This is a genomic window from Halobacillus sp. A1-3, from assembly GCF_050971765.1.
In the GTDB taxonomy this organism is placed as follows: domain Bacteria; phylum Bacillota; class Bacilli; order Bacillales; family Halobacillaceae; genus Halobacillus; species Halobacillus mangrovi_B.
In genome coordinates, this window is the sequence record NZ_JBPCEO010000003.1 from 115344 (window position 1) to 229879 (window position 114536).

A 114536-nucleotide genomic window follows, 5' to 3' on the forward strand; every position below is an offset into this window, starting at 1 on the left:
TAATTCCTGCTGGTCCCGGTCGAGCATTTCAAACGTTTGGCTCTGGTGGTGATAGATATCTGTCGTCTCTTTCATGATATAGACGTTGAAAATATCAGAGATCTTTAATAAATCATTATCGAGTTTAAATTGTCTGCGAATACCCGCTATATCTTTTTTGTCCATTGGTCGTTCACTCCTAAATTGATCTTCGTTCTATGATTCTCTCATTTTACCATAGGAATGACGAATGAATTGGACGTTTAGATATTGATACAAAAAAGAAAGACGACTTCTCCATAATGAAGAAGTCGCGAATTTTCTTAATTATTTTGCTGAGGATTTTTAGATTTTCTTGCTCGTTTTGCATCTTCTTTATGTGCTTTGTTTGCGGCTGCACTACCAAACTCATCAGAGAATTCAGTTTCTGCTGCCTTAATATCAAACCCTTTTTTGTGCTTTTGCTCAGGGTCATTTTTCTTCGTTTTCTTTGCCATCAGAATCCCTCCTCTTTTGTTTTGTTTAGTATGAGAAAGAGGTTGAATTTTATACTAGAGGTCGAAATTCATAATAAAACAACGTTTGCTTAGTTTACTAAAATAGGGTGGAACCAAATTGGAACTCCAATTATAATAAGAAGAGGTGGGGATAACCCTAAACAGTAAAAAAGTAGATGGAATATGGAGTCCTTAGCTAAGGGGCCCCTTCTTCCATCTATTTTTCTTTGCTATAAAAAGATAAAAGGAAGGAATACCGCTATGGATTTCTTTGAATTGATAGAAAAACACACAGACGTTCGGTTGAATGACGTGCAGAAACAGGCAGTTATGCATACAGAAGGACCGCTGCTTTTGCTCGCTTCGCCAGGTTCAGGCAAGACAACAACACTTAACATGAAAATCGGCTACCTTTTATTAGAGAAAAAGGTAAAAGCGGAGCAGATTATGGCGATTACGTTTAGTAAAGCTTCCGCGCGTGATATGTCAGATCGTTTTGACCGCTTCTTTTCTAACCTGACGAATGATCAAGTCCATTTCTCAACGATTCACAGCTTCGCTTTCAAAGTCGTTCGCGAGTGGCTGAGAAAGACCAGGCAAGATTTTCAGCTGATCGAAGGGAATATAAGTGATGAAGAGTTAAAAAAAGGATGGGGCGGTACTCACATCCCTCTCCATAAAAAATTCATTTTGAAAAAGCTCTATGAGGATATTAACGGAGCGCAGATATCGGATGACGATATGGATGAACTGATAACTTATATTAGTTTTGTGAAAAACCGGATGCTCCAGGGAAAGGAGCTTGAACGGGTTCGGTGTAATGTTAAAAACGCTGTGGAGATCTTTCGAGCGTATGAACGGTTCAAGAAAAAGCATTCAAACATTCTTTTATTAGACTTTGACGATATGCTCACCTATTGTCATCAAATTTTGTTGGACGACCGCGATATCCTTTCAAAGTATCAACAGCAGTTTGAATACATTTTGACCGATGAAAGCCAGGACAATTCTGTCGTCCAGCATGAGATTGTCGAGCTGCTGGCTCAACCGCAAAACAACCTTTGTGTCGTAGCGGATGATGATCAGTCCATTTTTATGTGGCGAGGGTCTGATGTGACAAAGTTATTGCAGTTTGAAAAGACGCACCGCGATGCAACGGTGATGACGATGTCACAGAACTACCGATCATCACAGGATATTGTGAAAGCATCGAATCAATTTATTAAACGAAACCGAAACCGCTATCCAAAGGAAATGTTCACAGACAATCCAACAGGTCAACCGATTGAAATTAAATCGATGCGAAGCTATGAGGATCAGCTGGAGTATGTGACCGAAGAAATAAGAAAGAGCGGGGGAGCGGAGGAAGTCGCCGTCCTATACCGAAACAATGCTTCAGCGGTACCGCTTGCTGACAAGCTTGATAAAGCGGGGATCGAATTTTATATGAAGGACATTGATGCGAAGTTCTTTAAACACTGGATCGTCGAAGATATGCTGAACTTCATGCGCCTTTCCTATAATAATAGTCGCGTGGACATCCTTGAGAGAATCCACACGAAGTTCAATGCGTACATCTCTAAGCAGCAAATCGCACTTTTGAAAAAGAAAAACAATAGAACCTCGGTTTTTGAAGCGCTGCTCGATAGTGATATTCCATCGTACCAGCAAAAGTCCTTGCCTAAAGCAGAAAAGCTGTTTAAAGAGATCAACCAAATGGAACCGGCGAAGGCGATACGAACGATACGTGAGAAGCTTGGTTATGACCGTGCCATAACTAAGATGTGCGAAAAATTCGGATTCAACGCCGAGCAGCTTTTCGGCGTTTTGGATACGCTAGAAAAGATTGCTCAAGGCCTTGGCACGTTGAAAGGTTTCGCAGATCGCTTGAAAGAGCTTGAAAAACTGATTCAAACGTCGAAGTTCAACAAGAATAAAAGTCCGCTAACTCTGACCACCTTCCACAGCGCTAAAGGTCTTGAATACGATAAAGTGTTTATGATTGACCTTATCAACGGCGTCGTTCCGTCTAAGGACGATATGGACCTCTACAGAAATAAAGAGTATGGTCCCATAGAGGAAGCTGTGCGGTTATTTTATGTAGGAATGACCAGAGCAAAAAAGAATCTGGAGCTTTTAACGTACAACTACAAAGGTAACGAACGCGTAACGGAATCGATGTTTGTGTCGAATGTGAAAAAAATCATTCAGCCAGCAAGTGAAAAATCCTACACAAAGAAAAGTATTCGAGCTGACTTATCAGATGACAACTTGCTGCAGCTTGATGAAATTGAGCTGGGGAGAAAAATTGACCACCGGAAGTTTGGTCCTGGTGTTATTAAGGAATACGGCGGGGATCAAATAGGGATTCAATTTGATGAAGCAGGTTATAAGGAATTGCTTGTGGATGTATGCATGAGTAATGGTTTGCTTCAAAAGTATTGAGACGTGTATTTTTGTTTTCAATGAGAGGTGCAACAACATTCACATTTTTCTTCTTAAGAGAGTCGTCCTTTCACAATTAGTCTATGCTTATGATAAGCATAGACTAAATTTTTTATGAAATCCGTCACTTGTTCCTGTATAGTGGGGGAGAAAGTGGAATATTCTTGTCGGGAAATCTATTGTGTGAAATAGAGGAAATAGTCGCTCGAGACTGTTTCTCTTTTTTTTATTAAGTAAAGGATATTATTTAACTTTAGAGAATCTAAGAAATAAGGATATTTTGTGAAACATTCCATTAAAAGGAGTGGATATTATGGCTGGTAATATAGGATCTTATGGGAGTTCCGAAAAAAAAGGTAGTCAGAGACTGATTGAAGAATACGTTAATCATCAGCCTGATAGCCTTAATAAACAAATCTTAAAAGCATCCCCGTCGTTATTGTCATTCATAAATGAAAACAAACAGATTATCTGGAAATCCCCTCTTAAAGAAAATAAATACTATGAATATCAGGATGATTTCCTAGACGTAAATTATAAGTGGAATCTAGCTAAAGAGTTATTAAAAATATTTTGGCCGAAAAATGGCCCGAAGTGGGATGGAATTGCTCTTGTTAAGAATGACAATGGTCAAAAAGGTCTCTTACTTGTAGAAGCAAAAGCCCACACGAATGAAATGGTTTCAAAAGTGAAAGCAACAAATGAAAAAAGTTTAGAGATGATTAAGAGCACAATTATAAAGGTTAAAACGGTGAGCGGGTCACAAACGCCAATCGATCCTTGGTTGCATAGATACTATCAGCTGGCGAATCGATTGGCTTATTTATATCTTTTAAATTATAAACTGGAGATTCCGACGTGGCTGGTTCTCGTTAACTTTGTAGATGATCAGACTCTTAAGCCTACTCCTGAGGAAGAGTGGCTAAATCACTATCAGGAGGTGTATAAAGAATTAGACATTAAACCAGAATCTTTTTTGTTTAATCGATTAGTTACTATTTTTCCTGATGCCAATGAATTATAGAGGATATTTAGAAAGGAATCCGACCATGTATAAGTTAAACTCCGAAAGCAATCGATTAGAGAAAGTATTAGAAACCACTTTTTTTGAAAATGACTTAAAGGAAAGAGAGCATATTCAGGAATGGATACGTAAAAATCCTGAAGTGTTAGGAGAAGAGCTGTTATTAATTGGCTGTGAATATGACAAGTTTGAGATTAGCGAACGTATTGATTTGCTTGGTATTGATAAAGAAGGTAATGTATCCATCATTGAATTAAAACGTGATACAACTGGAGGTTATGTGGATTTTCAAGCGCTTAAGTATGCTTCTTACTGTGCGCGTTTAAGTCCATCAGATCTAGTAGACATTTATTCTGATTACATTACGTCATTTGGTCTGGGGGTAGATGCAAAAGAAAGCTTGGTTGAGTTCCTTGAACTAGAGGACGAAGAAGAACTTCATACAATTTTAAATACCAACCAGCGAATCATTATTGTCGGAAAAGAGATTGATAAACGCATTCTTTCTGTATGTACATGGTTATATGAAAACGGCATTGATGTGAAATGTATTACACTAAAACCTTATAAGTTAGGGGAAGGTCATATACTAGTAGATACAAATCAGATTATTCCTCCTTTTAAATTAGAAGATTATTATATAAACAAAAAAGAGGTAAAGAAAGAACGCCAGAGGATGGCTGAAAAGGATGTAAGAGAATTTTTACAGGCTGTTTCTGATTTCATCAATACCAACACGGATTATACAGCGAAATACGGTGGGGTACGGAGTTATTTTAAAGGCCATAAATTTATAGATCTGCCATGGCGGTTTGTGTTTGCTTACAAAAAGAAAAATAGGACTGCTTCTATGTTTGTGGAGTCATTTGACCAAGAAGCCATTGAAGTGATGAAATACATCAATGAAAATTACTTAAATAAGGCTACGGAAAGACTTGGTACAGATGTAAGCTTAGTTAGAGGAGAGAAGAACGCGAGTTTATTTAAACTAGTAGTTGAACTACTTTATACCGAACATCATTCTCAATCGGATCAAATAGATAAATTTAACGAAACTTTTGTGAAGTTTAAAAGTTTCTTAGAAGATGCTGTTAAGGAATATAATAATCAGTGAGTGGACCATTTCATCCTATGGACATTTGTCTCAGATCAGCTTTGGAATCTTGTGTTAATTTAGTACATGTCATAAGTCTAATAGTGTTAAGTACTTATATGATTGCTCCATTCAAAATGGGTATGAGGACATATGGGGTACCTTGTTAAACTTGCTCTCTTAATAAGAATTCTATTTCATCGATTATAGAAGACTGCTATTCTGGCAATACTGTTGCTAGGAAGGATGATGAGCATGACTTACATGGAGAAGACGAACAAAGTAATGAAAGAGTTGATCTCAGGCGAGCGTTCACAATTTGGAAATTATTCCTATGATCAATCAACATTTACCGATGGACAGGAAGAATTTGAAGATTGGGAAGTACGGCAATTCATCTTAAATCATTTTTTAACTTTGGAAAACTTGAAGAGGAACGCATAGATAAAATCTCATCGAAGACAGAAAAGATGCCTGGACCAATTGCTATTCAATAGTGGCGAATTGGTCCAGGCATTTTTATTCTTCTTCATTAACATCAATAGCTGCGGTGTTGTTGTTCATATAAGCAGCAGACAATTCGTCTTCTTTTTTATGTCCACTTTCGAGCTGAGCGTTAAGCTTCTGATTAGTAGCTGCTCGGTCTGTGCCTTTCGGATTGTTTTTCTTCTGACTTTTTTTGTTTTTACTCATAAAAACCCTCCTTAGAGAAATCATTTTATTATGCCTCGATCTTTCATATTTAATCATATCTCTATTCAATTTCTGTTTTTTATATTAAGTTTTAGATAGACTACTTTTTGTAAGAAGAGTGAATAAGATGAAAACAAGACCGCGAATTAACTAATAAAATGAAAAAGGCGATGAATTTATGAACATCGATCAACAGAAAAAAATCTTCGATAAACAAGCCAAAAAGTATTCCAAACGAGCGAGGAAGAAAACTCCCGATCATAGATGGCGACAGAAGCTTCTTAAATCAGCAAGCGGGAAGATCTTAGAAGTCTCAGCAGGGGCGGGGGCGAATTTTCAATACTATCCCAAGGACGCTTCTATTCTCGCCGTTGACCTTAGCTCGGCAATGCTCCAGCATGCGGAAGAGGTTGCGAAGGAGACGGACAGCCGAGTGGATTTTTTGGTTGCCAATGTTGAAGAACTTGATTTGCCGGCAAACTCATTTGATACGGTCGTTTCTACGTTATCGATGTGTGCCTATCCAAACCCTGAAAGAGTATTAAGGCAATTAGCAACATGGTGTAAGGACGATGGCCAGGTTTTACTGATGGAGCACGGGGTCAGCTCTAATCGGATTTTCTCTAAGTTACAGCATGTTTTTGACCCGCTCTTTAAAAAGAGAGTAGGCTGTCACATCAACCGTGACATAGTAAAATTAATTGAGTCATCACCATTGGAAATAGTCCGAATAGAGAACGCATTATTTGACGCTGTTCATCTCGTGTGGGCTAAACCAAATCCAACACAAATTAAATGATGTTTAGCAAAGTCGGTGAATTTCTTTCGTTCTTTGAAATGCCCATCCAAGCGTCTTTATTGAAAAATCATCCGCTTCTGTATAGGATGAGGTCATTGATTCATTGGAATAATAGACTAACTCTCGTAAATGTTGAGCTCTGTCCTCGCTAGATAGGAGAATGATTGTGCGCCGGCTTTCAAACTATTTGTACATATTTTATTCATTTGTTTTCTTACTGGATGTCGTCCACCTTTTTTGGAATAACTCTGTTTTATATATGATCATAGGTGTTCTAGGAATCATTATGACTGCGATCAGTTTTCCGCGTTCCGATCGTGTATTTAAGATTCTCGGTATCATTCTGTTGGCTGCCGGAGTCTTTTTCTTTTTTTCAGGTGAATCTACTTTGAGGGAGATTCCATTGTTCTTTGCGGGAAACATTAGCTTACTATTTCTCTTGTCCATGCTTCCTTGGATGAACAGTGTCGTAAAAGCAGGTAGATACAATAAACTCCTTCAGTCTTTACTTGGCAGTAACGCTAAAGGGTTAGGTGCATTATACGTGCGAAGTGAAATCACGATGGTATCTCTAGCAGCTTTTTTAAATCTATCATCCGCAACGATTTCTCAAGACTTATTGAAGGAACAGTTGAAAAGAGTAAAAACAAAGGTGAGGAACAGCTTCATTTTGATGGCGACTTTAAGAGGGTACTCCCTGGCATTGCTATGGAGTCCGCTTGAAATCTTGCTGGCTACTTCGATCTTCATTACAGAGGCCAGTTACTTAGAAGTACTGCCATGGATGCTGTTGATTGCTGTTCTTGGCATCTCTTTTGACTCCTTGATAGGAAAAATATTCTTTGATAAACAAGAAATCGAAGAAAGTTCTTCTTTAGAGAACGGTTCCGGCCAAAGCAAACGAAAACTTATGCAATTTATTACGGCACTTGTGCTCTTCTTATCTGTCGTTGTCTTTTTAGGAAACGTTGTTCAATTGGACTTTTTGTTTGCGGTTACCATATCTATTTTTCCTTTTGCCCTCCTTTGGGCTGTGCTCGTAAAGCGTAGGAAAAGCTTCTTGCATATTGGCTGGCCCACTTGGAAATGGAAGACCAATCATTTAAGCAATTTTATTGTACTATTGTTAACACTGTCTTTTTTAACAGAAACGTTGAATGCATCCCCTTATTTGAAATACTTGCAAGATCCAATTGTCGCCCTTGAGGGGAACCCGCTGCTCATCATGCTCTTTATTCAAGCTGCTTTCCTTGTCATGACGTTATTAGGCGTGCATCCGATTGCTACGATGGGAATTTTCGGCGGCGTAAGCGAGTTATTGATCGGGACGTTTCCACCTGTGACACTAACGATCCTTCTTTCCGCCTGCGCAATTGCTACGGTACCGTCTGCCCCTTATGGACTCATCGTCACGATAACTTCGGTGGCGCTCCGGATGAATCCGTATCAAATCGTCTTGAGAAACTTGCCATACAGTCTACTGTTAGGTTTTCTCGGCATCGGGGTGGCATTGCTTACCCTGCTGATCTATTAGAAAAAAATCTTGCAACTGCTCCCTAACATGAAAAAACCAGACCCTTATGGCATAGCCCAGGGCCTGGCTTTTTTTCTATTCTTTCACTTTATACATCCATAAAGCAATAAAGAAAAATCCTCCGCAAATAGCACTGATCCATCCGAATCCACCCAAAAGTTCAAATGAACCAGAGACATAGCCAAAGCCCAGCCCAACGATCACGAGTGTCACGTTTCCACCTAAGGACCAGAACGATTCAATGGTGGATCGCTGTTCGGAGCCGATTCGGTGGTGCAGATACCCAGCAATTACTGGTTCGACGAGCCCATCAAAAAGATAAACCACAAAAATGAGGGCGATGCCGGTCCATCCAGGTGAAATCGTCAATCCGAAAAAACCGAGAGTGAAGACGGCTAAGACGTTCAAGAGAAGTGTTTGTGTATTGAATCTTTGAGTCAAGAAATGAGCGGACAATTGACCAAGAAGACGAATTAGAAAAAACAATGCCATAAATAAACCGAACGATCCTACTGGCATCCCGGCATCTCTTATATAGAGCTGCCAAAATTCATCTAGGAAGGTGAACGCTGCACCAAGAATCATTCCGGAGAGCAGGCTCATCCAGAGCTCGGGGTGGGAGCGCAGAACCTGAATCGATGCCTTCATATGAGCAGCGGCTGATTCTTGCCCTTTTGTTCTTTCCGGTTCAGATAAAAACATGGCGAGAATGAACGCTGCACTTAAAGCCATTAGCGAAATCCAGTAGTTTTTAATCAGTCCATATTGTGTGGCCATCCAGCTTCCAAGAAAAGCGACGGCGATTGTCGTCACAGTACTGAAGGCTTGCAGGTAACCAACGTACTTTTCAAACTGAATTTGCTTTTTTTCTTCCATCAACTTGTCATACACAAATGCATATAAAGCTCCACTGCTGCATGCTGTTCCGATAGCGGCAAAAAACACAGCGAGGCCAAAGTGCCAAAACTCAGTTGCACCGATGAGAATAGCGAACTCAAGACAGCCAAAGAAAGCAGCCAATTGAATAAGTGGTTTGCGTCCAATTCGATCGGCAAGTATTCCGGTAGGAACTTCTGCACTGATAATGGTTACCGCATAGATGAGCTCTGTCCAGACAACCATCTCCACATTCATGCCGCGCATTTCCCAGAACAGTCGTTCAATGACATACGCGGGCACGAAGCTTTGTAAAAATTCAATAACGTATAATAGTCGAATGTTTTTCATAATCGCTCCTCCTTTTCCCTTGTCTTGATCAGACTTAGAAAAGGAGGAGCACGCTCACTCGTTACGGTTACAAATTAACAAGGAGGGCGAATGATAAGTGACATAACATGATCTCCTTCCATTGATTTTAGTTTCATTATAATTGGTTTTCGTTGTGGAAAAGAACGATATTGGTCGTTTTCGGTAAATAGTAAGCAATCATACAAGTTCCATTTCCTACACTTCTGCCATGTACTCCTTTGACATCTCGATAAACTCACGCACCGCAAATGGCAAGTACTTGTTCTTTTTCCACACCATCCCTAGCTCAAGACTGAGGCTTGAATGCTCTAATGGGATTGCCACGATCTCTCGGTTTTTAATATCTGTAGCAATCTGGCTTGGTAGGAGAGCTATCCCTACTTTTGCCTCGACCATTTCAATCATGAAGTCTCTATGCGAGCTATGACAAACGACATTCGGGTAGAAATTTTTGCTCTTACATTCTTCGATGATCCTATCATGGAGCGTGAAGTCCTCTCGGTAAAGGATGAAGGATTCTTTTTTCAGTTCGCTTAAATCAATGAACGGCTTTGTAGCAAAGTCACTTTCTTTATGAACCAGCAGCATAAGTGGATCATTGATGACCTCGAGCGTGTCGAAACTGTCAGATTGGACAGGCAGGTTGCACACAAGTCCAATATCCAGTGAGCCGTCCTCGACGCCCTGCTTGATCATTTTTGAGCCGACTTCGCTTAACAGGATTTTAATTTGAGGATATCGATCACGGTAATAGCTAATAATTTTTGAAAAAAAAGCTGCCCCGGTGATCGGGGGAATGCCAATCTTGATTTCACCTTTTTTTAAGTCGATAATGTCGCCGAGCTCTGAAGTTAAATTATGAAAGGCGTCCAGGACACTGACGGCGTTAACGAGTACGGCTTTCCCCGCATCGGTCAACTGCAGCTGTTTGGATCGGTAAAATAACGGAACGCCTAATTCAGTTTCCAGCTGTTTGATCACTTTGCTTAGGGATGGCTGAGAAACATGCAGGGATGCGGCTGCTTTTGTAAAACTTAATTGTTTAGCTACTTCTGAAAAATACTCCAAATGACGAATATCCAAAAAGAATCTCTCCCTATTTTTCTGACCTAGTAGCTACCTCGCAACGATCAACTCAGTTATAACGAAATGGAATAATATAAATTCCAAATATATATTTTCGATATGGTAATTTTTATTATATGATAAATAACGACGAATAGATAGAATAATATGACAATTTATGAAAGCGTTTTATATTAATGAAGGAGGAATGAACTGTGAAAGACTACGTTACAGTTGGCAAACTTCAGGTTGCACCTGTGCTGCATGAGTTCATCAACAAAGAAGTAATTCCAGAAAGCGGAGTTTCGAGTGATGATTTTTGGTCAGGCTTAGAAGCGATCGTTCATAACCTTGCTCCGGAAAACAAAGCATTATTGCAAAAACGTGAGGAAATTCAAAATAAAATCCACGAGTGGCACAAGCAAAATTCTAAAATAGATTCCGAGGCTTATAAAACCTTTTTAAAAGAATTGAACTATATTGAACCCGAAGTTGGAGATTTCGAAGTATCGACGAAGAACGTCGATGATGAGATTGCTGTGCAGGCAGGACCTCAGCTTGTTGTTCCTGTCAATAATGCTCGTTATGCGATCAATGCAGCAAATGCACGCTGGGGGAGTTTATATGATGCCTTGTATGGAACTGATGTGATCAGTCAAGAAGGCGGGGCTGAAATTAAAGGAGATTACAATCCTGTTCGTGGAGATAAAGTTATCGCTTATTCGAAAGAATTTCTAGATGAAAATGTACCTTTAGACGGTGGATCGCACAAAGATGTGAAGTCTTATCAAATCGTTGATGGTCACTTGTCCGTAACGCTTGAAAATCAAGAAACAGCCGGTTTAAAAGACGATGCACAGCTCGCAGGTTTTCTCGGTCAGCCGGATGCTCCTGAAGGGGTACTACTGAAAAATAATGGTCTTCATTTAGAGATTCAAATTGATCATAATGATTCAATCGGAAAGACAGACAAAGCAGGAGTCAAAGATATTCTTGTGGAATCAGCGGTTACAACGATCATGGACTTCGAAGATTCTGTAACAGCGGTTGATGCTGACGACAAGGTAGAAGTATATCGTAACTATTTAGGTCTTCTGAAAGGTGATTTGTCGGTTTCTTTTAATAAAGGCGGAAAAGAAATCAAACGTGAGCTCAACCCTGACCGGACGTACAAGACTCCGGACGGTGGGGAATTAACGTTGTCTGGTCGATCTCTTATGTTCGCACGTAATGTCGGTCATTTGATGACAACAGATGCAGTTCTAGATGAAAACGGCGATGAAATTCCAGAAGGGATCATGGATACCGTAATTACCGGACTGCTCGGGAAGCATGATGTGCTGAACAATGGCCGTTATCAAAATTCGGCTAAAGGTTCAGTGTATATCGTAAAACCGAAGATGCATGGATCCGAAGAAGTCGCTTTTGCGAATGACTTGTTTAACCGCACAGAAGATTTGATGGGCTATAAGCGCAACACACTGAAAATCGGTGTGATGGACGAAGAACGCCGTACAACGCTCAATCTGAAAGCTTGTATCAATGAAGTAAAGGAACGGGTTGCTTTTATTAATACAGGATTCCTTGATCGAACTGGCGATGAAATTCATACATCAATGGAAGTTGGACCAATGATCCGCAAGAATGATATGAAAGGTTCGACCTGGCTGAATGGCTATGAAAAATCAAACGTCCGTGTCGGTCTGGCCAGCGGTTTCCGTGGTAAAGCACAGATCGGTAAAGGAATGTGGGCGATGCCTGATCGGATGGCAGAAATGCTGGCAACGAAAGATGGTCAGTTGAAAGCGGGAGCTAATACTGCCTGGGTTCCATCTCCAACAGCGGCTACGCTGCACGCGCTTCACTATCACCAGATCGATGTCGGGAAAGTGCAAGCAGACATGTCCAAAGATCATGGCGATCTGAAAAATGATATTTTGCAAATTCCCGTAGTGGAGAATGCGAACTGGAGTCCTGAAGAGATTCAAGAAGAGATGGACAACAATGCACAGGGAATTCTCGGCTACGTCGTCCGCTGGGTGGAGCATGGCGTGGGGTGTTCGAAGGTTCCAAACATCAACAACGTGGATTTAATGGAAGACCGTGCAACGCTCCGCATATCCAGCCAGCACATGGCAAACTGGCTTCATCATGGAATTGTAACCGAAGACCAGGTGCTTGAGACGCTGAAGCGAATGGCGAAAGTCGTTGACGAACAAAATGCGGATGATCCTGAATATGTTCCGATGTCTCAGGATTATGATCAGTCCGTCGCTTTTCAGGCCGCCTGTGACCTTGTCTTGAAAGGGTATGATCAGCCAAGCGGCTATACAGAGCCGATTCTGCATCGCCGCCGCAGGGAAGCCAAAGAAAAAATATATGCAAATAAATAAAGTCCTACACAACAAGAGCCATTAACTAGTACGTTAGTGGCTCCTGTTGTATCTATAGTGCTTTCAACCTACACGTTTGAAGCGACTTATCAGATATGTGATGTCCGAAAGGGTGAGTGTTTTGGAAATAGAAAAAATTTCACCAAAAAAAGTTTCCGAACTTGTGGAAGAGCAGATGGAAACGTTCATTCATTCAGGGAAGTTTCAACCCGGGGAAAAACTGCCCTCAGTTCGTGAGCTTTGTGATCTTTTTGATGTAGGAAGATCAGCTATGAGAGATGCAATGACTGCGTTGAAAGGAAAGGGCCTGGTGGAGATCAGGCATGGCGAAGGGATGTATATCTGTCATTTTGATCCGACGAAGCTGCTGAACCATTACTTGCTTTTACCAGATAAGAATGACATCGAAGCTTTGTTTCAAGTGAGAGAGATGCTTGAGGCAGGCATGGTAAAACGGGCAGCACAGTTCCGATCAGAAGAAGATTTGGAAGCGATGAAACTTGCAATCGGAGAAATGAAAGGGAAGAAAGAAGGTCTGGGAATAGCGGATTATAGCTTTCACAATGCGATTGCCAAATCGTCCGGGAACCATATCCTGTTCCAATTGATGGAGTTTATTTCAGCAACGACTAAGAAGTCGATGGACGATTTTCACAGAATGATCGCTTCAGATGCTAGACTTCTAGAAGAAATCATCGGACAGCATGAGCGGATCTATGAGAAGGTTGCTGCGAGAGAGGTGGAGCGCTCCTGTGATGAAATGGTGGCTCACTTGGAGTATGTGCGAAATCTTATGAGGGAGAACAATGAAGAAAATACATTGAGAAGCGGCTGATCGTTTGAAAAATGTTTATCCCAATTAGAAACAAAAGAGGTGTGATGAATGAATATGAAAGGGATATCGGAGCAAGACGTTTCTTTTGAAGACAAGTTCGGTAATAAAGGCGCAAAGATTTTGAAACCGACGACAGAAGCAGAGATATCAGAAATTATTAGTGAGGCGGATGAAGAAAATATAAACGTCACGATTGAATCGGGAGGAACGAAACGTGGATACGGTGGTGTGAAAACAGCGTATGATTGGACACTTTCTTTGAGTGATTATAAAGGGGTAGTCGAACACAATGTCGGCGATATGACGGTGACTGTCAGAGCAGGTACAACTATTGCAGATCTTCAAGATTTTCTCCGCCAGCACAATCAAATGGTTTCCATTGATCCAGATTGGCCTGATCAAGCAACTATTGGTGGAGTCATTTCTTCAAATGAAAGCGGTTGCAAAAGGTTGAAGTATGGATCAGCAAGAGATTTAGTCATCGGGTTGAGGGTTGTTTACCCGAATGGCGAAATCATCCGTACAGGAGCAAAGGTAGTCAAAAACGTGGCCGGATATGACATGAACAAGCTTTTCATAGGAGCCATGGGAACGCTTGGAGTCATTACTGAAATCACAATGAAGCTGCGACCGATTCCAAAGTATGAAAGTCTCGTTCAAGTGTCTGTTCCAAAAGAAAAAAGTGATGAATTGAAGACATTGGCCGTCTCTATCCAGGATTCTGTGATCGAGCCTGTGTCCCTTGAACTTGTGAATCCAAGCTTATCGAAAAAATTGATGGGCCGTGAAGAGTATATGCTCTTGATTGCTTTTGAAGATGTAGAAAAATCGGTTCATTTTCAGGAAGAGTGGATGGAAAACCATAGGCCGCAAGGGTCATTTATTGAAGTCATACGACAAGATAAAGCAAGGGAGTTCTGGCGGACGTTCTCGGCACTTGCCCCTAACAGTCTCCAAGACGAACAATCCGCCAGCACCCAAGTCATCTTGAAAATTGGCAGTAAAAATATGGACGTGTTTAAGATTATGAAAGACTCAGAATCTATCAGCTCCTCTGTATCAATCGAAGCGCATGGCGGAATGGGACATGGGATCAGTCAATATACGCTTACCGGTGAGGAAGCAGAGGTTTTGAAAGCGATTCGAGAGCTTAGAAATGTAGCGGAGAGTAAGAAAGGATACGCTATTGGCAAACACTTGCCGTACAAGCTTCGGAAAGAGGTCGGCGCCTGGGGAGAAAAAACACCATCTTTTTTCTTGTTTCAGGGCATTAAACAAAAAGTCGATCCAAGGAACACACTGAACCATCAACGGTTTATAGGAGGGATTTAAATTGCTTAAGGAAATGGTGGAGTCCGAAAACAAATCAAGCCTGCCTTGTTCATCGACCAGTTTAAGCAATTACTTTGAAAAAGATCATCCTGATGAAGAAAAGTGGGCGGACTGTGTTCACTGCGGCATGTGCTTAGAGGCGTGTCCAACCTATTTGGAAACGGGACAGGAACAGCATTCTCCGAGAGGCCGCGTGCACTTAATCAAGTCCGTAGCAGAAGGAAAACTCAGCCTTGATGAGCAGTTGGCAGACCCAGTCTTTCAATGTCTTGATTGCCGAGCCTGTACAACCGCTTGCCCGGCAGATGTGGATGTCGGCGGATTGATTGAGGAAGCGAGGGGACAGATCCGTGAAGCGATGCCGTTAAAAGGCTGGAGAGGCGCGATAAGCAACTTTTTCTTGAAAGGACTTTTCCCGCATCAAAATCGCATGCAGACGATTAGTGGGCTGCTTAAATTTTACCAACAAAGCGGCGTTCAAAAAGTCATCCGTCAAACGGGGGCTCTGAAGGTTATGCCTTCACACCTCGCTGGGATGGAGTCAATCATGCCTGAAGTGAAGACTTCTGTACAGAAAAAGTATAAAGATATTGAAGTCATTCCTGCAAAAGGAATACCAAAAGCCCGGGTTTCGATGCTGACGGGCTGTATTATGGACGTCATGTTCAGTGATATTAATGAGTCGACCATCAATGTATTGACTCACAACGACAATGAAGTTGTCATTCCTAAGAATCAAACGTGCTGCGGTGCGCTGCATGTGCATGCTGGAGACAGAGATACAGGAAGGACGCTTGCCAAACAGAATATCGAAGCCTTTAAGGATTCTGAGAAAGTCGTTGTCAATGCAGCGGGATGCGGCTGTGCGTTAAAAGAATACCCGGAATTGTTCAAAGACGATCCGGAATGGAAAGCGAAAGCGGAAGAGTTTTCGGAAAAAGTTGAAGATGTATCCAAATATTTATATGACAGTGGGTATGAAAAGCCGAAAAGCGAGATTAATAAGCGGATCACGTACCATGATGCTTGCCACTTGGCGCATGGACAAGGTGTACGTCATGAGCCGCGCCAGCTTCTGAAAGACATACCTGGAGTGGAATACACCGAGCTCTCCAACGCCGATACGTGTTGTGGAAGTGCAGGCATCTACAATCTAACAAATCCTGAAATGGCGGGAGCGGTTTTAGACAGAAAGATGGAGCACGTGCCAGAAGATGTCGAGATGATCTCAATGGGGAACCCTGGCTGTATGCTGCAGATGGCGATGGGTGTTCAAAAATACGGAAGACGGAGCGAAATTGTCCACACGATCCAATTGCTCGACTGGGCCTATCAAAAAGACAAGCAGGCAAATGAAAAACCAGAAACGGTGAAAGGATGACGTGAATGTTTGGAAGGACTAAGAAAAAGAAGACGCATGAAAACCCACACATTGCTAAGTTAATCGAGATTGTAGGAGAAAAAGAGGTGCTTCATGAGCAAGGAGATCTCTTATCCTATGATTGTGATGGCTTCACGGTCCATAAGTCTATGCCGAAAGCCGTGGTATTTCCAAAGAATACCGAAGATGTGTCAGCAATCGTCCGCTATTGTGCCGCGAATGATATTCCTTTTCTGGCCCGTGGTGCAGGCACTGGTTTGAGTGGAGGAGCGATTCCACTTAACAATGAAGTAATTATCAGTTTAGTGAAAATGAAACATTTGCTAAGTGTCGATTATGAAAACCGGCAGGCGGTGGTGCAGCCAGGGTTTGTTAATTTGAAACTGACGAATTCCATCTCAGACAAAGGGTATTATTATGCCCCTGACCCTTCCAGCCAGTATGTGTGCACGATCGGGGGCAACGTCGCTGAAAATGCAGGAGGCGCCCACTGTTTGAAATACGGAGTTACAACCAACCACATTTTAGGGCTTGAGGTCGTATTGCCGAATGGAGAAGTCATAGAAATCGCAGAAGATGGAGTTCCTGACAGCCCTGGCTATGATCTTATGGGGCTTTTGACAGGGTCTGAAGGGACGCTTGGAATTGTCACGAAAATTACGGTGAGAATTTTGAAAAACCCTGAAGGTAAACAGACTGTACTTGCCTATTTTGATCGTGTAGAGGATGGCAGCCGCGCCGTTTCGGACATCATCTCTGCTGGCATTGTACCAGCGGCTCTAGAAATGATGGATGAGACGGCAATAGAAGGAGTCGAAGCTGGAGCCTATCCCGTCGGTCACCCTGACGATATTGAGGCACTTCTGCTCATCGAAGTGGACGGAATCACTGCAGGACTTGAGGAGCAGATCCAGCAAATTCTCAAAGTTTGTAAAGCTAGGAATGTAAGAGAAGTGAAAGTAGCGGAAAGTGAAGAAGAGCGAGGCCGATGGTGGGCCAACCGTAAGACTGGATTCGGAGCAATGGGAGCCATATCGCCGGACTACCTCGTTCAGGACGGAGTCATCCCGAGGAGTACGTTGCCGGAAGTGCTTAAAAATATTTCCGACATCAGTAAGGAATCAGGTTTAAGAATCGCAAACATCTTCCATGCCGGGGATGGCAACCTTCATCCATTAATCTTGTTTGATTCTCGTATTCCTGGCGAAACGGAAAAAGCGTTGAAAGCTGGAACCGCGTGCTTGAAAGCCTGCGCAGACGTCGGAGGTTCGATAACAGGCGAGCACGGCGTCGGGATAGAGAAAAAAGAAGAAATGAGGTTCATTTTTTCAGATGAAGAATTGGAAGCACAGTTAAGGATTAGAGAAGTATTTAACCCTGATGACTTACTAAATAAAGGGAAGCTGTTCCCAACACCTAGCCGCTGCATGGACGTAAAGAAAATCGTTAAAGACACCGTAGCTGTAAAATAATTTTTCTAGGAGTGATTGGATATGAAATTTACGAGATTTACACATAAAGATGTAACACATTACGGAGTTGTAACAGGTGATGATATCAGTGTAATTGAGGGAGATTTATATGGTGATTGGAGTTATACAGGTGAAGTGCTTCCACTTGAGCAAGTGCAGCTGTTAGCTCCAGTTGAACCGAGCAAAATTATCGGAATCGGTGCGAATTATGTGGGAAGCACAGAGGAAAGACCAGAAGAACTGCCGGAAATCCCAGTATTCTTCTTCAAGCCTTCTTCATCTATGATCGGTCCGGATGCAGAGATTATTATTCCAGACTTGGTGGACGAAGTGAAGTTTGAATCAGAATTGGCGGTTGTTATCGGCAAAGAAACCCGTAACGTTGCTGAAGAAGACGTACTCGATCATATCTTTGGGTACACCATTGGAAACGATGTGACAGCTCCTCAATTTTTCCATGAAGATGGGCATTGGACCGTAGGGAAGTCGTTCGATACGTTCACGCCGATTGGCCCATATATCGAAACAGATCTGGATCCTTCTCAAGTTGCTGTAAAAGCGGATATCAATGGTGTTGAAACACAAAACAGCCCGACGAACCTGATGATTGTGCCGCTTGCTCATATGGTGTCTTATTTATCAAAAGTCATGACGCTGGAACCTGGTGATGTCATCTTAACAGGAAGTCCTTTAGGGGCACACTTTGTGAAAAATCAAGATGTGATTGAGTGCAAGGTTGATGAAATAGGTACGTTGAGAAATCGAACAGTCAAGTCATCGGTTTCTGTAAAATCATAGAAGAGCTTAGTTCTAATGGAAAAAAGTTATCCGGATGAAAAGCAACCCGTTTCATTCGGATAACTTTTGCTCCGTTAATGATAATTCTTTCTGATAAGAGTTTAAGAGCAGTATTCTAGTAGCCGCAACTTCTAAATTTTGGAAGTTTAGGATCGTTGTAAAAGAATTCTACTAGTTATATCGTACCGACACTCGCACTATAAGCAACAGAATGAAGAGCTTTCAATGTGTACCGGGCTACTTAAAAAAGCAAACGCATACCACCTTAAAAACTTAGGGGATGAATTGCGTTTTTTGTCTACATTTATCGAAACAAGTAAATATTACTTAATTTTCCGAATATTGTTGAAAGTAAGGTCATCTGATCTTATAATGATCTTATGATATAGAAAGCGCTTACACAAATGTCTTTTTCCTTAGAAATGAAACGATGATTCGTAATAAGAAATAAGGAGGATAGAGGTTATTGGTCGTGTCCTTTAGACAAAAAACCAATGGAGGGTGAATCATGAACACCGGAACCTTAGCGTTATTATCTCTTTTACCGATTGTTGCTGTAGGTGTTTTTCTCGTAGGGCTCAGGTGGCCCGCAAGTAAAGCGATGCCGATTTCGTACATAGTTGCCGTTTTACTCGCTTTGTTTGTGTGGCAAGTACCTGGAGCTACTGTCGCTGCTGCCTCTGTCAATGGATTGGTTGTTGCTGCTACACTTCTTTATATTATCTTCGGTGCGATACTTTTATTGAACACGTTACAAGAAAGTGGCGGGCTGAAGACGATCCGGGAAGGATTTGTTGATATCTCTCCGGATAGAAGAATTCAAGTGATCATCATTGCCTGGCTGTTTGGTTCTTTTATAGAAGGATCTGCTGGTTTCGGTACGCCGGCCGCTGTAGCTGTTCCTTTACTTGTTGGACTCGGTTTTCCAGCTATGGCTGCTGTTGTTGCTGGAATGGTCATCCAAAGTACACCTGTTTCATTTGGTGCGGTAGGTACGCCTATTCTTGTCGGGGTTCAGACAGGACTGGCTGCTGATGCGAGTATTACGGACAATTTCCTAAGCCTCGTTACCATGGTCGGAGGACGGGTAGCCATTCTCCATGCAATTGTCGGAACGCTTGTCCCGCTATTTGTCGTTGCACTCATGACTAGGTTTTTTGGTAAAAACAAATCATTCAGCGAAGGGATTAAAGTTTGGAAATTCGCTTTATTTGCAGCATTAGCCATGACTATTCCTTATGTTATCGTCGCTAATGTGCTTGGTCCAGAATTTCCATCAATGATCGGAGGTCTTGTGGGTCTGGCTATCGTCGTGCCTGCAGCTAAGAAAGGGTTCTTGATGCCTCCTAAAGAGGAGTATTGGGATTTTGAAGATCAATCAAAATGGGATCCTTCCTGGTCGGGTAAAATTGAAATCAAAGACGTTGCGCATAAAAGTGGAAAGATGACTATGGTACGCGCATGGACACCATACATCTTAGTTGGTGTATTCCTTGTTTTAACACGATTGAAATCATTGCCGTTTCTTGAGTGGATCAAGTCATGGAATGTTACGATTCCATCCATTTTCGGAACAGACATAACAGCAAGCTTCCAGCCGCTCTATTTGCCAGGAACGATCTTTGTAGTCGTTTCTCTTATTACATTTGTGATTCACCAAATGAACGGCCAGTCTTATAAAAAAGCTTGGACTCATTCTGGGAAGACAATGATACCTGCATCAGCTGCCCTGCTATTTACCGTACCGATGGTTCAAGTATTCTTGAACTCCGGAGGAGGAGCGGCTGGCTTCGGAAGTATGCCGATTGAACTGGCGAATGGAGTTGCAGCTTTAACCGGGGATTTTTGGCCGTTATTTTCATCCTTTGTCGGCGGTCTTGGTGCTTTTATTGCAGGCAGTAACACTATAAGTAATATGATGTTCTCCTTGTTTCAATATGACGTAGGTGCGCAAATTGGTGTCGATGCTACTTGGATTGTTGCCCTTCAAGCCGTAGGAGGAGCAGCAGGAAATATGATTTGTGTGCATAATGTCGTAGCTGCTTGTGCGGTCGTAGGTCTTGTCGGGCAAGAAGGAAATATTATAAGGAAAACGCTGCTTCCATTCGTTTACTATGCCACCTTCGCGGGTGCACTTGGGTATTCGATCGTGTGGACGGCAGAAAAAGGAATCTTTAATATGGGTACGATTATTGTAGCCATCATTACGACGCTAGCCGTATATATTATCGCTACAAATAAAAGAAGAGCTCCTGCTAGTAACCTTGAAAATCAAAAACGGTATAAAGTTGTTAAATAACAAGAAAGCCAGGCCCTGTAAATTTCAAGGCCTGGCTTTTTGTATGGAAGAGTTATCGGTCTCTGGCATGTTGCTCTTGACCCAATTGCTTTTTCTTTCTCAAAAAACCAATTAGGAAGACAATTATTAGAATTATATAGAGAGTGAACCAATACAACGTCCAGCTCGAGGTGACAAAATTGCTGAAATCCATAACTGTTTTATGAAGGTGGTTACTCATTGCCCATGTTAAAACGGCAATAGGAATAATGAAGGGTCTATAGCTCTTCGAGTTGGCCAGGTGTTTAAAGCCCATCATTACCACTAGGAAACAGACGGTGGTTTTGAAAAACAGTCCTGTGATCCAAGCAAGTGCAATTAAGATTTCAATCCTTTCAAAGATGGTTGTAAACTCTATATCTCTCAAAACCGAATAAGTAGGATAGGTCTCCCTTGCTACCATATAAGCCCCATCGTTTCCGATGATAAGCAGGACGGCGATGATGAGCGTAAGTCCTCCTAAAGAAATTCCTGATAAATAAACGAACATCAATTGTTTCTTTTGCTGTACATAGTGAAAGAAATTACCTATTATTAGGGCTTCGATAAAAGGAAAGCCGAGTGTTGCATAAGCTCCTTCGAAAATCTTTCGGAAAGGTGTGTAGAAAACCGGTTTTATTTCTAAAAAACTGAAATCCTTAATTATCAAGATCAAAGACCCGCCTACGATGAAAAAAAGCAGTGGTGATAACAATTCATTTAGAAGAAATAGGTTTCTCACTCCATAAAGGGCCGTAAATGCGACAAGCGCAATCACTAGAATTTGATAAGTCCATGGGTGAGCAGTCGGGAATACACTTGCAACCATGAAATTACTTAAGTTTCTTACAACCATCGCGGCAAGGTGCAAGGCGTAGAACATGACGACAATATTCAATACAGTTCCAATCCATTTGCCTGTTACTCGGTCGATCAGACTAAATAGAGAAGGGTATTGGTGCTTTCTTAAGATAAGAACATAAACAAGATTCAATAGAAGTCCAAGTATGAACGCGATCAGCATGCTGATCCATCCATCCTGTTTAGCAGCAGCAACAGTAAGGGCAGGAGCCATCAAGATGGAGCTGAAAATGACAAAGTTAGTCGTTACCGTGAATAGCTGGTATTTTGTCAGTAGTATGTTCATGATGGACCTCCAAATAAGGCTGTGTAGATGGGTTTATATATGGCTCTCAGCCACTGGGTCACAGGAAAAAAAGGACGATCTAGTAAAAATCCAATGGTGTAGTACATGGAAAATAGCCACGCTCCGATAATAAACCCTTTTTCTCTCCAAGTTTTATTGTTTTTCTTCATTATTATCCACTCTCGCTCCAGGCGATTCCAAGTATGTGTTTACATGAGCCTGAATTTCCATATTCGCATATAATTCATCCCATTTATCCTGCACCTTTTCCCATTTCTTTGTTTCATTACGGAAGAGCTGATTGCGAATGCCAAAGTAATCAAGCTGTAATTCCTGTGCTTTTTTTAAAGAAGATGTCAGATCTTTTTCAAGGTTCTTATTTATGAGCTGCTGGAGATCATCGACACCTTGATTTGTAGATAGTTTTAATGGACAGGTGAATCCCTCAAGAATGATTTGGGCTTTTAAATTGATAACGTAGGTTAATTTACCATTCTCAATCTTAGGTTTAAAATCCTTTTCCATTTCTTTTAAATTGAATCCAACCGTGCCTTCTCCTTCATTACATGGGATGGAATAGGGCAATGTCTCGCTTGTATGGCTGGCGAGCAGCGCATAGCCTAGCGTATCTTTTGCAGTTAACCAATCTTTGAGTCGGTTGTTTTGAAAAGCTGCTAAACCAGTCAACCTCACTGCATTTTTATTTCCTTCAATATTGTTCAGAATCTCTACATTCGTCGATTTGATTTCCTTATCCACTTTTTCTACTCCAAGAGCTACGGGGTCACGGTTGTCCCCATAAGTCCATTTAATAAAGTCCTCAAGCTTGATACCATCCTGCATACCGTGCGCGCCTCCAGGTATAGCCACCATCCTCTCCATGGTAAACACGGATGAGTTTTCAATAGGAGTAAACAGGTTCATGATGGTTTCTGCTTTTTCTCCTTTGGCTATGAAAAAAAGGTAACTGTCTCGGATTTCGTAATGCCTCTCCATGTAATCAATCAGTTCTTTGACCCCCTGATTTCTTGCGTATTCCTCACCAACAACAAGCGCTGATATATGAGCAAAAAAAGGTTTTCTTCCCAGCAGTTCATTCACATTGGAAAAAGCTCCAATGACATCTTCCCCTTCACTTACAAATGTATAACTGGGAGCCTGGTTGTTGCCACCGCTTTCATGGCCGCTTGTACTAGCTTGTGGGTTGGTTGCTTTAAGAATGACTTTAACTCCGCCATGTTCTCCCTCATCGATCCCGATCCCCGAAAGGATGAGGATTTCATCCAGTTCATTTTGCGCGCTGCATCCACTGAGAAGAAGGAAGACAGCTATCATGCAGAAATGAATAATTCTCATAGGAATTAAACCCCCTGACTCTTCCTTTTTTTACGACTCGTCCACCAGAGAGGGAGACGGAAAAAGGTATCTTTTTGTTTGCGAATTTGAAAAGGGGCGAAAGGAGCCATGTAGGGCTGCCCCAAAGATTCCAGCGATACAAGATGGATACATAAGGCCAGGGTAAAGATGAGCATCCCGTAAATGCCCGACGTTGCTGCGAACAGCATGAGTATAAAGCGAAGCATTCGGGCAGAACCCGCCATAGAGTAATAAGGACTTGCAAAGCTTGCGATAGCTGTCAGTGATACAACGATTACGATGGCTGGCGATACGAGCCCTGCCGATACAGCAGCTTCGCCAATAACAATCGCCCCTACAATGGAGACAGCTGGACCGATGGGCCGAGGCATTCTAACTCCAGCTTCACGGAGAATTTCAAATACAGTCTCCATCACTAATGCTTCAATCAATGCTGGGAAGGGAACACCTTCCCGCTGGGCTGTCAGACTGATCAACAAATTCGTCGGTATTAATTCCTGATGAAAGGTAGTTAACGCCACATAGGTGGCAGGTAATGAAAAAGCAATCCAAAACGCTATGAAACGAATTAATCGAATGAAAGTGGCTAAATCAAAACGGTTATAATAATCTTCAGCAGTCTGGAAATACGAAATGAATGTAACTGGGCCAATGATGGCAAATGGGGTTCCTTCCATCATAATGGCGAGCTTTCCTTCAACAAGAGCAGAACAGACAACATCGGGACGCTCGGTATTCGAAAGTGTAGGTATAGGTGAGTACCCTTTTTTTTCAATTAATTCCTCAAGCATTCCCGTTTCAAAAACTTCTCTTGGCTTCGCATTAGTCAATCTTTCTATTGCCATCTCCAATGCTGACTCGTTAACCAGCCCTTCTATATAAGCCACAATCACCGGCGTTTGAGTGATTTCACCGACAAGATATTGTTTAAATCTGAGGGCAGGATTCGAGATTCTTCTCCGAATTAGAGTCGTATTGATAGAGAGCGTCTCGACAAAGCCCTCTCTTGGCCCTCTTATCACTGTCTGGGAGCTTGGCTCTTCAATCGATCTTGTTTCCCACCGCTGATCAGCTGTTATGAATGCTTCCTTTCCTTTCTTAACAAATAAGATGACATTTCCGCGCAGTAATTGATCTAGGATCCTGGAGAAATTGGACGTTTTACTGAATTTTTTAGGAAGCTGAATATGCTGTTGAAAGTCTTTTTTTCCAAAGTCCCATGGAGACTGATGTTCTTTGAACCAGTCCATAAGCGGGAGAATCACCGTCAGCTCCAATTCGTCACTGCTGATCATTCCATCTATATAACAAACGGCAAAAGCATTGTGTTTGAATGTGTACACTTTTGAGATCAGGTCAGGGGGGTACCCGAGACTTTTAGCGACCTGGTTGACGTCTTTTTCCACATCTCCTGAAAGGCTCAGGTGGCTGTAATTCCCTTTGCTCAGGTGAGGTGGAAAAGTCTGATCCTTTCCCATAATAAAACTCCTGTCGTTTTTTAACTATTCTTGGTAAAATGCCCATCTTCTATACTACGAAGGGGTTGTAATTCAAGTCTCCCACAAAACAAAGCATTCTTATAAATGTACAGATCCGCAGCATAAAATGTTTCTCTCAAGGGTAATCAAATAAGAAATGCTAAAGTTGGAAGCAATGAATGGAGGAATGGATTATGCAAAAAATGAACAGGGGATTATTGACTGCGTTATCGTCGATCGGAATTGCCCAAGCATTAAAAATCATTACACATAAAAGGCTGACAGGAGATTGGGATGTGAAGCAGGTGGCGACAACTGGAGGGATGCCAAGCTCCCACTCGGCAGGTGTATCCGCGCTTGCAAGTTATATCGCATCTAATAAAGGATCACGTCATACGGAAACGGCGCTCGCTGTCACCTTTGGAGTGATCGTCATGTACGATGCACAAGGAATCCGCCGGCATACGGGGGAAATTGCGCAGCTAGTCAACGATCTTGAAGATAATTTTGCTGAGATTGCCGGAGATTTCCCAAGCTTCGAATTTGTTGAACGAGAGAAGGAATTAAAAGAGTTATTAGGCCACCAGCCTATCGAAGTACTGGGCGGTGCAATCTTAGGCGGCGTCTTAGGTTTTCTTTCTGCAAAATTTGAAAACAGACGCTCTAATATCGATGGCTAGATCAAAATGCACTTACTTCTTCGCTCCCAATTAAATGCTGTTGAAGAGACGAAGAGATTATATTTGGATAGGAATTAGTAATCGAATAAAAAGAGAAAGATCGAGAAGATTAAGACCAGGAGGTGCTTGAGATGAAAAAGCATAATCATCCTTATCATGAACTGAAGAACGATACATTCGCAAGTTCAGGGACGAACATTGATGCAGTCAAACGCCAAAACGAACGTTCTGGCTTATCCTATAATGAAGTCAAGGAGTTATTAGCCAAAACAACTGGCGGACGTGGCACGAGTATCTATAGTGATACCAATGTGGAAGAAGTACGAAAAGAAAATCAGCAATCGCAACGTGATTGACGATAAAAGTGCCTGCCCAGAACATCCTGTGCAAGGCACTTTTATTTTTTTCATTAAGGGACTACGATAGAGGAAAGAGAATAAACGAAGAATGAAGTAGAGAGGCTAATGTAGTGTTCTTTACAATTAAGTCAAATCATAAAAAGGTGATCAATATGGCAAGCGAAAAGCAAACCTTAGCAACGGCATGGAATTTTGACAACAGTTATGCCCGCCTTCCGGATATATTTTTTTCAAGAGTCACACCGACTCCTGTACGTTCACCGGAGTTAGTTGTTTTTAATAGGCAGTTAGCAGAACAGTTAGGATTGGAGACTGGGAAACTGGAAACGGAAGCTGGAGTAGAAATACTTGCAGGGAATGAAGTTCCTGAAGGTTCCCTTCCGATTGCCCAGGCTTATGCTGGTCATCAATTCGGGCATTTTACGATGCTTGGAGATGGTCGGGCCGTATTACTTGGCGAACAGATTACACCATCAGGAGAACGAAAGGATATCCAGCTCAAAGGATCAGGTCACACCCCGTATTCACGTGCGGGAGACGGTCGAGCCACACTTGGACCCATGCTTCGTGAGTATATCATTAGTGAAGCAATGCATGGTTTAGGTATTCCGACGAATCGGAGTCTTGCTGTCGTGAAAACGGGCGAACCGGTCATTCGTGAAACGGAACTCCCTGGCGCCATTGTGACACGAGTTGCGGACAGCCACTTACGGATAGGTACTTTTGAGTTTGCTAGGGGACAGGGAGAAGAGGAGCTTCGAGCATTAACTGACTATGCGATCGAGCGCCATTATCCAGAGCTAAAAACAGAAGAGAATAAATACGTTGCGTTTTACCGGGAAGTCGTAAAGCGTCAAGCCGCATTGATAGCAAAATGGCAGCTGGTCGGATTTATTCATGGCGTTATGAACACAGATAACATGACAATTTCTGGAGAAACCATTGATTATGGTCCATGTGCCTTTATGGATGAATATGACCCGGAAACTGTGTTCAGTTCCATTGATATCCGCGGGCGCTATGCGTATCAAAATCAGCCGCCGATTGGAAAATGGAACCTTGCGCGTTTTGCTGAGACTTTGCTGCCGCTTTTCCATGAAGATCAGGATGAAGCGGTAGAAATTGCTCAAGGTGTTATCAAAGAATACGATGAGCTGCACTATAGTCACTGGCTAAACGGCATGAGAGCTAAACTCGGATTCCTTGACGAGAAGAGTCAGGATAAACCGCTGATCGACGACTTGCTCGGGATCATGCAAAAGCATAAGGCAGACTTTACAAATACGTTTCGTGCGTTAACTTTTGATAAGCCAGAAGAAACACCTATGTATGAATCAACGGAATTCACAAATTGGTACGACCAGTGGAAGAAGAGACTGGAGAGGCAAGAGGGGTCTAAGGAGTCCTCCCAAGACCTGATGAGGAAATCCAATCCTGCCGTGATTCCGAGGAACCACCGGGTGGAGGAAGCCTTAGAAGCCGCAGTTAGTAACGAGGATTATTGTGTGATGGAGCGGCTCCTAAACGTACTTTCAGATCCTTATGCACATTCTGCTGAACAGGAGGAGTACGCGAAACTGCCTGAGCCATCAGACCGTCCATACCAAACGTTTTGCGGAACGTGATCACTTAGAAGAAATCACCAAAAGGTGATTTCTTTTTTTACATAAAAAGGTCACTTCAAGCGATGAAGTACATTCACTCGCAATGTTGCATAGGATACTTTTAGAAAATTTTGAAGGGAATGAGCTGAATGTACTACGGTAATCCTATGTATCAAAACCCTTATTACGTTAACGCTCCTATGAATGACTCCTATTACAGGTCAGGAAACAATGAGCAAGTTATAGAAGCTTTACTTACTGGAATCAAAGGGGAAGCGGAATCGATTGATTTATGTAGCAGATTGGCTAATGCTGCACCAAGTCAAAATCATAAAAATGAAATTTTACGTACGATAGAAGAGGAAAAGAACCATTTGAACCATTTTACGAATCTGTACGTCTCGCTTACAGGAAACCAACCTGAATATGAAATCGACAAAGCAGATTTCGAGAGCTATCAAGAAGGACTCCAAAAGGCATATCAAGCAAAATTAGAGAATTATGAAGCTTATCGACAAAGTTACTTACTTACCCAGCATACTCCGCTTCGAGATATTTTTGGGAAGGCATGCAACGATGAGGCAGCTCACGCCTATCGTATAAGTGCATGGGCAAACCCCCAGGACGGCCGCATTGATTTGAAGGATTACGGGAAACAACCATTCGTTTTAAATATTGACGAAGCTACGAAACAGAATGATACGTTCAGGACAGCCTTATGGACAGGGGATCACCTGCAAGTGACATTAATGAGTATCGGTGTCGGTGAGGATATCGGTTTGGAACTCCATTCTGATGTCGACCAATTTTTACGCATTGAACAGGGGCAGGGGCTAGTTCAAATGGGTGATGCAAAGGACCAATTAGACTTTCAGGCAAACGTTTATGATGACTTTGCGATCATGGTTCCAGCGGGTAAATGGCACAATCTAACCAATACGGGGAATCAACCACTTAAGCTTTACAGTATTTATGCCCCGCCTGAGCACCCATTTGGTACGGTTCACCCGACGAAAGCGGATGCGATGGAAGCAGAAGAAATGTAGGTTTGGGTGATATACTTTATTATTTGAGCGATTCTGTAGGATAGTCGGTTGATTTTGACGGATGAGAGATCGATTCCTACCAGACTTTTGAGTGATAACATCCAGAATTTCATTGATTTCTTACACATATTTATAAGGCTTATTGATAAAAATAAGCTTGTTCGATTACTTTTTTACAGGAGTTGAATGAGTGATGAGTAAAAAATCAAAGTCTAAACGGAATATCCAAAAAGGCAGAGATGCTGTACAGCCTAGTACAGGAGAAGACAGAATCACGATTTCAAAAACGAGTAAACAATTAGACGAACGCATTAAGTAATTTAAAAAGACGGAAGGCTGCTGTGGCAGCTTTCCGTCTTTTCATTCTTCCTAAAAACTCTTCAAGTCTTGCGGATTTGCAGATTTGTTTCCGACTCCTTGAGAGTTATAAATCTCCTCTAATAAGGCTCGCTCTTCTTTCACCTGGTGAAGGTTTGACAGTTCTTTTCGCTTCTTTTCGAAGTACACCGATAACCAATCAACCCAGCTGGGATGAGCAGCAACAGCATAGCATCGGAAGCCTCCCTTGAAGTTGTGTCCCTAAAAGTTATGTAATATTACTATTTTCTTAAGTTGATGGTATTATTCCACCAGTATTCTAAATCACTCGTATTCTAGGTATTTTGAGTTTGTACTTGTAATAGGATAGGGATGACTGGAAAATAACTCGTCCAGCTGAATCCCCCAGATACTCGTATCATAAGGAGAAATCAACCGAATGAAAAGGCATTTTAATTCTGAATTTCTACTTATGCGAATTCACTTCGAAATATTACCTATATTTTTAAAGAGATCCTTGAACAATAACCAATTTTTGGATCGTTTCACAGGGAAGGCTGGAGGGAAAAAGTTAGCAAACAATCGCATAGATAGAGGTGTATAGGTATGCTTTTTTCTGGAACAAAATTCTCGGATCTTTCCCCAACATCAGTGTTCCTCATTCTCCTTGGTTTTCTTTCCCTCGGTGGAAGCATTTATTATTTTATCGATCTGGCGGCAGGTGTTTTACAAGAGGAAAAATTCGCTGTTGATCAACAGGCATTTGATTTCGTAAGAGCCACATCATTTGATGGTCTCGAACCGATTCTCAAAGTGGTTACACAAGCAGGGTCTGTCATATTGATTGCGGTCGCTTCTCTAGCGCTTGCCATCTATTTATTATTCTTTTCTAAGCTGAGCCGGTGGGTTGGCATTTATTTTATTGTAAGTATGGGTGGAATAAGTTCACTTACGGCACTATTAAAATCTCAGTTTGGAAGAGAACGACCAGAATTCTTAGGAGAATACCACGGCGCAACGTCCAGTTTCCCAAGTGGCCATGCGGCGGGGGCATTTGTTTTCTACTTTTTTATCATTTATCTTGTCTTTATTAGCCATTTAAGAACACAATGGAAGTGGATAATTAACATTTCTTTAGCTCTGATTGCACTAATTACCGGCATTACTAGGGTTTATATGGGTGTACACTTCTTTACAGATGTTGCGGCAGGATTTCTGTTTGGTCTTGCGTGGCTGTTGATTTGTATCATTGCGCTAGAAGTTACTCTTTGGCACCAACGAAGACGTCAGGAAGAGTATAGAAGTGAGCACGAACGCAAAAGCCACACAATCAAGAACGTATATGCATCTTCTTCTGATGGGAAGAAAATAGAATAGAATCTGTATTCGAATTTAGTGAATTCGGGTATTAGGAAAAGAAGGTCTGTCACACTCTGCTTCTGCATAAGTGACAGACTTTTTTTCGATGGAACGAGCGAAGGATGACTTTGTAGAGTGTATAGAAAGGGCTTGATGTGTGAGTATAGGGTTTTGGTTGAAGGGGCGGAGGGATTTAATGTTAAGTGAAAGATCTACTTTTAGTTTCAAAACCACCCCAACCATCGAGTTAATTATTTCTGACCTCATCAACATAGGATATTGGAATAATTAAGCCTTATTATGAAAACTATGCTCAACACTAAGAAAGAATAGCAGCTAATCCATAGGGAGGCGTTCATAATAGCTAGAAAAGTGATTCTAAGTCGAAAAGGTTTTGATAGTAGTACAGGCGGGAAACCGAGCCCTATTTTGGGGGATAAGCTTGCTACCTTTCACATTCCAAGAGCGGATACGGGTATTTTTTATAAAAATCTCATGTTTACTGAAACGGAAAGCTACCTTGATATTATGAAAGATCTAGGAATTAACACCTTCTCGGAGACGCACCTGGACCCCGATCTTGATTCTTCTATATGGAAGAACCGAGAGGACGGATGGAGAGGATTATTCGGACAAAGCGGTATTTCGCAAGGGACATTGCATAATAGAAAGGTAGGTCCTGGAGATCTGTTTCTGTTTTTTGGATGGTTTAAGCAAGTTGAAAAAGTAAACGGAGTGTACAGGTATGTCCCTCATGCTCCTGACCTTCACGTGCTTTTTGGATACTTAGAGGTTGATCAAATGATTGACGTGAATGGAGATAAGGAAATTCCTGAGTGGGCGGAGTATCATCCCCACATCCAGGCTAGAGAAGAGTTGAAAAGTAAGCGGAATGCAATCTATGTAGCGAACCGTAACTTTTCTAAAGATAGAAAAAAGCGTGGATGGGGTACTTTTTCTTATAGAGATGAACTTGTTTTGACCCAAGAAGGAGCAAAGAATCGCACCGAATGGAAAATTCCTCTCTGTTTTAAAGGCGAGGAGGCAAAGTTTACCCACAATATCAAGCAGTGGGAAGAGGAGACGGATGTGATAAGGATGCAGACCTCCGGCAGAGGCGATCAAGAAATGTATGTCAGTGACAACAAAGAAGTAGTCAATTGGGCAGAGAGTCTAATAATAAACGGACCGGCACGTTCCTGATAGAGACGCTTGTATAAAAAGATGTGCAATGATGGAAAGATCAAAATGTGGGAATCCAGGATTCGCACGATCGGTTTACAGGCCGGTTGTAAAAGAAAGAACGTCCCTGGGTCAATGGGAACCAGGGACGTTCTATTCATATTATTCTTCTTTCATCCACTGGGGTTTACCGAATCCCTCGAACTCTTCATCCATGATTTTTTCAAACTCATCTGATTCGATTACTTCACGGATATCTTTGACAAACTGCTTGTCCAGATCTTCTGTATTTACAGCAACACGGTTGCGGTAATCATCTGGCATGTCTTCCAAGGCCAATGCTTCAAGGAGATCCATTTCCGCAGCTAGTGCATAATTACCTGGGACCATAGCCAGGTCTTCACTATCAACAAGTCGAGGCAGCTGGCCGGCTTCTACTTCTACAAATTTGATTGATTTTGGATTTTCCTCAATGTCTTTAAGGGACGCACGAAGAGGATCCACATCTTCTTTAATCTTTACCAAGCCTTCTTTTTCTAACACGATCAGTGCCCGGGCAAGGTTTGTTGGGTCATTGGGGACTCCCATCGTACTGCCTTTTTCGATACCTTTGATATCCTCAAATTCGTTGGAATAAATACCCATAGGAGCTGTGGGAACGACAATTACTTCAGATAGATCAAGGTTGTGCTCTTTAGCGAAAGATTCTAGATAAATTTTATGCTGAAAAAGATTGGCGTCTAAATCACCGTTTGCTAGAGCTTTGTTGGGCTGAACATAATCCGTGAATTCTTTGTTTGTCACTTCGTAGCCTTTCTCTTCTAGTAGAGGAGCGATTGCTTGATTGACCATATCACTATACGGTCCGGATGTAGCTCCGAAGCGTATAGTCTTTTTTTCTGATGCATCTGCATCACCTGATGCTTCCTCTCCACAGGCTGCTAGAAAGGCAACGGAGAGTAGGGTAAGAAGCAATAAAAATAATTTCTTCATGAGTAATTCCTCCTAAGTATGTGTATTCAGCTTTTTTTAACAGATTTGGCTAAAAAGTCTCCAGCATATTGGACCACTTGTACCATTACAATCAACAAGATGACCGTTGTGAACATAACGAAGTTGTCATACCGGTAGTACCCGTAGCGTATAGCTAAGTCGCCGATTCCGCCTCCGCCAATGGCTCCGGCCATGGCTGAATAACCGATCAAGCTGATTGCGGTGATCGTCAGCCCGCTGATTAGTCCTGACTTGATTTCAGGAAAAATGATATCTTTAATGATCAGCCATGGTGACGCTCCACAGGCAATGGCTGCTTCAATTACGCCCCGGTCAATGTCCCTGGCAGAGGACTCGACAATCCTAGCATAAAAAGGAATGGCTGCTACAGATAAAGCGACAGATGCAGCTACAGGTCCTGTTGTTGTGCCTAATAGGAAGTTAGTAAAAGGGAATAAAAAGACGAGCAAGATGATAAATGGAACAGATCTAACTAGGTTAACCACAACTCCCGCTACGCTCTTTACCCATTTGTTCTCCAAAAATAGATCACGATCTGTTACGAATAATAAGAGTCCGAGTGGCAGGCCTGCAATCAAGGCGACCACAAGGCCAATTCCAACCATAATCAACGTTTCAATAAAGGATTTATTCAGCTCGGGCAACAGGGTGATGAACTGATCTGCCATGTTTCAACACCTCCACTTCTTCTAAGGTTGTTTGCAAGCTTTGCAGTGCTGCTTGTATTTCTTTTTCTTCCCCCGTCAACTCCATTACGAATGTTCCTAAAGCTTTCTCCTGAATGTAGTCAATGTTTGCGTGAAGAATGTTTCCCCTTACGTTGAATTTCTGCAAAAGGTCTGAAACAACCGATTCATTTGCTAGATTCCCGCTAAATTTCATATGTACGATGGTTCCAGTGCTTCGCTCCAAAAGCTCATCAGGAATGTTAAAATCAATGACGGTTTGGATGAACCGTTTCGTCAATGTGTTCTTTGGCGAGGAAAAAATATCGTACGTTTTACCTTCTTCAACGATTTGTCCGTCTTCCATAACTGCACAGCGATCACAAATTTCTTTCACGACTTCCATCTCATGGGTAATTAAGACGATAGTAAGGCCCAGCTCACGATTAATTTTTTTCAGAAGCTGTAGGATCGACTTCGTGGTATTAGGATCAAGTGCAGAAGTAGCTTCATCACATAAAAGTACCTTTGGATTGTTCGCAAGGGCTCGAGCGATGCTGACACGCTGCTTTTGTCCCCCGCTTAACTGGGCAGGATACTGATCTGCTTTGTCGGAGAGACCGACAAGTTCAAGGAGCTCGAGTGCACGTTTCTTGCGTTCGTTTTTACCGACACCAGAAGCTTTCAATGCAAATGCTACATTGTCTACAACGGTTTTAGCCATTGCTAAGTGAAAGCCTTGAAAAATCATCCCAATCGACTGTCTTGCTTTTCTCAGTTCTTTGGAAGACAAGGATAAGAGATCGATTCCATCTACCAATACTTTCCCGCTTGTCGGTCGTTCTAAAATGTTTAAGCAGCGTAGTAACGTACTTTTCCCGGCACCACTGTACCCGACGACTCCGAATATTTCTCCTTTTTCAATTTCCAACGACACATGATCGACACCGATAATCTGCCGCTCTTTAGATTGATAGACTTTACTCAGCTGTTCAATCGAAATCATAAGGTTTCCTCCTTTATTCCATAAAAAAACTCTTCCGAATTCGGAAGAGAGTTTCGCATAGATATTCTGCCAAACTCTTATCTTCCAGAACACTTACATTCTGCAGGAATTAGCACCACTCCTTTCGGAAGGTTGCTGTGACATCAAAGGGCCGTTCCCTCAGTCACTCTCGATAAGAATTAATAATTAGGTATATTAGATTATGTTTTATTACTTTACAGTAAACAAGCATCATTGTAAATAATATTTTAAATATTTATAAAAATAGAGGTAATATGCTCCCGAGCATTCCCAATTGTTTATTCAAATGGAAAAGCCAAGGAATGGTCACAGTATTAAATAGAAGGGAGAGTATGAAATTATGAACAAGAATGCGGAGCAGATTCTGCACGATTATCGAAAGGGGATCGAAGAACTCACGAGTCACTTACCTGAAGCAACAAAAGAATATAATCGATTTACAGGCGCATTTTTTGAAGACGGAGAATTAGAGAGAGGGACTAAACATTTGATGGTGCTTGCGATCAGCTTGAAATATGGAGACGAAGCGAGTATCACATACCACATGGACCAATGTGTAGAGATGGGGTGCACGGACCAGCAGATTTATGAAACGATGGGAGTTAGCGCTGCTTACGGGGGCGGTTCTGCGATGAGTCAGGCTGTTACAGTAGGAATGAAAATAGTAGAGGAGTTTCGAAAGCGATAATGCAAAAAGCCGGGATAATTATCCCGGCTTTTTCTATTTTGTGGCAATAAAACAATTGTTGCGTTCAGAATTTGTGTAATAATTACTAAATTCTGAAAATTATGTAGAATAAATCAATACTTTACGTTATGATGTTGATAGATTCAAATTGTATACAATCTTTGAATACAAAATGGTGGGGTAATTCATGTCAACTAAAAAGAGAAATGAAGAAATGGCCTATGAGAAGGTTAAGCGTGCCATAATGCTTAAACGTTTGAACCCTGGTCAGAGGATAACGGAAGATTGGGTCAGTAAAGAATTAAATATGAGCAGAACTCCTATTCGAGCAGCTTTCAAAAGATTAGAGAGTGAAAAGCTCATAGAGCTTGTACCTAATAAAGGAGCGGTTGTTCACAACCCTTCAAATAAAGAGTTAGAGGATGTATTTAATTTGAGAACCGTTCTTGAAACGTATGCTGCGAGTTTGGCTATTCCGGAATTGACTAGTCAGGATTTTGCAGTTTTGTATGATTTATTGAATCAAGAAAAGGAGGCTTATAGAAAGAAAGACTTTGAGGAGTTTATGAGAGTTAATGGCTTGATTCACGCCTTCCCAGCTAGAGTAGCAAATAATAAATTCCTTTTACATGAGATAGAAACACTGAATCAGTGGTCCGACTGTTATCTAATTTTGAGAGATGAATTTTATTCTACTCCAATAGATGAGGTCAAATCTATTCCTGAACATAAAGAAATCGTCTTGAAACTTGAAAATAGAGATACGAGTGGAGTGGAAGAAGCGATTCGTTCTCATATGGCCTCGACACTTAAAGATTTATCTAATCGAACATCCATATTCAATTAAATAAAAATTAAGGAGCGGTGTTATGTCAACATCTAGTATTCAAACCAATCTTCCAGGCCCTAAAGCAAGTAGTTTACTTGAACGACGTCATAGTGTGGTACCTGATGCCGTGAGCTACGGACTTCCAACGTTCGCTGAAAAAGCAGAAGGAGCCAGAATTACTGATGTAGATGGCAATACTTTTATCGACTTTGCTGGTGCGATAGGAACGATCAACGTTGGGCATTGCCATCCTAAAGTGAAGGAAGCCTTGCACAACCAAGTGGAAAAATTTATCCATACAGGTTTTAATGTCATGATGTACGAGCCTTATATTGAGTTGGCAGAGAAGCTGGCAAATTTAGCACCTGGAGCTCATCATAAGAAAGTACTCCTACAAAACAGCGGTGCAGAAGCAGTTGAAAACGCCGTTAAAATAGCTCGAAAGTACACGGGAAGGCAAGCGATAGTAACTTTCGCTAATTCATTTCACGGTCGTACTCTTATGACGATGTCCATGACGAGTAAGGTAAGACCTTACAAATATGAATTTGGGCCGTTTGCCCCAGAGGTTTATAAAGCACCTTTTCCTTATACATATCGCCGTCCTGGAGGGATGAGTGAGGGAGCTTACATTGATTTTATGATTGAGCAATTCAACGATTTTCTATTAAAAGAAGTGGCACCTGAAACGGTTGCAGCAGTGTTTATGGAACCCGTGCAAGGAGAAGGTGGTTTCATAGTCCCTGATCAGAGATTTGTCCATGCAGTGAAAGAACTTTGTGAGAAGCACGGTATTCTGTTTGTCGCAGATGAAATTCAAACTGGGTTTGGACGTACAGGCCGTTATTTTGCCTCTGAACTTTTTAGCATTACTCCGGATTTAATAACTGTTTCTAAGTCTCTTGGGGCAGGAATGCCAATCAGTGGTGTAATTGGCAGAAAAGAAATTATGGATGCAGCAGGTGCGGGGGAGCTAGGCGGGACCTACAGTGGAAACCCGGTAGCTTGTCAGGCGGCCATAGCTGCTATCGACATAATTGACAATGAAAATCTAAACGAAAGAGCTGTCGAAATTGGAGAAACCGTTAAAGCCACGTTTACGAAAATGGCCGAGAAGGTCGACTGTATCGGAGATGTCCGTGGATTAGGGGCAATGGTCGCCATTGAAATCGTAGAAGATCAAAAAAGTAAAAAACCGGCCAAGGAGATGGCTGGAGAAATGGTAGCAAAGGCACAAAACAGCGGCTTACTGGTACTCGGTGCTGGGGTTTACGGAAATGTGATCCGCTTCTTAATGCCTCTTGTCATTACAGATGAAGAACTGGAAGAAGGGTTAACCATCCTTAAAGAAACCATAAGTGCTGTTTGGCACGAAAATACTGAATTTTCAGTTTAGAATGGGGGATTTACATGGAGGATAGAAAATTAAAGAAGGTTTTATCATCGGTTGATTTGTTGGTTTTAGCTCTAGGAGCCATGCTTGGATGGGGCTGGGTAGTTCTATCGGGCACCTGGATTACATCTGCCGGCTCAATGGGGGCAGTGATCGCTTTCGTCATTGGTGGATTTCTAGTTGTTTGCGTGGGATTGAATTATGCTGAATTGGCTTCCGCAATGCCAAAAGTTGGAGGGGAACATGAATATGTTCACAGAGCCTTAGGGAAGAATTTCTCCTTTGTTGCTTCCTGGGCAATAACACTCGGCTATGTTTCAGTGGCCACGTTTGAAGCGGTTGCCCTTCCTACTGTTATTGATTATCTTCTACCTAATTATCAGGCTGGTTACTTATGGACTATTGCCGGCTGGGACGTACACTTGAATTGGGTTTTAATTGGGTCAGTGGGGGCCTTAATTATTACAGGAATTAACTATCTAGGATTAAAACAGGCAGCCGTTTTACAAACTGTGTTTACCTTGATGATTGTAGGAGTTGGATTAATATTAATATTTGGATCCGGATTCCTAGGGGACACAGCTAACTTATCCCCCGCCTTTTCAGGAGGAATGGGGGGAATTATGACAGTGTTAGTAATGGTGCCGTTCCTATTTGTAGGTTTTGATGTCATTCCACAGGTGGCAGAAGAAGCAAACCTTCCACGGAAATCCATCGGGAAATTCTTGATCATTTCAGTGGTAGGTGCTATTTTATTTTATTTAGCTGTTGCTTTAGGAGTAGGGCTTGGATTAAGTCCGAGTCAACTTGCAAATTCTGAACTAGCTTCAGCAGACGCTATGGCCAGCTTATTTAACTCTGATGTTTTTGCCCAGATTCTAATTCTGGGAGGGGTTGCTGGAATAATAACCAGCTGGAACTCTTTCATCATTGGTGGCAGCCGGGTTCTTTACGCTATGGCTAAATCTGGAATGCTGCCTGCCTGGTTTGCGCGTTTACATCCGAAATATCACACGCCATCCAATGCAATTTTATTTATCGGGATTCTTTCCATGCTCGCACCTTTACTTGGAAGATCAGCGCTTGTATGGATTGTAGATGCAGGTGGACTAGGTATAGTTGTTGCTTATTTCTTTGTTGCCTTGTCATTTATTGTGTTAAGAAAAAAAGAACCGAACATGGAAAGACCATTCCGGGCTGCCAAATCTCCAATTTACGGCTACTTGGCACTTGTTCTAAGTCTTGGCTTCATTGTTCTTTATTTGCCAGGCATGCCTGCAGCTCTTATTTGGCCGTATGAGTGGATAATGGTAGCAGGCTGGGGGTTAGTAGGAGCTTTTTTCTTTATTCAGATGAACAGAGGAGCTTATGAGAAAAAATCTGCCACTGCTAAAAAGAAAGCTCTGTAGAAAGGACATGTGAAGATGAATCTTTATATTAATGGAAAGTCAATGAGTACCAATCAAGTATTTAATGTCATTAATCCGTATAGTCAGGAAATTGTAGATACCGTACCGGATGCAGGGGAAGAAGAAGCGAAACTGGCGGTTGAAGCCGCTTCTGATGCTTTTCGTGTTTGGAAAGCAACTACAGCATATGAACGAGCGGGATTCCTCTGGCGTTGGCACGGTCTAATTAATCAACATAAACAAGAACTCGCTGAGCTTATGACTAAAGAACAAGGGAAACCTTTAAAAGAGGCATTAGGAGAAATAGAATATGCTAACAGCTTTCTTGCCTGGTATGCAGAGGAAGGGAAACGTGTGTATGGAGAGACAATTCCTGCCTCGAAGCCGGATAAACGAATCCTTGTTCAAAAGCAGCCAATTGGTGTAATGGCAGCGATTACTCCGTGGAATTTCCCTGCAGCCATGATTACTCGAAAAGTTGGACCTGCGCTTGCTGCCGGGTGTACCGTTCTCATTAAACCTGCGGAACAGACACCTCTTACAGCTATACGATTAGTAGAGCTTGCTCATGAAGCGGGGGCACCGGATGGGATTATCAATATTGTGACTGGAGATGCGGCAACAATCAGTAACGTCTGGTTGTCTGATGCTCGTGTACGAAAGCTTTCATTTACCGGCTCTACAGAAGTAGGGAAACATTTGATGAAGAAGTCAGCGGATACAATGAAACGAATATCGCTTGAATTAGGTGGACAAGCTCCGTTTATTGTTTTTGAAGATGCTGACTTGGATAAAGCGGTCGAGGGGGCCATTGCTTCAAAATTTCGAAATGCAGGCCAAACCTGTATTTGTTCCAATCGGTTTTACGTCCATGATTCTGTTCTTGATTCCTTTACAGAAAAGTTAAAAGAAGAGGCATCTCAATTAAAGATTGGAGATGGACTTGATTTAGAAACGGATATAGGTCCGCTGATAGACAAGAATGGGTACTATAAAGTCCAGCAGCATATCCAGGATGCCGTCAAAAATGGTGCAGAACTAGTAACTGGCGGCTCGGGGTCTTCAGAAAATGGATTCTTTATCGATCCAACGGTCCTGAAAAACACTAAAGACAGTATGCTTTGTATGCGAGAAGAAACGTTTGGGCCTGTACTGCCTGTCTCCTCTTTTACCGATGAAAATGAGGCTATAAAAAGAGCGAACGATTCCTCTTTTGGATTAGCTGGTTATCTTTATACGGAGAACATCAGTAAGGCGCTTCTATTAGCGGAAGAACTTGAATACGGCATTGTAGGATTGAATGATGGAGCACCATCTACCGCTCAAGCACCATTTGGCGGATTTAAGGAGAGTGGACTTGGCAGAGAAGGTGGCCATTTTGGAATTGAAGAATACTTAGAAACGAAGTACATTTCGATCGGGCTCTAATATAACCGAATCAACATATTATTGAAAAGCCCTGAACCTCTCTATGGAGAAGTTCAGGGCTTCAATTATGCTCGTTTCACCATATCTATATAGAGCTGTTTATAGGCGTGATGTTCTTCTTCCATTCCCGTTTCTTGGTATAACTTTGCAAGCCACTGCACCGGCTGTGGATCTTCCCCATACAGCTCCATATCCCAGCTCATACACTCGATTGCTTTTTCTGGCTGGTGGAAAAAGTAGAAGAGTTCACCGAGTCGCCGCTGCTGATTGGGATCTTCCGCAATCCGATTCATTTCATCGATGTTTTCTATAAGGGATTTAGCCTGATGGAAATCTCTTAAAGGACCGATCCATTTATTCAGGTAAGGAACCTCATGGTTGCTCAGGAGAGAGGACACGGCCTCATGAAGAATATCAGGAGCCTGTTGATCTTTAGACTCAAACAAGGCAAGAGTGAAGGTGCGCCATCCTTCAGGTGAAATCGACTGCTCAGAGATATTTCTTTTCTTTTCGATGTCTATGAGTGCTTTAGTGAGAGAAGGCTCAAGGCTAATTTGGTGCTGGCCGATTAAGGACAGCGCCTCTTCCATACGTTCCGATTTGACATAGGAATGCAGCAAGTCTTGGATCAGAGGTTCTATTGCAACACCCCGTTTATATAAATCTTCAAGAATCTCTAAACGTTTTTCCTCGTTAAAATGTTCGTCGACCAGTGTGAGCAACACTTTATAATCTTCGATTGTTTTAGTCTTGGTAAGATGTGTGATATGAATCCCGATCAAGTCGATCCATCGGGATTGATTTTTATAGAGAGCGGTTAATTGGTGAAAGGTAGCACTTTGAAATTTATAAGGATATAAGTTTTTTTCTACGTAAATGGGGTCTTTGGAGAGCAGCTTCTCATCGTTGTTTTTGTAACGTGAATCGTAGCGTGTGAAATCCAAGTTGCCTGAGAAAGTATCAACTAATGGGTGGTTAGGTGAAAAGTCTTTAAGTAAGTGGTAAATGCGGTAACAGGATAACCATTTCCCGTCGCGGCGTTCTTTATAGAATAAAGTCTGAATGAAATGAGCGAGCTTTTCTTTTTTAATGAAAGATTCAAAGTAGGTAGCGATCAGGGATGTTTCTTGGGCATTGTACTGCGTCTGTAGTTTTTTAAAGAGATCGTTAAAATCTTGTTTCTTCACTTGGGGATTAGAGGAAAGGGTGGCATCAATCAAGGGATGTGGAGCAGGTAAGGTGATTCCTTTTTTTAAGGCATGGGTGACGTGCGAACGCTTCGTTACTTTTTTGGGTCGTACATAATTCAAATATTGATCATTATGAAAAAAGATATAGTAGCTCTGGCCGCTTTCGTCCTTGGCATCTATGATTTTGCATTGTTTGTAGATAGTCATTTGACTAACGTGGAGAGGCTGGACCTGCTGCTGATCTCTGACTGTAATCGTGGGTAATGGCATACATCTACCTCCTTTATATTATCTTTATTCTATCATGAGTAAGGGGAATAAAGATACAACGTTGAGGTTTCCGCATGTCTTGCTAGTCATGAGTGTAAAAAAGCTCATTATAAAAAAATGCCTGCGCACATAAGGTGCACAGGATAAATGGTATATTTAATCCGGCATAATGGTTACGATTTGCTGAATCCGAACAAAAAACGTAGTGTCCCCAACGTTCAAAACGATGTGATCAGGTTGAACATCTGCAAGTACTCCACGTACCGTATCCTTTGTCGTTTCAACAATCAACGTTTTCCCAACGACAGTTTTTAAAGTGTTTACAACAAAAGGATCTATAATAGTGGTGTATTGTATGTTCATTGGCTGTTGTTGCATATCACGAGCATACTGATAATAATGCATAATAAAAAAATCCCTCCTGTTTCATCTCCTTACAACGTATGCATTCATCTATGCACTGTCTGGGCGCGCACTCAAGAGGATTAACACGAACATTAAAATGATAATTATAAGAAAAGTTCGTTTTTAGCGTTGAATCTGTTTTATTTGTCTGCTATAGTAGCACAGTAATCAATTTATATAGTATTACTCGTATATTCTCGGAAATATGGTCTGAGCGTCTCTACCCGGTTCCCATTGTAAGAACTGGACTACGAGTTAAAGTATTCGCTTGTATGGTTTTTGTCTTTTTTTTGGCAAGACTGTTTTTAATACTTTAATTTCGTAGGTCTAGAAGGGTGGATGTCATTCGCTCTCTAGACCTTTTTCTATTGAGTAAAATATTGCTCAAAGGAGGATCGAAGACCACACCAAGATTGCACATTACATTATGATTAAAGGAGAATTTTTTATGAACAAGCAGCTTAGAAATGCAATGTTAGCTATTATTACCGTATTATTTTTATCAATTTTAGCTGGGTGTAATTCCTCAGTACAGTCTGAATCCAATAAGTCAGAAGAGCAGCAGCCGATTTTGATCCAAGGGCCTATGCCTATAGAGGCTGAAAAGTTCGCAGATCGTTTAGAAAACGTGAAAGAAGAGAAGTCCGGAACGTTTGAATTTTACATAGGAACAGTCGATGATTACCCTGTGATCGTTGCCAAAACAGGTAAGGGTATGGAAAATACAGCAGCAGCGACGGCTGTAGCCATTGAAAAGTATGACCCTGCTGCGATCATTAATCAAGGCACATCTGGCGGTCATGATCCAGACCTTCACGTATTTGATATTGTTTTAGGAAAAAGAGTGACTAACATAGGGTCTTTAAAAACCTCCCATAAGGAAGACGGAGAAGGCATAGATCCGACCACGTGGATTCCAATGGATTTAATGGCCAATGAAGGAAGCGCTGGTGAAGATCCAGATGCTGAAAATATCCGCTACTTTAAAGGTGATGAAGACCTGCTTGCCGCCGCTAATGACGTGAAAGATGAGTACACCAAAGGAGAGGTTGTAGAAGGTACGATCGGCTCGGCAGATGTCTGGAACAATGAGGTTGACCGTATTCAGTGGTTCCACGAAAAATACGGAACTTCTGTTGAAGAAATGGAAGGTGCGGCAGGTGCTCAAATCGCGAAAGCTTATGATGTACCTTTCCTGGGCATTCGTATCCTTTCTAACAACAAAGTAAATGGTGGAGAGTACAATCCAAATACGGCAGAAGCCAATCAGGAATATGTGTATAAAGTGGTGAAGGAATACATCTCCACAATAGAGTAAGTATAGAGGAGAACGAAAGGGTGCGATTTATATGCGCCTCTTATATCTTCCCTATCGATTCTCCAGACTTTAGGTAGCATTATGGGGCGTGGCAGAATCTAACTTTTTCTACTATACGAAATACTAAAAAAAGCCAGACCTTTAAAAGGCCTGGCTTTCTAATCATTATACCCAAGTGTAATCGCGTCCCCAGCTTTCCTTCGCAAGCTGAACCACTTGATTAACCACTTCTTCTTCAACCGCATAAGCATCTCCCTGTTCATACGGGTTGTAGTGGAAGGCATAAAGCCTTGATACAAACTCATGGAATGGAAGAGAGCTTTCACCTTCAATCTCACCATTACCTGCGACGCTTGGCTCGATTTCCTGCCCCCAATTTTGAGAGCCATCATTATTCGGATTGTAAAAGTATATCCGGTACTCTCCAGTAAGGTCCCTTATGATTCTCGTAATTGACACGGCGTGTAAACCGAGAAGCTTCCCGTGCACATTCGTGATGAAAATACCGACAGGGTTCGGATAAATCAATTCGTATTCATCGTTGTATTCCGGATGATGGGTCGCATAAAACAACTTTACAAAACCAGTATAGTCAACAACATATCCTGTGACCGGATCGAACACGGAGCTGAATCCTTTTTGTACCCAATTCCCATAAAAGGCAGGATTAACCCAGCGGTGTCCGTCTTCGCCACGTAAAGCGACTCGTGACATCATCTCACTGTAGATTCGATCAAGGTGCGGAACGAGAACGAGCGAGACAGGGTCAAGCTCTTTATCCAAGTCAGGGGCAAGTCCCCCACTTAAATCTTTCGAGTGAATCTGGGCACCTTCGAACGTAAAATCAAGGTCTCCATCGCGAGCTGCACGCGGAATAATCTCAAGTAAAAATCCAGGTGCATGTTGAGCCCAAAGACTGATACCGCGGGCAGCTTGACATGTTGGATTGAACCCTTGACCAATGCCAAGCGGCTGACCAAGAACTTGAAGTGTGCCGGCTACAAGAATGCTGTTGGCTGTGACACCTTCACCTGTTGAAGTCGTCTGATACAAGGCGTTACGCACATCTGGACGAATATCGAGCTCGACGAGTCGCCTTAATCCAGGTGCAACGGGTGAATGGGATAGTACCCCGCGCTCAAGCATGAGGGACAAACCGTATACTGCCTGTCTTGTTCCTGGGAAGATCGCAGCTTTTATCAATTGAATGACAAGCTCGCTGTTCTCCTCGAGATTCGCGCTTCCTTTACTGTTCAAATTCAGCACGTAAGTCAACAGTCCCGGCATCCGCTTACATATAAAACGAGTCAATGTTGCATGATGAGGAGCAACTAGACCGGTTTCTCGCATCGATTTCGCTAAAGCGATACTTTCTGAGATCAACTCGGATCTTGTCAATGATTTGAGATTGGCCCTGTAAGCATGCAGGTCTTTGAACTTGCTGCTCAAAGGGGACGGTCCCTCGATAGCCGAAATGTATTTTTTTAGCTCAGCCACATCTTTCTCATCTGCTTCTGTTTCTTTATCAAGCATCTCCTTCGCCATGTTGATCATTGAAACGGTGCGCTTCACCATAATCGGACGCTGTGCAGTCAGCCGTTCGATTTCCATAATCAAAGTTCTAATCAGTGCAGTGGAGGATAGACGACTTGCTAAAAACTGAAATAGTTTTCTGGCACGTTCATCATTTTCATTTTTTTCAATCCTTGCGCTCTCTGTTGCATTAGGAAACAGAATGTCCAAATTCAACACCATAACTTCATTCAAAAACTCTTCCGCCATATTAGCTGTTAGATTTGGATGGTTATATTTAGATTCAGCGATAGCAAGCATACGAAGCTCACTTAACACTTCAATAATCATTGGAAGTCCTTTAGCTTTTAAAGAACCTGCAACGAGAGGAGGCTGTAATTTATCAGCCGTTTCCCAGGGCCCATCCTGAAATACGCCGCTTTCCTCAAAGCGGTGTGCATGCTGATAGAGGTACTCTAATCCATCTTCCGCATCGATAAGGCGATTTGCCTCTTGATACACATCCGTTTGATACTTTGGTTTTACGAATGATTGTGCTTTATTTAAAGTTTCTAAGGCATGGGCGAATCGTTCAACAATGACACCGGTAGGTTGAGGCATAAGTCCTCTCCTTTCAATTTGAAACGCCTAGCTTAAACGTAGAAATCATGCTCTTCATATTCTTTCAGCAAGTCTCTCATGACTTCGCTGTCTCTTCCATAGAAGAATATTGTTCCGTAGTGGTTTCCAAAACCAACGCGCTCTGCTACTTTTCCTTGAGGAGGGGTAAACATATCGTGTTTTTCAAAATAAGAGTTCTCTTCCAGCTGTTCAGGGATTGTGAGGTCTTCAACAAAATCTTTGTTTGGATGAACCATTAAGCAGCCTGCGTACCCTTTGTAACTGTATGGGTCCGGGAAGAATTCGGTAAGTTCTTCTTCTGTTGTATTCGGATCACTGCAGAGGATTTGCGCTTCGTATGCACTGAACCCGTAAGCACGTTCGATCAGTTCGAAAATATGGCCTCCAGGTACACGCGCCGCGACTTCACCGAAGTGGAGCGTTCCGTCATGAGTGATGAAGTATTCTGGGTGGATGACACCATATTCAATTTCGAAGGCATCAACAAGCTGCTGGACCGCTTTTTCAATGAGAGGGCGCTTTTCTTCCAGTGAAGGAGAAGCGGGCACGAAGTTTGAATAGCCTAAGCGAATGTATTCCGTAATATTTAAAAAGCGTACTTTACCTTTATGGATAAACGCTTCAACAGAGAACTCCTGTCCATCCAGATGGCTTTCCATTAACAAAGGAAAGTCTGCATCTGTGATTTGCTCGATTTCTTCTTCGGTGTATATAGCAAGGTGTCCTACAGAGCCTGCTTTATCAAGCGGTTTTACGTGTATTGGATCATAATGATCGCCTTCAAGCTTCAGTAATGCTTCGTTGACTCGTTTTAAGAATCGCTTCACATCTTCTTTATCGTGTGCTTCTTCAAAAACACCAACCTTGATGCCTGAGATTTGTGCTTTCCGTTTCATCATCCCTTTATCTCTCAGCAAAAGAGAACGGTTGAACACACGTGGCTCTTCACGGAATCTGGCATTGAGGGCACCGGCCCATTCCACACACTCTTCATATAAAGGGACGGCAACTTCTGCACCGATCTCCCTTAGCTGATTGTAAAGATGATCAGAGCTTTCATTGAGTTTGTTGAAGTCCCATCCAACAAAAGGAATTTCGTGCTTTTCTGCGTATGACTCAAACTCCGGAGGACCTACGACGACAAATGGTCGGTTCATGCGAGCAGCCGCTTCAATGGCTTGGACACTCCATCCGATTAAAGCGGTGTAGTAAGGTTTTGTTTTTTCATCTTCATCTACAGTTGCATTCAATTCAAGTTGATCAAGATCCATTTAAAATTCTCTCCTTTTCATCGATGAATTGTGAAACAAGGAAACTATTGGTGAAGCGTGTTACTCTATTAATTTAAAACTACCAAAATATCGAAAAAACTGTAAGCGAAATACAAAGCTTTCGACAAAAATTTACAAAACTAGTGAATGTTTTTGAGGATTGAAGAGTAGGAGCATGAGGGAATACTCACTCTAAGAATGGGAACAGCACTTATAGAGGAGGGGTAATATGGAAAAAGAGAAAACCTATCAAGATAAATTAAAGAAATTAAACCCTAAAAAAGCGATAGAACAGAGCAGAAAATACTTTTCCGAAAAAGCGTACGGAGAGAAATTGCGAGATTATAGCAGTCGAATTGGAACGAAGGTTGTCTATTACAGCTTGTTGCTTTATTATGCCTTCAAAAGTCCAGCCACTCCTAAAAAAGCGAAACTTACGATTGCAGGTGCGCTCGGCTACTTAATATTACCCGTCGATCTCATTCCTGATTTTATTCCTGCTGTCGGTTTCGCGGATGACAGCGCGGTTATTATTTATGCGGTCTACCAGGTGCTATCGCATATTGATGATGAAGTAAAAGGTCAGGCGAAGGCGAGGTTGAAAAAGCTGTTTGGAGATGCTGTCAATTTGGATGAGCTCGAAGACCCAACGGAGAAACGAGACAATAGTGATAATGAATAAGTACAGTTCATATGATAAAGGGAGGATGCTATCCTCTCTTTATTTTTGTTTAATTATTGTCTAAGGCTATCCACGGTGTACATAGGGTGATAGCTAAGCAGAAGGTGAATAGACGGGGAGGTTAGCAAGATGAAGCGTGATCCGATTCAACTTCAGCAGAGGGTCATCTACTACAAGGCTGAACTCGACAAATACAAAAAGAAAGTGCAGGATTATCAGGATAATTACCATTATTCCCAACTTGAACAGTTAAAAAATCAGAATCAGCAATTATTAAAAGAAAGAGAAGAGGCGGAAGAACAAAGTCGTATAGAAAACGAAGAACTTACAAAACGGGTGAAAGGCCTTGAACAGCAGGTTGCTGTTTATGAAGAGCAAGAGGAACGATTGAAGGAAGAACTTTTAGCCATAGATAAAGATTATGAGCGATTACAGCAAGAAAATAACGAACTTTCTCAAGCTAAGAAAAGATATGAGGGAGAGTTGAAAGTCAATCAAGAACGATTGCAGGAGCTGAGGAATAATTTAGCTTTTCTGCAGGAAAGCTATATGATTGTTCAGAGGAAATTCAAAGCTGAGCAAAGACTAAAACAGGAAGCAGTTGAGACTGCAGCTGAAAATTTAAACACTCTTGAAATTGAACGAGAAGAGACAGAAAAGAAGCAAGTCGCAAACAAGCGGGAGATTGAAGAGTACCAGGGACTTCTGAAAGCGTGGGAAGAAAAGGAGAAAGCATTAGTAGAATCACTAGAATCGTTAAAAGAAGAGCATCATAACTTGAAGCAAGAAAAAGCACGAGAGGTTCAAGAGTTACATGCTCAAAAGGAAGAGTTAGAAGAGAAAAACCATCGAATGAACGTGACTATAAAGGCCTTGCAAAGCGATATACAATCGCTTCAAGAAACGAATAAGAGTTTAGAGGAACAGCTGGCAGAGGAGGAAGAAGAGGAAAATGAGTTATTGGAACAATTGGATGAAAAGGTCAAACGTCTGCTAGGGGAATCTTTGGAATATGAAGAAGAGATGGATTCAAAAATTGAACTCATCCATTCGTTAGAAGATAAATTAAAAGTTCTCTCGGAAGAAATTGAAGAAATGGAACAAGCGATGCAAGAGGAAGAATGAGACCAGATCATTATGATTTGGTCTTTTTCCTATTTATCGATAAAATAGTCTTTCGAAGATTTATAGGTTACAAGGAGAGAACCCAATGAAAACGCTAGAAATCGTCCAAACGCAAGGGCGTTTTTTTCAACATTTACAATATAAAAATGATTACACAAACGAATCAAACGAATGTATGATCCAAACAGCAGCACAGCTTATCGATAAGAAGAGCTCTGAAAACCGGCCGGGTATGTTGCTTGGCAAAATTCAATCAGGGAAGACGAGAACCTTCATTGGTGTGATGGGGCTTGCTTATGACAACGGCTTTGATGCTGTGATCATCCTTACGAAAGGGACAAATGCGCTCGTGAAGCAGACCTACGCACGCCTGGAGGAAGAGTTTGCAGAGCAAATCGTGGATGATAGACTGCGGGTTTACGACATCATGTCAATGCCGGAACGTCTTCGAAAGTATGAGTTGTCTCAAAAGCTTGCTTTTATTGTGAAAAAAGAGACCCATAACCTTGATCGACTTCGTGAAACACTAGTGGATCAATATCCTTCTCTATCAAATAAAAAGATCTTGTTTATTGACGACGAGGCAGATTTTGCGAGTGTCGCCTATGAGTACAAATGGGAGCAAAACATTACAAAGATGAGAGTGATCGCATCAAAAATCAATGAACTTAGAGGTTGCTTACAGGAGTCAGCTTTTCTGCAAGTAACCGCAACTCCTTACTCCCTTTATTTACAGCCAGAGGAAATGACCATCCATGAGGGGAAAGTATTTGAGCCGATACGCCCTGCTTTCACAGAACTGGTGCCTGTCCATGATCGGTATATCGGGGGCGATATGTACTTTGAGAAGTCGCAGATTGCCGGTCATTTCGCTTCTTACCTCTACCATGAAGTGGCTGAGAAGGAACTGCAAGTCATGAAGAAAATGGATGGGCGCAGGGTGAAAATGGACAAGCTCTTGAAGCAGAAAAACATCGCAAATATCCGAAGAGCCATCGTTAATTTTATTGTAGGAAGCTGTATCCGACGCTGGCAGCAACGGCAAGCGGGAATGAAGCAGCGAAAGTATTCCTTCATTATTCATACTGAACGCGGGAAAAACGCGCATGCCTGGCAAGGGGAACTCATCCGCAGTTTTGAAGATTTATTGATCGAGGCAGCGAGAGAAGAGTCGGAAGTATTTCACACGTTGGTTCAACAGTCTTATCAGGATCTGATTCGTTCCGTGAAAACTCTGAATAATGTACCTGTGCCTTCTTACATTCAAGTCTATCTAGAAGTGAAGCTAGCCCTTGACCAGGAATATATCGTCAGTTCCATCGTTAATTCGGAAAAAGACGTGAAGGAGCTGCTTGACCACAGTGGACAGCTCCAGCTTCGTGCGCCCATGAACATTTTTATCGGTGGACAAATTCTCGATCGCGGAGTAACAATCCATAATTTGATTGGCTTTTTCTACGGAAGAAATCCAAAGACTTTCCAACAGGACACCGTGCTTCAGCATTCTCGGATGTACGGAGCCCGTCCGCTTGAAGACCTTGCCGTCACTCGCTTTTACACAACACAGAGAATTTATTCAATTATGGAGCGGATCCACGAATTTGATGCAGAACTTAGACGTGCCTTTGAATGTGGAGGGCAAGAACGTGGGGTTGTGTTTATCCAGAAGGATTTGACTTCAACCATTTTACCTTGCAGTCCCAATAAGATTTTATTATCCAGTTTGACCATGCTGAAACCTCATAAGCGTCTGTTACCGGTCGGTTTTCAAACCGGGTACAAGACCCACATCCAGAAAACAGTGCGTGAAATCGATCGCTTAATTGAAAATGAATTGAAAAATGCCCGCTATCACGAAGAAGGAGCTTACTTGATCCCTGTTGAAAAGGCGAAAGAAATGATCACGCTTGTTCATAAGACGCTTGAGATGGAAGAAGGTCGAGAGTTCAACTTGGACGAGTATCATAGTGTCCTTGATTATTTGAGCACCGAAGCAAAATCAGGGGCTTATGTGTGGCTAATCACAAGGACAAGACGTGAAATTCAACGCTTTAAGGAGGATGGGGCATTTGAGAATTCTCCAGATACACCAGGAAAAGGTAAAGGGGAGCTTGCCATCGCTAGAAGAAAAGCAAAGGACCATCCGGCTTTGATTATGCTCAGGCAGGAAGGAAAAAAAGAGCATGGCTGGAGAGGTGCTGAATTTTGGTGGCCAGTGGTTGTCGCCCCTTCTGAAACAAGGCCAACGGTTTTTGCGAATAAAACGGTGAAATAAGAGAAACGGCAGCCGAACAAATGGCTGCCGTCTTTTTTTATGCTTATTAAGTTAGTTGGATGGATAACTTTTTGTGTCGTGAGTCTACATCCAGCTCCTTGCCCGACTAGCTTATAAGTCAATCGGCTCGGTCATTATAAAGTCATTCACTCCAGGTTGTGCCCCCAAGGAGCTTACTCTTTTGCTCATGCATATTGCTTAAGCATTTTATACATACGCTGACCTTCATCATTCAGTACATGACCATTACCGTGACATTTCGTGCATTCTTTCGTATAGCTCGTTTCTTCAACGGCCATTTTCCACGCCGCTATTTCATTGGCATGATTGACACGCTGATAGTGATCCCCAAGCATGTTGGCTTTATGATCATCATATTCTTCATATTTTCCAGTTCCGTGACATAGAGGACAGACGTTGTATAGCTTACTCACTGTTTTGGTTTGCATCACGAACACTTCCTTGTTAGTTGATATTTATAAATTATGATTGATTTTACGGAATATTCAGACGGATTGCAAGAAGTTCATAGGCTTTTTTTTGATATAAAAAAGAAAAAAAGTCACAGTCCTAGATCTATCAAGGGATGACCAAATTTGTTAAGAATCTGTGAACAAAACCAATTCGTCATTCATTTCTAAATTCACTGAAAATTATCATTGACAGAACAAGGGTATGGATTCTATAATTTCTAGCAAGTCAAAAATAGAATCATGATTCTCTTATTTTGAGTGGCGGAGGGACTAGGCCCTGTGATGCCCGGCAACCTTTCAAGCTTTTTGTTTGAAAAAGGTGCCAATTCCTACAGATGTATTCATCTGGCAGATAAGAGGAAGAACCGAGAATTCAAACCCTTCTTCCTTTTGCCGGGAAGAAGGGTTTTTCATTATTAAAAAAGAAAGGTGCGGCTGAGGATGAAACGTACATTAGAAGAACGATTACAGGATGGGCCCGTTGTGTGCGGGGAAGGATACTTATTTGAATTGGAAAGACGAGGATATTTACAGGCTGGATCATTTGTGCCAGAGGTAGCGCTGGATAACCCTCAAGCGTTAAAGCAGACATATCGAGACTATATGCTGGCTGGTTCAGATGTTGTACTAGCCTTTACGTATAATGGCCACAGAGAAAAGATGAGGATCATCGGTAAGGAGGATCTACTTGAACCGTTGAACCGCCAGGCGATCCGATTAGCCAAAGAGGTAGCCCAGGAGCATCCAGAAGAAGAAGCGCTCGTGGCTGGGAACGTTTCCAATACGAACCTTTTCAATCCAGAAGATGAAGATTCAAAAGCGGCAGTAAGAGAAATTTTCAGGGAAATGACTGGCTGGTGTAAGGAAGAAGGCGTAGACTTCGTTAACGGAGAGACCTTTTATTACTATGAAGAAGCGAAAATCGCCCTAGAGGAAATTCAGAAGCAAGGACTGACTGCAGTCATTACGCTTGGATTGATGAGTGAGAATATATTAAGAGATGGCTATACCGTTGAAGAGGCGTGTCGTCTTTTAGAAGAACAAGGGGCTCTTGTTGTTGGCATGAACTGCTTCCGCGGTCCTGCTACGATGCAGCCTTATATCGAAAAGATTAGAGAAGAGGTAAAAGGCTATGTAGGGGCCCTGCCTATTCCGTACCGCACAACTGAAGAACATCCAACCTTCTTTAACTTGCCGGATGGCGGCTGTTCTTGTTCACTTCCAACAGAGACAACTTTCCCTACTTCTTTGGATCCATTGTATTGCAACCGCTATGAGCTTGCTGAGTGGGCAAAAGAAGCGAAAGAGACAGGCGTCAATTACTTTGGACTTTGCTGTGGTGCCTCGCCGAGCATGCTTAGAGAAGTTGCGGAAACGGTTGGCAGAGAAACTGTTAACTCGACGTATTCTCCTGACATGAAAAAGCACTTCTTGTTCGGTACAGACGAAACATTGCAACAACATAACAGGGAATACCGTACGAAAGCTTAGCTCATATGAGCGTTTTACGGATACGAGTTCTTCATACGTGATAAACTGAAAGAAAGAACGATTCGTAAAAGAGGTGAGGACGGGCTATGGAAAAAATGGATGAACAAAAACTGATTCAGCAGCATTTAGCGAATGAGCGGACGTATCTTGCCTGGATTCGAACTGCTATTGCTCTTGTCGGTGTAGGATTTTTAGCGACAACGCTTCACATTAATGGGGCCCAGCAAATGAGCCGTTTCGGAGAAGATCTGGCCATCCTTGTCAGCATTGCATCGTTGTTTCTAGGTGTCATGACGATCGTTGGTGCAACTATCAATTATTATCAGACAAGGCGTAATATTAATGAAAGCCGTTTTGTGTCCTCACACAGAATCATTGTATTTATGACTGCTGTCGTCATTTTGCTCGTCATACTCGTTTCCGCTTATCTCACCTTTGTGTAAGCAGAAAACCGAGAAAACAGTTTATTGTTTTCTCGGTTTTTTTGTTCAGTTATTCTTCTTCATCATAAGGGTAAAGCTCTTCAGATGCTTCAGTACTTAGCTGAGGCGTAGGATTCACATTTCCTTTTCTTTCTTCTTCACCATCCAAGTTTCTTGCTACGGACTGGTGGAAGAAATATTCGAAAATGGTCAGCGAAATCGTTGAAATGAGTGTCGCTGAAAAAACATTATCTCCTACGGTCAGTGCATCTGTCATAAAGTAGATAACAGCAAAAGCAAGTACAAAATCCGCAATCGTTGCTGTTGTATTACTGGATCGCGATAGTAACATCAAATCACCAAGTGCATAGGAAAGTGCTACCAACACTATAGTGATTAGAAAGACGTTACCAAACGATACATCAAATCCTGCGCCTAAGATGATCGCAAGGATAACTAAACTGAACAAAAATTTCATAGCAATTAATTTCAAGTGATCCACATAGAACACCTCCTGCTCTCCTATCATTTGCAGAGAGGAATAAACTATACCTGCTTTACTTTTTATTTACAATAAGTGTGATGATTTTTCTGATCGTGGGCAAAATAACCAATAAAAAAACACACTTTCAAAAGAGAGCCCTACATTTTAGAAAGCGTCAGAACCTCCGCAGCGACCTGCGTCCGCACTCCTGGCTGCAGATACCGTGGATTTTGACTGGCCGAGTTATAATTGGTTTGAAGCGCTGCTACTAAAAGAAGGAAATCTTTGGAGGTAAGCTCATGTCTTCGTGAGGAAAAGTATGCTGTTCTCTCACCGTCTGAGCTCTTGAGTCATCTTCACGGGATTTTTAAGGACAGCAAATCTGAAATCGCTAGAAGATAATGATCCACAAACAGATCAAAGACTTCAACAAACAGACATAGAAATTGTGTCTGAATTTAAAATTGGGTATTAGAGGGATTTATTCGTAAAAAAGTCCGAAGTTCCGAGAAAAATAACTAGGAAACGATTGTCGGTTACGCGCTAAAAACGATTTAATTTTCACAGATTGACTTAACTCAGGAAAGACCTTTTTCTAACAAGAGTTTTCAGGAGGGGTATCATCTGGCACCTGTAATAAATGAAACAGTAAAACTGCATCTCTTTGTTGATCACTCCTCGATAGAACATTCGCAAATAACGGAGGGCAAGTGATGGCAAAACAAATCTTTTCATCAACACAAAGTAATCGTCTTGAAGTTTGTACAAATGGAGATGTAACCAGCAAGTCCATAGAAGTTTTATGAATTGGATTTGATATGGGAGAAAAAAAGTACCTGGTTAATATTCTAGCCAGGCACTTTTTCTGGATATCAAATAAGTAATTATTTTTTAATGACTCCACATGCGATTCGTTCGCCTGCATCCCCTGACGGCTGAGACTTGTTATCATCAGCTTTTGAGTGAATGACAAGAGCCGTACCTCCTACTTTTACTAAGGAGTTTTTCTCTCCTTTTTTCAAGGTGACTTGATCTGCAGTTATTTCTTTTTGAACGGAACCTTCTTTACCTGCCTCAATATTCGGGAGATCGCCAGCGTGTGGTCCGTCTTCCGATTCTGTCCCGTGACTAACATCGGTGGGATTAAAGTGACCACCAGCAGATTTGAAGTCAGGAGCTTCACAGGAACCATTTTCATGAATATGGAAACCATGCATTCCTTCCGGTAAAGAGGAGGCGACTAAATTGATATCTACTCCTTGGTCTTCCTGTTCAAGTTCAGCTGTTCCTACTTCTTTACCATCGCTATCTTTTAACTGTACAGTGATGGTCTCAGGAGGTGTTTCTGAATCTGTCTGTTCTTGATTTTCTTCGCCTGTCGTTGATTCTTCTTCCTGGCTGGTATTTTCTTCTTCATTTTCTGAACCTCCGGTACCCTCCTCCGTCGATCCACATGCAACCAGGATAAGCACTAGCAATAATGGGAAAACCATTAGTCTCCAACGTTTCATCATTATTTCTCCCTTCTTATTTTTTACAGAGTTTTCCACGTGTTTGTAGAGCGATAAACCTTTCTATGTAAAACTCAATCCATGTTCCTAAGTGTACTCCTTCTGGTTCAGGTCAAAAGAAGTTGATCTTCTATGAGGAGAACCAGTCTCAAGAGGCCAGAGGGTGTGGACATTTTCATTGATGGATATGCATAAATTGGTATGAAGAGTAATAAGGAGGTGGAGAAGTGATGTATCAGCAAAGATATCCAGGAGGTCCGTTTGTATACCCATATGGTTACTATGATCCTTATGGATATAATAGGAATTATTATCCGACAGCACCGTACGGTTATGACCCTTATCGTCAGGCGTACTATTTTCCTCAATCTTATCCGTATTATATTCAACAGACAGTTAATGCGCAGTATGGGCCCAAGGACTGGCGAGCAAGCTGGAAACGTTGGGAAGATCTAGGTACACCGCCGAGAGGCTTCACAGGTTCCCCGGCTGTATCCTCATGGCAGCAAAATAGACTGGACTGTTTCGTGCGTGGAAATGATAACCGCATGTGGCATAAGTGGTGGGACGGTTCAAGATGGAGGGAGTGGGAAGATCTCGGAGCACCACGTGGAGGAGTGAGAAGTTCACCAGGAGCCGTATCATGGGGACAAAATCGCATTGATGCGTTTGTAAGAGGAAATAATGATCGTATGTGGCACAAGTGGTGGAACGGTTCACGGTGGAGTGATTGGGAAGATCTTGGCTCACCTCCACGAGGGTTTGAAGGCTCCCCGACCGTTGCTTCCTGGCAGTCCAATCGTTTGGATTGCTTTGTTCGAGGGGATGACAATAATCTGTGGCATAAATGGTGGGATGGCTCAAGATGGAGAGAATGGGAAAATCTTGGGGCACCAAGCGGTGGCGTGAGAAGTTCACCAGGGTCGGTTTCCTGGGGCCCAAACCGTATTGATTGTTTCGTAAAAGGGCGTAATGACCGGATGTGGCATAAGTGGTGGAACGGTTCACGCTGGAGCAATTGGGAGGATCTCGGTGCCCCTGGAGGAGGATTTGATGGAGCTCCTGCGGCAGCCTCCTGGGCAAGGAATCGTATCGATACGTTTGTACGCGGCAGCAATAACCAGATGTGGCACAAATGGTGGAATGGTTCACGCTGGAGCAATTGGGAAGACCTCGGGGCTCCACAAGGCGGAGTGCGTTCTTCGCCAGGAGCGGTCTCATGGGGGCAAAATCGTATTGATTGTTTTGTTAGGGGAAGAAACGATCATCTATGGCATAAATGGTATTCATAACTTAAATTACCCACCGGATGAAGGGTTCCGGTGGGTTTTATTTGGAATTAAGAAACCCGTCAGAAAAAGTCCTGACGGGTTAATGGTTTATTAGCTAGCTATTATTTACCGATGAACATTTGAGTCCAGTAGTTTCCATTCTCAGCATGTCCAACGCCAATGTGAGTGAAGTTAGGGTTCATGATATTTTTACGGTGACCATCACTGTTCATCCAGCCTTCTACTACTTGCTCAGGAGAAGTTTGTCCCATGGCAATGTTCTCGCCAGCTGTACGGTAGTCAATGCCGTATTGCTTCATCATATCGAATGGAGAACCATAAGTTGGACTGTTATGAGAGAAGTAGTTGTTGTTTTGCATATCTAAGGATTTGTCTTTGGCTACTGCGCTAAGTTCTGTATCTAGTTCTAGCGGCTGAAGTCCTTGCTTCGCACGCTCTTCGTTCGTCAATTCAACAACTTTTTGTTCAAAAGCAGATACTTCTGAGCTCACATCCTGAGTGTTTTCCTCTTTAGGCGCTGCCTCTTCTTGTTGTGGCTGCGCTTCAGGAGCAGGTTTAGCTTCTGCTGGCTGCTCTTGCTTAGGTTCTTCTACTTTAGGTTCTTCCTGCTTAGGTTGTTCTTGCTTTGGCTGCTCTTGCTGTGGTTCAGCTGGAGCAGGCTTCGGCTCTGGCTTAGCCGGCTGGACTTGGAACTGCTCTAGAAGAGCTTGAATATCAACTTGCTGGAAGTTTTGACTCTTCAGCGCTTCTTCATTTTCAGCAACCCAGTCCATCACGCTATCTATTTGGATGTTCTTTTGTTCGACTTTAAAAGTTTGGCTATCTCCTGAAGATGCTAGAGAAGTAGCCGGCGCCGCTAGTAAAGATAGAGCAAGCGCTCCTGTTACGAATAATGATTTGCCTTTCATGAAAACTCCTCCTTGAAAAAGTTTGTTTTTTCAACAACTTCATCCTATCATTGGAATCTCGTAATATTTGAGGATGAATTTGGAAGTGTAAGAGGAGAAGCAATGAGGAAATAGAGAAGTAAAAGAGGATATGTGCGCCACTTCTATATTTTTTGTGAGATTTAGAAAAGTGGGAATAATAGAATTGTGGAAGCGAAATTTTCATCTATTAATAAATATTACCAGTATTTCGATATTGACAGGTTTTGAGATCGCTCGGTTTTTTTACATGTGTGACACCGGTGTTACAAAGTTTCATAGAGATTAACAAAGAAATGCCTCATCCAAATGGACGAGGCATTTTTAAATTATGGTTTTAAAATCACCTTAATATTTCCATCTTCTTTTTTATCAAAAATGTCGTACCCTTTTGCAGCATCCTCAAGATTCATACTATGGGTGATGATATCTGTAGGATCGAACTCTTTGTTTTCAATCATGTCATAAAGCTCCGGCATGAGGTGAATCACAGGAGCCTGCCCCATTTGCAAGGAAACGTTACGAGTGAAGAAATCCCCTAATGGGAAACCGTTCGCCTCTGTTCCGTAAACACCTGTCAATTGGACCGTACCGAACTTTCTGACTGCCTGTGAAGCAGTCTTAATTGGACTGATCGTACCGAACTGATTATCAAACTCCGACCCAAACGATTCATCTGGAGGAACCGTGCCGTCCATCCCAACACAGTCAATGACTACATCAGCCCCCCCTTTTGTATTCTCATGTAATAGGGAACCGATATCTTCATGTTCTTTGAAATTGAAGATTTCCGTTTGGTTTGTACGTTTTGCATGATCCAGTCGATGGTCGACCTGGTCGACAGCAATGACGCGCTCAGCACCTTTCAGTTTGGCAAACTTCTGGGCCATGAGGCCGATCGGTCCGCTCCCGAGAATAATAACAGTATCTCCTTTTTTCACTCCGCTATGTTGGACGCTCCAGTAAGCTGTCGGAATCACATCTGATAAGAAAAGGACACTTTCGTCATCGAGCTCACTTGATTCCGGAACCTTGAAAGAGGTGAAATCAGCATAAGGAACGCGTAAGTATTCGGCCTGACCGCCTGGATAGCCGCCGTTGATTTCCGTAAAACCGAATAAACCTCCTACCTCACCGTGAGGGTTGGACTCATCACATTGGCTTTCCATCTGGTTTTTACAAAAGAAACATTCTCCGCAGCCGATGTTGAATGGAATTACCACACGGTCTCCTTTTTTCAATGTCTTCACATCTGGACCGACTTCTTCGACGATTCCCATTGGTTCGTGACCGACTACGTAATCTTCTTTCGGTTCAATTCCACCTTTATATAGGTGCAGGTCTGATCCACATATTCCACTTGCTGTTATTTTAACAATCATATCGTTATTTTCTTGAATAGAAGGGGTTTCGACTTCTTTTACAGCCATTTTTTCTTTGCCTTGAAAAGTGACACCTTTCATTATGGTCACATCCTTTGTTGATAGTATAGTAGTATAATTCCTTTATTTGGTAGATTTAAACTTATATCATTCCACTATTCCTTCTTAACAGCGTGCTTTCACACTTTTAGGCACCCGCACATATGATTGGCAATAGAGGTGGTGAAGCATGAACAATAAAGGACAAAATCGTGTCCGCGATCCTTTTACAATTGAACAAGAAGAATGGAAAAATCGTCAGCTTAAAAACAGGCTTAAACAGCTGCTGACCATATCATCGCCGATTTTTATCTTAATTCTCTGGGAATTCCTGTCACGCACAGGCTTAGTCGACGCCAGGTTTTTCCCGCCGCCTACGGAAATCGTAGGAACATTTCTTTTTATGGGAACCAGTGGAGAATTATTTGATCACATCGGAATTTCTTTATTCCGTATTTTTGCTGGATTTTTGCTAGGTGTCATTCCGGCAATCATTCTCGGATTATTAATGGGGCTTTATTCTCCTTTGAGACATTTCTTTTCTCCGTTGATTATGGCCTTGATGCCTATACCGACTTTGGCGTTATTGCCGATTATCCTTATTTTATTCGGTGTAGGTGAAGTGTCTAAAATCGTTACGATCGCTGGAAGTGTATTCTTTCCGGTCATTATTAATACGGTGGCGGGTGTTGTTAACATTGATCGGATTTACTTAGATGTCGCTAAAAATTATGGAGCAAATTCACGGGACTATTTCTTTAAAATTGCTCTTCCAGGATCCCTGCCTGTCATGATTGAAGGCATTCAGATGGGGCAGGCGATTGCACTATTAACGATTGTAGCCGCAGAAATGATGGGAGCTAATTCTGGAATCGGATTTTTGATCTGGACATCATACAAAGCCTTCTTACTACAGGAAATGTATGTCGGGCTTGTGTTGATTTCCTTTTTTGGTTACCTCTTTTCTCTCATATTACGTGGATTTCAGACAAAATTATTGCCCTGGAAATAATGACGGATTGGAGGTGAGTATATGGATACTAAAATTTCGATTCGTGGTTTGACGAAAGTTTTTTATAAAAAAGGAAGCAGTGTGACAGCCCTTCAAGACATAAACATGGATATTAAGGATGGCGAATTTGTCTGTATCCTTGGTCCGAGCGGTTGCGGAAAAACGACATTGCTTAGGATCCTGGCAGATTTGGAGAGTAAGAGTATCGGGGATTTTACCATCACTCGTGGAGAGAAGGATCGACCGTTGCAGTCCATGGTTTTTCAAGAGCGCGGGGTCATTCCTTGGCTGACGGTAGAAGAGAACGTAGCATTTGGACTTAAAATGCGTCATTTACCTAAAGCTTTTGTAAAAGAACGGACTGAGTATTATTTATCGAAGGTAGGATTAGATCGGTTTGCCAAACTTTATCCAAAAGAACTTTCTGGAGGGATGAAGCAGCGTGTCAGTATTGCAAGAGCATTTGCGAATGATCCGGAGATTCTCCTAATGGATGAACCATTCGCTGCATTAGATGAGCAAAACAAATTTATTCTGCAAGAGGAATTGTTGAACATTTGGTCAGAAACGAAAAAAACTGTGCTTTTCATTACGCATAGCATCGATGAAGCCCTGCTTTTGAGTGATCGCATTTTATTAATGAGCTCTCAACCTGGGAAAATCGTAGAAGAATTGGTGGTCGATATGCCAAGACCGAGAAAGATGGAGGAAGTGAGAGCGGACCCCGATATGGCAGACCGTTTCGTTCAAGTTTGGAAACACCTCCAGGATGAAGTGCAAGGGTCACGTGCTTAGGAAGAAAGGAGACCATGATGATGAAAAAAGCTTATCTGCTATTTCTCATTCCTTTGTTTTTATTTGGGGTAGTGCTAAGCGGATGCAATTCTGGGGATTCAGACCAAAAAGATACCCCGGCTGATGGTGAGGTCAGCGAAGATAACCCTAGCGGTGATCTAGCTCCATTGGAGAAAAAGACGACCGTCGTCATTGCTGAAGACGGGGCAGCTTCAGGAGCTGGATTTTATATCGCGAAGGAAAAAGGATATTTTGAGGAGTACAATATAGAGGTGAAGTTCACTCAGTTTGCGAACAGTGACGACATGCTGCCGGCTTTGGCTGCAGGTGAAGTCGACATTGCGGGAGGAGTATCTACTGCCTCTTTCTTCAATGCGATTGCCCAAGGAATTGATGTGAAGATTATAGCGGATAAAGGGCACTACTTTGATGGAAAATCCTATTTCTCCTTCGTAATACGTGAAGATTTAGAAGAGGAAATTCAATCCTATGAAGACTTTGAAGGAAAGCGAATTGCCGTTTCTTCGAGAAATGCTGTAGATGATTACATTTTCCAGCGAATGCTTGAACACGCAGGGTTAACTGAAGAGGATGTCGAGTTTGTTCTGATGTCTGATTTCGGGAATATGCTTGCAGCGATGGGGAATGGTTCCATTGATGCAGCTTTACAAATTGAACCACTCATTACTCAAGGGGAGCAAGAGGGACTTCATAAGCGCTTCGGTGATGCAACCGACTTTGCTCCAGAAGCCCAAATAGCGATGGTGCTTGGTTCTCCATCATTTATCAATGAAGAGACGGATGTGTCGTTAAGATTTATGGCTGCTTATTTGAAAGGTGTCCGCGACTACAATGATGCATTTGTTAAGGATAAAGGTAAAGATGAAATTATTGAGATTATGACCAAACACACAGCCTTGAAGGATCCAACGATATGGGAGAAAGTATCCGTGACAGGTCTCGATCCGAATGGCGAGATGTTCATCGAGGACATTAAGAAGCAGTATGACATGTATAAGGAGAACAACGCCATTCGAGGGGAACTTGATTTTGACAAAGCTATAGACACGTCAATGACCGAAAAAGCCGTTGAAGTACTAGGAGAATACAAATAATAAGCCACCGCCTTTCTATAAAGGAAAGGCGGTATTTATATGCTTGTATGATGTAAAATTCTGTCACCTCAGGTCATCCAGATTCTGGATGACCTGAGGTGACAGAATACGGAAGTTTTGATGTATAATCCAAAGGGAGAAGTGATTAAGGTCAGGAAGGAGTTCAGAAAATGAGAAGATTTGAAGAAATGAAAGACTTTAAAGCATTTACGGAGATATCCAGCCGCTGTTATCCCGGTATGAAGTTAGATTCAAAGGAAGATAAGGAACGCTATCAAGAGCACAGGGAGAAGATGAATCAAGAAGAAAACATCCGACATATCGGTGTTTATGAAAATGGTGATATGATAGGAGGCTATATAGAATACCAGCATATGCTGAGTTTGTATCAGCAAAAAATTCCTGCAGCAGGTATCGGGACGGTGGCGGTTGATTTACCGTATAAAAAACAGGGACATGCGAAAGCCATCATTCAAAGGTTTATTGAGGACGCACGCGAGCAAAAAAGACCATTTGTACAATTGTATCCATTCCAACCGTCCTTTTATCGGAAAATGGGCTTTGGCTTGGGGCCAGCACTTCACACGTTCCGGTTTCACCCCTCTCAACTTCCACCATTCCCAACTGTGGATCCCGTCTCTGTTTTAAAAGAGAATGATAAAGAAGAGGTCAAGAAGTGTTATCACAGATGGGCAAACCAAACTCATGGAGCGTGTGAAAAAGCCCATTATGAATTCAAATTCCTGGACTTAGAAGACTATCATGCCGTTGGCTATAAGAGAAACGGGCAGGTAGAAGGGTATCTTGTCTACCAATTTCACCAGCAGCCAGGCGATCATTTTCTCCAAAATGATTTATACGTAATTGATTTCATCACGACTTCTCAAGAGGCTTATCAATCTCTCATTCATTACTTACATATCCAAAAGGACCAAGTGCGTTCTATTAAAATGCCAACGTTTAATGAGCAATTTTCCTTTTTACTGCAAGATCCATGTCACACAGATAAAGAGTTGTTGTATCGTATTTACCATAAGACAAGTGAACAGGGACATGGCTTGATGTATCGAATCGTCGATGTTCCTATGTTTATGAAGGCTGTGGAGTCACATTCATTCGGAAATGAAACGGTTAAGATCGGCTGGAAGATTACCGATACGTTTATGGATGAAGAAGATTATTACGTGTACCAATATACAAAGGGTTATCCTAGTTTTGTTGAAGATGGATCGGACATCGATATTCATATCGGAATTGCTGAATTTTCCTCCCTTATGATGGGGAGTGTAACTCTCGAAGGACTGATTAATGGCGGCTATGTAAAAGTGGCGGGTGAGCAGTACCTTGAAAAGGCTAATCGATTATTTCACAATCCAACAAAACCTCAATGCTGGACTTTTTTCTGAGCATACACAAAGACCGCTGAATCATTCAGCGGTCTCTTTTATGAGCGTTTCATTATACGCTCGTAGTGCGAATAAAATTCTACCTCAGGTCATCCAGTAAATGGAAATAAACCAAATGAAAAAAACTGCATCTTCTAAGATACAGTTTTGCTGTTATTTTTTCAGTTTAGCTTCAATGATGTATCGATCCGGGGCATCACCAAAAAACTCAAATGGATAGCACGTTGTCAAAGTAAGCGTAGCGTCGTCTTTCTCTACAATGACCGACCGGTCCTGTGCGTCAGTGACCCACGTTTTTTCCACTTCGTAAGTATAGGAAGTATCGTCATAATTAACGGTGAGCACATCGCCCTCTGCTACATCACCAAGTCCTGTAAAGACGGTTTCACGGTGCCCGCTTAAAACGGTATGACCCTTTTCCAGATTTGGTACAGTGGTCCATTCGCTGACGTACATCCCTACTCCCCGGTCTAACGACTGGTCATCTGTACCCCAGAACACTTCAAACTGCTTCTCAATAGCTGGAATTTCGAGTGAAGCCATCTTTTCGCCTTTACCAAACTCATAGTCAAGAGTGCTTACAGGTTTGGATGGAGCTGTATGTAGGTTCTCTGTCTTTGGTAAATCATTATCTTGTGTTTGTACATTTTGAATATTCTTATCATCAGCCGTAGCATTTACTTTTTGGCTTTGCGCCAGATCAGATACCGATTGTTTTCCCATATACCATTGGTAACCACTCCAGCCAGTGATGAGTAAACCAAAAGCAAGGACTAATGTTCCGATCCACTTCATAGGATTCACCTTCCTTTTCTAAAAAAGAGGGCAGGCACATTGCCCGCCCGAGTGGGGATGATAGCCAAAAACTATTAATGCTGTCTGCGGAATACTAACAAGGATCCGCCGACTGCTATTAAACCGGCACCTAACAGCGCGTATGTAGCATAAGGTGCTGACGTATCAGGCATTTCTCCGCCTTCTTCCATATTTTCCTCAGTAGTGGTTTCCTCAGAGGATTCGTCGCTATCCATAGCATCATCGGAAGAGCTGTCTTCGCTCGCAGACTCATCACTGCTCTCAGCGGAGTCATCACTGCTATCACTGGATAGACTTTCACAAGGGACACCGTCCTTATCACGGTCTAAACGGTCCGGATCATTGTTTTCATCGTATCCATTCTCTTCCCAATACTGCTCAGCAGCTTCCGTAGAATCAAAGTCATCACAATCTTTGTCATTACTTTCATCTGCACTTACAATACCCATGCTACTGAAAATTAATCCTAATGAAAAGATCCCTGCTACAAATTTTTTCATACTTTTTCCTCCTTAGTAAATTTAGTAATTTAATCATCCCCTTTTGGTAATTGTTGTATTTCTTAGATACAGTAACCGGTATTTGCCCTAGTTAAACATTTCCAAAAAGAAAAATTAAGGTCCTTAGCGAAATTTCCTAGGTCCATTGTCTTTCTGCATCTTCTATCCATCTTGTGGTAAAATTTGATTATATGTGGGAATATTCATAGTTATTCGACAATAAAAAGGAGGAGAGGAAGATGCAAACGTCAACACCTTTGAGAAATTTCTGGCAGTGGCTCTGGGCTATGCATGACCAAGCGAAAGACTTAATGAAGTTTACCGTTACTGGAAATGCAGAAGGGATGCAAGAGAAGGAAGCAGAGAAAGCTCAGACAGGAGGCTCGGGTCCATCCTTTGATATGAGGCAAAAAATAGGCCTCTTTCTAGGACCAATTTTATTTATCTTAATCCTTCTATTCTTTAAACCTGAGGGATTATCTGAAAGCGCTGTCTCTATTTTAGCCAGCACCGTTTGGATTGCCACTTGGTGGATTACAGAAGCTATGCCAATACCTGCTACCTCTTTACTTCCATTGATTTTATTTCCGCTTACCGGGGGATTAGATGGAGATGCCACCGCTTCGTCCTATGGGGACAATACCATCTTCCTTTTCATGGGCGGATTTTTAATTGCCCTTGCGATGCAAAAATGGGACCTTCATAAGAGAATTGCTTTATTCATCATAGGTCTTGTGGGAACGAGCACGGAATTGATTGTTCTAGGTTTCATGTTGGCTACAGGAGCACTCTCTATGTGGATTTCCAATACAGCCACTTCAATGATGATGGTTCCAATCGGTATGGCCGTTATCTACCAGGCAGCCGAACAGCTGAAAAAAGAGGGAGAAGGGGAGGTCGATCATTCTTCTTTCAATTTTGGAAAAGTCATCATGCTGGGAATTGCTTACAGTGCTTCCATTGGAGGATTAGCGACTCTCATTGGTACACCGCCAAACACGATTTTCCGTGCCGTTGTTCAGAAAACGTATGGAATTGAGATTTCATTTGCCGGTTGGATGGCGTTTGGAGTACCGTTATCGATCATCTTCTTGGCGATTGCCTGGTTTTATTTAGTAAAAGTAGCTTTTCCAATGAAAATCAAGCAGCTGCCTGGCGGTAAAAAGGTTATTAATAACGAGAAAGAGGCGCTTGGGGTTATGTCGCCGGAAGAAAAGATTGTGATGACAGTCTTTACTATTACGGCTCTTGCCTGGATCTCACGCTCTTTTGTACTCGTGCAAATCAATGAAAATATCAATGATACGATTATCGCAATGATCGCTGCCATCATTCTCTTCCTAATCCCATCGATCAGTAGAAAAGGAGATTTTATATTAGATTGGGATACTGCAAAAGGGCTGCCATGGGGAATTTTACTGCTTTTCGGAGCTGGTCTGGCGATTGCGACGGGCTTCCAGGAGTCCGGACTTGCAGAATGGATTGGGACGCAATTGACCATCTTGGAAGGCGTCACCTTTATCCTGATTCTGGCCATTGTGGTTGCCCTTGTAATATTCTTGACTGAAATTACATCAAACACGGCAACAGCTACGATGATGTTCCCGATCATGGCTTCTTTAGCCCAAGCTATTTCAGTTCACCCTTACAGTCTGATGATCGGTGCAGGTGTCGCGGCAAGCTGTGCCTTCATGCTGCCAGTTGCCACACCACCGAACGCCGTTGTTTTCGGTTCAGGGTATTTGAGAATACCCGATATGGCAAAAGCCGGCTTTCTATTGAATATATTCGCTATCTTTATAGTTACTTTAGCGATTTATTTCTATTTGCCTATGATCTGGGGGATTGATTTGACTACGTTCCCTGATCAATTTCAACAATAATAGAGGATGAACTTAAAAAATGGCAAGGAATCAGTCAGCAATGACTCCATACTCATCGAGGGAAGCAGGGTTTTGGCGCGTAACAATCGCGCTGATGCTCGCTTCCTTGCTTATATTTTCAACCTTGTATGTCTTTCAGCCTTTATTGCCTGTTTTCGTACAAGAGTTCGATATTAGTGCAACAGAATCAAGTTTTTTAATGTCAGCAGCGGTTATCTCGATGGCAGTTGGATTATTTGTATTGGGATTTCTAGCGGATCGATACGGAAGACTCCGACTGATGCAGCTATCCCTAGTAATAACAGTAATTATACTTATAGCTATGCCCTTCAGTTCCTCTTTTGAGTGGCTTGTGGCATTAAGGCTTTTGCAAGGGTTTTTCCTTGCAGGGATTCCAGCTGCAGCGATGGGCTATTTAGGAGAAGAAGTCTCATCGAACCATCTGGGACTAGCTATGACGCTTTATATTTCAAGTAATGCTTTTGGCGGCATGGGAGGAAGAATAGTTGGCGGGTATTTGACCGACGTTTTCCAATGGGAAAGTATGCTTTTCATACTCGCAGGAGTCGGTGTGATTTCTATGATTCTATTTATTTGGTTATTGCCTAAAGAACGTTTCTTCGAAAAAATGGATCAATCCTTGAAAGAAGACTTGCGTGGCATGGTCGTTCATTTAAAGGATCGTTCGATGCTCGTATTATTCATGGTCGGATTGCTCCTGCAAATTGTCTTTACTGCAGTGTGGACGTACTTACCTTTCTATCTGCAGTCCGATCCTTACAGTTGGTCATTGAAATGGATATCCATCACATATTTTGCTTATATCCTTGGAGTCTTAGCACCACCGTTTGCCGGTAAGCTCTCTGATTCCTTAGGTCAGACAAGAATTATGTTTGCCGGATTAGTCATTCTTATTGGGGGAGTGGTTCTGACATTAATGTCGCCTGTCGGGTTTATTCTTACAGGGTTGGCGCTTTTGTGTTCTGGTTTTTTTGTGGCCCACTCGATGGCTGCAGCCTTAGTCAGTAAATCAGCTACTCATCATCGGAGTGGAGCTTCTGGATTTTATTTGATCAGTTATTACACAGGTGTTGCAATAGGTAGTACAGCGGTAGGTGCATTATGGGAAAATTATCAATGGATCGGAGTAGCGGCAACAAGTTTAGTGCTCGTCTTCATATTTATTTGCTTTCCCCTTTTTAAGAAGTGATAGAATGGGAGGTAGGGAGTTGAGAAGTATGGATAATAAGCGACCAATCGTTAAAGGGATTGATGTTGATATCAACACAAGGTGTGCCCACTATCACACGGAGAAAGATATCATTGCTATTAAGTTCCATTGCTGTAAAGAATACTATGCCTGCTATTACTGTCATAAGGCATCAGCTGATCATAACGCTACCCGATGGCCAAAAAAAGAATGGGATGAACCTGCGATTTTATGTGGGAACTGTTCCCATGAGTTAAGCATTTCAACTTACCTTGATGTAAATAACTGTCCAAGTTGCAATCACGAGTTCAATGAAGGGTGTAGCAATCACTACCACCTATATTTTGAATATGATCGTAAAAGCTTGTAGAGACTGAATGGCTCTGCAGGCTTTTTGTGTGGCGATTTTAATTCTTTAAAAACTTACATGAATTCTAAAATTATTCAGAGGGCTTCTTACTGTTAAAGATTCTAAAACATCTGCTTTATATTCTTACATATCTTTCAATACTCACGAAATAGCCTGTTTTCTCTCCTTTTCTAAGAATGACTTTTCCAAATTGACCTAAACTAAATGACGCAGGGCTAGTTGTTTGTTTACAATTTTTTACTTTACGTTTTACCGCAGTTTACAATCACTCCCTAAAATAGCAACTGTAAGAAGATTCTACATACGGAGGGGAAAAAGAGTGAAAAACCGCGTAGCTGAGAAAATCATGTCGGTTACTGCCTTATCTTGCTTGCTTATGGGGAGTACTGGGTTAGGGAGTCAACATGTACAGGCCGAGGAACATAGTGATAAAGAAGTGAAAAACGTCATCTTCATGATTGGAGATGGAATGGGGCCGTCCTATACAACTGCCTATCGATACTTGAAGGATGATATGAGCACAAAGGAAATGGAAGAGACAGCTTTTGATTCGCACTTAGTTGGAATGCAATCAGTCTATTCATTCGATCCTTATCATGACGGAGGGGAAGATGATGAAAAAGAAAACATACCAGATTCTGCAGCAACAGCGACCTCAATGTCGTCTGGAGTTAAAACCTACAATGGCGCAATCGCCGTCGGTCTAGAAAAGAAAAACACGAAGACTGTTTTGGAAGCTGCAAAAGAAAAAGGATTAGCAACAGGTCTTGTTGCGACTTCCCAAATTAACCACGCAACTCCAGCCGCGTACGGTACTCACGATGAATCCCGGAACAATTATGATGCGATTGCTGATGATTACTATGATGATATGATCCAGGGGGAGCATAAAGTGGACGTGCTTCTTGGCGGAGGAACAGATTTCTTCGAGCGTGACGATCGTAACCTAGCTAAAGAATTCCAAAAAGATGGCTATGATTATGCGACCACAACTGAAGAGATGATGAACTCTAAGAGTGATCAAATTTTAGGACTATTTGCTCCTGTTGGCTTAGAAAAAGCGATCGATCGTCCTCAGGAACAACCTTCCTTAGAGGAAATGACGACAACAGCTCTTGAGAAGCTGAAAAGTGATGAAGATGGGTTCTTCCTTATGGTTGAAGGCAGTCAGATTGACTGGGCTGGTCACGATAATGATGTCGTAGGGGCCATGAGTGAGATGGAGGATTTTGAAAAAGCGTTCAAGAAAGCTATTGAATTTGCAAAAGAAGACGAAGAGACACTTGTTGTTACGACTGCGGACCACTCTACTGGTGGATTTTCGATTGGGGAAGGCGGCCCATATAAATGGGATCCAGAGGTAATTCAGGCAGCAAAACGCACGCCGGATTATATGGCGCGCCAAATTGTTGAAGAAGATGCTGATATTGACAATACACTAACTGAAAACATTGACTTTGAATTAAAATCAGAGGAGATCCAAGCGGTTAAGGATGCAATGGCTAATGCTTCTGAAGAAGAAAAAATGATGGAAGTGGATAACAGTATTGAACAAATCTTTAATGAGCGTTCTGGAACTGGATGGACGACAGACGGCCACACAGGTGTTGATGTTCCTGTTTATGCCTACGGGCCAGGATCTGAAATGTTTACAGGTAAGATCGACAATACTGAGAATGCGGACAACATCTTCAAAATTCTCGGCTTATCCAAATCAGAAGACGGAGGAACGCTTGCAGATACAAACGCTTCTTATCCTACTCGAGTGCTAGTTGGTGCCTTGATTGCAGGAGTGGGTGCCATTCTAGTTTTCCGCAGAAAAAATTCTCTTAATTAGTTTTGACTAAAAAAAGATCAACTGAGGATGGTCTTTTTTATTGCTCTTCTCCTAATTCTATTGACCCTGTCCTTCGACACTCGTATAATGAAATTACAGAATAGTCTGTCATCTTTTGTTGTTTCTTCTGTTATTGTTGGGCTACTGTCATTCCATAGTCACGGTCGTTTGTTGAAAAGCACTTTGATATGAAAAAGAAGGAGTGAACAGCATGTCACAAAGTCCTAACAATCCGGTGCCTCCAAAAGGCGGAGGAACACCAACCCCTGGGATGAAAAAATCCTCGACTGGACTGGATGAAAATGTTGGAGGAGTCATTGCTTATTTACTGGGTTTTGTCAGTGGTATCGTATTACTGCTTGTGGAGAAAGAGAACGATACCATTCGTTTCCATGCGATGCAGTCCACGATCGTTTTTGGTGGGATTTTTGTCATAGGAATGGTACTGAATTTGATTCCGATAATTGGACTTATGGTAAGTTTACTGCTTACACCTGTTTCGCTTATTTTGTGGATTTTTTTGATGATAAAAGCGTATCAGGGGAATCGATATCACTTACCGTTTACAGGGAAGGTGGCAGAAAGTCAGTTGAGGAAAATGATATTTTAACATAAAAGGCTCGTACAGAGAAGTTTTCTGTTCGAGCCTTTTATTGTTTTGATAGTGGTTCAACCACTGATTCTCTCATGAAGAAGAGGTCTGCATCTACGAATGTCAGACCCCTTCAGCTATCTCATTTTAAAGTGTGCATTAAATTGACCCCGTAGCATTCGTTCCATCATTTTATCCTTTTTCTCTTTACTGCTCTGCATATCTTTTTTAATCTCATATGTTTGAACTCCTTCCTCACGTTTATCCGCAATTTGAAGAAGCAATTCTACATCTGAGAACGAATATTTTCTTGTTCCCCGATTGGTTCTTTCAGGATAGATCAGTCCTTTTTCTTCATAATAACGAATTTGTCTCACTGACAGCCCTGTCAGTTCATTTACAGTTCCAATTGAGATCACTTTCTTCTCCTTGTATGAAGACATCCCTTCTCCTCCTTGAAAATAGAAAGCAGTTATGCACGATCCAGCCTTTTTACAAGTGTTTCCAATTCGCTTAATGTAAGGGTTTGTAGGATTTCGTCTGATGATTGAAATACTCCCGCTGCCACCAGTCTTTCGATGTAATGTTGTTTCATTGTTTCAACAGCATGACGCAAATGATTTTTCATGATGGATCACCTCGGCTTGAAAGTATTTAAAAGTAAACGAACAGGTACTGGGTATCAAAATTAAAACAAACATTCTTCATAGTTTCGTTTGCTTCCCCTCCTGTAATCTATGATATTGTCTAGAATATCTTACTGAGATTCAAATGTCACTTTATATGTTAGAAAATCTAACATAATATAAAATTGGTATGGTATATTACCTTACATATCCGGGTCCGATTTGCCTGTTTTCTAGTATTTGGTTTACACGTTTTCGTTAAAGTGAATCATGGGTGTAAGAGGACATTATTGGTGTAAAAGGAGTGGGCGCATGTGGATTAACCATCGTTTTTTCAAATATTTAACTGGGATCATCCTTATTTTAATATGTATTTTTTTCTTGGAGCTTCTTCACTTTTTCGAACCTTTATTAAAAGTCTTTAATACGCTTTTTTACCCTTTTTTAATTGCGGGGTTTCTTTTTTACTTAATCAGACCGTTAATAGGTGCGTTGTCTAAGATCAAATTCTTTCCTAAGCCTGTAGCAATACTTTTGGTATTCGCTGGTATTGCGGGGGTAATTTATGCTGGAGTCAATTTATTGGCAGATACAGTGAAGGAACAGATTACTAACATTTCAAATCTGCCGCAAAAATTGAAAGATACAGCTAAGGAAGCGGAGAAACAAATCGAAGAGAAGGATATGGGGATGTTATCGACCGACGCACTTAGTCAACGGGTAAATAGTTTTTTTAGTGATTTCATTCAAACTATTAGTGATAATGCTTCGCAAATACTTTCGGGGATTGCAGGAGCTACTACTGTTCTGATTATTGTGCCAGTAGTTCTTTTTTTCTTATTAAAAGATGGACACAAATTGATTCCATTTTTAAGAAAAGCTTTTCCGAGGCGATTTAAAGTAGAGGTAGAGAACTTATTAAAAGATGTTGACAAAACGCTGTCGGCTTATTTGATCGGTCAAGTGACCGTAGCTTTCGTAGACGGGGTGCTTGCATATATCGGATTCTTAATCATTGGACTGGATTATGCGCTGGTACTTTCGATGTTCATTGTAGTAACGGCGATCATTCCTTTCTTTGGTCCCATTATTGGTACGATTCCAGCGTTTGTTGTGGCGCTGATGCAGGATCCTGCCATGGCTCTTTACGTCGTTATAATTATAATAGTGGTACAGCAGTTGGAGGGAAATCTTGTAGCACCGCTGGTTCTCGGGAATCGCCTTCATTTGCACCCGCTTACGATTATTTTGCTAATTATTGTCGCGGCTCCTTTATTCGGTTTTATCGGAATGGTCATAATCGTTCCGTTATATGCGGTTGTGAAAATGGTATTAAAAGATCTTTATAAGATGTATCAAGCACATACGTGAGAAAAGCCAGCCTCTAGTTAAGGGCTGGCTTTTCGTTATCTTATAGAGATTTCCTTTATGATGAATCCGCTCTTAGGAAGCGAGGGCATTTTACGTAGGCTGTAGCTGTAATCTTGTTTAGGAACCTTGTACTGGAGATGGCGTGTCATAAATTGAAAGCTTGCCTGAAGAACTTCGAGTGTCGGCCATTCACCAGGGCATCGGTGCCCTTTGTAATAGTCACCTCCACCTTGAGGGATCAAATCGAATAGTCCGCCTTCCCAATCCTCGAATCGTTCTGGTTTGAAGGTCTCTGGGTCCTCCCATAAACGTGGGTCATGATTGGTTCCGTAAACGTCGATAAGGACAAGCTGGTCTTTTTTAAAAGCGTATTGCTGCCATGTAAAATCGTGATTGACGCGTGCACCCAAGAAAGGGACGAAGGGATAATAACGTCTAACTTCTTGTGTGAAGTGGAAGAGATAATCGTCATCTTCAGCCACTTGAGCTTTTATATGAGGAAAATCTTCCAGTGCAACGGCGCCGAAAGTCAGGAATTTGGAGATGGCAACAAGGGGACGGATCACATTAAGCAGCTCTATTGCAGCCATGCGGGCATCCAGTGGTTGTCCGCTAAGGTCTCTGTGGTTTGCCATCTCATAAAGTGCCGTACCTTCCTGTAGATCAAGTTTACCTTCTCTAACTTTATTAATAAGGTTTTCTATCCATTTTTCTGAACGTTTTCGTGCTCTGCGGCTCTCGATATGCTGAGGGCCGACCGCGCTGAACCCATCGATCATCTTACTTAAATCCTCAGTTCGTTTTGGTACCTCTTTTTCTAATAGAGGGACTCCTGCCCAGTCGCACGCTGTCCGGCATAACAGTTCACGTGTTTCGTCATAAAGCACGATTTTTTTCATGCCTTGCCATTTGCTGGCATACTGTTCCCAGTAGGTAGTTGTGATCTTGCGAAGATTTTCTAATGCTTCAGGTGTCATTAAAGACATGAACAACAACTTACGGTGGGTATGAGCTTCACCATCCATGGTTTGAATTGCGTTTTCTCCGAATAACGTTTTTAAAACACGTTTAGGCAAAGCACCATTTCTGTTCATACGTTCGGTGTCATAAAAAAGTTCCGCGCCTTTTTCGCCACTTAGAAGTGCAACTTTTTGCCCCAATAACCTGGTTTCGTATACGTCTAAATGATGTTTTTGAATGCGCTTTGGTATGAATTCATAGCCATCCTTAAATAGGGTAAGTGTATTATCCAACGTACGGTCTTTCGGTACTTTAACGACCATATGTAAATCCCTCCTCATAACTTGCATGTTTTAATAGTTTCCTCTGAAAACGATTGAATAAACCAAACGGAAGAGAAAAATAATCGGAGATAAAATACCGAGAAATATTACCAAATCATAACTAAAAGACCACTCCATTCGAGTGGTCTTTTTTGATAGGTGGTTATTTCTTAATTTGATTTTCAATCAGTTTTACCTTGCGATCTTCTTTATGAGAAAGAGACGCTGCTTCATTAATAAGCGTTAATAGAATCGCATCTTTTTGATTAATACTCGCCTGTTTTCCATCTAAAATGGAGGATACCCATTGTTCCATCGGCATAGGAGCTGCCTCCGGGATTTGGTCAGGAGTCACCCAGTTGTCTTCAGTTAAATAAGTACTTTTCACCCTGATTTGACCATCTTCTACTAGTATAGTTCCTTCTGTGCCATATAATTCAAGCTGAAAAGGGCTGCCAGTGGAGACGAAACTGGTCTCGAGCGTGGCGACGGTTCCAGAGTCATACTCTATGAGAGCTGCAGAGTAGTCATCGACTCCTCGTTTCATCAAGGACTGCAACGTCCCTGTCACCGTTACTGGATTTCCACCTGCTAACCGGTTGGCAAGGTAGATAGGATGTGCACCGAGGTCAATCAATGAACCGCCCCCGCATGCTTCTTCGTCAAAAAAGCGGTGTGGCAGCCAGCCATCCGGATTTTCTCTTGTTGGGACAGCACCATTGTGGGCGACACGGCACCTTAGCATAGTCAGGTCCCCAAGTAATCCTTGATCTAAGGCTTGCTGGGCATATAAAAAATAGTTTGCTGTCAGTCTAGGAAGAGAGGTCATAAACTCTACTCCAGCTTTGTTGACTTCATCCAATATGTCTTTACAATCTTTTGTTGTAAAAGCAAGCACTTTCTCTGTGAAAATGTGCTTTCCATGTTTAGCGGCAGCGATGATGATCTCTTTATGTAACTTTGTCGGAGTAGAAACGATTACAGCGTCAATAGAGGGGTTAGATAGAACTGCATCCAAGTTGTTCTCAAAAGGCACATTTAATTCCTCGGCCCAGTGAGCTCCGCGTTCAGCATCCTCATCCCAAATGAGTTCAATCGATATAGCAGGGTTTTCCTGCGCTTCTTTTGCGTAATCCACGGCATGGACATGCCACTTACTGAGTAACGCTACATTAATCATTAGGAACCACCTTTTCTAGTTTGAATTCTACTTCCATAAGTTTATCATGCTTTGTCAGTGAAGGTAGTTTTAGGAGTACCACAAAAAAGAGCACAGCCAAATTTTGGCTGTGCTCGAAATTTTTAGGGGGAGGTCTTACATTCATACTATTCGACATGCTGTTTTTCTTTAGGGGGTTAAACGGCAAAAGTTTAATGAGAGGCTAACGTGTTGATTACCTTCCGATGTTCAGGATACTGTTCTAAAAGTTCTTCTTTACTGAGCAGTTCGAAGTCATCGAAGTCGAACCCAGGAGAAACCATACAGCTGACGAGGGAAAAGGTGTCTTGTTTATTTACGGAAGAGCCGAAGATCGTGTGTTTTGGGACCTTGTATTGCGGCACTTCCCCGTTATCTAAATCAAGTCCTAATTTCACTTCCTCATAGGTTCCTTCTGGATGGATCATATGAATAGTCAAAGGACTTCCAGAATGGAAGTACCACAACTCATCTGATTTCAACCGGTGAAGGTGGGAAACATCTTGAGAACGCAGAAGGAAATAGATGCTCGTATAATATAAACGCTCTCCTTTGTATTTCTTAAGTAGAGTTTCATCACCTGCTTTTTCGTCAGAAGAGTACGTTTGTTTATAAAAACCTCCTTCCGGATGAGGCTGTAAATCAAGTTTATTAATGATTTTTTCCGCTTCTTCTTGCATGGATATCACTCCTTTTTAAGCTGTTATCATTATACCAGCCTCTGCCATACGCTGCAGAAAGGGGAGGAGCGTCAGAGTTGAAACCTCTCGAGACTTGCTATTCATATAGCCATTGGTGTAGAGTAATAACGTGATTTTTATTAGAAATACTTGTGTAGAGAGCCAGCTTTATTAAGTGAAGGCTTTTTTTAATATGATAAGCTATATCATTTAGCACATTCCCTTTAAGTAGTTTTAGGAATGTAGGCACTTTGCTCATATTGATAGGAGGGAACTAGAATGGAACAACTTAGAAAAGGCAATCCTTTAGCTCTAATCCCTTTTGGGGTTTTTATCATACTTTTTATTGGATCTGGAATTTTAACAGGAGACTTCTATAAACTCCCTGTCCTCGTTGCTTTATTTGCAGCGATTCTCGTTGCTTTATTGATGAATCGAAAGATGAGCTTTCAAGACAAGCTTCGTCACCTTACAGAAGGAGGAGGCCACCCTGATATTATCCTGATGGTAATCATCTTTTTGCTAGCAGGAGCATTTTCTTCTATTGCAGAAGGTGTAGGTGCTGTGGACTCGACCGTCAATTTAGGCCTTAGCATTCTTCCAGGCAACTTATTGATTGTAGGATTGTTCGTGATTGCTTGTTTTATTTCCATATCAATGGGAACTTCTGTAGGGACGATTGTCGCTCTTGCGCCGATTGGAATGGGGATTGCAGACCAGACAGATGTTAACGTTGCTTTGACTATGGGAGCGATCGTCAGCGGTGCGATGTTCGGTGACAATTTATCAATCATATCCGACACAACCATTGCGGCCGTACGTACGCAAGGAACAGAAATGAAAGATAAATTCAAAGCCAATTTCTTTATTGTTTTACCCGCAGCGATCATCACAGCAGTTATTTTCGGTGTGATTACAGCGGATGCTTCTACAACCTTACAGGAAGAGCATCCCTATGATTTGGTGAAGGTCTTGCCTTATCTTGGTGTTCTCATCTTCGCGGTTATAGGTGTGAATGTCATCTATGTATTAATGGGAGGCATTCTGTTTGCAGGGGTTGTTGGCCTTTCTGTCAATGAAATATCCATGATGGACTTCGTAACTCTTCTTGGAGATGGATTCCAAAGCATGCAAAACCTTTCTCTACTTGTTATTCTATTAGGCGGTCTGGTGGAATTGATTCGAAGAAATGGAGGCATTGATTTCCTGTTGAACTCGATCAGCCGTGGTGCCCGTACAGACCGTGGGGGAGAGTTCGGAATCGCAGGACTGGTCAGTGCGGTTAACTTGTCTACGGCCAATAACACGATTTCTATTATTACCGCAGGTCCTCTCGCCAAACAGATTTCTGAACGCTTTGAAATTGATTCCAGAAGATCAGCAAGTCTGTTGGATATCTTTTCAAGCTCCGTTCAAGGTTTGCTTCCTTATGGTGCACAGATCTTATCTGTTGCAGGTGTGGCAAGTATTTCTCCTGTGGCGATCGTACCGTTTTGTTTTTACCCAATATTGCTTGCGGTCTCAGGAATACTAGCAATAATGTTCAGATTTCCGAAGTTCACGATAAAGCCTAAGTCTTAGTGGTTGATTGCCCGAAAAGTCAGCATTGAAGACCTGAAACGAAAAAACGTGTAAATTCAAACCATGATTTGAAGCTTAAGTGTCAAATATCTCCTCTGGTAATAGAAGAGTGGGGTATTTGGCATTTTTTATTTTATTGTAAAATTTATCTTGTAATCTCAAAAATAACCTCTATAATAATAGTAACGAAACCGCTTTCGTAAAGAGGTGAAAAGTTGGTTACTATTTATGATATAGCAAAGAAGACGGGTTATTCTATCACAACGGTTTCTAAAGTAATAAATAACTATCAAGATGTAAGTGAAAAAACTAAAAAAGCAATACAGTTAGCTTTGGAGGAAAATGGTTATCTGCCAAATTCACATGCTAGAACATTGACGACTAAAAAGTCTTGGACTATTGGAGTTGTGTTTACTGAATCGCTAGGTGTTGGTATGACGCATCCATTTTTTAATCAAGTAATTGAGAGCTTTCGTAAACAGGTTGAATTCTCTGGATATGATTTGCTTTTTGCATCGAGAAGCATAAGCAATCAAAAAAAGAGCTATCTCGATCACTTCCGGTATAGAGGGGTAGATGGAGTGGTTATCGTCTGTTCTTCTTATAACGAGGAGCAGGTACAGGAATTAATGGAGGACTCTATCCCTAGTGTTGTTATTGATCTACAAAGTAATAAGTCAAGCGTTGTGTACTCTGATAATATTGATGGAAGTAGAATGGCAGTTAATTACTTATATTCCCTGGGACACCGCGCAATTGCACATATTTCAGGAGATGCTACTCTTTACGCAGGTGAACAAAGATTATTAGGATATAGACAAGCTATAGAATCGTTAGGACTACCGAATGAAGAGCGTTTCATTGAGAATGGTGCATACTTTTCGAGAGATGGCGGATATAAAGCTATGGAAAAGTTATTGAAATTAAACCAGCCTCCCACTGCTGTTTATGTAGCAGGTGATGAAATGGCTATTGGTGCTATCCAGGCTATAAGATCCCACGGTCTAGAGGTACCTGATGATATTTCTATTGTAGGTTTTGATGATATAGAATTAGCACAATTTATTAATCCTCCTTTGACAACAATTAAACAGAAAACAGTTTTGATAGGAATCGAAGCAGCAAACCTATTAATTAAACAAATAGACCAAAAGCAAAAAAGTATCGAAAGTTTGATGATTCCAGTCGAATTAGTAATAAGAAAATCATGTAGAAGTCTATAAGTATTTTTTTTAAGCATTTACGAAACCGCTTTCTTTATTCGAAATATTCGAATAACTATATTTTTTTAAAGCTAACGAAACCGGTTTCGTTATTTAATGTTTGGATAGGGTTAGACATCCTTTCTAATAAATTTTATAGGGGGTTATTATTTTGAAGAAACGGTTTAATTTATTTTTGGTGCTGGTGTTTATGTTAATTGTTGCTGCTGCATGTTCTTCAGATTCTAGTGCTAATTCTAATGGGGAAAAAGACGATGATGTACTTAAGGTTTGGTCATTTACGGATGAACTTAAGAAGCCAATTAAACATTTTGAAGAGAAAAATGGCGTAAAGGTTGAGTTAACCATCGTTCCTATCGCTGATTACCCAACAAAGCTTAAGCCCGTTTTAGAGAGTGGTGTCGGGGCACCTGACGTCTTTACTGGAGAAATTGCTTTCCTAAAACAGTGGACGGATCGCAATTATTGGGAGAACTTATCCGAGGAGCCGTATAACGCTGATGAGTGGGAAGAAGATTATGTGGACTATGTGTTTGATTTAGGAAAAGACTCAGAGGGAAATGTGAAAGCTCTTTCTTGGCAAACAACTCCTGGCGGCATTTTCTATCGTAGAAGTATAGCTAATGAAGTATTAGGAACGGAAGACCCTGATAAAATTGGTGAAATGATGTCTAGCTGGGATGGTGTTTTTGAAGTTGGCGAAAAAATGAAAGAAAAAGGATATCGATTATTCCCGGATGAAGGAGCTATTCGCTGGTTTTCTAAAGGAGAAGAACCTGAACCATGGGTAAATGAAAATAATGAACTTGTAATGACAGATGCAAAATTAAATTATTTTGACCACGCCAAAAAACTACGTGAACAAGAATATACTGCTTTTGCTGCTGAATGGTCTCCTTCTTGGATTGAGTCTATGAATGGTCCTATTTCAATTGGTAATGACGGAGAAGAAAGTAAAGAAGGCGGAGAAAAGACCGAAGTATTCTCGTATGCTTTGCCTACATGGGGATTGCATAGTGTATTAAAAATTAATGCAGAAGACACAGCGGGAGATTGGGCTGTAACAAATGGTCCTGCTCCATATTTCTGGGGTGGAACATGGCTAGGTATATACAGTGGTTCTGATAAAAAAGATCTAGCCTGGGAATTCGTGAAAATGATGACACATGAGGAAGAATTTTTGACAGACTGGGCAAAAGAGACTGGAGATGTTCTTTCCTACTTACCAGTAACAGAAAAAATCAAAGGTGATTTCAGTGAGCCATTTTTAGACGGACAAAATAACTATAAATTTTTCTTAGAGCAAGCAGAGAAAATTGACACTGGAATTGTTACAAAATATGACCAGCAAATTGATACGATACTTGGTACACAAGTACAGGACTATGTAGACGGCAAGAAATCGAAAGAAGAAGCTATTAATGAATTTTATAACCAAGTGAAAAATGCATACCCTGAGATTAAAATACCCCAATAAACCAGACATCTCAGCATAAGACATATTGGGATAAAAGCAGTCGCTTCTATCCCAATACTCTTTTTACCCTGGAGAAAGAAGGAGTGCTATATGAAAAAACTAGATCATAAAGGATACTTTTTTATAGCCCCATTTTTTGCTATTTTCTTAGTGTTCAATATATACCCAGTGTTATTAACTTTTTATTATACTTTTACGAATTATGAGGGATATGGAACCCCACAATTTATTGGTTTTACCAATTATATTCGTATCTTAAGTGATGGTTATTTCTATGAGGCATTTTTTAACACGTGGAAAATATGGGGGTTAAATTTTGCACTGCAATTAGGCATTGCACTTTTATTAGCTGCTTTGTTCTCAGATCTCCGCTTTAAAATAAAGGGTCTTGGATTCTTTCGAGCAATATTTTATTTGCCGAATTTAATTACAATCAGTTCGGTAGCGATTTTATTTAGTATCATGCTGGATTGGCGTCATGGATCCATTAATATGTTCTTGCAGCAAATCGGTCTTATCTCAGAGCCAATTAACTGGCTGAATCAACCGGTTACTGCCCAAATCTCTGTGGCGTTAATTCTTACGTGGATGTGGTTTGGTTACACCTTCATTGTGCTAATGGCAGGTGTCTCTGGTATTCCAGGAGAGTTGTATGAAGCAGCTTTAATTGATGGAGCTAATCGTTGGCAAACGTTTTTACATATAACACTACCTTTGCTTAAGCCTATTATGCTATATGTCATGATCACGTCACTTATTGGCGGCTTGCAATTATTTGACCTTCCTATGTTAATTACGGATGGGCTCGGAGCACCTGAAGGTTCACTGAATACAATGGTTCTGTATTTATACAACCAAGCGTTCCGATATAATAACTATGGTTATGCAGCAACAATTGCTTATGCACTGTTCCTTATTACCGTAATTTTCTCAGCCATCACCTTTAAGTCAATGTATCGTAAAAGCGTAAAAGAGTAGGAGAGGTGAGCCATGAATAAAAAGAAATATACGAAACTAGTAATCTATGCTTCTTTGCTTTTATTAGCTTTAGTAAGCGCCCTGCCTTTTTATATGATGATCATAAACTCTACCAGGGATACCAAAGAGATTTTGGCTGGTTTTTCCTTTTTGCCAGGCAGCTCTTTACTTGAAAACTATCGAATAATGATGGATTACGTAAACATATGGAATGGTTTTAAAAACAGTTTAATCGTATCCATTTCAGTTACTGTCCTGAGCGGATATTTCTCTGCTTTAACGGCTTTTGGATTTGCTGTTTATAATTTTAAAGGTAAGAATGCTTTATTTATTTTTATGCTTCTAATGATGATGGTTCCAGGGCAACTGGGGTTAATCGGATTCTATGAACTTAGTAAATTTCTGGGAATACTCGATACATTTGTTCCTTTGATTGTACCTGCTATTGCGAGCCCATTCGTCGTATTTTTCTTAAGGCAGTACCTAGCCACGACTTTACATCCTACTCTGTTAGAAGCAGCTAGAATGGACGGGGCAAGTGAATTAAAAATATTTCACATAATCGCATTACCTATTATGATGCCAGCGGTAGCCACCATGTCGATTTTTACCTTTATAGGTTCATGGAATAACTATATCGTGCCGTTAGTTGTCCTGTTCTCTCCTGAGAAGTTTACGATACCAGTGTTAATGGGCTTCTTAAAAGGTTCTCAGGTAGCTCAAAATTTAGGGTCAATGTATGTAGGAATTGCAATCTCAGTTGTTCCAATTATGATCGCGTTCTTGTTCTTCTCTAAATATATCATAAGCAGTATTTCTGCTGGATCAGTAAAAGAATAATAAAAAAGAGGTGCATGAGATGAAACAGTTTTCAAAGGATTTTATTTTTGGAACGGCTACTTCCTCCTATCAAATTGAGGGGGCTGCAAACGAAGCAGGAAGAACTCCATCTATTTGGGATGAATTTTCCAAGATACCAGGAAAGGTATGGAATGGAGATACAGGGGATATAGCTTGCGACCATTATCACCGATTTGAAGAAGATATTGAAATTATTAAAGCGTTAGGTGTGGACTCCTATCGGTTTTCCATTGCTTGGCCTAGAATTTTTCCTTATGAAGGACAGTACAACCCAGAGGGGATGGAATTTTATAAAAAGCTAGCTGCGAAGCTGAATGAAGCAGGTATTAAACCATTTGTCACTCTCTATCATTGGGATATGCCAAAATGGGCGCACGACAAAGGTGGATGGGTCAATAGAGATTCAGTACAGTGGTTTTTAGAGTATGCAGAAAAATGTTTTGAAGAATTAGATGGCCTTGTATCGATGTGGATTACTCATAATGAACCATGGTGTGCAGCACTTCTAGGGTATTATGAAGGGGTACATGCGCCTGGACATAAAGACTTAGAAGAAGCAGCGAAGGTGTCTCATCATTTACTTTTATCACACGGGAAAGCTGTAAAATTATATAAAAACAAGCTTGAACTAGATAAACCAATAGGGATAACATTGAATCTCTCTCCTGTGTACCCAGCAAGTGATTCAGTGGAAGATCTACTGGCAGCAAACAACTTTGACGGTTATCTGAATCGTTGGTTTTTGAACCCGATCTTTAAGGGCAGCTATCCTTCAGACATGATGAATCTTTATTCGAAACAAATAAAAAGCTTTGATTATATCCAACAAGGAGATTTACTAGATATCTCTACACCTTGTGATTTCTTTGGTATAAATTTTTACAATCGAGCTTTAATTCGTTATTCTTCAGAGTCTACTCTTCTATTCGAACCAGGAGAATCAGATTATCCGAAGACAGGCATGGGATGGGATGTCTCCCCTAATGAATTTAAGGAACTAATCCATACATTGAGAAGAGATTATACTGATTTACCGATTTATATTACAGAGAATGGTGCATCTTATGAGGATGTCCTTGAAGAAGATGGTTCTGTTCACGACTCAGAAAGAAAAGATTACATGGAACAACATTTAGAAGCAATTGCAGTCTTAAACGAAGAAGGCATGAACATTCGAGGCTATTATTTGTGGTCTTTACTTGATAACTTTGAGTGGGCATTCGGGTATAATAAACGTTTTGGCATCACGTATGTAGATTTTACGACTCAGAAGCGATACATGAAGGATAGCGCCAAAAGGTATGCGGAGATTGTGCATTGCAGACAACTGTAAGCTTTAAAGAACAGTCATCCCAAGAGATTAGTAAGAAGCCTACTAGAGAGCGTTTTTTAGAATATTCCATAATTAATAGAAAGGGAAAGAAAAAGAGCTTACCAGTTAGAATCGTCCAAAAAATGGATATTCTTATGGAGAAAAGGGAAGAGGTTTATAGGAGGCGTTAATTCTTATGAAGAAGCAACCTTTTTGGATGACCGTTTTCACTCTGTGCATGACGGTAGTCTGCTTATTCCTCTTTTCTCTTCTTTCCCCTTCAAAAACAGAACAAGTAACGAGTGAACAAACCGAACCAAGCAAACCAACCCAAGAAAAGTCCTCACCGCAGCAGGAAGTAGAACAAATGGGAGAAGACATTACCATTCAATATGATGGAGATGCCTATCCCGTGGATCAGCTTCCAGATGTTTCTGAGCAAGTGCTTCAGTATGAACAAGAAATTGAGAAGCATGCAGAGAAGTATGGTGTGGAACCCTATTCGAATGTCATCCTTGCACTTATGATGCAAGAGTCCAAGGGGGAAGGTGCAGATCCTATGCAGGCCTCTGAATCGTTGTGCGGGGAGGTAGGCTGTATTGAAGACCCTGATAAATCTGTAAAGCAAGGTGTCCGTTATTTTTCGAACGTATTGGAGAAGGCTGGGAACGATGTGAAACTTGCTTTGCAGTCGTATAATTTCGGAGATGGGTTTATTCAGTATGTTAAGGAAAATGGAGGAAAATACTCCAAAGATTTAGCCATTCAGTACTCAAAGAAAATGTTTGAGAAATTGCAAGGCTCAGGAAATTTTAGCTGTCGGTCTCCTGAAGAAGCTGAGCTTTCAGCCTGTTATGGGGATTTTGATTATGTAGGTGAAATTTTAAAATACTTTCGAGAAAGTTAAAAAGTTGACCTCTTAAAGCGGAGGTCAACTTTTTTAGATAGGTTAGGGATTTAACGGCTGGCCAAGAACGGCAACATATTGATTCTCAATGAATGACTTGAAGCGCTCGCCATCCCATTGTAGAGGTGTCTGGACGAGGCCAAGACCGTCAGCACTATATCGGCCGATAATCCTCTGCAGCGCATATAATTCATATATTCCATCTCCATTAAAATCAATTGGGTAAAGCTGGTTCAACCCTAAGACAGAGCCTTCTAACGATGAGATTAATGTTCCGTCTGGGTTATAGATTTCAGCTAAGTAATCATCTCCGCGGTTACTCAAGTCAATAGTGAACGTCAAACCGAGTGTCTGGTTCGTCACTTTTACACGGTATTGATCTTGATAAATGACTGAGTAGACGTAAAGATCGTCGAACCTTTCATAGTCGAACAAAACAGCAGGTTGATTGTTCAAGAAAGAATAGACATAAAAATACCCGAACCCGCCGCTACCTCCTGAATCCATCCGGATATAAATATCATTAACTTTATTACCTGTAAAATCCCCAAGGAATAAACTTGGCTGATAGCCTTCATTCGTTTTCAGGGGGACCGAATAAAACAGCTGTGTCTTCCCATCCTGGATGACTAGTGTGATGTCTGTAGTATAAGGGCTATCTGGAGATCTTTGACCTACAAGATAAACATAATCTGGAACGTAATCTCCATTCACATCTCCCTGGGCATAAGAGAGAATATAAGAATTCCCTGAGGGTTGGGTTTGCCTTTGGTAAAAGGAGTCATAATACATCATCGCCACCATCCTTGATAAGGTGTTAGCTTATTTTATGCTTAGTTTTAAAAAATGATGGCATAAAAAAAGAGAGCTTATAGCCCTCTTTCAAACTTTATAAACGGCTGAACCCTTCCTGTTGGAGGAAATTAGCTGCTTCTTCATAGGAATTGAATGTTCCTTCTAATTGTTCGTCCGCGTACACATTGTAACCGTCTTCTTCTCTCATGAGCACAAGAGCTTGATCATTCTCATTTAACCATTCTTCCATGACAGGATCTTTCTCGGCAGGGGAGAGAGATAAGGACTCAATAGAATCTCTAATGAGCTCTCGAAGTTCATCCGCATCAAAGTCCTTAATGCTTACCATTCCTTTACTGTCAGTTGGATAGTCTTCCATTTGTCCTGCATAAACGAAGCCATTGCCATTCGGGTGTAAACGGTAGACGACGATTTTTTTATCATATAAGCTTTCTTCATAGTGGAAGTTCACTCGTCCCAATGAAATCTCTTTCTTTTCTAATTCCTCGAACTCTTCAATAACGGATAATTTTTCTTCAAACGATAACATAGGAACCTCCTAGTCTTCTTTTCATCATTTTAGTATAGCACAAGACTGTTTCTGTATGAAAAGAATTCATTGCTAATTATCAGTAGATGTTGTATAGTTTAAGAGCGATGAGCTGTTTGTGTAAGACGAAGTATAAGCTTAAAAGCTAAACGACGAATGTGGTCGTCGGTACATTCGCGACAAAAATCGAAAGCCTTCCCTTTGATTAGGGAAGGCTTTTTTATGCAGTCGTCCATTTTTATTTAATCTTTCCAAAACTCATATGTTCATGACGTCCACGGATAATTTGATAGATCCCATACAAAATTAAGCCTAAAGCGACTACCCCTAGAAGCCATTGACCATAAGGTGTTTGGGCCAGTTCAGAAAGAGCTCCATCAAGTCCTTTAGCTTGATCGGGATTAGCGGACATGGCCGTTTGTACAAAGAAAAATCCGATAAGTCCTAAAACTACGCCTCGTGAAATCAATCCCATTTTTCCGGACTTTCGAGCAACTTTTTGTTCATGACGATCCATTTGACCCGTTTTAAATTGCTTCATGAACCTTTCGCTCCATCCAGAGTAAAGTTCATATAATCCATAACCGATAATAATGATACCAATCGCACCTACAACCCATTGCCCAAAAGGCTGGGATAATAACTTAGCCGATAGTGTCTGTTCTGAATTGCCACTACTGCTTCCGGCTTTCATTGCTATTTTGATGGCATTTAAAGCAAGAGCTCCATAAATAACACCACTGACGGCATAGCCAATCCGTGATATGGCTCCCTTATTTTGCGGATTTTTGATGGCTTTTATAAAGTCCCAAATAACATAACCAATTAAACCAATTCCTATTAACCATAGAAGGATTTCTCCAAACTGAACTCCCGCTAAGGTACGGAGCATTCCGCTGGTTCCCGTTGTTTTTCCCCCTACACCGATAGCTGCCATGAAGGCCAGTACGCCGACGAGGCCATACACGGCTCCCTTCGCCATGTAACCAAACCTGCCAAACCGTCGAATCCAGGGTTTGATTTCTTCTTTTGTTTGTTGAGCTTGCGCGCTCGTTGTCATTGATGAACTCATGACTCCTCACCCATTTCGTTAGAATGTTTATTCACGATTACATTTCCCGAAGTAAGGTTAAAAGAAACAATTTGTTAAAAATTGGTTGAATAGTGCCGGGAAAGGCATCTAAATGGTATAGTATTCTTGGAAAGAGGGGATGTTCATGTATTTGACTATAAAAGAGACGGCAGAGTATTTGGACCTGCCTGAAGAGTACATCATTCGTCTGGTTAGGCAGGGGAAGATTCGTACTCTTCATGACGGGGAGCATTACTTGATTAACAGAGAACAATTCAGCACTCATTTTGAGCAAATAGAAAAATATCGTGCGATGATTCAGGACTATTTAAATGAACCGATACCTGAAGATCCTTATGTCAAAGATGAAGATTGAAAAAAGCAGAGCATTTGCTCTGCTTTTGGTTATTTCACTTCATTATTCTTTTACTGCTATAGCTTCAATTTCAACTAATGCACCCTTAGGCAGTTTACTAACCTCAACAGCTGCTCTTGCTGGATAAGGCTCGCTTAAATAGCTGGCGTATATATCGTTAACAACTGAAAAATCATCCATCGAAGCTAAGTAAATATTGGCTTTGGCGATGTTTCTATAACTCAGACCGGCTTCTTCGAGAATCGCTCCGAGGTTTCTCATAACCTGGTGAGTTTGATTACTAACATCATCGGATACAAATTCCATGGTTTTCGGGTCTAATGGTATTTGACCTGAAATAAATAGCAGGTTTCCGAGATCTGCAGCTTGAGAATACGGACCGATAGCTGCAGGGGCTTGATCTGTAGAGATGGCTTTAAACATAAGTTTTCACTCCTGTTATGTAAGATTGAATCTATCCTAACATGAAGTTACATTACAGGGAAATCGTAACCTGGTTCGCAAATTGTTCCATTGTTATCCAATTGTAACGTTAACGAGATGGACAGGAGGGTAAAATCATAGTGGGTATAGGATCATGTTTCTACAATATGAACGGAGGGTTTTAACTTACATGAGTGAAAAAGAGAAACTGGAAGAGAAGATTGAAGTTTTGCGCTTAAGGATGTATGAGATATATGATCAGAATCTATCAGAGGAAGACCTGCTGCAAGTATCAAGGGATTTAGATGAACTGTTAAATAAGCTGAGGAGACATACAAGAGGATGCTATTCAAAAAGATAAAGTTATACATAGAAGCTGATTTTCTATGTCAATAAAACTAGAGTGTTGTTGTATTGTGAAACGTATGATAAGTTTGAACTAATGCCACCCGAACGTTAATAACGACTGCGGGAACTTAACCATTTCCACGGGATGGCAGGTTAAACCTCTACATTACGTAGAGGTTTTTTTATTATTGGTGAAGCAATGAATTTTCCGTAAATCGAAGCCACTAATACTTCTAATCCTATCTGTTTTATCATCTTACGAGTGTTCTACCTTTAGTTTGTTGATTGAGCGATCCATTAATGCCTCCCGAAGTTTACATTCTTGTAGTGTAAAAGATAAAGCCTAGTCTGGAATTATTTTATGGAGTTGTAACCTTTTAACTTATCTAACGCAGATAAAATAACAGCGATTTGAGGAGGGAACGCCATTTTGAAAAAAAATGCTTGGATTTTGCTGATGGTGGCTTTACTCGCAAGCTGTGGAACCAAACCTGACTTTGAAGGTGCGATAATCGAAGTGAAGGAAAATAGCATCGTAGTTGGAGAGGATACAGTCGATCCTGAAGCAAGCTACCCGACATATGAAGTGATCATCAATGAGAATACAGAGATTAACGAACCTATTGATCCGCTATCAAATGAAAAGGTCCAAGTTTGGGTTTCAGGAGAAGGAATCGAAGTAGATGGAAAAGTGGCAAAAAAGATAATAGTTGACCAAAACCAGTGAGGCTTTTCTTGCTGGTTTTTTATTTTGTTTAATGAAAACGGTTCATTTCTTAGAAAAAAAAGATAAAAATATAAATTTTCTGATATTGGGTTGCTATTCGACAAATCTCTCGCTAGAATACTCTTTACATTTAATTATGAAGGGAGGCTCAGCGATGATCACGTTTATCGCATCTATTGTTTTACTCATCGTCGGATATTTGGTTTATGCAAAGGTGGTCGAGCGAATTTTTGGAATTAATGATCAGCAAAAGACCCCTGCTTACACCAATCACGACGGTTTTGATTACTCACCAATGAGCTGGTGGAAAGCGAGTCTGATCCAGCTTTTGAATATAGCAGGACTTGGTCCAATTTTCGGTGCGGTGCTCGGGGCACTATATGGACCCGTAGCGTTTATCTGGATTGTCGTAGGAACGATCTTTGCAGGCGCGGTCCACGATTATTTTTCTGGAATGCTATCATTACGTCATAAAGGTGCCCAATACCCGAGCCTTGTGGGTAAATACTTAGGAAGACCCGTACAAGCGCTTATCAACTTATTATCAATTGGGCTTATGATCCTCGTCGCTGCAGCCTTCACCGCAGGCCCGGCGCAATTATTGTCACAAGTGACTCCGCTTGGATTTATGACATCTATTATCTTAATTTTTGCTTACTTTCTGATCGCTACTTTATTGCCGATCAATAAAATTATCGGGAAGGTTTATCCGATCTTCGGTGCTATCCTTATCTTTATGGCGGTTTCTATCGGTGTCGGCCTATTCTTTTTCGACAACCCGATTCCTAATTTGACTTTGCAAAACTTGCATCCGCAAGAGTTGCCAGTTTGGCCGATGCTTATGGTTACCGTATCTTGTGGAGCGATTTCAGGTTTCCATAGTACCCAAAGTCCAATCCTTGCTCGTACGCTGAAAAAAGAGAGCGAGGGGCGAAAAGTCTTCTACGGTGCGATGGTGGCAGAAGGAATTATCGCAATGATCTGGGCAGCTGCTGGCATGACTTTCTTTGGCAGTACCGGAGGATTGCAAGCAGCGCTTGATGCAGGTGGTCCTGCAGGTGTCGTCAACGAAATCAGCAGTACAACTCTCGGAACATTAGGCGGCATCCTGGCTGTACTTGGGGTGATCATCTTGCCTATCACAACCGGGGATACAGCTCTTCGTTCATCGCGGATGATGCTTGTAGATTTATTCCGTCAGTTAAGTAAGAAAGACTTTAACGGCAAATGGTCACCAATCTTCTTTGCGATTCCTGTGGCTGTCCCTACTTTCTTGCTTACTCAGATGGATTACAGCTTCCTCTGGAGATATGTAGGCTGGTCCAACCAGGTTGTCGCTACGGTGATGCTTTGGACGGGGGCTATGTACTTACTCAAAAATAGTAAATTCCACTGGATCTGCAGTGTACCCGCTCTGTTTATGACAGCTGTCGTCAGCTCTTATATTTTCTATGCACCCGAAGGGTTTGGATTATCTTATTCTACTTCCATGGTGATAGGATCAGTCATTTGGCTTGCTGTTGTAACTTGGTTCGTCTGGCAAATTATCAAACAGAAAAACATCCGAGAAGAAGAAGTGGTTACAACTAAAGCAGGATAAAGGTATATCATGTGCAACACTCCAATGTAATTAGGCATTGGAGTGTTTTTTGTGATCTTCTTTTTATAGAAGGGTAGTGGAAGACTCAATTGATAAATTCGTTTTGTTGGTTTCCTTTATCATAACTAGAGCTTGGAGGTTCGGGAAATAAGCGCGCTTTCCGTGGGCATGCGCTGAGCCTCCTCGAGCCAATGCTCTCCAGTGTCTCACCTGTCATGCTGGATGTTCCAACAGGGTCTAGCCATTTCCCAACCTCCTTCCTTTTGTTTGGAATAACGGAAATGCCTCAAAAGGTAGAAAACATCAAATCTCCATATAGTAGGTACACTGGAGAAATCAAGAGATTAATTACTTCAATTTGCAGGGCCTTTCTAATGATAGAAATTAATCCCGCCGTTTGATATAAAGTTCGTCTGACTCAGGATCCCTTTTGCTCCTATTGGATGGGACCGTAACCTTGTTAACAGCTAGGTGTGCGGGAAAACGACGAGACTCCCGCGGGAGATGGAGCTGGGCGAGACACCACAAGGAGCGTAGTGACTGAGGTGGCTTGCCAGTTCCCCCGCAGGAAAGCGAGTTGTTTATTTGGGAGATAAGAAAATAGCTTCGCCGAGAATCAATCAAGTCGTCGATAGTGATTCCATACAAATCGCCGGAGACTATTCCGAAGAGGATGCCAAAAAGTTTATTAATGTGATCAATCAGTAGATGAAAATGAGAAAAGAGTTGAAGGTCACGTGTGTGATCTCCAACTCTTTTTTATTCTTGTCTCTGCAAAGGGAGCGTACAACAGCGGAAAGCTCCTCCTGATTTGATAATTTCAGAAAAGTCTACAGAAATCACGGTATAGCCGTGAGACTCTAACTCGCTGTTTAGCCTTTCGTTTTGGGATAGACTTATGATTTTTTTGTTGCCAATCGAAAGAACGTTAGGACCCATATGGAATTTTTCATCTTCTGTAACGTTGATGATATGAAATTGAGATTTAATTTTACTCAAATCTGACGAAGTAAAAGCTGGTGGATAAAGCAGAGCTGTATCATCACTAATAATATTAAACACGCAATCAAGGTGAAGTATGTCTTCTGTCAGAGATAAGGGTTCAATCTTATAGGATGGAAGCAGGGATTGCAGTTCTTCGATAGCGCTAAACGAAGTCCGACCACTTTTTCCAACCCAAATGGTTTTGCCATCGATAACAACGTCGCCGCCTTCAATGGAATCTGAAAACCCTTCTTGAAAAGGTAAGCCGTATTTCTGAAGCCAGGATTTAAGAATTTCGGTTTCACTTTGACGTACTTCTTCGCCCATGGATGCTATAAAAAGCTGATCGTGAATCGTAAAAGCAATGTCTCTTGTAAAGACTTGTTCGGGTAAATCCGGTTCTGTGGGAAGTTCGCAGACATCTACTTGGTGTTCCTTTAAAGTGTTCACAAATGTCTCATGTTGATTTAACGCGAGAGGAATATCAATATTGGTTTCTTCGTAGTGTTTTTGTGTTTCATTAATCACTTCGTTAATTTTCATGAATGCTGGCTTTACTACAATCACTCGTTTGAGAGCCGAGTATTCCGTCTCGCAATGAATGCTGTTCTCTGCGGCTATCCCTTTCATTTCAACACCCTCCATCTTACAGTTAATGCATAAATTCCCCATAGTTATAATCGTAAAACACTTCTGATTTAGAAATCCTAGTTTTCCGGTTTGTTGTACATTTTATACGAAAAAGCCGAGTCCAGGATGGAGGACTCGGTTGCGTGTTTATTTTAAGTTTTTCTTAATGTATTGAATGATTTTTCTTAGTTCTTTAGGGTGTGGGCGACCAAAAGGATTAGTCTGCCTTTGCTGATAAAGAAGCCTTCCATTCTCATCTGTTAAAAAGTATGCTGGTTCTCCGTGAGTTCCGTGATCTTCATAAGGGCTGCTTTCATCGTGATAATGGACACCATACTCTTTTAGAAAGGATAAATTGTGGTCTGCCAGCACCTGGAAAGTAAAGTCGTGCTCATTAACCATTTTTTTCAGGCTGTCTAAATGGTCTGTCGATATCGTTGTTATTTTAATTTGTTTATCTTCAAAATACCCTTTGCTTTCTTGGAGTTCTTTCAATTCTTCCATACATGCAGGGCACCAGGAGCCTCTGAAATAAATAAGCAAGTGCCAATAGCCTCCATTGTCTTTTCTAAAGTCTTCAAACGAATATTCAGTATCTGAAGTAGTAGGTAAAGTAAAATCAGCGACTTTCTCACCTAATTTATATTCGTTCATAAATATCCTCCTATCTTTATACTTATTATTTTCTTTACCCTGTTTTCCAATGATTTACACTACTTAGATCGGGGTAAGGAAATGGGAAAGGAGGAGTAATATGAGCCAAATAAAAGCGCTATTTCTAAATGCATCATTAAAAAATTCAGAGGAACAATCGAATACAGAGGCTTTGTGGAAAGAGGTTGGTGAAATCTACGACCAAGAAGGGATTGCCCACGAAAGTGTTCGATTAGCGGATTACTATATTCCTTATGGGATCGACAAGGATTTAGGTGACGGAGACGAATTTCCGCAGATTCTTGAAAAACTAAAAGGTGCAGATATTGTGATAATAGGTACACCCGTCTGGTCAGGGGAGAAAAGCAGTATTGCAACGAAAGCTCTTGAAAGGATTTACGGCAGCGCTAGTGAAACGAATGAAAAAGGACAATCGGTTTTCTATAACAAAGTAGCTGGCGCGGTCATTACGGGAAATGAAGATGGTGCTAAAAATGCGGCACAATCAATTCTTTATCGCATGTCTCATATGGGATTCGTCATCCCCCCTAATGTAGATGCCTACTGGGTAGGGGAAGCAGGACCAGGTCCTTCGTACATCGAGGCAAATGGCATTGAAAATGATTTTACGAAGAGTCATGTTGAAATGTTAGCTTACAATACAATGCATTTAGCCAAAATCTTCAAGGAACAGCCTATCCCGGCCGTTGGAAATACACAGTAGAAGACTATAACAAAAAGCCTGCCCATAAAAAAAGGCAGGCTTTTTGTTAGGAAGTCATGCGTTGGTGTTTCCACATCATATACCGGTAACGGATCGTGCACCCGATGCAGAAACCTAGAAGGGCGACACCTGCAGCGGTAACAACCATGGCACTAAAGATGTACCCGAGAATAGTAAAGTTAAAATAAAAGAAAGCGATCGCCAGCCCAATGCAGATCGTGGCAATCCACTGATTAAAGATCTGCTGGTCACGATCCTCTGGAATATATTGATTTGCTGGTTTAGTTAAGAAGTTCTTACTGATTAAAATGATTGGGTTTTGTTTCGTAATCAACGTGTAGACCCCAATAATAAAGGGGAAGAATAGGATCGCATGATGAATAAAGATTCCTAGTAAGACCGTCACCACAATAAATAATTGATTAGTTTGAACGAGAGGTTTTGGAATACTCATTTCGTTCACCTTCCTTTAAGACCTATTATACACAGTGTATTAGTCGGAATAAAGAAAAGTGAACAAATTGCGGAAGAGGATCGAACTTCTACATTAAAAACTATCAATTTTGTAAAAATCTATCGTGTTTTTATACAACTGATTATATATATTCTCAGCCGGCAGTCCTTTCAACTCACTAATTTTTTCTACCGAATCATGAATCATTTTAGGATGTGTAATCTTTCCTTTAAAGGGGCCCTCAAATGGCCAGGGGCCATCCGTTTCCACCATCAACTGGTCTAAAGGATAATTTCTGATCAGGGATTGAACTTCTTTTTCATAGACACAATCTGGAGTGATGGAGATAAAATAACCATTCTCTTTCATTCGATCAATGGTAGTAGCGGAGCCTTTAAACCAGTGGAAGTGTGCACGCGTCATCTCGTGCTTTTCTAATAAGTCACAGACGAGATCGGCATCTTCGTAGATGGCATGAAGGACTACCGGCTTATCCAATTCCTTAGCTAAAAGCAGGAAATGCTCCAGCAGCTCAACATATAGGGAGAGAATTACGCCTGGGTTTTTCTTTCGAGTATAATAAGGCAGCCCGACTTCTCCGATCGCAACCATGTGATTAGCGTACCGATGAATGAGGTCCGTTATTTGCTCTATTTCTTGATTTGTCGGAAGGCTTTGTTCCGGATGAAACCCTAGTGCTGGTTTGATTCTTTGATCTTCCATAGACCAAGTCAAGGTCCTTAAGCAAGAGTGCAAGTCATTGGAAACAGCAATAAGTTGGGTGATGGAGTATAGATCGAGTTCAGATAGCATCTGATCTCTGAACGATTCCTCATACATATCAAGGTGGATGTGTGTATCTATGATAGGCTTCATACGAGGACCTGCAATTCTTGAAAGATTTCCTTTTTCCATTCTAAGAATTCATTCGTTAATAGTATGGACTGCTCTCGAGGGCGAGAAAAAGGAACTTCAACCTCTTTGACTACTCGTGCTGGCCGATCAGATAAAACGATGATCCGGTCTGATAAAAAAAGTGCTTCTTCAATATTGTGTGTTACAAATAAAATAGATTTCTGATTTTCCTCCCAAACCGATAAGAGCCATTCCTGCATTTCGATCCTCGTAAATTCGTCCAGAGCCGAGAAAGGTTCATCAAGACAAATGAGAGACTGAGGGCTTAATAAACTTCGAATGAAAGAAGCACGTTGCTTCATCCCTCCAGATAACTGATTTGGGTAAGAGTGCTCAACCCCGCTCAACCCCGCTTTATCAATCATTTCTAAAGCAGCTTTACGGTTGGTTTCTCCTTTTATTTCACCACCAAGAACGACATTGTTGAGTAAGGTTCGCCAGGGAAAAAGCGCTGGACTTTGCGGCATGTAGCTGATGAAGCCTTTTTTCCCTGTAATTTCTTCTCCATCTAAAAAGATTTTTCCATGGTCAGGCTGAAACAATCCACCAATCAGGTGAAAGAGCGTACTTTTTCCACTGCCGGAAGGTCCAAGAATCGAGACGAACTCGCCTTCTTCCACTTGAAGCGAAAGATTTTGGATGACGGATTGTCTGTCAAATGACTTGAACAACTCTTCAATCATTAATTTACTCATAGGATTCTCCAGCTCCTTTTCTTTGCCATTTCGTCAACTGTCTTTCTATGAAATTGATAAGAAAAAAGAAGAGCAGGCTTAGGATCATAATCAAAAAGATGGCCACAAACACTCGATCCGTTCGGAATGAGGAGGAGGCTAACGTCATATACACTCCGATTCCTCTATTGGCACCTAGCCATTCTGAAATGACAGCCCCCATGACACTGTATGTGGCTGAAATTTTTAAACCAGAAAATATCGATGGCTGGGCATGAGGCCATTCAAGTTTACGAAAAATCTGTCCTTGTGTTGCACCCGCCATTTGCATGTAGTGTTTCAATTCAGGCGTCGTCTGCTTTAATCCATCCATTGCAGAAACGGCGATAGGGAAAAAGCAGACGAGAACGATGACGATCAGTTTAGGTAAAGCTCCAAAACCGAACCAAATCACTAACAAAGGTGCGAGTACAATAATCGGGATGTTTTGGGACAAAATGAGAAGCGGGTAAACGGCATCTCTCACAGCAGGGATTAGATGAAGAGTAATCGCGACGATCAGGCCCACGCTTACACCTATCAAGAAGCCAGTGATTGTCAATTGAATCGTTGACAGAAGATGATGAGAATAACTATTCCAGCCAGCTATTCCTTCTTGGGCAATCATTGATGGGGCAGGTAATAACCATTCAGGCACGTCAAAAGCCCGGCTGCTTCCTTCCCATAAAATGAGCAAAAGGATGAGGACCGAAGCTGGTCTCCATCCTTTTTTGAATACGCGTCTCATGACCGGTACTTCTCCGTCAATTGATCCATCGATGCTCCCTGAGGTTGATAGAAAATCTTAATTTGAGAGATGACGTTTTTACATCCACGCTCCACCATGGCTTCATTGATCTTTTCTATCAGGGGAAGGATCTCAGTAAGGTCACCTTCGATCGTTGTTTCCAAAGGATGGACCTCGTATTTCAAACCTGAAGCATCAATGATGGAGATCGCATGATCCACATAAGGAATGACATCTTCTCCACCTTTTGTCTTTGGTAAAATTTGGATGCTCACAAGAGAATTCGCCATCATTCTTCCTCCTCATCCGGTAAGAATTCGTTCGTAAATGCTTTTTCCGCTTCTAGTTTTTTATCTAGTAAATCGTGACTGTACATCCACGCCGCATAGTTTTCCCATACTTCTAAGTCTTGGATTCCCCATTGCTTAGCATCGTCCTGGTATTTAGGGGACAGCCATTTTTGACTCGCTTTCACAAGTTCGGGGTCAAGGTCTGGAACGGCCTCTATAAGGATATCGGCAGCTTTTTCAGGTTGATCGATCGCATACTCATACCCTTTAGAAACGGCTGCCATGAATGCTTCCACCGTTTCAGGATCATTATTTATTGTTTTCTCATTTGCTGTCAAAACAGGTGTGTAATAATCAAGTTTATCCGAGTAGTCGGTTAAGTACTGCATATTCAGTTCTTCTCCGCGAAGTTCGGCTTCGACACCAGTCCATCCATAATAAATCCAGGCAAAATCAATGTCACGTTCGACAGCGGTAAAGAAATCAGAGTTCCCCATATTAACAATTTCGACTTCTTCCACATTTGCATTTTCCTTCTGCATCAAAGAAGAAAGAACAGCTTTCTCAACTGGAGCACCCCAGCCACCATACGTTTTCCCTTCGTAATCAGCTGGAGAGGTGATGTTCTTTTCCTTTGGTGAAGCGAAACCTGAAGTATTATGCTGAATAATCGCTCCGATAGAGACGATCGGAATTCCTTGCACTCGCGCTTCCGTCAGAGTCTCCTGGGCACTGATTCCGAAGTCGGCTTTTCCTGAAGCGACAAGCTGGTCTGCGCCCGCTTCTCCTGGTAACATAATTTCAACATTTAGCCCTTCTTTTTCGAAGTAGCCTTCTGCTTTTGCGACATATAAGCCTGTATGATTGGTATTCGGCGTCCAATCCAGTACAAGCTTGATATCTTTAGTTTCTTTCTGTTCACTGCTTGATTCTGAACTTGCTTCATTGTCGCTAGAACATGCGCCAAGCAGAATAACAAGCAATACAAGCATGAATAACTTTTTCATAAGATTCCCTCCATTTGAGTTCATCACTACTGGTCAAAAGGGAGAACCTATGAATATGGAATAGGGCATATAAAAAGCACCCTGTACCATACCCAGGGTGCATATCTATAACGATAATGAACTCGTTTCAGATGTTCCCTACGCTGGTATAAACCAGATCAGGTTCTAAGGGTCAGTATCAAAAAGGATACAATCTCAACCAGCTACACTGGTCCCCCTACATTAAACCTATGAAGTTGATGAACAAGTAGATTATAGTTTCACTTTGCCACAGTTTCATAGATTAATCAAGCACTATTAAAAGCTTATTCCTAGTATTTCAATAGGTTTTATGTGTTAGAATAGAAGAAACATCTGCGAAAAGGAGTCGGATCAATGAGCAAAATTTATGTACTTCACGAGAATGACGAATGGACCGGCCATTTGACTGAGCGATTAGAGGAGCTTGAACTGCCTTATGAGCTATGGCATCTGGATGAAGGAACGCTTGATTTAACGAGTGAACCTCCGGAAGGGGTCTTTTACAATCGAATAAGTGCTTCTTCACATACCCGGGATCATCGTTTTGCCCCTGAATTTACAGAGGCCGTCATAGCATGGCTTGAACGCCATGGAAGAACGGTGATTAACGGCAGTCGTGCGCTAAGGCTGGAAGTAAGTAAAGTAAATCAATATATGGCTTTGAATCAATCTGGAATTCAAACACCAAAAACCATCACAGCTGTTGGTAGAAATAATATTTTGAAAGCAGCAGACCAATTGAATTTGGATTCGTTTATAACAAAGCATAACCGCGCTGGAAAAGGGCAGGGGGTGCAATTGTTTCACTCGAAGAATGCCCTGAAGGAATATTTGGAAGGTCCGTCGTTCGAAGAGCCTGTTGATGGTATTACTTTGCTACAGCAGTATATTGAGGCGCCGGAACCTTTTATCATCCGTCATGAATTTGTCGGAGGGAAATTCGTTTACGGAGTGAAAGTTGATACATCTGAAGGCTTTGAATTATGCCCGGCAGATGCTTGCACAATAGAAGATCTCTACTGCCCGACCGATAGTGAAGCTGAAGAACCTAAGGCAAAGTTTGAAATCCTTGAAAACTATCGTCCAGAAATCATCGATCAATATGAAGCATTTTTGAAAGAAAATAACATCGATGTTGCCGCTATCGAAGCAATTCAGGATAAGGATGGAAACCTTTATTCTTATGATGTGAACACAAACACCAATTATAATTCAGACGCTGAAGCAAAAGCTGGAGTTTATGGAATGCTTGAGCTTGCGAAATATTTAGGAGAACAATTGAATCACGTTCATGCTTAATGGAAAACCTTTGTTAAATCTAAGTGTTGAAACGTCCTTCATTTCGCAAGCCTCCTGGTTCTGAAGAATTAGATTTCTTGGGCCCGTTACTCAATAAGGGAGATGAACAGGCTCCATTCAACACCAGCACGATTATTCAGTATCTAGTAGGGTTTAATAAAACGGAAGTAAGGGATTTCTATCAATCAGAGTTACCTGCAAATGAAAGTGAAAAAGTCTATCAAAAGGTTTTTGCAAGAATCCATTCAATCTGAAAATTAAGGTAAAGAAATCGATTATTACTCCCTTCCAGGGCGTTTTCGTTATTCTGAACACTCGCAAGGAGGTCTGGGAAATGGTGAGCCTCCTGTGGGATGATCATGACAGGGGAGACCCCGGAGAGCGCTAGCTCGAGGAGGCTCAGCGCATGCCCACGGAAAGCGAGCCATTTCCCGGACCTCCTACTTCCACCAATGGGAACGGAAACCATCCAATTCAAATTACTTAAAACCACTCAGGCAAAAACCTATCTAACAACGAAAAAAAGAAGTGCCTTCAAAAGGGCACTTCTTTTTTAGTGTCGCTTGCTTAACCAAAGCACACCCGATTTCGCCAAACGAGGCAGCATACCTGTCATCGGTTTTTGCATCATATTACCGAATCCGTCACTCTTACCAAGAGATCCAAGCGTTCCTTTCAATTTCAATTCGCTTGGACGTTCTGGTACACGGTTATGGAGGACGGCCGTTAAGACTTCGGCTATTTTTTCTCCTTGCTGGCCGGCTAACTGGGCGCTTGGGGAATGATCCGCTGAGGCACAGTCACCAACAACATACACATTTTGGCTGTGCGGAACCTGATAAAAGTCGTTGACGATGATTTTATCTTGGTTGTCTTTTTCAAAAGGGAGCTCTCGTACGAGGAAGTTTGGGCGGACACCAGCGGTCCAAACTGTAACATCGTTCATGTAGCAAATCCCGTTATTGCACACGCCGTCTTTTTCTACATATTCTACATTCGCTCCGTGGATGACTTCGACGTCATTTTCCTTAAACCATTTCTCCACGTACTTTTGGATCTTTGAGTCGAACGCTTTAAGGACTGTATCACCACGGTCAAGCAATCGGATATTCAAATCGGAGCGGCTTTCACGGACTTCAGAAGCGACTTCGATTCCGCTCAGGCCAGCGCCCACTACTGTTACATTTTTATATGCTCCAAGATTTCCGATCGAGTAACCTGCGCTACGAGCCTTTGCGAAGGTTTGGACACTTTCAGTAAACTCTCTTGCACCCTCGATGCCGTGGTAATTGTCTTCACAGCCAAGTCCAATTACGAGATAATCATAAGGAATGTTTTCAGTCAGGTTCTTGATGATTACCTGTTCGTTTTCTACATCAATTTTTTCAATTTCATCGAACACATAATCGACTTGATCATGCACTGGAAAATCTACCCGAGCATGCCTGTCTGATTCAGTTCCTGCTGCGATCGTATAGAACTCGGTCTTTAATGAATGATAGGGGTTGCGATCTACGACGGTTATATGTACATCTTTCGGAATGTTTTCGAGCAGTCCGTGCAAGATGTTCAAACCACCGTACCCGCCGCCAAGGATGACAACTCTTTTCATGATTTTCACACCACCTTATTCAAAATCCATCCATGCTGTTATATGGTCTGGTGTATATTCGTTTATCGAAAACGCTTACGGCTTCTTACATTTTTAAGACTACCAAAAAACGCTACAGAAAACTAGAAGGACTTCGCATTTCTTATCGTTTACGGTCAAATTTTATCAAAACAGAGACTTTTGAAACCACAGGACCTTCATCACGTATAGTTAACATAAAGACGGTAGAAGGAGGCAAATGTTTTGAAGCAAAGCAAGTTTATAGTACTTGATCTGATTTGTTATGTTGTCTTCCCTTTGGCTGTGTGGAACCTCTCAAGAGACTATATAGGGGATTATTATGCGATGCTTCTCTCCTCAATCCCTGGGATCATTTACACTGTTTTTCGTTTCATTGCCTTGAAAAAAGTGAACGTCTTTGGAATCTATATGATATCTACCCTCATTGCTGGCACTTTGATTGATGTATTGGCAGGGTCTGCTATCCAATTGCTTTGGAACAACGTGATCTATGCGTATGTATTAGCTTTACTATTCTTATTCACTATCGTCATCAAGAAGCCGATCGCACTTTATTTTGCTCTTGATTTCAGTGAATTGCAAGGGTATGACAGAGATTTCAGCCGCCGGTTATTTCATAAAAAGAAACTGTTCCATCTTTTTTAATTGGATCGTAGTGGCTTTTGCTATTCAGGATCTTTTGCTTGCTACAATCAAGTATTGGCTGATACTTGAATACGGAGTAGAGGCTTTTGATAAAGGGATTATTCTGCGTCAAATCATTAATTGGGGAATTACGTTTGTCATTATAGGCGGGTTTTTTTACATTGGAAAAATAATTAACGAAAATCCTGAGTTAATCAAAGAGGTTCAAGAAGATATAAAAAAGGATGCCTAGGGAGGAGAGGATGCACTTGGCACCTATTGGAGCGCTGATCTATTTAGCCTTTACTCTATTGATCGCACTCGTTATTCGCTGGATTCGTCTTATTAAAAAGAATACAGACAAACAAGTCGAACAAAATGAAGAGCTTTTAGCTTTATTGAAGGAAATGAAACATGATAAAGTAGATTAAATTATAAACAGCTGAGAAAGGAAATCTTCATGAAACATATACATAGCGACATTTTACAGTTTCGAGGGACGCACTATGATTTTGGATACTGGCAAGGAGAAAAGCTGCGGGATTGCTGGACAGTCAAAAATAGGGAAAAACAATGGAAGGTAAGAAAACCACGCTTCACTGTAGAAGAGAGTGAGGTAAAGGAAGCCATTACCCGCTTCGCTCCGGGAGTATGGGATGAATTACTTGGACTACGTGACGCATTGGAATGGCCGATGGAGAGGGTAATGATGGAATTCGGTGGCTACCGAATCGATTATAAGCGCTCGGGCTGTTCGATTATGACAGGGGATGGGTATTTTATTCGCAACTATGATTATATGCCGAAAACATATGAAGGCCGGTACTGTTTTTTTCAGCCGACTGACCAGGGGTATGCCATCATTGGTCCTACTCAGCGAATTACTGGCAGAATGGATGGTATGAATGAAAAGGGATTGGTCATGGGTTATAATTTCATGCACCGGAAGCGTCCTGGAGACGGATTTATCTGCTGTATGATTGGACGTCTGGTATTGGAGTCCTGCGCGAATGTGGAAGAAGCCGTGAAGATGTTGCAGGAAATCCCGCACCGGCACTCTTTTAGCTACACTGTATTCGATTCTACAAATCAAACCTTCGTCGTTGAAGCTTCTCCCAGAGGCGTAGAAGTAAGGGAAGCAAATGTTTGCACGAACCATTTTGAAATTATGAAAAAAGAAAACCGCAACCATCTGGTGGATTCGTTGAAGCGAATGGATGCCATCCAATCTAACCGATCTTCGTTAAAGACTGCCTATGATGCATTCCGTCTTATGAATGATACGGACGGTGGAGTATTTTCAAAACTATATAGCAGCTGGGCTGGAACAATACATACATCGGGATATTTACCGAAAGAAAAGAAAGCTTGGTTTGCGCTTGGAGGAGATCAAACCCCTGTAGAGTTTGATTTTAATAACTGGCTTCAGGGCGATGACCTGGCTCAAGCAAAAATCCATGGAGAGGTGGATACCGATCTTCCTTTTGTTCATATGGAAGACGGAGCCTACTGGACAGGAAAATTTTAAGAATCTCTGCTCTTAAGGGCAGAGAATTTTTTCTATGTTATTTTAGAAGTAAGTTAGAGAAAGGAGGCAAGGTATGAAACCAGTAATTGTTTCTTGGAGCGGAGGAAAAGATAGTGCTCTTACTTTGTATGAGGTGATGAATGATAAACGCTTTGAAGTGAAGGGGCTTTTCTCAACTTTCTCTGAACAGTCTTCTCGCTTGCCTATTCATGAGGTGAAGAGATCATTGATAAAAAAGCAAGCTGATTTGATCGGACTTCCATTGTATGAGATTGAAATGCCTGACAAAGCGACGAACGAACAATATGAAGAAAGACTAGGACAACAGTTTGAACAGTGGAAAATGCAGGGGATTCACACCATTGTTTATGCAGATTTGTTTCTTGATGACATTAGGAACTACCGTGACCGCCTGCTTGCTAAGTGCAATATGGAACCTTTATATCCTCTTTGGAAAAGAGATACAGAAAAAGTTGCAGAGAACTTTTTAAATCAAGGTTTTCAGTCAATTGTAACTACAATAGATGTGGAGAAAGTTTCTGAAACGCTTGTTGGGCTTCCATACGATAAAGAGTTCTTGAACCGGCTCCCAAAAGGAGTGGACCCTTGCGGGGAGAACGGCGAATTCCATACGTTTGTTTTTGATGGTCCTATATTTCAACAGCCGATTCGGGTCCAGGCTTCCAATCCTTTTTATACGATGAACGGCAGGTTCTGTCATATAGACTTGATGTAAGCTCGTTTGGTTTTGTTCCCTATAGAGGGCGTATTGTTCCGTAACTCAGAATTATTGTTCCTTAACTAGTATTTTCAAAAAAGACGGAGGATAGAGTGAACACATTTATGCTATACTAAGATTAGTACCAGGTACTAAACCAACTATCTCTGGAGGTTGACATGGAAGATTTATTGAAATTGAAAGATAAAAACATTGTTGTCATGGGGGTTGCCAATAAACGCAGCCTGGCATGGGGAGTGGCTAAGTCTCTTTATCAAGCAGGAGCAAATGTTATTTTTACATATAGAAAAGATCGTTCTTATTCAAAGTTGCAAAAACTCTTGGAAGAGAATAGCTTAGAAGCCAAAATGATTGTTCAGTGTGATGTAAACGCGGATGAAAGTATTCAGGAAGCATTTAAGAAGATTGGGGAAGAAGTAGACTGCATACACGGAGTCGTTCATTCCATTGCGTTTGCTCATGCGGAGGATCTGAAAGGAGATTTCGTTGAAACGTCAAGAGACGGATTTGCTTTTGCCCAGGATACAAGCGCGTATTCGCTTGTAGCGGTAGCCAAAGCAAGCCGGCCATTGATGAAGGAAGGTGGAGCATTAATTGCGATGAGTTACCTTGGAGCTGAGCGTGTTGTCGATGGATACAATGTCATGGGCGTAGCTAAAGCTTCCTTAGAAGCATCGGTACGCTATCTGGCCTCTGATCTAGGAAAAGATAATATTCGAGTGAACGCAATTTCTGCAGGTGCGGTTAGAACGCTTGCTGCGAAAGGCGTTCCATCTTTCAACGAAATTCTTAGTAAAATTGAAGAGACTGCGCCACTCAGAAAGAACGTGACGCAGGAAGAAGTCGGCGATATGACGATAGCGATGATGAGTCACCTTTCCCGTGGGGTGACAGGAGAGATCGTCTACGTCGATTCCGGTTACAATATTATGGGTTAACTCTTTCATAGTTGAATCTAACCAGTCCAGTTTTTAAATGATAAACTGGATTGGTTATTTTTTTACACATCTTTTCTGTGGTCAGTCTACAGACACCTAAGATAACCTCGCCTATAAAACACCAATCCAGTTGTTTAATAAAAGGAAATCAAAAGTCCACGTCGAATACTAATCTTACTTAAACTGCAGAGGGGAATTTGATATGGACTACCTGTCTTATAAGTTAGTTAAAGCCAATATTGAAATGATAGAAGAAATAAATAAAATCTATTTGAACTGCCGTGATGCCCTTTTGGAACAAGGAATTCTCCAATGGGATGAATTCTATCCAAACAAAGCATACTTCCATGAATGTATAGAAAATGAGTTCCTTAACGTTCTAATGGAAAATAATTCTATACTAGGCCATGTTGTCCTAAGCGAGTGGCAATCAGAGGAATGGAAAGTCATCAACTGGGAAAAGAAAAATCCGACGATCATCCACTCTTTAATGATTAACCCACTCGTACAAGGCAGGGGACTAGGTCCTGTATTAGTAAAGCTTTGTGAGGAATATGCCATGGATAATGGATATGACAGTGTCAGACTCGATGCCTTTTCTAATAACGCAAAGGTTTTATATCTATATAAAAAACTTGGATACCAGAAAAGAGGGAGTGTCTTTTTTAAATCAAAACCAATAGGTCATCAGGAATACATATGCTTCGAAAAGGGTTTGCAAATATAAAAACTGCTGAGTTCCTATATACTTTGCTCTAAATTTAAAAACAGTTCTAATCAGACAAGAAGCTGAATCCTCCAGAAAACGTTTCATCCACCAGATTTAGGGAAACATATTCCTAGATAAGGAGAAATGGCGCAGGACCAATAGAATAGAACGGAGGAATCGGAACTATGCAGAAGCAGCAAAACATTATCGAAGAATCTCTAAAAGCTCTTATGGAAGATGAATCCTTTTTACCTGATTTACAGGCACAGACCCGCGAACAGGCGTTCAAGTCACTTGTCGCATTGCTTTCGACACCTAACCACGTACATAAATCCTATTTAAGGATTACACTGGAAAACGGAACGATTGTGCGTATTCCTTCTTTCCGAGTCCAGCATAGTGATACAGTAGGACCTTACAAAGGCGGGGTTCGTTTTCATGAGTCGGTTAACGAAGGAGAAGTGTCGAACTTAGCTAAACTGATGACTTTGAAAAACGCGCTGCATGAACTCCCTTTTGGCGGAGGAAAAGGTGGCGTTGTTATTAATCCAAAAGAATATACGATTAAAGAACTCAACTTGATCTGTAAGAAATATGTCCAATATTTCGAAGACATTCTGGGACCTGATAAAGACATTCCCGCTCCCGATGTAGGCACAGGAGAAAGAGAAATGGACTGGATGATGGGGGAATATAAAAACACTCATCCGGGGCAGCCTTATCGGAACAGTTTCACAGGAAAAAGTATTGTTAACGGCGGCTCGTTAGGACGAAGAGAGGCAACAGGTAGAGGTGTTTATTACACTTTCCGCTATATGATGCACAATTATGTGAAAGAAAATAAAAAGTGGTTAAGTGAAACGGAAAATATATTCGCCAACACCGCGCTTGATCATTATGATAAGAAGCTGACTATGGCTGTTCAGGGATTTGGTAATCTTGGTTCAGTAGCTGCTTCGGAAGCATATAAATGTGACTATTTGCAGAATAAGATCGTGGCTGTCAGTGATCATAACGTTATGTTATACAATGAGGACGGTTTAGACATTCCAGCATTAGTGAAATTCAGCAAAGAAAATGACGGCGATTTACCAACGAATGAAGAACAGCTTCAACATCATGAAATCAAAGCGGAAATACGAGAGCGTGACGACCTGCTTACCTTAAACGTTGATGTTCTCCTTTTAGCAGCCTTAGAAGATCAGATTCACGAGGACAACATGGAGGATATACAAGCAAGAATCATTATCGAAGGGGCCAATGGACCGATTACTGAAGGTGCGGACAAATACCTTGCTGATAAAGGAGTTTTAATCGTCCCTGACATTTTAGCCAATGCCGGCGGTGTTATCGTATCGTATTATGAATGGATTCAAGGAAGAGAAGCGCAGTTTATGACAGAAGATGAAGTCTACCAGCGTTTATTCGATAGAATGAAGAACACGATGGATACAATTCTCCCACAATTTTTCGGGGACCCGTTTCCTTTGAGGCAAAATAGCTATATCCACGCTGTGATGAAGCTTTCTACTATTATGTATCGACAAGGAAAACTTTACTAATCATAACCTCAGTCCAGTGTTTGGGCTGGGGTTATTAAATTTAGTTTTTTGTTATATGCTGCAGATCAGCTACTTCTAAGGTTTCGTTGTTGCCCAAGTGTGTAAAAGGTAGTCAGGTATGCCCATAGAAGGAATAAGGAAAACAAAAAAACTGTTGGCATCTGAGCCAACAGTTTTTTATATTAGAATCAACCTGTGTTACGAAGACCAGCTGCAATCCCACTGATGGTCAGCAGCACTTCTTTAAGAATGTCATCATTGATATCTTCATTTTGACGCAGCTCTTTAATCAACTCCACTTGTAAGAAGTTCAGCGGATCAACGTATGGATTACGAAGTCGCACCGAATCTTTGATGGTTGGCTGGTGATCCAATAATTCCTGATCTCCGGAGATCTGCAACAGCACTTCCTTCGTGCGATCGTACTCCTCAACAATTGTATTGAAAATGCGTTCGCCGACTTCCTGATCATTCACAAGTGCTGTATATTCTTTCGCAGTTTGAATATCAGCTTTCGTTAAGGCCATCTGCAAGTTGTTGATGGTTGTGCGGAAGAATGGCCAGCTCTCATACATTTGTTTCAGCTGAGCTAGATGCTCATCACTTTGAGAAGCGTAGTGTGATAAACCTGCTCCTGAAGCATACCAGGCTGGAATCAGCTGGCGGTTTTGTGTCCAAGCGAAAACCCATGGAATTGCGCGAAGGTTTTCAAACTTAGAGCTGTCTTTCCGCTTCATTGGTCGGGACCCAATGTTCAATTCACTGATTTCCTGCAGAGGCGTCGCTTCATTGAAGTATGTTAGGAAGTCTTTGTCTCCGAATACAAGAGACTGGTATTCCTTAAGAGAAACTTCTGAGATTTCTTCCATTGCTTTTTCCCATGCTTCTTCCCGGTGGTGGCCTTGTTCAGATTCTTGAGAGACATTTGCAGCTCCTTCCAATAGTGTGGAAGCGGCTTGTTCAAGGCTGCGGTACGCAATGTCTGTAAGCATGTACCTGGAAGATAATACTTCTCCTTGTTCTGTTATTTTGACACTGTCACCAAGAGTTTCGACCGGCTGTGAGAGAAGACTGCGATTTAGCGGGCCTCCGCCACGTCCTAGTGAGCCGCCTCGGCCGTGGAAGAATTTAAGACCTACATTGTAATCACGTGCCATGTCATGGATTTCCTGCTGAGCTTTGTATAAGCGCCAGTTGGCAGTGAGCGTCCCGCCGTCTTTACTTCCATCTGAATACCCAAGCATGATTTCCTGGTGATTGTCATGTTGAGCTAAATGTTTATTGTAAACACCCATTTCAAACAGAGTTTTCAAGATTTCAGGTCCTGCAACAAGGTCGTCGACGGTCTCAAGCAATGGAGCTACATTGATATTGCTTTCCACTGTGCCATCTGTATGAAGACGATAAATACCTGCCTCTTTAGCAAGGACAAGAACCTCAAGCATGTCACTCGCCGATTCAGTCATGCTGATCAAGTATACCTCGATCGAGCGTCTTCCGAATTCAATATGTGCCTCGCGGATCATTTGGAAGACTTTCAGCATTTCCTGAGTTGATTCAGAATAATCCTCATTCAACAATGAAATAGGACGTGGATCTTTTAAAACGTCTTGAAGGACCTTCAGTTTTTCACTTTCTTCAAGAGAACTGTAGTCCTCAACGATACCGACTTTTTTCAGAAGTTCGGCAATGGCTGATTCATGTTCACCACTATGGTTTCGAATATCTAGTGTAGCTAAATGGAATCCGAACAGTTCTACTTGTCGAACTAATTTGCGTAATTTTTTCAACTCGCCTTTTCCTGGCTGGTGAGTAATGGCGCTTTCCTGAATCTGTTTTAAGTCTTCCAGTAACTCATCAGCATACTGGTAACCTGTTTCTGATTTTCCGACCTGGCGCAGCCGTTCTAAGATGATTGCAAATTTGCGGCGGTAAATTTCTTTTTCCGCACGCCACTTTTTGTCTTTTGTAAGCAGGGGTTCTTGCTCTTGGACAGATCGAACTAGCTTCTCAGATACTTCTACTTGTGATGTAGAGTGGCTGAATCGCTTCATCAGTTCAACGATGACTCCTTCGTATTTTTTCAAAACAAGCTCACGCTGCTTTTGAAGGGTTTTCCAAGTTACCTCTGGGGTAACATTTGGATTTCCGTCGCGGTCACCGCCAATCCAGGAACCAAAACGCAGGAAGTTCGGCACCGACCAATCTTCCTCAGGATAAGCTTCTTCCAAGCGCGTTTCCAGCTCCTGATGAATATCCGGCAGAACTTCAAATAGCGTTTCGTCGAAATAATAAAGTCCGTTACGTACTTCATCCATAACCGTTGGTTTTCGCTCGCGAAGCTCATCGGTCTGCCAAAGAACGGTCACCTCATTTTGAAGGCTTTCTAGCAAGCTCTCTTTTTCATGCTTCGTCAATTGCGGATGATCCAGCTGTTTCAGAATCGTAGCAATTCGCTTTTGGATCTCAAGTACGGTACGCTTTGTTGCTTCTGTGGGGTGAGCTGTAATAATCAGCTCTAAAGATAGATGATTTAATACATCTTGAATGACTTCTTTAGAGAAATTATTTTCTTTAAGGTTTTGTACAGCACTATCGAGTGAGAAGGGCTGTACACCGTGGTCTTCTCTAAGTTGATATTCGCGGCGTCTGCGAATACGGTGGTTTTGTTCAGCGATATTGACGAGGTGAAAATAGATAGAAAACGCGCGAATCACTTGGGCGCGCATCGGTGGTTCGAGGCTATGGATCTCTTCTTTTAGTTGGTCGTATGTTTTTTGAGTAGGGTTGTTCCTCAGATCTTTAGTAAGTGTTCGGATTGTTTCTACTTTATTTAGGAGTTCATCACCGCCATGATGAACGAGAATGTTTCCTAACATCTTACCAAGGGAACTGATGTCCTGGCGTAATGGAGTAGTATGATCGTTTGTTCTACTTTGAGTAGTCACACTGTCACCTTCCTGTAATTGTTTATTTATGATGGACAAAAGTCTTCACCATGTTTTCATAATGTTATCAGAATAATGTGTATAGTCAAATATTTAGCTAAGCCCTGACATCACTGTATTCCCTCCATGTTTAATTATAAACTCAGCACTCATAACATTGTAAGCGCTATCTTTAAAAGTGCGAAATTTCCATAAATTTTTATTTAAGAATGAGTTACAAAACAATGGAATAGCGGGAATAAGAGGAAATAAATGTTAGGATATATATAAACCTGACCTAGGAGGATGAAACATGTCTGTAGAACTCATCGTAGATTCAAAATCATTGTTAGGGGAAGGTCCCAGTTGGGATCGTGAGAAAGAAATCCTTTACTGGGTGGACATCTTACAAAAGCAGATCCACCGTTATGACCCTGTACAGCATGAGAACACAACCATCGAGATAGGACAAATCCCTGGAGCGATTGCACCGAGAGATAATGGAGAAGTCGTGCTTGCGCTTGAGAACGGGTTTTATTTTTATAATTGGATGTCAGATGAAATGGATCCAATTGACAACCCCGAAGAACATTTGCCTCACAACCGTTTTAATGACGGGAAGTGTGATCCAGCCGGGAGGTTTTGGGCAGGGACGATGGATAAGGAAGAACAGCAGCGAAGCGGAACCCTATATTGCCTTGATGATGACTTATCTGTTAAGGAAAAGATCACAGGGGTAGGTATTTCAAACGGGATCGCCTGGTCGCCTGATCATACGAAGATGTATTATATTGATACACCTGAAAACCAAGTATTTCGGTATAACTATGATAAAGAAACAGGAAAAATCAGCGATTCTGTTTCGGTTATTTCTTTTGAAAAAGAAATGGGTGCGCCTGATGGGATGACGATCGATGAAGAAGGTATGCTGTGGATCGCTCACTTTGGCGGAGCGAGAGTTTCCAGATGGAACCCTACTTCTGGTGAGAAAATAGAGGAAATCCCTGTCCCAGCTCTCAACGTCACATGCTGTGTGTTTGGCGGAAAAGATATGAATGAATTATTCATTACAACAGCAAGAAAAGGCATGAGTGAAGAGAAATTGCAGGAATATCCTCAAGCAGGTGGGCTTTTTAAAGTGAAAACTAAAGTCCGAGGCTGTGAATCCTATCCATTTATGGGATAGGAGAGAATAGATTAAGGGCTGGGACGAAAGTGTTTTAGCCATTCTAATATCCGAACGATGGGAAGTTTCATGATAAGATTTCCCATCGTTCGGATTTTTTATGGTTATAGAGAAATATCGCCATTTCCTGTCATTATTTCGCTCAGCGAGGGCTCAACAGCCCGCGAAAAACGGAGTGTATTTCCGAAGTCGTTATTTCAGAGAAATTAATTACTTCTAATATTCGTTTGTCTTTAAATTGGACACTTTTTAATAATTTCCCAGTTAGGAAAAGAGATGGGTTATGGCTTGCTCATATCAAGTTTCTTATTCAAATCAATTCCTTTATTTGCTTTTCTGAACCCTTCAAATGAATCAATACCTGTAATGACAAGGAAGGTGAGAATAAGCGTTAATTTTGCCCATTGGAGGATTCGCTCAGTGTGGTTGTTTAAGTTTTCAGACATGAAGGCCATAGCGTCCGTACTAAATAATGCATTGTTTGTAACCATCAAGCAAAGTACCCCCACGAACAGCAGGTTGGATAGAAGGTTGGCGACAGCCAGTTTATTCGTCCACTGACGAGTTAACCATTTGGATATCGATAAAGTGATTTCTACTCCCAGTAACAATACGACAATGGGCCAATAAGAGAGTAATACATCTTCATTGAAAAGCGGTATTGTCTGCCTTATTCCTTCTTGATCATTAAACATATAGATGGCAATTAAATGGCTTGCTTTGAAATAGACGGTAGCCCAAATGGCAGTCCATAGTAAACCGAAAAATATTTCCCATCTGGAGATGGCCTGCTTCTTTGGGATGACGGCAGTCACCTTCAATTGTTCTGGGATCCATTTCTTTCCAAAAGGTGTTTCAGGAAGTTTGTCAGACGAGACGGTTCTTTCTATGACAATAAAAGTGATTGTAATCCAAAAAAAGGTTTGTATAGCCACTTCAATGGCGGCACTGATCGCTTTACCGGAAATCGTTAGTAGAGTTCCGATGAGGTTTTCCTGGCCATCATAACTGACGATTTCTGCCGCAATTAAAGAGATGAGTGCAACCGTGAGTGCAATGGGTAAAGTGATTTTCAAAACTGAAAGGTAGGACTCATAAAAGGGACCACCAATTAAGTGGGATGGACTGTCTTTATAACGGCTGGCAAGTGTGGCCGGATTTCCGAGAGTTTCTAACACTTGTTTCACATCTTTTTCATTGTATCCATCATCGGGAAGCATATCATGGATCGTTGATTTTAACTCAAGTGCGATATCATCTTGTATTTTCTCCGGCAGCCTGCGAGTAACTTCATAAACATAAAGGTTAATCAGATCCATCATTTTTTCTCTCCTCTTAGTAAGTTATGAAGCTCTTTTGAAGTTTTTTCCCACTCTACCTTCAACTGCACAAAAATTTCCTTTCCATATTCACTCAGCACGTAATACTTTCTAGGACGGCTTTCTGTCGTATCCCATGTACTTGTTACCAATTCTTGTTTTTCAAGACGGCGCAATAAGGGATATAAGGTGCTCTGATCAATCACGAGTCCCGAGGCTTCTAGACGCTGCACTAAAGAATATCCGTACTGAGGGGAATCTAATTGGCTTAAAACAGCTAACGTCAGGGCTCCTCGTCGCATTTCTGTAATCAACGAGTTTAATAATTTACCCAACCCCTCACCTCCATAGATCTTATACTGTATATTATACAGTAATAGGTGTCATATACCTATAGAAATTTGTTTTTTATATTCAGGGGACTAAGTGGGATACTAACCTATAATTCATAATGCTAATACCACTTTTTTACTTTAAATTATGAAAAAATTCGCAGTTTATTTGAAAGCGATTACAATGATAAAGTAGTAATGTTAAAATAGTGTAGCAATTTGTCGAAGGAGGTAGTTTTATGGCACATCATGAGAACAACGAAGTCATTGATGAAGCATTAGGGGAAAAATCGGTTCAGCGTCTGGAATTCAGAGGCGGTGTTTTTGCAGCTACGATACCTTTAGTGTTCTTCATTATTTGGGCTATCACATTGAGTGTGACAGAACTTGTAACCGAAGAATCACTCGTGCTTGGAATGGTGATCGGTGTCGCGCTCGGCCTGTTTTTCTGTAAATCAAAATGGGCTGATTATGCCCAGAGTTTAATATCCGGTATGGCGCAGCCGGTAGGTGTCGTGGCCGTTATCGCCTGGTTTTGGGCGGGAATGTTTGCGAAACTTTTATCAGCAGGCGGGCTAGTTGACGGATTAATCTGGGTTGGATTTCAAACAGGACTTGAAGGAGGAGCCTTTGTAGGTATTACTTTCCTTCTTTCAGCGTTATTTGCCACAGCTGTAGGAACTGGGTATGGTACGGTAGCTACGTTCGGTATCCTTATGTATCCGGCAGGAGTAATTTTAGGAGCTGATCCAGTCATCTTGTTAGCAGCCATCTTAAGTGGTGCAGTATTCGGTGATAACCTTGCGCCTGTATCAGATACAACGATTGTTTCTGCAACGACGCAAGAAGCGGATGTCCCAGGCGTTGTACGTTCAAGATTCAAATATTCGATTGCCGCTGCCATTCCGGCTTTGCTCTTATTTGTTATTTTTGGGGGCGGCGGAGACGAAGGAAGCCGTGAAGTTATTACTCAGTTGCAAAATCAAGTCTCGCCAAACGGATTGCTCATGCTAGCTCCATTTGCCCTAGTCTTATACTTGGCTTTAAGCGGACATCACTTGCTTACATCCTTGTCATGGGGAATTGTTGTATCCATCGTGTTCATTATCCTGACGGGAACTTCTTTAACGGAAGTTATCCACATTTATCAAAATGACGCAGGTGAAGCGGTAATCGAGGGAGCCTTGATGAATGGAATTGGGGGCTATTTTAATATGGCAATCCTTATTCTGTTTATTTTAGCAGCGGCGCACCTGCTGGAAGTTGCAGGTACGATGGAAGTTATTAAGAACTTCTTTTTACGTATTATAAAGAATGTGGTCAGACGTGCAGAGCTTTCCATGTTCGGAATCGTAGCCTTTTTAAATATCTTTATTACAATTAATACAGCAGCGGAGATTGCAGCCGCACCGTTCGTAAGAAAACTAGGAACGGAGATGAAGATCCACCCGTATCGAAGAGCTAACTTTCTTGATACCGTGACATCTTCGCTTGGTTATATTTTCCCTTGGAGTGGGGGTGTGCTTCTCGCATGGGCGACCGTCCAGGGAGCTGCGGAAGAATATGAATTCCTGCCAGTTATCAGTCCGACAGAAGTGTTCCCTTTTGTCTTTCAAGGTTGGGGTCTTCTGATCGTTATGTTCATTGCAGCATGGACAGGCTGGGGGCTTCGTTACTCAGGCAAAAATGGAGAAGAAGTCAAACCAAAGGATCATAAGTAATCGAAAAACCCTTGAGCATCAGAGGCTCAAGGGTTTTCTTTATTGATTCAGTTGTGCTTTGACTTCTTTCATTTGGTCCAAGTGCCGAATTTCATGCCACCCGATAAATTCAATCCATTGGGCAAGGTTCATCTCACCAAATGCGGGATGAGGGAAGACACGGTTCTTTAATGTCTCTGTATCTTTGTTATGTATAAGAAACAGAGTGGCTTCTCGTGTTTTCTTCAGACCTTCTTTCGCATCCTCAAGATTCTTAAATTGACCTTTTGGCTGGACAGATTCAGGGGCCTCCACTTTGTATTTCCTGTTTGTAGTTTGGTGAATCGGCTTATCAGAAGTTTGCTGCTGATCTCCTCTCTTAAGAGCCTGTTCAATTTGATGGACAATAAGCTGCTCCATTAAAAATAAATGTTCAAGCACCTCTAAAATCGACCAACGATCCTCGGAAGGTTTTTTCTTTGCCTCATCAAGTGAAATCTCTTCAACAAAGCTTAAAACATGATCTCTTTTTTCATCTAATCCGTACATAGAATCATCCTTTCTGCTTGGTAGCAAGTTTCCATATATTTGAATGCTACCATATTTCGGTGTAATATTACACTAAAATGACTTGGAGGGTAAGAAATGGGTGGTTTTATTCAGCTCGTCCTCTTTGTATTTCCTGCTGCATCGATCGTTTTAGGGTTTTTAGGGTTTTTTGTATTCAAGAACGTATGGATGATGCCGTTGTTGGTTGCTCTTGTATCTATTACCCTGATGTTTACCGTTTTTAACACGACTTTTTTTATGTGGGTATGGATTTATACAATTCTCACTTTCAGTTCGGGGCTGGCAGCAAAAGTAATACGCCTTGGGTTAAATCGTCGAGAGGAATGAAACCTTGTATTAAATTTAACACGAGAAAAACCTGGTCTGTTCTAGGCATAAATATTAGACTAAAGTTGTAGAAGACTCAGACTATTTTACGATTTCTCGAACCCCTCCTACTACCGATGAATGAAGACTGTTTTTCACATAGTGTATTAGAAAAGGAGGTCTTCTCATGAACATCGTGGTTATAAGCGGGACACCGAGAAGAACAGGGAGAACTAGAATTGCGGCACGACTTGTTGCAGAACAACTAGGAGCAGACCTGATCGACTTAAGTGAACTTCACTTACCTTTATTCAATGGAGAAAAGGAACAGGATGAATTGCCAGAAGTACAGCATTTACGCCAAAAAGCCGAATGGGCAGAGGCATTTGTGTGGCTGTCTCCTGAATATCATAATGGTATGAGTGCATCATTGAAAAACGCGTTAGAATTCCTAAACGGTGATACATTCAGACACAAGCCAA

At 41.6% G+C, this 114536-nt stretch carries 114 protein-coding genes and 4 riboswitches (2 of these 118 cut by a window edge); of the genes, 69 read left to right on the plus strand and 45 right to left on the minus strand.

Going from position 1 to position 114536, the window contains the following annotated elements; translation table 11 throughout:
* Positions 1–165, minus strand: the 5' end (the start) of a protein-coding gene (locus tag ACRYKC_RS06010; RefSeq protein ID WP_433805832.1) for a DUF4317 domain-containing protein. Its footprint begins 1002 nt before the window's first position; the window shows 165 of its 1167 coding nt (coding positions 1–165); it begins with the start codon at positions 163–165; its stop codon lies beyond the left edge, outside the window.
* Between the two features lie 137 nt (positions 166–302).
* The gene (locus ACRYKC_RS06015) at positions 303–476 is read right to left on the minus strand and encodes a hypothetical protein (RefSeq protein ID WP_433805833.1); all 174 of its coding nucleotides are present in this window, start codon (positions 474–476) and stop codon (positions 303–305) included.
* A 261-nt stretch (positions 477–737) separates the two neighbouring features.
* Between ACRYKC_RS06015 and ACRYKC_RS06020 the strand changes: the two genes are divergently transcribed.
* The 4 genes from ACRYKC_RS06020 to ACRYKC_RS06035 all read left to right on the plus strand — a co-directional run bounded on the left by ACRYKC_RS06020 (position 738) and on the right by ACRYKC_RS06035 (position 5482).
* A complete protein-coding gene (locus tag ACRYKC_RS06020; protein WP_433805834.1) occupies positions 738–2921 on the plus strand; it encodes an ATP-dependent helicase in 2184 nt (727 codons plus the stop codon).
* A 313-nt stretch (positions 2922–3234) separates the two neighbouring features.
* A complete protein-coding gene (locus ACRYKC_RS06025) occupies positions 3235–3945 on the plus strand; it encodes a hypothetical protein (protein WP_433805835.1) in 711 nt (236 codons plus the stop codon).
* Positions 3946–3970: 25 nt separating this feature from the next.
* Positions 3971–5059, plus strand: coding sequence for a hypothetical protein (locus ACRYKC_RS06030; protein ID WP_433805836.1), 1089 nt, complete (start codon positions 3971–3973; stop codon positions 5057–5059).
* A gap of 228 nt (positions 5060–5287) precedes the next feature.
* The gene (locus ACRYKC_RS06035; RefSeq protein ID WP_433805837.1) at positions 5288–5482 is read left to right on the plus strand and encodes a hypothetical protein; all 195 of its coding nucleotides are present in this window, start codon (positions 5288–5290) and stop codon (positions 5480–5482) included.
* Positions 5483–5557: 75 nt separating this feature from the next.
* Here ACRYKC_RS06035 and ACRYKC_RS06040 read toward each other — a convergent pair whose 3' ends face one another.
* Positions 5558–5731, minus strand: coding sequence for a hypothetical protein (locus ACRYKC_RS06040; protein WP_433805838.1), 174 nt, complete (start codon positions 5729–5731; stop codon positions 5558–5560).
* A gap of 178 nt (positions 5732–5909) precedes the next feature.
* On the opposite strand from ACRYKC_RS06040, the gene ACRYKC_RS06045 reads away from it, so the two are divergent.
* Positions 5910–6530 carry a class I SAM-dependent methyltransferase gene (locus tag ACRYKC_RS06045; RefSeq protein ID WP_433805839.1) on the plus strand — a complete coding sequence of 207 codons (621 nt, stop codon included), beginning with the start codon at positions 5910–5912 and terminating at the stop codon, positions 6528–6530.
* A gap of 166 nt (positions 6531–6696) precedes the next feature.
* The gene (locus ACRYKC_RS06050) at positions 6697–8064 is read left to right on the plus strand and encodes a hypothetical protein (protein WP_433805840.1); all 1368 of its coding nucleotides are present in this window, start codon (positions 6697–6699) and stop codon (positions 8062–8064) included.
* Positions 8065–8139: 75 nt separating this feature from the next.
* Here ACRYKC_RS06050 and ACRYKC_RS06055 read toward each other — a convergent pair whose 3' ends face one another.
* Together ACRYKC_RS06055 and ACRYKC_RS06060 are read right to left on the minus strand one after the other, a co-directional pair.
* Positions 8140–9291 (minus strand): MFS transporter, encoded by a 1152-nt coding sequence (locus ACRYKC_RS06055; protein ID WP_433805841.1) that lies wholly within the window; start codon positions 9289–9291, stop codon positions 8140–8142.
* 216 nt (positions 9292–9507) lie between these two features.
* Entirely contained in the window at positions 9508–10395 is an 888-nt protein-coding gene (locus tag ACRYKC_RS06060) for a LysR family transcriptional regulator (RefSeq protein WP_433805842.1), read from the minus strand.
* A 197-nt stretch (positions 10396–10592) separates the two neighbouring features.
* Here ACRYKC_RS06060 and ACRYKC_RS06065 point away from each other — a divergent pair, with 197 nt between their 5' ends.
* The 7 genes from ACRYKC_RS06065 (at position 10593) to ACRYKC_RS06095 (ending at position 20887) form a co-directional block, all read left to right on the plus strand.
* Positions 10593–12770 (plus strand): malate synthase G, encoded by a 2178-nt coding sequence (locus ACRYKC_RS06065; protein ID WP_433805843.1) that lies wholly within the window; start codon positions 10593–10595, stop codon positions 12768–12770.
* Positions 12771–12891: 121 nt separating this feature from the next.
* Positions 12892–13605 carry a FadR/GntR family transcriptional regulator gene (locus tag ACRYKC_RS06070; RefSeq protein WP_433805844.1) on the plus strand — a complete coding sequence of 238 codons (714 nt, stop codon included), beginning with the start codon at positions 12892–12894 and terminating at the stop codon, positions 13603–13605.
* A gap of 48 nt (positions 13606–13653) precedes the next feature.
* Complete coding sequence (locus tag ACRYKC_RS06075; RefSeq protein WP_433805845.1) at positions 13654–14937, plus strand: FAD-binding oxidoreductase; 1284 nt, start codon at positions 13654–13656, stop codon at positions 14935–14937.
* A gap of 13 nt (positions 14938–14950) precedes the next feature.
* Positions 14951–16318: a (Fe-S)-binding protein gene (locus tag ACRYKC_RS06080; RefSeq protein WP_433806178.1), complete on the plus strand. Its 1368-nt coding sequence runs from the start codon at positions 14951–14953 to the stop codon at positions 16316–16318.
* Between the two features lie 5 nt (positions 16319–16323).
* Positions 16324–17790, plus strand: coding sequence for an FAD-binding oxidoreductase (locus ACRYKC_RS06085; protein ID WP_433805846.1), 1467 nt, complete (start codon positions 16324–16326; stop codon positions 17788–17790).
* Between the two features lie 21 nt (positions 17791–17811).
* Positions 17812–18588: a fumarylacetoacetate hydrolase family protein gene (locus ACRYKC_RS06090; protein ID WP_433805847.1), complete on the plus strand. Its 777-nt coding sequence runs from the start codon at positions 17812–17814 to the stop codon at positions 18586–18588.
* Between the two features lie 508 nt (positions 18589–19096).
* Entirely contained in the window at positions 19097–20887 is a 1791-nt protein-coding gene (locus ACRYKC_RS06095) for an L-lactate permease (protein WP_433805848.1), read from the plus strand.
* A gap of 52 nt (positions 20888–20939) precedes the next feature.
* Here the strand turns inward: ACRYKC_RS06095 and ACRYKC_RS06100 are convergent, their stop codons facing one another.
* Genes ACRYKC_RS06100 through ACRYKC_RS06115 form a run of 4 tightly spaced genes read right to left on the minus strand, consistent with a single transcriptional unit; the run spans position 20940 to position 24907 of the window.
* Entirely contained in the window at positions 20940–22052 is a 1113-nt protein-coding gene (locus tag ACRYKC_RS06100) for a GerAB/ArcD/ProY family transporter (protein ID WP_433805849.1), read from the minus strand.
* Positions 22049–22222, minus strand: a complete 174-nt coding sequence (locus ACRYKC_RS06105) for a hypothetical protein (protein ID WP_433805850.1) — start codon at positions 22220–22222, stop codon at positions 22049–22051. Before ACRYKC_RS06105 ends, ACRYKC_RS06100 begins: the two co-directional genes overlap by 4 nt.
* On the minus strand, positions 22206–23408 hold the full coding sequence (locus ACRYKC_RS06110; RefSeq protein WP_433805851.1) for a Ger(x)C family spore germination protein: 1203 nt from the start codon (positions 23406–23408) through the stop codon (positions 22206–22208). Before ACRYKC_RS06110 ends, ACRYKC_RS06105 begins: the two co-directional genes overlap by 17 nt.
* Before the next feature lie 5 nt (positions 23409–23413).
* Positions 23414–24907 (minus strand): spore germination protein, encoded by a 1494-nt coding sequence (locus ACRYKC_RS06115; protein WP_433805852.1) that lies wholly within the window; start codon positions 24905–24907, stop codon positions 23414–23416.
* Between the two features lie 194 nt (positions 24908–25101).
* On the opposite strand from ACRYKC_RS06115, the gene ACRYKC_RS06120 reads away from it, so the two are divergent.
* From ACRYKC_RS06120 to ACRYKC_RS06150, 7 genes are all read left to right on the plus strand, one after another.
* Positions 25102–25587, plus strand: coding sequence for a divergent PAP2 family protein (locus ACRYKC_RS06120; RefSeq protein ID WP_433805853.1), 486 nt, complete (start codon positions 25102–25104; stop codon positions 25585–25587).
* Between the two features lie 131 nt (positions 25588–25718).
* Positions 25719–25943: a gamma-type small acid-soluble spore protein gene (locus ACRYKC_RS06125; RefSeq protein ID WP_433805854.1), complete on the plus strand. Its 225-nt coding sequence runs from the start codon at positions 25719–25721 to the stop codon at positions 25941–25943.
* Positions 25944–26098: 155 nt separating this feature from the next.
* Positions 26099–27571, plus strand: coding sequence for a protein adenylyltransferase SelO (locus ACRYKC_RS06130; protein WP_433805855.1), 1473 nt, complete (start codon positions 26099–26101; stop codon positions 27569–27571).
* 128 nt (positions 27572–27699) lie between these two features.
* Positions 27700–28596 (plus strand): cupin domain-containing protein, encoded by an 897-nt coding sequence (locus ACRYKC_RS06135; RefSeq protein WP_433805856.1) that lies wholly within the window; start codon positions 27700–27702, stop codon positions 28594–28596.
* Positions 28597–28789: 193 nt separating this feature from the next.
* A complete protein-coding gene (locus ACRYKC_RS06140; RefSeq protein ID WP_433805857.1) occupies positions 28790–28915 on the plus strand; it encodes a hypothetical protein in 126 nt (41 codons plus the stop codon).
* A gap of 605 nt (positions 28916–29520) precedes the next feature.
* Complete coding sequence (locus ACRYKC_RS06145) at positions 29521–30291, plus strand: phosphatase PAP2 family protein (RefSeq protein WP_433805858.1); 771 nt, start codon at positions 29521–29523, stop codon at positions 30289–30291.
* A 354-nt stretch (positions 30292–30645) separates the two neighbouring features.
* Entirely contained in the window at positions 30646–31476 is an 831-nt protein-coding gene (locus ACRYKC_RS06150; protein ID WP_433805859.1) for an Nmad3 family putative nucleotide modification protein, read from the plus strand.
* 141 nt (positions 31477–31617) lie between these two features.
* On the opposite strand, the gene ACRYKC_RS06155 is transcribed toward ACRYKC_RS06150, so the two are convergent.
* The 3 genes from ACRYKC_RS06155 to ACRYKC_RS06165 are packed head-to-tail and all read right to left on the minus strand — an operon-like array spanning position 31618 to position 34140.
* The gene (locus tag ACRYKC_RS06155; protein ID WP_433805860.1) at positions 31618–32448 is read right to left on the minus strand and encodes a MetQ/NlpA family ABC transporter substrate-binding protein; all 831 of its coding nucleotides are present in this window, start codon (positions 32446–32448) and stop codon (positions 31618–31620) included.
* A gap of 26 nt (positions 32449–32474) precedes the next feature.
* Positions 32475–33137, minus strand: a complete 663-nt coding sequence (locus ACRYKC_RS06160; protein ID WP_433805861.1) for a methionine ABC transporter permease — start codon at positions 33135–33137, stop codon at positions 32475–32477.
* The gene (locus ACRYKC_RS06165; protein WP_433805862.1) at positions 33097–34140 is read right to left on the minus strand and encodes a methionine ABC transporter ATP-binding protein; all 1044 of its coding nucleotides are present in this window, start codon (positions 34138–34140) and stop codon (positions 33097–33099) included. Before ACRYKC_RS06165 ends, ACRYKC_RS06160 begins: the two co-directional genes overlap by 41 nt.
* A 74-nt stretch (positions 34141–34214) precedes the next feature.
* A riboswitch (SAM riboswitch) is annotated at positions 34215–34319 on the minus strand.
* Positions 34320–34501: 182 nt separating this feature from the next.
* On the opposite strand from ACRYKC_RS06165, the gene ACRYKC_RS06170 reads away from it, so the two are divergent.
* The 5 genes from ACRYKC_RS06170 to ACRYKC_RS06190 all read left to right on the plus strand — a co-directional run bounded on the left by ACRYKC_RS06170 (position 34502) and on the right by ACRYKC_RS06190 (position 39908).
* Entirely contained in the window at positions 34502–34849 is a 348-nt protein-coding gene (locus ACRYKC_RS06170) for a carboxymuconolactone decarboxylase family protein (RefSeq protein ID WP_433805863.1), read from the plus strand.
* 187 nt (positions 34850–35036) lie between these two features.
* Positions 35037–35696: a GntR family transcriptional regulator gene (locus tag ACRYKC_RS06175; RefSeq protein ID WP_433805864.1), complete on the plus strand. Its 660-nt coding sequence runs from the start codon at positions 35037–35039 to the stop codon at positions 35694–35696.
* 22 nt (positions 35697–35718) lie between these two features.
* Positions 35719–37074, plus strand: coding sequence for a 4-aminobutyrate--2-oxoglutarate transaminase (gene gabT / locus ACRYKC_RS06180; protein WP_433805865.1), 1356 nt, complete (start codon positions 35719–35721; stop codon positions 37072–37074).
* Between the two features lie 14 nt (positions 37075–37088).
* Positions 37089–38480 (plus strand): APC family permease, encoded by a 1392-nt coding sequence (locus ACRYKC_RS06185; RefSeq protein ID WP_433805866.1) that lies wholly within the window; start codon positions 37089–37091, stop codon positions 38478–38480.
* Positions 38481–38495: 15 nt separating this feature from the next.
* Positions 38496–39908 (plus strand): NAD-dependent succinate-semialdehyde dehydrogenase, encoded by a 1413-nt coding sequence (locus tag ACRYKC_RS06190; RefSeq protein ID WP_433805867.1) that lies wholly within the window; start codon positions 38496–38498, stop codon positions 39906–39908.
* Between the two features lie 65 nt (positions 39909–39973).
* On the opposite strand, the gene ACRYKC_RS06195 is transcribed toward ACRYKC_RS06190, so the two are convergent.
* A complete protein-coding gene (locus ACRYKC_RS06195; protein WP_433805868.1) occupies positions 39974–41368 on the minus strand; it encodes a hypothetical protein in 1395 nt (464 codons plus the stop codon).
* Positions 41369–41524: 156 nt separating this feature from the next.
* A complete protein-coding gene (locus ACRYKC_RS06200; RefSeq protein WP_433805869.1) occupies positions 41525–41773 on the minus strand; it encodes a YuzF family protein in 249 nt (82 codons plus the stop codon).
* A 167-nt stretch (positions 41774–41940) separates the two neighbouring features.
* A riboswitch (purine riboswitch) is annotated at positions 41941–42044 on the plus strand.
* A 177-nt stretch (positions 42045–42221) separates the two neighbouring features.
* Between ACRYKC_RS06200 and ACRYKC_RS06205 the strand changes: the two genes are divergently transcribed.
* Positions 42222–43091, plus strand: coding sequence for a 5'-methylthioadenosine/S-adenosylhomocysteine nucleosidase (locus ACRYKC_RS06205; protein WP_433805870.1), 870 nt, complete (start codon positions 42222–42224; stop codon positions 43089–43091).
* 165 nt (positions 43092–43256) lie between these two features.
* Here the strand turns inward: ACRYKC_RS06205 and ACRYKC_RS06210 are convergent, their stop codons facing one another.
* Entirely contained in the window at positions 43257–45224 is a 1968-nt protein-coding gene (locus ACRYKC_RS06210; protein ID WP_433805871.1) for a hypothetical protein, read from the minus strand.
* Positions 45225–45256: 32 nt separating this feature from the next.
* Entirely contained in the window at positions 45257–46516 is a 1260-nt protein-coding gene (locus tag ACRYKC_RS06215; RefSeq protein ID WP_433805872.1) for an ATP-grasp domain-containing protein, read from the minus strand.
* A gap of 229 nt (positions 46517–46745) precedes the next feature.
* On the opposite strand from ACRYKC_RS06215, the gene ACRYKC_RS06220 reads away from it, so the two are divergent.
* From ACRYKC_RS06220 to ACRYKC_RS06230, 3 genes are all read left to right on the plus strand, one after another.
* Complete coding sequence (locus tag ACRYKC_RS06220) at positions 46746–47198, plus strand: YkvA family protein (RefSeq protein ID WP_433805873.1); 453 nt, start codon at positions 46746–46748, stop codon at positions 47196–47198.
* A 129-nt stretch (positions 47199–47327) separates the two neighbouring features.
* Positions 47328–48323, plus strand: a complete 996-nt coding sequence (locus tag ACRYKC_RS06225) for a coiled-coil domain-containing protein (protein ID WP_433805874.1) — start codon at positions 47328–47330, stop codon at positions 48321–48323.
* 85 nt (positions 48324–48408) lie between these two features.
* A complete protein-coding gene (locus tag ACRYKC_RS06230; protein WP_433805875.1) occupies positions 48409–50598 on the plus strand; it encodes a Z1 domain-containing protein in 2190 nt (729 codons plus the stop codon).
* A gap of 185 nt (positions 50599–50783) precedes the next feature.
* Here the strand turns inward: ACRYKC_RS06230 and ACRYKC_RS06235 are convergent, their stop codons facing one another.
* Entirely contained in the window at positions 50784–51047 is a 264-nt protein-coding gene (locus ACRYKC_RS06235) for a hypothetical protein (RefSeq protein WP_433805876.1), read from the minus strand.
* Between the two features lie 270 nt (positions 51048–51317).
* Positions 51318–51430: riboswitch (SAM riboswitch) on the plus strand.
* An 82-nt stretch (positions 51431–51512) separates the two neighbouring features.
* Between ACRYKC_RS06235 and ACRYKC_RS06240 the strand changes: the two genes are divergently transcribed.
* Positions 51513–52562 carry a homocysteine S-methyltransferase family protein gene (locus ACRYKC_RS06240; protein WP_433805877.1) on the plus strand — a complete coding sequence of 350 codons (1050 nt, stop codon included), beginning with the start codon at positions 51513–51515 and terminating at the stop codon, positions 52560–52562.
* 95 nt (positions 52563–52657) lie between these two features.
* Entirely contained in the window at positions 52658–53005 is a 348-nt protein-coding gene (locus ACRYKC_RS06245; protein ID WP_433805878.1) for a YidH family protein, read from the plus strand.
* Positions 53006–53054: 49 nt separating this feature from the next.
* Here the strand turns inward: ACRYKC_RS06245 and ACRYKC_RS06250 are convergent, their stop codons facing one another.
* Positions 53055–53486, minus strand: coding sequence for a YndM family protein (locus ACRYKC_RS06250; protein WP_433805879.1), 432 nt, complete (start codon positions 53484–53486; stop codon positions 53055–53057).
* A gap of 549 nt (positions 53487–54035) precedes the next feature.
* On the opposite strand from ACRYKC_RS06250, the gene ACRYKC_RS06255 reads away from it, so the two are divergent.
* Positions 54036–54182 (plus strand): GH32 C-terminal domain-containing protein, encoded by a 147-nt coding sequence (locus tag ACRYKC_RS06255; protein WP_433806179.1) that lies wholly within the window; start codon positions 54036–54038, stop codon positions 54180–54182.
* A gap of 170 nt (positions 54183–54352) precedes the next feature.
* On the opposite strand, the gene ACRYKC_RS06260 is transcribed toward ACRYKC_RS06255, so the two are convergent.
* Positions 54353–54979: a superoxide dismutase family protein gene (locus tag ACRYKC_RS06260; protein ID WP_433805880.1), complete on the minus strand. Its 627-nt coding sequence runs from the start codon at positions 54977–54979 to the stop codon at positions 54353–54355.
* A 230-nt stretch (positions 54980–55209) separates the two neighbouring features.
* Between ACRYKC_RS06260 and ACRYKC_RS06265 the strand changes: the two genes are divergently transcribed.
* The gene (locus ACRYKC_RS06265; protein ID WP_433806180.1) at positions 55210–56271 is read left to right on the plus strand and encodes a PLL family lectin; all 1062 of its coding nucleotides are present in this window, start codon (positions 55210–55212) and stop codon (positions 56269–56271) included.
* A 101-nt stretch (positions 56272–56372) separates the two neighbouring features.
* Here ACRYKC_RS06265 and ACRYKC_RS06270 read toward each other — a convergent pair whose 3' ends face one another.
* Positions 56373–57179 carry a CAP domain-containing protein gene (locus tag ACRYKC_RS06270; RefSeq protein WP_433805881.1) on the minus strand — a complete coding sequence of 269 codons (807 nt, stop codon included), beginning with the start codon at positions 57177–57179 and terminating at the stop codon, positions 56373–56375.
* A gap of 347 nt (positions 57180–57526) precedes the next feature.
* Positions 57527–58660, minus strand: a complete 1134-nt coding sequence (locus ACRYKC_RS06275) for a zinc-dependent alcohol dehydrogenase (RefSeq protein WP_433805882.1) — start codon at positions 58658–58660, stop codon at positions 57527–57529.
* A 148-nt stretch (positions 58661–58808) separates the two neighbouring features.
* Here ACRYKC_RS06275 and ACRYKC_RS06280 point away from each other — a divergent pair, with 148 nt between their 5' ends.
* The 4 genes from ACRYKC_RS06280 (at position 58809) to ACRYKC_RS06295 (ending at position 62946) form a co-directional block, all read left to right on the plus strand.
* Positions 58809–59630, plus strand: a complete 822-nt coding sequence (locus tag ACRYKC_RS06280) for an ABC transporter permease (protein ID WP_433805883.1) — start codon at positions 58809–58811, stop codon at positions 59628–59630.
* Positions 59631–59651: 21 nt separating this feature from the next.
* Positions 59652–60425 (plus strand): ABC transporter ATP-binding protein, encoded by a 774-nt coding sequence (locus ACRYKC_RS06285; RefSeq protein WP_433805884.1) that lies wholly within the window; start codon positions 59652–59654, stop codon positions 60423–60425.
* Between the two features lie 20 nt (positions 60426–60445).
* Positions 60446–61540: an ABC transporter substrate-binding protein gene (locus tag ACRYKC_RS06290; RefSeq protein WP_433805885.1), complete on the plus strand. Its 1095-nt coding sequence runs from the start codon at positions 60446–60448 to the stop codon at positions 61538–61540.
* 170 nt (positions 61541–61710) lie between these two features.
* Positions 61711–62946, plus strand: a complete 1236-nt coding sequence (locus tag ACRYKC_RS06295; protein WP_433805886.1) for a GNAT family N-acetyltransferase — start codon at positions 61711–61713, stop codon at positions 62944–62946.
* A 153-nt stretch (positions 62947–63099) separates the two neighbouring features.
* Here ACRYKC_RS06295 and ACRYKC_RS06300 read toward each other — a convergent pair whose 3' ends face one another.
* Positions 63100–63750: a class D sortase gene (locus ACRYKC_RS06300; RefSeq protein ID WP_433805887.1), complete on the minus strand. Its 651-nt coding sequence runs from the start codon at positions 63748–63750 to the stop codon at positions 63100–63102.
* A gap of 65 nt (positions 63751–63815) precedes the next feature.
* Complete coding sequence (locus ACRYKC_RS06305; protein ID WP_433805888.1) at positions 63816–64262, minus strand: excalibur calcium-binding domain-containing protein; 447 nt, start codon at positions 64260–64262, stop codon at positions 63816–63818.
* A 239-nt stretch (positions 64263–64501) separates the two neighbouring features.
* On the opposite strand from ACRYKC_RS06305, the gene ACRYKC_RS06310 reads away from it, so the two are divergent.
* From ACRYKC_RS06310 to ACRYKC_RS06330, 5 genes are all read left to right on the plus strand, one after another.
* The gene (locus ACRYKC_RS06310) at positions 64502–66145 is read left to right on the plus strand and encodes an SLC13 family permease (RefSeq protein WP_433805889.1); all 1644 of its coding nucleotides are present in this window, start codon (positions 64502–64504) and stop codon (positions 66143–66145) included.
* Positions 66146–66164: 19 nt separating this feature from the next.
* Positions 66165–67355, plus strand: a complete 1191-nt coding sequence (locus ACRYKC_RS06315; RefSeq protein WP_433805890.1) for an MFS transporter — start codon at positions 66165–66167, stop codon at positions 67353–67355.
* Positions 67356–67383: 28 nt separating this feature from the next.
* Positions 67384–67725, plus strand: a complete 342-nt coding sequence (locus ACRYKC_RS06320) for a CHY zinc finger protein (RefSeq protein WP_433805891.1) — start codon at positions 67384–67386, stop codon at positions 67723–67725.
* Between the two features lie 346 nt (positions 67726–68071).
* On the plus strand, positions 68072–69562 hold the full coding sequence (locus ACRYKC_RS06325) for an alkaline phosphatase (protein WP_433806181.1): 1491 nt from the start codon (positions 68072–68074) through the stop codon (positions 69560–69562).
* A 211-nt stretch (positions 69563–69773) separates the two neighbouring features.
* The gene (locus ACRYKC_RS06330) at positions 69774–70172 is read left to right on the plus strand and encodes a DUF4870 domain-containing protein (protein WP_433805892.1); all 399 of its coding nucleotides are present in this window, start codon (positions 69774–69776) and stop codon (positions 70170–70172) included.
* A gap of 119 nt (positions 70173–70291) precedes the next feature.
* Here ACRYKC_RS06330 and ACRYKC_RS06335 read toward each other — a convergent pair whose 3' ends face one another.
* Positions 70292–70597 carry a MerR family transcriptional regulator gene (locus ACRYKC_RS06335; protein ID WP_433805893.1) on the minus strand — a complete coding sequence of 102 codons (306 nt, stop codon included), beginning with the start codon at positions 70595–70597 and terminating at the stop codon, positions 70292–70294.
* Between the two features lie 29 nt (positions 70598–70626).
* Positions 70627–70782 carry a Fur-regulated basic protein FbpA gene (locus tag ACRYKC_RS06340; protein ID WP_433805894.1) on the minus strand — a complete coding sequence of 52 codons (156 nt, stop codon included), beginning with the start codon at positions 70780–70782 and terminating at the stop codon, positions 70627–70629.
* A gap of 310 nt (positions 70783–71092) precedes the next feature.
* Here ACRYKC_RS06340 and ACRYKC_RS06345 point away from each other — a divergent pair, with 310 nt between their 5' ends.
* The gene (locus tag ACRYKC_RS06345) at positions 71093–72151 is read left to right on the plus strand and encodes an AI-2E family transporter (protein WP_433805895.1); all 1059 of its coding nucleotides are present in this window, start codon (positions 71093–71095) and stop codon (positions 72149–72151) included.
* 35 nt (positions 72152–72186) lie between these two features.
* Here ACRYKC_RS06345 and cypC read toward each other — a convergent pair whose 3' ends face one another.
* The 3 genes from cypC to ACRYKC_RS06360 form a co-directional block, all read right to left on the minus strand.
* Positions 72187–73434, minus strand: coding sequence for a CYP152 family fatty-acid peroxygenase CypC (gene cypC, locus ACRYKC_RS06350; RefSeq protein ID WP_433805896.1), 1248 nt, complete (start codon positions 73432–73434; stop codon positions 72187–72189).
* Between the two features lie 163 nt (positions 73435–73597).
* A complete protein-coding gene (locus ACRYKC_RS06355) occupies positions 73598–74614 on the minus strand; it encodes a Gfo/Idh/MocA family protein (RefSeq protein WP_433805897.1) in 1017 nt (338 codons plus the stop codon).
* A gap of 191 nt (positions 74615–74805) precedes the next feature.
* Positions 74806–75312: a cupin domain-containing protein gene (locus ACRYKC_RS06360; RefSeq protein ID WP_433805898.1), complete on the minus strand. Its 507-nt coding sequence runs from the start codon at positions 75310–75312 to the stop codon at positions 74806–74808.
* A 279-nt stretch (positions 75313–75591) separates the two neighbouring features.
* On the opposite strand from ACRYKC_RS06360, the gene ACRYKC_RS06365 reads away from it, so the two are divergent.
* The 7 genes from ACRYKC_RS06365 (at position 75592) to ACRYKC_RS06395 (ending at position 83651) form a co-directional block, all read left to right on the plus strand.
* Positions 75592–76893: a Na+/H+ antiporter NhaC family protein gene (locus ACRYKC_RS06365; RefSeq protein WP_433805899.1), complete on the plus strand. Its 1302-nt coding sequence runs from the start codon at positions 75592–75594 to the stop codon at positions 76891–76893.
* 215 nt (positions 76894–77108) lie between these two features.
* Positions 77109–78116: a LacI family DNA-binding transcriptional regulator gene (locus ACRYKC_RS06370; RefSeq protein WP_433805900.1), complete on the plus strand. Its 1008-nt coding sequence runs from the start codon at positions 77109–77111 to the stop codon at positions 78114–78116.
* Between the two features lie 151 nt (positions 78117–78267).
* Complete coding sequence (locus ACRYKC_RS06375; protein WP_433805901.1) at positions 78268–79593, plus strand: ABC transporter substrate-binding protein; 1326 nt, start codon at positions 78268–78270, stop codon at positions 79591–79593.
* 90 nt (positions 79594–79683) lie between these two features.
* On the plus strand, positions 79684–80571 hold the full coding sequence (locus ACRYKC_RS06380; protein WP_433805902.1) for a carbohydrate ABC transporter permease: 888 nt from the start codon (positions 79684–79686) through the stop codon (positions 80569–80571).
* 12 nt (positions 80572–80583) lie between these two features.
* Positions 80584–81411, plus strand: a complete 828-nt coding sequence (locus tag ACRYKC_RS06385; RefSeq protein WP_433805903.1) for a carbohydrate ABC transporter permease — start codon at positions 80584–80586, stop codon at positions 81409–81411.
* 19 nt (positions 81412–81430) lie between these two features.
* Positions 81431–82765 (plus strand): GH1 family beta-glucosidase, encoded by a 1335-nt coding sequence (locus ACRYKC_RS06390; RefSeq protein WP_433805904.1) that lies wholly within the window; start codon positions 81431–81433, stop codon positions 82763–82765.
* A gap of 175 nt (positions 82766–82940) precedes the next feature.
* Positions 82941–83651 (plus strand): lysozyme family protein, encoded by a 711-nt coding sequence (locus ACRYKC_RS06395; RefSeq protein ID WP_433805905.1) that lies wholly within the window; start codon positions 82941–82943, stop codon positions 83649–83651.
* A gap of 42 nt (positions 83652–83693) precedes the next feature.
* Here the strand turns inward: ACRYKC_RS06395 and ACRYKC_RS06400 are convergent, their stop codons facing one another.
* The 3 genes from ACRYKC_RS06400 to ACRYKC_RS06410 all read right to left on the minus strand — a co-directional run bounded on the left by ACRYKC_RS06400 (position 83694) and on the right by ACRYKC_RS06410 (position 86068).
* Positions 83694–84446, minus strand: a complete 753-nt coding sequence (locus ACRYKC_RS06400) for a VCBS repeat-containing protein (protein WP_433805906.1) — start codon at positions 84444–84446, stop codon at positions 83694–83696.
* A 94-nt stretch (positions 84447–84540) separates the two neighbouring features.
* On the minus strand, positions 84541–84996 hold the full coding sequence (locus ACRYKC_RS06405) for a hypothetical protein (protein ID WP_433805907.1): 456 nt from the start codon (positions 84994–84996) through the stop codon (positions 84541–84543).
* A gap of 238 nt (positions 84997–85234) precedes the next feature.
* Positions 85235–86068: a DUF1206 domain-containing protein gene (locus ACRYKC_RS06410; RefSeq protein WP_433805908.1), complete on the minus strand. Its 834-nt coding sequence runs from the start codon at positions 86066–86068 to the stop codon at positions 85235–85237.
* 145 nt (positions 86069–86213) lie between these two features.
* Between ACRYKC_RS06410 and ACRYKC_RS06415 the strand changes: the two genes are divergently transcribed.
* On the plus strand, positions 86214–86444 hold the full coding sequence (locus tag ACRYKC_RS06415; protein ID WP_433805909.1) for an excisionase family DNA-binding protein: 231 nt from the start codon (positions 86214–86216) through the stop codon (positions 86442–86444).
* A gap of 42 nt (positions 86445–86486) precedes the next feature.
* Here the strand turns inward: ACRYKC_RS06415 and ACRYKC_RS06420 are convergent, their stop codons facing one another.
* A complete protein-coding gene (locus ACRYKC_RS06420) occupies positions 86487–86867 on the minus strand; it encodes a RidA family protein (protein WP_433805910.1) in 381 nt (126 codons plus the stop codon).
* 154 nt (positions 86868–87021) lie between these two features.
* Between ACRYKC_RS06420 and ACRYKC_RS06425 the strand changes: the two genes are divergently transcribed.
* From ACRYKC_RS06425 to ACRYKC_RS06440, 4 genes are all read left to right on the plus strand, one after another.
* The gene (locus tag ACRYKC_RS06425) at positions 87022–87228 is read left to right on the plus strand and encodes a Spo0E family sporulation regulatory protein-aspartic acid phosphatase (RefSeq protein ID WP_433805911.1); all 207 of its coding nucleotides are present in this window, start codon (positions 87022–87024) and stop codon (positions 87226–87228) included.
* 417 nt (positions 87229–87645) lie between these two features.
* On the plus strand, positions 87646–87942 hold the full coding sequence (locus ACRYKC_RS06430) for a hypothetical protein (RefSeq protein ID WP_433805912.1): 297 nt from the start codon (positions 87646–87648) through the stop codon (positions 87940–87942).
* 154 nt (positions 87943–88096) lie between these two features.
* Positions 88097–89542: a carbon starvation CstA family protein gene (locus ACRYKC_RS06435; RefSeq protein ID WP_433805913.1), complete on the plus strand. Its 1446-nt coding sequence runs from the start codon at positions 88097–88099 to the stop codon at positions 89540–89542.
* A 585-nt stretch (positions 89543–90127) separates the two neighbouring features.
* Complete coding sequence (locus ACRYKC_RS06440) at positions 90128–90250, plus strand: hypothetical protein (RefSeq protein WP_433805914.1); 123 nt, start codon at positions 90128–90130, stop codon at positions 90248–90250.
* A gap of 51 nt (positions 90251–90301) precedes the next feature.
* Here ACRYKC_RS06440 and ACRYKC_RS06445 read toward each other — a convergent pair whose 3' ends face one another.
* Both ACRYKC_RS06445 and ACRYKC_RS06450 read right to left on the minus strand, forming a co-directional pair.
* Positions 90302–91156, minus strand: a complete 855-nt coding sequence (locus ACRYKC_RS06445) for a dimethylarginine dimethylaminohydrolase family protein (RefSeq protein WP_433805915.1) — start codon at positions 91154–91156, stop codon at positions 90302–90304.
* A 147-nt stretch (positions 91157–91303) separates the two neighbouring features.
* Positions 91304–91810, minus strand: coding sequence for a peroxiredoxin family protein (locus ACRYKC_RS06450; protein WP_433805916.1), 507 nt, complete (start codon positions 91808–91810; stop codon positions 91304–91306).
* A 100-nt stretch (positions 91811–91910) separates the two neighbouring features.
* On the opposite strand from ACRYKC_RS06450, the gene ACRYKC_RS06455 reads away from it, so the two are divergent.
* Positions 91911–92534: a flavodoxin family protein gene (locus ACRYKC_RS06455; RefSeq protein ID WP_433805917.1), complete on the plus strand. Its 624-nt coding sequence runs from the start codon at positions 91911–91913 to the stop codon at positions 92532–92534.
* A gap of 46 nt (positions 92535–92580) precedes the next feature.
* On the opposite strand, the gene ACRYKC_RS06460 is transcribed toward ACRYKC_RS06455, so the two are convergent.
* The 6 genes from ACRYKC_RS06460 to ACRYKC_RS06485 form a co-directional block, all read right to left on the minus strand.
* Positions 92581–92988, minus strand: coding sequence for a DUF4395 domain-containing protein (locus ACRYKC_RS06460; protein ID WP_433805918.1), 408 nt, complete (start codon positions 92986–92988; stop codon positions 92581–92583).
* A 93-nt stretch (positions 92989–93081) separates the two neighbouring features.
* A complete protein-coding gene (locus tag ACRYKC_RS06465; protein ID WP_433805919.1) occupies positions 93082–93864 on the minus strand; it encodes a TatD family hydrolase in 783 nt (260 codons plus the stop codon).
* A complete protein-coding gene (locus tag ACRYKC_RS06470; protein ID WP_433805920.1) occupies positions 93861–94598 on the minus strand; it encodes an ABC transporter ATP-binding protein in 738 nt (245 codons plus the stop codon). The genes ACRYKC_RS06465 and ACRYKC_RS06470 overlap by 4 nt, the downstream gene beginning before the upstream one ends.
* Positions 94591–95364, minus strand: a complete 774-nt coding sequence (locus ACRYKC_RS06475; RefSeq protein ID WP_433805921.1) for an ABC transporter permease — start codon at positions 95362–95364, stop codon at positions 94591–94593. Before ACRYKC_RS06475 ends, ACRYKC_RS06470 begins: the two co-directional genes overlap by 8 nt.
* A complete protein-coding gene (locus ACRYKC_RS06480; RefSeq protein WP_433805922.1) occupies positions 95361–95654 on the minus strand; it encodes a thiamine-binding protein in 294 nt (97 codons plus the stop codon). Before ACRYKC_RS06480 ends, ACRYKC_RS06475 begins: the two co-directional genes overlap by 4 nt.
* Positions 95654–96661 carry an ABC transporter substrate-binding protein gene (locus ACRYKC_RS06485; RefSeq protein WP_433805923.1) on the minus strand — a complete coding sequence of 336 codons (1008 nt, stop codon included), beginning with the start codon at positions 96659–96661 and terminating at the stop codon, positions 95654–95656. The genes ACRYKC_RS06480 and ACRYKC_RS06485 overlap by 1 nt, the downstream gene beginning before the upstream one ends.
* A 118-nt stretch (positions 96662–96779) precedes the next feature.
* Positions 96780–96890: riboswitch (TPP riboswitch) on the minus strand.
* Between the two features lie 146 nt (positions 96891–97036).
* Between ACRYKC_RS06485 and ACRYKC_RS06490 the strand changes: the two genes are divergently transcribed.
* Entirely contained in the window at positions 97037–97981 is a 945-nt protein-coding gene (locus tag ACRYKC_RS06490) for an ATP-grasp domain-containing protein (RefSeq protein ID WP_433805924.1), read from the plus strand.
* 553 nt (positions 97982–98534) lie between these two features.
* Here the strand turns inward: ACRYKC_RS06490 and ACRYKC_RS06495 are convergent.
* A complete protein-coding gene (locus ACRYKC_RS06495; protein ID WP_433805925.1) occupies positions 98535–99593 on the minus strand; it encodes an NAD(P)/FAD-dependent oxidoreductase in 1059 nt (352 codons plus the stop codon).
* Between the two features lie 243 nt (positions 99594–99836).
* On the opposite strand from ACRYKC_RS06495, the gene ACRYKC_RS06500 reads away from it, so the two are divergent.
* The 8 genes from ACRYKC_RS06500 to ACRYKC_RS06535 all read left to right on the plus strand — a co-directional run bounded on the left by ACRYKC_RS06500 (position 99837) and on the right by ACRYKC_RS06535 (position 105714).
* The gene (locus ACRYKC_RS06500; protein WP_433805926.1) at positions 99837–100259 is read left to right on the plus strand and encodes a VC0807 family protein; all 423 of its coding nucleotides are present in this window, start codon (positions 99837–99839) and stop codon (positions 100257–100259) included.
* 10 nt (positions 100260–100269) lie between these two features.
* Complete coding sequence (locus tag ACRYKC_RS06505; RefSeq protein WP_433805927.1) at positions 100270–100491, plus strand: hypothetical protein; 222 nt, start codon at positions 100270–100272, stop codon at positions 100489–100491.
* Between the two features lie 16 nt (positions 100492–100507).
* Positions 100508–100669, plus strand: coding sequence for a hypothetical protein (locus tag ACRYKC_RS06510; RefSeq protein WP_433805928.1), 162 nt, complete (start codon positions 100508–100510; stop codon positions 100667–100669).
* A 29-nt stretch (positions 100670–100698) separates the two neighbouring features.
* Positions 100699–101766, plus strand: a complete 1068-nt coding sequence (locus tag ACRYKC_RS06515) for a C45 family autoproteolytic acyltransferase/hydrolase (protein WP_433805929.1) — start codon at positions 100699–100701, stop codon at positions 101764–101766.
* A gap of 73 nt (positions 101767–101839) precedes the next feature.
* Positions 101840–102502, plus strand: a complete 663-nt coding sequence (locus ACRYKC_RS06520; RefSeq protein WP_433805930.1) for a Dph6-related ATP pyrophosphatase — start codon at positions 101840–101842, stop codon at positions 102500–102502.
* Positions 102503–102663: 161 nt separating this feature from the next.
* Positions 102664–103443 (plus strand): enoyl-ACP reductase FabI, encoded by a 780-nt coding sequence (gene fabI, locus ACRYKC_RS06525; RefSeq protein WP_433805931.1) that lies wholly within the window; start codon positions 102664–102666, stop codon positions 103441–103443.
* 202 nt (positions 103444–103645) lie between these two features.
* Complete coding sequence (locus ACRYKC_RS06530) at positions 103646–104170, plus strand: GNAT family N-acetyltransferase (RefSeq protein ID WP_433805932.1); 525 nt, start codon at positions 103646–103648, stop codon at positions 104168–104170.
* A gap of 167 nt (positions 104171–104337) precedes the next feature.
* On the plus strand, positions 104338–105714 hold the full coding sequence (locus ACRYKC_RS06535) for a Glu/Leu/Phe/Val family dehydrogenase (RefSeq protein ID WP_433805933.1): 1377 nt from the start codon (positions 104338–104340) through the stop codon (positions 105712–105714).
* A gap of 188 nt (positions 105715–105902) precedes the next feature.
* Here ACRYKC_RS06535 and ppc read toward each other — a convergent pair whose 3' ends face one another.
* Positions 105903–108662 carry a phosphoenolpyruvate carboxylase gene (gene ppc / locus ACRYKC_RS06540; RefSeq protein ID WP_433805934.1) on the minus strand — a complete coding sequence of 920 codons (2760 nt, stop codon included), beginning with the start codon at positions 108660–108662 and terminating at the stop codon, positions 105903–105905.
* Between the two features lie 292 nt (positions 108663–108954).
* Between ppc and ACRYKC_RS06545 the strand changes: the two genes are divergently transcribed.
* Complete coding sequence (locus tag ACRYKC_RS06545) at positions 108955–109827, plus strand: SMP-30/gluconolactonase/LRE family protein (RefSeq protein WP_433805935.1); 873 nt, start codon at positions 108955–108957, stop codon at positions 109825–109827.
* Between the two features lie 281 nt (positions 109828–110108).
* Here ACRYKC_RS06545 and ACRYKC_RS06550 read toward each other — a convergent pair whose 3' ends face one another.
* Together ACRYKC_RS06550 and ACRYKC_RS06555 are read right to left on the minus strand one after the other, a co-directional pair.
* The gene (locus tag ACRYKC_RS06550) at positions 110109–111146 is read right to left on the minus strand and encodes a hypothetical protein (RefSeq protein WP_433805936.1); all 1038 of its coding nucleotides are present in this window, start codon (positions 111144–111146) and stop codon (positions 110109–110111) included.
* Positions 111146–111481 (minus strand): PadR family transcriptional regulator, encoded by a 336-nt coding sequence (locus ACRYKC_RS06555; RefSeq protein ID WP_433805937.1) that lies wholly within the window; start codon positions 111479–111481, stop codon positions 111146–111148. Before ACRYKC_RS06555 ends, ACRYKC_RS06550 begins: the two co-directional genes overlap by 1 nt.
* Before the next feature lie 236 nt (positions 111482–111717).
* Between ACRYKC_RS06555 and ACRYKC_RS06560 the strand changes: the two genes are divergently transcribed.
* Positions 111718–113199: a Na+/H+ antiporter NhaC family protein gene (locus ACRYKC_RS06560; protein ID WP_433805938.1), complete on the plus strand. Its 1482-nt coding sequence runs from the start codon at positions 111718–111720 to the stop codon at positions 113197–113199.
* Positions 113200–113238: 39 nt separating this feature from the next.
* Here the strand turns inward: ACRYKC_RS06560 and ACRYKC_RS06565 are convergent, their stop codons facing one another.
* A complete protein-coding gene (locus tag ACRYKC_RS06565; protein WP_433805939.1) occupies positions 113239–113727 on the minus strand; it encodes a DinB family protein in 489 nt (162 codons plus the stop codon).
* Positions 113728–113823: 96 nt separating this feature from the next.
* Between ACRYKC_RS06565 and ACRYKC_RS06570 the strand changes: the two genes are divergently transcribed.
* Both ACRYKC_RS06570 and ACRYKC_RS06575 read left to right on the plus strand, forming a co-directional pair.
* A complete protein-coding gene (locus ACRYKC_RS06570) occupies positions 113824–114075 on the plus strand; it encodes a DUF2651 family protein (RefSeq protein WP_433805940.1) in 252 nt (83 codons plus the stop codon).
* Between the two features lie 166 nt (positions 114076–114241).
* Positions 114242–114536: the 5' portion of an NADPH-dependent FMN reductase gene (locus tag ACRYKC_RS06575; RefSeq protein ID WP_433805941.1), read on the plus strand. It continues 218 nt past the right edge of the window; 295 of the gene's 513 nt are visible here — the first part of the coding sequence; its start codon is at positions 114242–114244; its stop codon lies beyond the right edge, outside the window.

What these genes read in the sequence shown, in the direction of transcription:
- ACRYKC_RS06415 (WP_433805909.1), top strand. Translation starts at nt 86,214, where the DNA reads ATGTATTTGACTATAAAAGAGACGGCAGAGTATTTGGACCTGCCTGAA.
- ACRYKC_RS06460 (WP_433805918.1), bottom strand. Translation starts at nt 92,988, where the DNA reads ATGAGTATTCCAAAACCTCTCGTTCAAACTAATCAATTATTTATTGTG.
- ACRYKC_RS06085 (WP_433805846.1), top strand. Translation starts at nt 16,324, where the DNA reads ATGTTTGGAAGGACTAAGAAAAAGAAGACGCATGAAAACCCACACATT.
- cypC (WP_433805896.1), bottom strand. Translation starts at nt 73,434, where the DNA reads ATGGTCGTTAAAGTACCGAAAGACCGTACGTTGGATAATACACTTACC.
- ACRYKC_RS06320 (WP_433805891.1), top strand. Translation starts at nt 67,384, where the DNA reads ATGGATAATAAGCGACCAATCGTTAAAGGGATTGATGTTGATATCAAC.
- ACRYKC_RS06365 (WP_433805899.1), top strand. Translation starts at nt 75,592, where the DNA reads ATGGAACAACTTAGAAAAGGCAATCCTTTAGCTCTAATCCCTTTTGGG.
- ACRYKC_RS06220 (WP_433805873.1), top strand. Translation starts at nt 46,746, where the DNA reads ATGGAAAAAGAGAAAACCTATCAAGATAAATTAAAGAAATTAAACCCT.
- ACRYKC_RS06270 (WP_433805881.1), bottom strand. Translation starts at nt 57,179, where the DNA reads ATGAAAGGCAAATCATTATTCGTAACAGGAGCGCTTGCTCTATCTTTA.
- ACRYKC_RS06090 (WP_433805847.1), top strand. Translation starts at nt 17,812, where the DNA reads ATGAAATTTACGAGATTTACACATAAAGATGTAACACATTACGGAGTT.
- ACRYKC_RS06455 (WP_433805917.1), top strand. Translation starts at nt 91,911, where the DNA reads ATGAGCCAAATAAAAGCGCTATTTCTAAATGCATCATTAAAAAATTCA.
- ACRYKC_RS06130 (WP_433805855.1), top strand. Translation starts at nt 26,099, where the DNA reads ATGGCAAGCGAAAAGCAAACCTTAGCAACGGCATGGAATTTTGACAAC.
- ACRYKC_RS06480 (WP_433805922.1), bottom strand. Translation starts at nt 95,654, where the DNA reads ATGGCGAATTCTCTTGTGAGCATCCAAATTTTACCAAAGACAAAAGGT.
- ACRYKC_RS06380 (WP_433805902.1), top strand. Translation starts at nt 79,684, where the DNA reads ATGAAAAAACTAGATCATAAAGGATACTTTTTTATAGCCCCATTTTTT.
- ACRYKC_RS06260 (WP_433805880.1), bottom strand. Translation starts at nt 54,979, where the DNA reads ATGAAACGTTGGAGACTAATGGTTTTCCCATTATTGCTAGTGCTTATC.
- ACRYKC_RS06275 (WP_433805882.1), bottom strand. Translation starts at nt 58,660, where the DNA reads ATGAAAGGTGTCACTTTTCAAGGCAAAGAAAAAATGGCTGTAAAAGAA.
- ACRYKC_RS06495 (WP_433805925.1), bottom strand. Translation starts at nt 99,593, where the DNA reads ATGAAAAGAGTTGTCATCCTTGGCGGCGGGTACGGTGGTTTGAACATC.
- ACRYKC_RS06400 (WP_433805906.1), bottom strand. Translation starts at nt 84,446, where the DNA reads ATGATGTATTATGACTCCTTTTACCAAAGGCAAACCCAACCCTCAGGG.
- ACRYKC_RS06560 (WP_433805938.1), top strand. Translation starts at nt 111,718, where the DNA reads ATGGCACATCATGAGAACAACGAAGTCATTGATGAAGCATTAGGGGAA.
- ACRYKC_RS06315 (WP_433805890.1), top strand. Translation starts at nt 66,165, where the DNA reads ATGGCAAGGAATCAGTCAGCAATGACTCCATACTCATCGAGGGAAGCA.
- ACRYKC_RS06155 (WP_433805860.1), bottom strand. Translation starts at nt 32,448, where the DNA reads ATGAAGAAATTATTTTTATTGCTTCTTACCCTACTCTCCGTTGCCTTT.
- ACRYKC_RS06545 (WP_433805935.1), top strand. Translation starts at nt 108,955, where the DNA reads ATGTCTGTAGAACTCATCGTAGATTCAAAATCATTGTTAGGGGAAGGT.
- ACRYKC_RS06200 (WP_433805869.1), bottom strand. Translation starts at nt 41,773, where the DNA reads ATGCATTATTATCAGTATGCTCGTGATATGCAACAACAGCCAATGAAC.
- ACRYKC_RS06235 (WP_433805876.1), bottom strand. Translation starts at nt 51,047, where the DNA reads ATGCAAACCAAAACAGTGAGTAAGCTATACAACGTCTGTCCTCTATGT.
- ACRYKC_RS06325 (WP_433806181.1), top strand. Translation starts at nt 68,072, where the DNA reads ATGTCGGTTACTGCCTTATCTTGCTTGCTTATGGGGAGTACTGGGTTA.
- ACRYKC_RS06135 (WP_433805856.1), top strand. Translation starts at nt 27,700, where the DNA reads ATGTACTACGGTAATCCTATGTATCAAAACCCTTATTACGTTAACGCT.
- ACRYKC_RS06030 (WP_433805836.1), top strand. Translation starts at nt 3,971, where the DNA reads ATGTATAAGTTAAACTCCGAAAGCAATCGATTAGAGAAAGTATTAGAA.
- ACRYKC_RS06490 (WP_433805924.1), top strand. Translation starts at nt 97,037, where the DNA reads ATGAGCAAAATTTATGTACTTCACGAGAATGACGAATGGACCGGCCAT.
- ACRYKC_RS06515 (WP_433805929.1), top strand. Translation starts at nt 100,699, where the DNA reads ATGAAACATATACATAGCGACATTTTACAGTTTCGAGGGACGCACTAT.
- ACRYKC_RS06410 (WP_433805908.1), bottom strand. Translation starts at nt 86,068, where the DNA reads ATGAGTTCATCAATGACAACGAGCGCGCAAGCTCAACAAACAAAAGAA.
- ACRYKC_RS06190 (WP_433805867.1), top strand. Translation starts at nt 38,496, where the DNA reads ATGAATCTTTATATTAATGGAAAGTCAATGAGTACCAATCAAGTATTT.
- ACRYKC_RS06405 (WP_433805907.1), bottom strand. Translation starts at nt 84,996, where the DNA reads ATGTTATCGTTTGAAGAAAAATTATCCGTTATTGAAGAGTTCGAGGAA.
- ACRYKC_RS06280 (WP_433805883.1), top strand. Translation starts at nt 58,809, where the DNA reads ATGAACAATAAAGGACAAAATCGTGTCCGCGATCCTTTTACAATTGAA.
- ACRYKC_RS06570 (WP_433805940.1), top strand. Translation starts at nt 113,824, where the DNA reads ATGGGTGGTTTTATTCAGCTCGTCCTCTTTGTATTTCCTGCTGCATCG.
- ACRYKC_RS06230 (WP_433805875.1), top strand. Translation starts at nt 48,409, where the DNA reads ATGAAAACGCTAGAAATCGTCCAAACGCAAGGGCGTTTTTTTCAACAT.
- ACRYKC_RS06355 (WP_433805897.1), bottom strand. Translation starts at nt 74,614, where the DNA reads ATGATTAATGTAGCGTTACTCAGTAAGTGGCATGTCCATGCCGTGGAT.
- ACRYKC_RS06020 (WP_433805834.1), top strand. Translation starts at nt 738, where the DNA reads ATGGATTTCTTTGAATTGATAGAAAAACACACAGACGTTCGGTTGAAT.
- ACRYKC_RS06245 (WP_433805878.1), top strand. Translation starts at nt 52,658, where the DNA reads ATGGATGAACAAAAACTGATTCAGCAGCATTTAGCGAATGAGCGGACG.
- ACRYKC_RS06335 (WP_433805893.1), bottom strand. Translation starts at nt 70,597, where the DNA reads ATGTCTTCATACAAGGAGAAGAAAGTGATCTCAATTGGAACTGTAAAT.
- ACRYKC_RS06035 (WP_433805837.1), top strand. Translation starts at nt 5,288, where the DNA reads ATGAGCATGACTTACATGGAGAAGACGAACAAAGTAATGAAAGAGTTG.
- ACRYKC_RS06115 (WP_433805852.1), bottom strand. Translation starts at nt 24,907, where the DNA reads ATGGGAAAGGATCAGACTTTTCCACCTCACCTGAGCAAAGGGAATTAC.
- ACRYKC_RS06390 (WP_433805904.1), top strand. Translation starts at nt 81,431, where the DNA reads ATGAAACAGTTTTCAAAGGATTTTATTTTTGGAACGGCTACTTCCTCC.
- ACRYKC_RS06095 (WP_433805848.1), top strand. Translation starts at nt 19,097, where the DNA reads ATGAACACCGGAACCTTAGCGTTATTATCTCTTTTACCGATTGTTGCT.
- ACRYKC_RS06015 (WP_433805833.1), bottom strand. Translation starts at nt 476, where the DNA reads ATGGCAAAGAAAACGAAGAAAAATGACCCTGAGCAAAAGCACAAAAAA.
- ACRYKC_RS06445 (WP_433805915.1), bottom strand. Translation starts at nt 91,156, where the DNA reads ATGAAAGGGATAGCCGCAGAGAACAGCATTCATTGCGAGACGGAATAC.
- ACRYKC_RS06305 (WP_433805888.1), bottom strand. Translation starts at nt 64,262, where the DNA reads ATGAAAAAATTTGTAGCAGGGATCTTTTCATTAGGATTAATTTTCAGT.
- ACRYKC_RS06205 (WP_433805870.1), top strand. Translation starts at nt 42,222, where the DNA reads ATGAACAAGCAGCTTAGAAATGCAATGTTAGCTATTATTACCGTATTA.
- ACRYKC_RS06125 (WP_433805854.1), top strand. Translation starts at nt 25,719, where the DNA reads ATGAAAAAGCATAATCATCCTTATCATGAACTGAAGAACGATACATTC.
- ACRYKC_RS06435 (WP_433805913.1), top strand. Translation starts at nt 88,097, where the DNA reads ATGATCACGTTTATCGCATCTATTGTTTTACTCATCGTCGGATATTTG.
- ACRYKC_RS06285 (WP_433805884.1), top strand. Translation starts at nt 59,652, where the DNA reads ATGGATACTAAAATTTCGATTCGTGGTTTGACGAAAGTTTTTTATAAA.
- ACRYKC_RS06045 (WP_433805839.1), top strand. Translation starts at nt 5,910, where the DNA reads ATGAACATCGATCAACAGAAAAAAATCTTCGATAAACAAGCCAAAAAG.
- ACRYKC_RS06425 (WP_433805911.1), top strand. Translation starts at nt 87,022, where the DNA reads ATGTTTCTACAATATGAACGGAGGGTTTTAACTTACATGAGTGAAAAA.
- ACRYKC_RS06165 (WP_433805862.1), bottom strand. Translation starts at nt 34,140, where the DNA reads ATGATTTCGATTGAACAGCTGAGTAAAGTCTATCAATCTAAAGAGCGG.
- ACRYKC_RS06530 (WP_433805932.1), top strand. Translation starts at nt 103,646, where the DNA reads ATGGACTACCTGTCTTATAAGTTAGTTAAAGCCAATATTGAAATGATA.
- ACRYKC_RS06100 (WP_433805849.1), bottom strand. Translation starts at nt 22,052, where the DNA reads ATGAACATACTACTGACAAAATACCAGCTATTCACGGTAACGACTAAC.
- ACRYKC_RS06360 (WP_433805898.1), bottom strand. Translation starts at nt 75,312, where the DNA reads ATGCAAGAAGAAGCGGAAAAAATCATTAATAAACTTGATTTACAGCCT.
- ACRYKC_RS06145 (WP_433805858.1), top strand. Translation starts at nt 29,521, where the DNA reads ATGCTTTTTTCTGGAACAAAATTCTCGGATCTTTCCCCAACATCAGTG.
- ACRYKC_RS06485 (WP_433805923.1), bottom strand. Translation starts at nt 96,661, where the DNA reads ATGAAAAAGTTATTCATGCTTGTATTGCTTGTTATTCTGCTTGGCGCA.
- ACRYKC_RS06140 (WP_433805857.1), top strand. Translation starts at nt 28,790, where the DNA reads ATGAGTAAAAAATCAAAGTCTAAACGGAATATCCAAAAAGGCAGAGAT.
- ACRYKC_RS06040 (WP_433805838.1), bottom strand. Translation starts at nt 5,731, where the DNA reads ATGAGTAAAAACAAAAAAAGTCAGAAGAAAAACAATCCGAAAGGCACA.
- ACRYKC_RS06295 (WP_433805886.1), top strand. Translation starts at nt 61,711, where the DNA reads ATGAGAAGATTTGAAGAAATGAAAGACTTTAAAGCATTTACGGAGATA.
- ACRYKC_RS06520 (WP_433805930.1), top strand. Translation starts at nt 101,840, where the DNA reads ATGAAACCAGTAATTGTTTCTTGGAGCGGAGGAAAAGATAGTGCTCTT.
- ACRYKC_RS06170 (WP_433805863.1), top strand. Translation starts at nt 34,502, where the DNA reads ATGAACAAGAATGCGGAGCAGATTCTGCACGATTATCGAAAGGGGATC.
- ACRYKC_RS06550 (WP_433805936.1), bottom strand. Translation starts at nt 111,146, where the DNA reads ATGGATCTGATTAACCTTTATGTTTATGAAGTTACTCGCAGGCTGCCG.
- ACRYKC_RS06210 (WP_433805871.1), bottom strand. Translation starts at nt 45,224, where the DNA reads ATGCCTCAACCTACCGGTGTCATTGTTGAACGATTCGCCCATGCCTTA.
- ACRYKC_RS06025 (WP_433805835.1), top strand. Translation starts at nt 3,235, where the DNA reads ATGGCTGGTAATATAGGATCTTATGGGAGTTCCGAAAAAAAAGGTAGT.
- ACRYKC_RS06385 (WP_433805903.1), top strand. Translation starts at nt 80,584, where the DNA reads ATGAATAAAAAGAAATATACGAAACTAGTAATCTATGCTTCTTTGCTT.
- fabI (WP_433805931.1), top strand. Translation starts at nt 102,664, where the DNA reads ATGGAAGATTTATTGAAATTGAAAGATAAAAACATTGTTGTCATGGGG.
- ACRYKC_RS06265 (WP_433806180.1), top strand. Translation starts at nt 55,210, where the DNA reads ATGTATCAGCAAAGATATCCAGGAGGTCCGTTTGTATACCCATATGGT.
- ACRYKC_RS06565 (WP_433805939.1), bottom strand. Translation starts at nt 113,727, where the DNA reads ATGTACGGATTAGATGAAAAAAGAGATCATGTTTTAAGCTTTGTTGAA.
- ACRYKC_RS06470 (WP_433805920.1), bottom strand. Translation starts at nt 94,598, where the DNA reads ATGAGTAAATTAATGATTGAAGAGTTGTTCAAGTCATTTGACAGACAA.
- ACRYKC_RS06110 (WP_433805851.1), bottom strand. Translation starts at nt 23,408, where the DNA reads ATGAGAATTATTCATTTCTGCATGATAGCTGTCTTCCTTCTTCTCAGT.
- ACRYKC_RS06450 (WP_433805916.1), bottom strand. Translation starts at nt 91,810, where the DNA reads ATGAACGAATATAAATTAGGTGAGAAAGTCGCTGATTTTACTTTACCT.
- ACRYKC_RS06055 (WP_433805841.1), bottom strand. Translation starts at nt 9,291, where the DNA reads ATGAAAAACATTCGACTATTATACGTTATTGAATTTTTACAAAGCTTC.
- ACRYKC_RS06240 (WP_433805877.1), top strand. Translation starts at nt 51,513, where the DNA reads ATGAAACGTACATTAGAAGAACGATTACAGGATGGGCCCGTTGTGTGC.
- ACRYKC_RS06465 (WP_433805919.1), bottom strand. Translation starts at nt 93,864, where the DNA reads ATGAAGCCTATCATAGATACACACATCCACCTTGATATGTATGAGGAA.
- ACRYKC_RS06075 (WP_433805845.1), top strand. Translation starts at nt 13,654, where the DNA reads ATGAATATGAAAGGGATATCGGAGCAAGACGTTTCTTTTGAAGACAAG.
- ACRYKC_RS06290 (WP_433805885.1), top strand. Translation starts at nt 60,446, where the DNA reads ATGAAAAAAGCTTATCTGCTATTTCTCATTCCTTTGTTTTTATTTGGG.
- ACRYKC_RS06420 (WP_433805910.1), bottom strand. Translation starts at nt 86,867, where the DNA reads ATGTTTAAAGCCATCTCTACAGATCAAGCCCCTGCAGCTATCGGTCCG.
- ACRYKC_RS06175 (WP_433805864.1), top strand. Translation starts at nt 35,037, where the DNA reads ATGTCAACTAAAAAGAGAAATGAAGAAATGGCCTATGAGAAGGTTAAG.
- ACRYKC_RS06120 (WP_433805853.1), top strand. Translation starts at nt 25,102, where the DNA reads ATGCAAAAAATGAACAGGGGATTATTGACTGCGTTATCGTCGATCGGA.
- ACRYKC_RS06225 (WP_433805874.1), top strand. Translation starts at nt 47,328, where the DNA reads ATGAAGCGTGATCCGATTCAACTTCAGCAGAGGGTCATCTACTACAAG.
- ACRYKC_RS06535 (WP_433805933.1), top strand. Translation starts at nt 104,338, where the DNA reads ATGCAGAAGCAGCAAAACATTATCGAAGAATCTCTAAAAGCTCTTATG.
- ACRYKC_RS06345 (WP_433805895.1), top strand. Translation starts at nt 71,093, where the DNA reads ATGTGGATTAACCATCGTTTTTTCAAATATTTAACTGGGATCATCCTT.
- ACRYKC_RS06215 (WP_433805872.1), bottom strand. Translation starts at nt 46,516, where the DNA reads ATGGATCTTGATCAACTTGAATTGAATGCAACTGTAGATGAAGATGAA.
- ACRYKC_RS06080 (WP_433806178.1), top strand. Translation starts at nt 14,951, where the DNA reads ATGGTGGAGTCCGAAAACAAATCAAGCCTGCCTTGTTCATCGACCAGT.
- ACRYKC_RS06340 (WP_433805894.1), bottom strand. Translation starts at nt 70,782, where the DNA reads ATGAAAAATCATTTGCGTCATGCTGTTGAAACAATGAAACAACATTAC.
- ACRYKC_RS06395 (WP_433805905.1), top strand. Translation starts at nt 82,941, where the DNA reads ATGAAGAAGCAACCTTTTTGGATGACCGTTTTCACTCTGTGCATGACG.
- ACRYKC_RS06330 (WP_433805892.1), top strand. Translation starts at nt 69,774, where the DNA reads ATGTCACAAAGTCCTAACAATCCGGTGCCTCCAAAAGGCGGAGGAACA.
- ACRYKC_RS06195 (WP_433805868.1), bottom strand. Translation starts at nt 41,368, where the DNA reads ATGCCATTACCCACGATTACAGTCAGAGATCAGCAGCAGGTCCAGCCT.
- gabT (WP_433805865.1), top strand. Translation starts at nt 35,719, where the DNA reads ATGTCAACATCTAGTATTCAAACCAATCTTCCAGGCCCTAAAGCAAGT.
- ACRYKC_RS06310 (WP_433805889.1), top strand. Translation starts at nt 64,502, where the DNA reads ATGCAAACGTCAACACCTTTGAGAAATTTCTGGCAGTGGCTCTGGGCT.
- ACRYKC_RS06185 (WP_433805866.1), top strand. Translation starts at nt 37,089, where the DNA reads ATGGAGGATAGAAAATTAAAGAAGGTTTTATCATCGGTTGATTTGTTG.
- ACRYKC_RS06105 (WP_433805850.1), bottom strand. Translation starts at nt 22,222, where the DNA reads ATGAAGAAAAACAATAAAACTTGGAGAGAAAAAGGGTTTATTATCGGA.
- ACRYKC_RS06160 (WP_433805861.1), bottom strand. Translation starts at nt 33,137, where the DNA reads ATGGCAGATCAGTTCATCACCCTGTTGCCCGAGCTGAATAAATCCTTT.
- ACRYKC_RS06475 (WP_433805921.1), bottom strand. Translation starts at nt 95,364, where the DNA reads ATGAGACGCGTATTCAAAAAAGGATGGAGACCAGCTTCGGTCCTCATC.